We start from the raw sequence: 115,343 nt of genomic DNA, 5'->3' as shown, positions 1-115,343 counted from the left end.
TTCGCTCCACGCTTCCTCCCCACGATCAGTCGCCCTCTCGCAGTTGCGTTTCGCTTCGTTCACCGTGATCAGCTTACGGAGGGACTTCCACCCTCAAGAACGCGCCCATGCTGGGCGCACCATGAAAAAACCCAGGGCCGCCGGGGCGGCCCTGGGTCTTGGTCATTCCGACGCCCGTGTCCCGGGGTCTCAGAACACGTGGCGGAACAACCAGAACAGGCTGCCGGCCAGGACGATGGACACCGGCAGGGTCAGCACCCAGGCCATGGCCATGTTGCGCACGGTGGCCCATTGCAGGCCGGAGCCGTTGGCCGCCATGGTGCCGGCCACGCCCGATGACAGCACGTGGGTGGTGCTGACCGGCAGGCCGAAGGCGTCGGCCGCACCGATGGTGGCCATGGCCACCAGTTCGGCCGAGGCGCCCTGGCCGTAGGTCAGGTGGTCCTTGCCGATCTTCTCACCCACCGTCACCACGATGCGCTTCCAGCCCACCATGGTGCCCAGGCCCAGGGCGATGGCGACGCCGACCTTCACCCAGGTGGGGATGAAGCGGGTGGCGTTGTCGTAGCGGCCCAGCAGTTCCTTCAGCACCGGCTGGTCGGCGGCCTGGATCAGGTCGCCCTTCTTCTGGATTTGGCGCAGGGCCTCGGCCGACAGGTACATGTCGTTGCGGACGTTGCGCACGTTTTCCTGCGGCACCTGGTCCAGGGAGCCATAGGCGCGGATCTGGTCGGCGATGCTGGCCGTCAGGTCATGGACGCCGCCCATGGTGCTGTCGGTCATGGTGCGGGTGCGGACGAAATCCTCCACCGCCGCGCGGGGGTCGGCCGGCGTCTCCTTGACGTAGTGGCTCAGCACGTCGCCGGCATGGTCGAAGGTGGCGATGTAGGCGGGGGTGTCGTGGATGGTGACGGCACGGTTGAGGGCGTAGGCGGTGGGCACCGTGCCGATCAGGATCAGCATGATCAGGCCCATGCCCTTCTGCCCGTCGTTGGAGCCGTGGGCGAAGCTGACGCCGGAGCAGGTGAGCACCAGCAGGCCGCGGATCCAGGAAGGCGGCGCCTTGTTGCCCTCCGGCGCCTTGAACAGGGCCTTGTCCTTGATCACCGTGCGCATCAGGACCAGCAGGGCGGCGGAGCAGACGAAGCCGATGACGGGGGAGATCAGCAGGGTCTGGATGATCTTGGTCGCCTGGCCCCAGTCAACGCCGCTGGTGGCGGTGCCGCTGGTCGCCATCATCTGGTTCATCAGGCCGACGCCGATGATGGAACCGATCAGGGTGTGGGAACTGGAGGACGGCAGGCCCAGGTACCAGGTGCCCAGGTTCCACAGGATGGCGGCGATCAGCAGGGCGAACACCATGGCGAAGCCGGCGTCGCTGCCGACCTGCAGGATCAGTTCGACCGGCAGCAGCGAGACGATGCCGAAGGCCACCGCGCCGGTGGAGAACAGCACGCCGGCGAAGTTGCACAGGCCCGACCACATCACCGCCACGTTGGCCGGCAGGGAGTGGGTGTAGATCACCGTCGCCACGGCGTTGGCCGTGTCGTGGAAGCCGTTGACGAATTCAAAGCCCAGCGCGATCAGCAGCGCCACGCCCAGCAGGACGAACGGCAGGGCGGATCGGGTGTCGACCCCGCTGAGGTCACCGATCAGGTTGACCGCCATATAGCCCAGGCCGACGGCCATCAGGACCAGGAACGCCAACGTCCCATAACGCGCGGCCGGTCCGCCGGAGGTTGCGACGGGTGAATGCACGGCTTCCGCATGGGCCATGGTGCCAGTCCTTTTCCAAATGAGGTCCGGAACCGTACGGCAAGACTCATGACAACTTTATGTCGCAGAGGGCATTGTATGGTTAATAAATGGACGTGTGCCCTTAACCATTGAAAACCGCGACCAGCCGCCGCAGGTCGGCCAGACCCCGGACGTGGTGATCCGTTCGGCCGTCCCACACCACGCCGTCGCGCAGGGTCTGGACGGTGGGCGCGCCCAGGCAGCGGCCGGCGGCCAGTTCCGCCTCGGGATTGTCGCCCACCACCAGCACGGCGGCGGGGTCCAGCCCGTGGCGGGTCATCAGGTCACGGAAGATCGCCTCCTTGCCCCGATGGCCCGGCTGGTCGATGGCATCGACATGGATTTCGCGGAAATGGGGGGCGATGCCCATGGCGGCGATCTTGCTGTCCTGCAAGCGCCGGAAACCGGTGGTGACCAGGAACAGCGGCAGGTCGAAGGCGGGCAGCAGGCCGATATCGTCGTAGGCCGCCATGGGCCCCGTCACCACCACGTCGCCGGTGGCGGCCCAGGCGGCGTCGCGCATGGCCGGGGTGAAGCCATGCACCGCCGCCACCACGTTCAGCGGCAGGCGCCAGATGTCGGCAAAGGCGGCCAGCAAGGCCGCCCCGTCCAAGGTGCCGGCGTTGGTGGCGCGGATGGCCTGGAACACGGGGTCCATCAGGCCGGGCCCGATGGCGTCGGCGGCGCTGAGGCAGTTATCCAGGTCGAAGATGATGGCCTTGATCATGAGGTGTCGGCTCCTGCGTGAGGCCCTAGCATGGGACAGCGCTGTCCCCAGGGCAACGCGCCCCTGGGGATTGCAGCCATGAGGGGTGTCAGAACAGGTGGCGGAACAGCCAGAACAGGCTGCCGGCCAGGGCGATGGAGGCCGGCAGGGTCAGCACCCAGGCCATGGCCATGTTGCGCACCGTGGCCCATTGCAGGCCCGAGCCGTTGGCCGCCATGGTGCCGGCCACGCCGGACGACAGCACGTGGGTGGTGCTGACCGGCAGGCCGAAGGCGTCGGCCGCACCGATGGTGGCCATGGCGACCAGCTGGGCCGACGCGCCCTGGCCGTAGGTCAGGTGCTGCTTGCCGATCTTCTCGCCCACCGTCACCACGGTGCGGCGCCAGCCCACCATGGTGCCCAGGCCCAGGGCGATGGCGACACCGACCTTCACCCAGGTGGGGATGAAGCGGGTGGCATGGTCGTAGCGGCCCAGCAGATCCCTCAGCGCCCCGCGCTCATCCTCATTCAGGATGGGGCCGCCCTGTTTCTGCAGGCGACGCAACGCCTCCGCCGACAGATACATGTCGTTGCGCATCTGGCCCGGGGCCACGCCGGACAGGGCGCCGGAGAAGCGCAGCTGGTCGGCGATGCTGGCCGTCAGTTCGCGCAAGCCGCCCAGGGTCGTGCTGGTCAGGGTGCCGGTGCGGACATAATCCTCCACCGCCACGCGCGGGTCGGCGGGCGTGTGTTCCACATGGTGGCTCAGCACATCGCCGGCGCGGTCGAAGGTGGCGATGTAGGCCGGCGTGTCGGCGGCGGTGATGGCGCGGTTGAGGCCGTAGGCCGTGGGCATGGTGCCGATCAGGATCAGCATGATCAGGCCCATGCCCTTCTGCCCGTCGTTGGACCCATGGGCAAAACTGACGCCGGAACAGGTCAGCACCAGCAGGCCGCGGATCCAGGAGGGCGGCGGCGTCTTGCCCTTGGGCGCCTGGAACAGCGCCTTGTCCTTGATGGTCGCGCGCATCAGGACCAGCAGCAGGGCCGCGCAGACGAACCCGACGACGGGGGAGATCAGCAGCGTCTGGATGATCTTGCCGGCCTGGCCCCAGTCCACGCCGCTGGCGGCGGCCCCCGGGGCGGCCATCAGCTGGTTCATCAGGCCGACGCCGATGATGGACCCGATCAGGGTGTGGGAACTGGAGGACGGCAGGCCCAGGGCCCAGGTGCCCAAATTCCACAGCACGGCGGAGATCAGCAGGGCGAACACCATGGCGAAGCCGACATTGCTGCCCACCCGCAGGATCAGTTCCACCGGCAACAGCGAGACGATGCCGTAGGCGACGGCACCGGTGGACACCAGCACGCCGGCGAAGTTGCACAGGCCCGACAGCACCACCGCCGCATGCGCCGGCAGGGAATGGGTGTAGATGACGGTCGCCACGGCGTTGGCGGTGTCGTGGAAGCCGTTGACGAATTCAAACCCCAGCGCGATCAGCAGCGCCACGCCCAGCAGCAGGAAGGGCAGCGCCGAGCCGGTGCCCAGGCCGCGCAAATCCCCCGCCACGTTGACCGCGACATACCCCAGGCCCACCGCCAGCACGGCCAGCAGCGCCAGGGACCCCAGCCGGGCGGCGGGGCCGGCGGCATGGGCCGCGATCGGGCTTTGGACCAGCGGGGATTGGACCGCATCAAGATGCGCCATGGGAATGCGAGGCTCCGGTTGCGTTAGCCGTTGGCAGCGCGCAACGGCGCCGGAAGATCGCGCGAACCCGCGCGGATGGCGTTGATCATGATCATGCCGCCTTGGCCTTTCCCAGGGCGGTCCAGGCGACCAGGCCCGGCAGGAACACCACCAGGTCACGCAGGCGGCGGGCGGCGGCCAATGCCAGGGCCGTGGGCGCGTCCAGGCCCAAGGCCGCGCCCAGCAACAGGAAGGCGCCTTCCTGCACGCCCAAGGCACCCGGCACGATGAAGGCGGCACTGCTGACGGCCTGGATCAGGCCCTCGATCACCAGCGCCTCGACGATGCCCAGGGGGTGGCCCAGCGCCCACAGCGCCAGCCAGACCTCGCCGGCACCCAGGGACCAGCCCAGCAGCTGCCACAGGAAACAGCCGGTGATGGCGCCGGTGCGGCGGTACATGGCCTTGGAGGCGCGATCGATGCGGGCACTGTGCGCCATGATGCCGGCCAGGCGGCCGGACGCCGCCTTGTCCAGCACGCCGGTGACCTTGGCGAACAGGCCGGCGCGCTGCACCAGGATGAACAGGGCGACCAGCGGCACCATGGCCAGCAGGCCCAGGGTGACCTGGCCCGCGATGCCCACCGGGCCCTTCAGCGCCACCAGCAGGCCCACCGCCAGCAGGGAAAAACCCAGCTGGCTGAGGATGGAGATGGCCATGTCCACCACCAGGCTGGCGGCGGCGGGTGCCACCCGCACCCCATCCAGGCGCAAAATGCGGAAGGAGACGATCTCCCCCCCGATGCGGGCCACCGGCAGCAGGCCGTTGACCGATTCGCGGATCCAGACATTGCGCGCCATGGCGCCCAGGCTGGGCCGCTTGGCACCCGGCAGCAGGACCTGCCAGGCGCGCGCGTTGGCCACCATGGGCACGGCGTGGAACAGGCCGGCGATCACCAGGCCGACGCCGCCGGTCTTCAGCAGGGCCCACAGCGTGCCGGTATCCTCACGCGCCACCAGGACGACGGCCAGGATCAGGCCCAGAAGGGCGAACAGGCGCGCGGCCTTTTCCATCCGGGTCCGTCCTATTCCAGGGTCAGCGGCAGGTCGCGGAAGCCGCCGCGCGGGAACGGGGCCGCCAATTGCTGCACCTCCGGATCCAGCAGGGCCGCCAGTTCGTCGCGATAGCGGTAGCCGGGGGCGCCACCGGGCACGTCGTCGCTGACCGACGGATGCATGTAGATTTCGGTCACGCCCGGGGGCAGATGGGCCAGGGCGCCGCGCAGGCGGTCGGCCGTGACGGTCCCCGGTCCAGGCCAGGCCCAGCACCTGGTCGGGTGCGGCCAGGCCGGCGCGGCGCACCTTGGCGCGCAACAGCTTGGCCCAGGGGCCGGTGACATGGTGCAAGCCCAGGTCCGCGTCCGGATCGACGGCGCGGATGACCGACGCCGGTTCCACCGGCACCCGCATGGCGGTGGCGCCGTGGCGGCGCGCGGCCGCCAGCAGGATGCGGCCCACGGTGGGGTGCAGATGGTAATGCTTGTGGGCGTTGACGTGGTCCAGCTTCAGCCCGGTGGCGCGGAAGGCCTGGAACTGCGCCTCGACCTCGACCGCCACCTGGGCCGCGACCCGGGGCCGGAAGAAGATGGACGCCCCGACCTTGGCCAAGTCGTTGCGGAACCAGCCGTCGGGACCCACCAGGTCCGGAATCTGATCGGGCGGCAGGAAGGGTTTGCCATCCACCAGCACCACATGCAGGCCCACCGCCAGGCTGGGCAGGCCGTGCGCCAGGGCGGCGGCGGCATGCGCGGCCTCACCCGCCACCATCAGGCTGGCGGCGGTCAGGATACCTTGGGTGTGGGCTTCGACCACGGCGGCGTTGACGGCGGCCGACAGGCCGAAATCATCCGCGGTGACGATCAGGCGCCGCCCGTCCGCCCCGGGGGGGGCGGACGATGCGGCGCCTGTCTGTAGGACAGCCATTTTAGGGGGCCGGTTCGCCTTAGGCGGCGGTGCGGCGTTCGCGCAGGAACTGCCAGAACTCCACGCCCTCACGCAGACGGCGCTTCATCATGTCCCGGTCACGCACCATCTCACCGACGATGGAGGCGATCTTGCCGCTGCGGAAATAGAACTTCTTGTAGAAGGTCTCGACCGAGTTGAAGATTTCCGTGTGGCTCAGATGGTCGTAATGCAGCGGGGCGATCTGCACGCCGTGCTCGTCCACCAGCTCGGCGTTGGAATCGTCCAGCCAGCCGTTCTCGATCGCCTGCTGGTACAGGAAGGTGCCGGGGTAGGGGGCCGCCAGCGACACCTGGATGGTGTGCGGGTTGATCTTGGCCGCCCACTTGATGGTGTCCTGGATGGTTTCCTGCGTCTCACCCGGCAGGCCCAGGATGAAGGTGCCGTGGATCTGGATGCCCAGCTCATGGCAATCCTTGGTGAACTTCTCAGCCACCTCGACCCGCAGGCCCTTCTTGATGTTATGCAGGATCTGCTGGTTGCCGGACTCGTAACCGACCAGCAGCAGGCGCAGGCCGTTGTCGCGCAGCACCTTCAGGGTCTCACGCGGCACGTTGGCCTTGGCATTGCACGACCAGGTGATGCCCAGCTTGCCCAGTTCCTTGGCGATGGCCTCGGCGCGCGGCAGGTTGTCGGTGAAGGTGTCGTCGTCGAAGAAGAATTCCTTCACCTGCGGGAAGTTCTTCTGCGCCCAGGCGATCTCCTCCACCACATGGCCGACGCTGCGGGTGCGGTAGCGATGGCCGCCCACAGTCTGGGGCCACAGGCAGAAGGTGCAGCGCGACTTGCAGCCACGGCCGGTGTAGATGCTGAGGTACGGTGCCTTCAGGTAACCGATGAAGTACTTCTCGATTTCCAGGTCGCGCTTATAGACCGGGCTGACCCACGGCAGGCTGTCCATGTTCTCCAGGATCTCGCGATCCTCGTTATGGATGACCACGCCCTCGGAATTGCGGAAGGACAGGCCCTTGATGTCCGACCACTTCTTGCCGTCGGCCACGTCCTTGATGGTGAAGTCGAATTCATTGCGGGCGACGAAATCGACGACGGGGGCCTGGATCATGCTCTTGTCGGCCTCGACCGCCACCTTGGCGCCGATCAGGCCGGCCTTCAGGTTGGGGTTGACGGCCTTCAGCGCCTCGATCGTCGCCACGTCGGACTTGAACGACGGGGTGGAGGTGTGCAGCACCACCATGTCGAAGTCTTTGATCTGGGCGGTGATGTCGGACAGCTTGGTCTTGTGCGGCGGGGCGTCGATCAGCTTGCTGTTCTCGATCAGGGCCGCCGGCTGGGCGAGCCAAGTCGGGTACCAGAAAGACTTGATTTCGCGGCGCGCCTGGTAGCGCGAGCCGGCGCCGCCGTCAAAACCGTCGAAGGAAGGCGCCTGGAGAAAAAGCGTCCGCATCATGACCCACCATTTTCGCCGACCGGCACCATCGTGCCGTCGGATTTGACCGAAAAGCGCTGTCCGCGCCAACTCACGTTTCGAATGCCAAAGCTGGCAACGAACACCACAAATGACAAGACGTCTCTGATCAATCCAGGCCATTGCGGCCGGGACCGTGTGATCCGTGCATCAATCGTCACCTGAAGCACGACCCGGGCCGCCACCGCAAGCCCAAGCAGCAGGATGGACCACGCATGCCAGCCCGCGAAAATTGCCCCAAGCAGGGCCAAGGGCACGGGATGGGTGACGACGGACCCGGCATAGCCGCCCGGATCCAGGCCACGGATGGTGCGCGCCCAGCGCAACTCATGCCGCAGCACCGCGCCCAGACGTGACTCGGAAGCCAGGTGCCCCACCACGAAGGGCGGCACCGCCACGCTCAACCCCAGGCCGCGCACCGCCATGCCGATGGCATGGTCGTCGGCCAATATGTCGCGGAATGCCGGGAAGCCGCCGATGCGGTCCAGCGTGTCGGCCGTCAGCGCGATGGTGGACCCGAAGCAGGGCTTGGCCATGCCAAGGCGCAGGCCCACCAGCACGTTGGGCAGGAAATGATGATCCACGGCCCGGGCCGCCTGATCCTGCCAGAACGACCGGGGATCCGACGGCTCCCCCCGGTAGAGGCAGGTGACCAGGCCCACGCCCGGCCCGGCCAACGCCGCCGTCACCCGCGCCAGATAGTCCGGCGCCACGGCGATGTCGCTGTCGGCCAGCACCAGCACCTCATGCCGGGCGGTCGTCATCATGTTGATGACGTTGGAAATCTTGGCGTTGGCGCCATGCCGCGTAGGGTCGATCACCAGATCGAGCCGGACCGGCGCACCCGCCGCTTCCAGGTCCGCCATCACGGCGCGCACCACGGCGATGGCGGCATCATCGGCCGACTGCACCCCGCACACGATCTGGACGGGGCCGGCGTAGTCCTGGGCGGCCAGCGCCCGCAGGCGATCGGCCAGGCCGGGCTCGGCGCCGTGCAGGGGCTTCAGCACCGTCACAGGCTGCACCTCCGTCACCGTCACCCGGTCAGAGGGCGCGAAAAAGCGCCGCGCGCTGTCGGCGGCGGCCACGCTGTACAGCGTGCCCACGCCGGCCATCGCGCCCAGGCCATAGGCCAGCACGTCCGTAACAAGGGTGGTGGGAAACGACATCCGTCAGCGACGCTCTGGGGCAGAATTCAGGCTGGCGACACTATTTCGACCGCCATGACCGCCGTCTTATCGCAAGCACGCGACCGGCGCCATGGCCGGTGTTCGCCAGCGCAACAATCCGATACACCAAATGCCAAGGCGGCACCTGTGACGAATGGCATAGCGGCCCCATTCCCGTGCGCTATTGCCTTTGTGTCGTATCATCCGGCCGGCATTATTGCGCCGCGTGCTCCGGTATTGCGCGGATGGCGTCGTAGGCGGAAGGTGGCGGTCGGAACATTCTGTTGTTATGCACCTTGTTACACTTGGCGCGACGCCAGCGGCGCCCATTTCATTCCAGTCCCTTCCCTATTTTCCCCATCCCCTTTGGCCTTCCCTCCCAGAAAGCATTATCCCCATGATCAGACAGTCCCGCGCGGCATTGGCCGCCTGCCTCCTGATGGGCCTGATGGTGGCCGGCTGCGCCGCGCCGCCGAACGGCGGTCGCGATGAATTGGGGGTGATCGAACCCTGGGATCCGTTGGAAAACGTCAACCGCGTCACCTTTGACGCCAATATGTGGCTGAACGACAACGCGGTGGGGCCGGCGGCGCGGGCCTATCGCTGGGTGACGCCGGAATACGTCCAGGTGCGCCTGCGCAACGGCATCGGCAACCTGAATGAGCCGATGATCTTCGGCAACGACCTGGCCCAGGCGCGGGTCAAGGCCGCCTTCACCACCTTCTGGCGCTTCATCTTCAACAGCACCATCGGCCTGGGCGGCCTGTACGACGTGGCGACCGACATGGGCCTGCCGCGCCAGACCGGCGACGTCGGCCAGACCCTGTACGCCTGGGGCGTGCGGGAAAGCCCCTATCTGGTGCTGCCGCTGCTGGGACCGTCCACCCTCCGCGACGGTGCGGGCGTCGGCGTGGAAATGTGGGCGGACCCGATGGGCCGCATCTTCGACGCCAACGACGGCGGCGACGCCAACATCCCCATCGCCATCGTCTATGGCCTGGATCGGGCGCGCGAGCTGGAAACGCTGGATGAGCTGAAGAAGGGCACCATCGACTTTTACGCCCAGCTGCGCAGCGTCTGGCTGCAGAACCGCCAGGCGGCGCTGGACGAAGCCATCGGCGCCACCCCCACCACCAGCATGCCCGACATCCCGGACGCGCCCGCGCACTGAGACGCGTGGCCGTTGATCGTGACCGATCAACGGCCCCCTCAATCGGCGGGCGCCGGCATCCGCCGGCTTGCCTTCCTCGATTTCCAGTCCGCTACGCTCCCCGGAAATCTCCGGCGGCCGCGGTCGCGGCCTACAGCGGCATGAGGCAAGGCCTCATGCCGCTGATATGAAGGTGCCTTAGGTTGCGCCCACGGGGGCGAGCGCCAGATCCTCGCGCAGGCATTCCAGCAGGGCGCGGTCCAGCTGGTGGCCGTCCACCGCCTCGTAGCGGACGTCGGGCCGACGGCTGTCCATCACGCCGAAATCGCCCCGCATGTTCCATAGGCACCAGCCCCAGCCGGCCGCGCGCCAGGCGGCCAGGCAGTCCCGTGTCCAGGCCAGGACCACCGGGTGCGGGGTGTAACGATAGGCGCCCCATTCCCCGACGATGACACCCACACCGGTGGCCGCCAGGTCCGCCCAGGGCTGGATGCATTCGCGCTGAAGGCTGGCGACATCCGTCACCGGCAGGCCGTCCACATGGGCGCCCGGCACCAGCGGCGGCATGGGCCATGTCGGCACGGGCCAGGCATCCGACCCCTTCACCCAGCCGGCCTTGTAATGGCTGATGTGGAAGGGCTCATAGCCCCGGGTGCCCTGGGCCAGGCCCAGGGGGCGCAGTTCGGGAACGGGCCGGCGACCGCCCTGGGTTCCGTCGGCGATGATGACGCGGTCCGGGCTGGTGGCGCGGATGGCGGCCACCGCACCGGTGACCGCCCGGACATAGGCCGCCCCCGTCACGTCCGGCGGCTCATTGATCAGGTTGAAGGACAGGTGGCGGGCATCGACCGTGCGGTAGCGCTGCGCGAACAGGCCCCATTGCTGGGCGAAGCGCTGGCGCACGGCGTCGTTCTCCGGGCTTTCCGGCCCCCACAGATCGCCCGCCTCCTTCGGCGGGTTGACGCAATAGCCGGGCGCGCGGTGCAGGCACAGCGCCACGTGGATGCCCCGCTGGCGCGCCCAGGCCAGGGCCTCATCGATCTGGCGCAACGGCCGTTCGCGGATGCCGCCGTCGGGCCGCGTCCAGATGCGGTAGTCCAGGGGCAGGCGCACGAAGTTGAAGCCCCAATCGGCGATCAGGTCGAAATCGGCCTCGCGATAGGGCTGGTCATGGGCCAGCGTGAATTTTTCCAGCAGGTTGAAACCGCGCCAGCGCGGCAGGCGCGCGTTGGTGGCCAGCGGCCAGGACCCTTCCGCAGGCCCGTCGGCGGGCCCGTCGAACCGTTCCTGCGAACAGCCGGCGAAGGCGGTCATGCCGGCCAGCCCCGCCGCCGCCAACGCCACGTCGCCCATCCGCGCCAACAGGCGCCGACGATCCGGGTCATACACCTGGCCAATCAACATCATTCCTCCCTTTTTTATTTGTTCCCCAGACGCCGGCGCCGGTGTCCACCGGCTTGGCTTCCTCGCCTTTCAGTCCACTCCGTTCCCCGAAAGGCTCCGGCGGCCGCGGTCGCGGCCTACAGCGGCATGAGGTTTCATGCCGCTGGTACCAGGACGCGCCCCATCGCGGACCAGCGCGGCGCCGCTTCCGATGTCGAACAGAATGGTTGGTGATCTTGGTGGCGCCGGCCTTCAAGGCCGCGTTCGCCCGCTCCCGTTTATCATATTAATCGCCCGTTAATTGCACTATGGCGACGACTCGGAAGGGCGTCAATCCTATACGATTTTTGTTTTATTAATTCGGCCACCCAAAACGCCAAAGGGCCCGGCCCTCCCTTCGGAAGGCCAGGCCCCTCTTTTCCACAAACCTGAATCGCTGGCCTCAGCTGCCGGAAAGCAGCTGCTGCGCCTGCTTCTTCAGGCTTTGGGCCAAACCATCGGGGCCGCTCTGCGCCACGACGGAGGTGAACTCCGACCGGCGGGTGGCCAACTGGCTGATGGTGCCGTTCAGGTAGACGTCGACGACGCGGGCGTCGCCGCCGGCACCACGCATCAGGTAGTTCAGCGGCACCGCCGGCTGGTCCTTGGGCGTCAGCTTGGTCTCGACGATCTTGTCGGCCCCGCGCGCCTTGGGCGCGGGTGCCACGTCGAACGTCTCACCGTTATAGCCGTCGAACTGGTTGGCGTAGGTCGCCACCGTCACCTCGGTGAAGGCGTCGATGGCGGCCTGCTGCTGTTCCGGCGAAAACTTGGCCCAGCCCGGCCCCACGGCCAGGCGGGTCATGGTGCCCATGTCAAAGGTGTCCTTGACGGCCGGGGCCAGCTTTTCCGCACGGCCCTTCACGCCCAGCTGCTTGGCGTTCTTCATGCAGCTGAGCAGCACGTCGTAGAAACCCTTGATCCGGGCGACCGCCGGATCGCCCGCCTCGGGGGACGCCGCGTCCTGGGCGGCGGCCGGCATGGGCATGCCGACCATGGGCCCGGCCAGGGCCAGGGAAAGCAGGGCCGCCGCCACAGCGCGGCCCTTGGCAACGTCCACCCTTACGGTTCGTGTCATGCGGTCCTCACCTGCGCGTTGGCGCCCAAGGCCTTCAGCACGGTATCGACGATGCCGTTGGCGTTCAGGCCGGCCTCGTCATACTGCTTGGCGGGGCTGTCGTGCTCCTGATAGCGGTCGGGCAGGACCAGGGGGCGGAACTTCAGGCCGGCGTCGAACAGGCCCTCTTCCGCCAGGTACTGCATCACCTGGGCGCCGAAGCCACCCACGGACCCTTCCTCGATCGTCACCAGCACGTCATGCTCAACCGCCAACTGGCGAACCAGTTCCCGGTCGATCGGCTTGGCGAAGCGCGCGTCCGCCACCGTCGTCGACAGGCCGCGCGACCCCAGCTCTTCCGCCGCCTTCAAGGCCTCACCCAGGCGCGTGCCCAGGCTCAGCAGCGCCACGGTAGTACCCTGGCGGACGATGCGGCCCTTGCCGATGGGCAGGACCTCGCCCTTCTCCGGCATCTCGATGCCCACGCCCTCGCCACGCGGGTAGCGCAGCGCGATGGGGCCGCTGTCATGGGCGACGCTGGTCGCCACCATGTGCACCAGTTCCGCCTCATCCGCCGCCGCCATCACCACCATGTTGGGCAGGCAGCAGAGATAGGCCAGGTCGAAGGCGCCGGCGTGCGTGGCGCCGTCCGCCCCCACCAGGCCGGCACGGTCCATGGCGAAGCGGACCGGCAGGTTCTGCAAGGCCACGTCGTGCACCAGCTGGTCGTAGCCGCGTTGCAGGAAGGTCGAATAGATCGCCACGAACGGCTTGTAGCCTTCCGTCGCCATGCCCGCCGCGAACGTCACCGCGTGCTGCTCCGCGATGCCCGTGTCGAAGGTCCGCGTCGGGAACGCCTGGCCGAACAGGTCCAGACCCGTGCCCGACGGCATCGCCGCCGTGATCGCCACCACCTTGTCGTCGGCCTTGGCCTCCTTGATCAGGCTGTCGGCGAAGACGCGGGTGTATGTCGGCGCGTTCGCCTTGGCCTTGGCCTGGGCGCCCGTCACCACGTCGAACCGCCCCACCGCGTGCAGCTTGTCGGCCGACGCCTCCGCCGGGGCGTAGCCCTTGCCCTTCTGCGTCACCGCGTGGATCAGCACCGGACGGCCGTTCGGCTCATCCCGGATGTTCTCCAGGATGGGAACCAGCTGGTCCAGGTCATGCCCGTCCACCGGGCCCACGTAATAGAAGCCCAGTTCCTCGAACAGCGTCCCGCCCATCACCATGCCGCGGGCGTATTCCTCAACCCGGCGGGCGGCGTTCTGCAGGGGACGCGGCAGGCGTTCCGCCACCTGGCGGCCGATGTCGCGCAGGTTGCGGTACTGGCTGCTGCTGACCAGGCGGGCCAGGTAGCCGGACACGGCACCCACCGGCGGGGCGATCGACATGTCGTTGTCGTTCAGGATCACCACCAGGCGGGAGCCCAGGGCGCCAGCGTTGTTCATCGCCTCATACGCCATGCCGGCGGAGATGGAACCGTCGCCGATCACCGCGATGACATGGTTCTTGGCACCCGACAGGTCGCGCGCCAGCGCCATGCCCAAACCGGCGGAGATGGAGGTGGAGCTGTGGGCGGCCCCGAACGGGTCGTACTCGCTCTCCGACCGGCGGGTGAAGCCCGACAGGCCGCCGCCCGTGCGCAGGGTGCGGATGCGGTCGCGGCGCCCGGTCAGGATCTTGTGCGGGTAGGCCTGGTGGCCAACGTCCCAGATGATGCGGTCCGCCGGCGTGTCGAACACGTAGTGCAGCGCCACCGTCAGTTCCACCACGCCCAGGCCGGCGCCCAGGTGGCCACCCGTCACCGACACCGCGTCGATCGTCTCGGACCGCAGCTCATCCGCCAGCTGGACCAACTGCTCCGGACGCAGCTCGCGCAGGCGGTCAGGCGTCGGACACAGGTCCAACAGCGGGGTCTTCGTCGCCATTCATCGGCTCCCAAATAATTCTAACCGGCCTCTGACGGGCCGGTGCCAGAAAAACACTTTTGCACAGGTCGTGAAAAATCACGACTCCCGGTCGATCAGCATGAAAGGCAGGCCGCGCAACGAATCCGCCGCCGGACCGAAACCATCCAGGCGGGCCGCCGCCTGTTCCGCCAGCTCGACCACCTTGGCCCGCGCGGCGTCCAAACCCAGCAGGGAGATCAGGGTGGCCTTGCCCTGGGCATCGTCCTTGCCCACGGTCTTGCCCGCCTTGGCGCTGTCGCCGACGGCGTCGATCAAATCGTCGGAGATCTGGAAGACCAGGCCGAAGTCCGCTGCATAATCGCGCAGGATGGCCCGTTCCGTCTCGCTGGCGCCGCCCAGGATGGGCCCGGCCTCGCAGCAGAACTCAAACAGGGCGCCCGTCTTCAGCTTCTGCAGCGTCAGGATCTCATCGTAGCCGAAGTCGGAATTGGGCGCTTCCATGTCCATCATTTGGCCGCCGATCATGCCCAGCGTGCCGCCGGCCTGGGCCAGCTTGGCGATCAGGGCGCAGCGCACCGCGGGATCGGTGTGGGCCGCCGGCAGGGACAGCACCTCGAACGCCAGGGTCAGCAGGGCGTCGCCGGCCAGCAGCGCCGTCGCCTCATCGAACTGGACATGGGTGGTGGGCTTGCCCCGGCGCAGGGTGTCGTCGTCCATGCAGGGCAGGTCGTCATGCACCAGGCTATAGGTGTGCACCATCTCCACCGCCGCCGCCGCCTGCAGCCAGTTGTCCTCGGACACGCCGAACAAGGCGGAGGACGACTTCACCAGGAAGGGGCGCAGGCGCTTGCCACCCGCGAACACGGCGTAACGTGCCGCCTCCTGCACCCGGCCGATGTAGCGGGCGGGCTGGGGCAAAAGGGATTCCATGCGCTGTTCGGTCTGGCGGGAGGCGAGGCCCATGGCCTCCAGCAATTCACGACCCGAGGGGTAACGGCCCGAGGAAGTGGAGGAGGACGCCGGGGAAGAAACAAGGCCGGTCACTGGAAGAAACCTCGAAGATGGATGCATCAATCAATGCTGGGCACACTCCGCCAGCGCCGGGCCAGTGTCAATTACTGGCGTCCGCAAGGCGCCGTTGCGCCGGCCGTAACAAACGCTGGGGCAGGAACGAACGCGCAAGCGCAACGGCGCGTAATTAATCGATCATTCCGACATTGTCGGTGTCGGCCGACACAGCGTCGACCGACGGGGACTCGGACAAGGTGTCGCTGCTGGCGTTTCCCCGCCGCGGCGACACCGGCGTCATCCAGGGATCGGCCCGCGAACCGTCGGCCGAAACGCAGACACCCAGGGCGGCGATGCCGTCGGCCTCCAGCATGCCGCCGCGCCGAATCCACAGGTCGCGCTCCGCCCCCGACGGAACGGAGGACGCCACGCGGTAGCACTGTTCGGCGGCGCGCAGCAGCGCCTGTTGCCTTGCCTGCCCCATCGGCTCCGTCCCATGACCTTGGCTGATGTCACGCCCCAAGAACCGCCCATGCCCGGCCGGCCCCGCGTGAAGGCGGGATGCTAATACTACCATGCCGATAGATTCAACGGCGAACACGCCCCCGGACCCAATAAAAAACAGGGGGATAGCGGCTGGCGGCGGATCGCCCCCATGCGGGAACGGGACAGTGCCACGCCCCGGCCGACGGCCGCCTGGACGGGATGCCGAGACGGGGCAAACAGCCGCCGTTAGGATATTGCTATAAAATTAATACAAAATTAGACTATCCCCATACAATAGTACCGGCCACCGCGCCGGGCGGGGGGCTGACTGAATCAATTCAGTCATAGAACCAACGAACCACAAACAGTCTCGGCACCTTTCAGTAGAAAAGATCACCATGGCAGACCTGGATGCGATATCAGAGGCCGACGCCCCACGCGTGGTCCTGGTGGAAGATGATACCGACCTTCGGGAATTACTGGCCCAATGCTTGAGCAGCCAGGGGTTGTCCGTGGCGACGGCGGGGTCGGGTCTGGAGCTTTACCGCCACATCGCCAAGGAGCCGGCGGACATCGTCATCCTGGATATCGGCCTGCCCGACCAGGACGGCTACGCCATCGCCAGCTTCCTGCGCGCCAACACCAACATGGGCCTGATCATCCTGACCGCGCGCTCGCGCGTGGATGACCGGCTGAAGGGCTTCACCAGCGGCGCCGACCTGTATTTCGTCAAGCCGGTGGACTGCCGGGAACTGGCGATGGCGGCCGTCAACCTGGCCCGCCGCGTCGGGACCCAGCCGGAAAACGGCGAGATGCAGCCGGCACCCGCCCCGTCCGCCGAGGCCTGGGTGCTGGACAACGCCCGCTGGGCCATCCAGTCGCCCCGTGGCCTGCCCGTGCGGCTGACCGCCAAGGAATTCGACCTGGTGATGGCGCTGACGCAGGAACCGGGGCGGGCGGTGGACCGCACCGCTTTGCTGGACATGCTGGACTACGCCAACACGGTGCAGGGCAGCCGGGGCCTGGACGCCCTGGTCAGCCGCATCCGCCGCAAAATCGAGAGCGCGGTGGGTGAGCCCTTCCCTATTCAGACGGTCCATGCCAAGGGTTACCTGTTCTCCGCCCCCATCAAGCACCTTTGACGATCTTTTAGACCCATGACGGCGTCCGGCCCGCCCCCAAGACAGACGCGCCTTCCCCGCACGGCCTGGCCGGCGGGGGTATGGCTGCTGCTGCTGGCCTGGGCGCTGCTGGCCTGGATGCCCGTCGCCGCGAGGGCGGCCGACACCGGGCCCTGGGGGCAGGCGCCGCTGGTCCTGGACCAGGACGCCGATTCCCTGCCCATCGCCGGCCATATGGAATATCTGGTGGATGCCGGCGAGACGCTGACCCTGGCCGACGTGGCCATGGGGCCGGCCAGCCGCCACTTCCAGCCGGTGGAGGGCAACCTCAGCCGTGGCTTCACCCTGACCGACACCTGGGTGCGCCTGCGCGTGGTCCGGCCCGCCGGCGCCGACGACACCTGGTACCTGGAGTTGCTGCCCAGCTTCCTGGACACGGTGGAGATCTACGTCGCCCTGACGCCGGCCGACGCCCCGCCGCCCAGCAGTGCCGCCGCCTACGGCCGCACGGTGCAGGGCGACAGCGAGCCCACGGAAAACCGCCTGGTCCGCTACCGCGCCTTCACCCAGGCGCTGGCCTTCAACGGCGCCGGCCAGGCGTGGATCTACGTCCACATCCACACCACCAGCACCACCATCCTCAGCGGCCAGCTGTACCGCCACATCCCGCTGATGAACCATCTCGGCGGCTCATCCCTATGGCTGGGCTTCCTGCTGGGGGTCGGGTCGGCGGTGCTGATCGCCAACCTGATCTACAGCTTCTGGCTGAACGACCGGGTGTATTTTTATTACAGCGCCTACCTGATCAGCCTGCTGGGCCTGGCCATGGGCTCCTTCGGCGCGCTGGCGCAGATCTTCCCCGGCGTGGCGCCGCAACTGGCCAACATGGTCACCGGCTGCGCCGTCTGCGGCGGCATCCTGACCGGGGCGCTGCTGACGGAGCATTTCCTGCGCCTGCGCGAGATGCTGCCCCTCATCAGCCTGCTGAACCGCATTCCGGCCATCATGGGGGGCCTGGGCATCATCGCCACCTTCGCCGGCTACTACACCATGGCCGGCGCCTCGCTGGCCACCGTGTCCTCCGCCTACATGTTCATTTATCTGGGCTCGGCCATCTACCTGGCCCGGCGGGGCCAGCACGGCGCCCTGATGTACAGCCTGGCCTTCGGATGTGCCTGCATGGCGGCGCTGATGGGCTTTATGCGCACCCTGGGCCTGATCCCGGAGTTCCAGGGCATGGAGGTGGTATCCCAGGCGTCGTCGATGGTGCACATGATCCTGATGAACATCGCCATCGCCTACCGCGTGCGCCGGCTGGAGAAGGAACGCAAGGCCGCCCTGGCCACCGCCCTGTCCGCCTCCGTCCATGCCGAGCAGCGGGCCCTGGACATGGTGGCGCTGCGCACCCGCGAGCTGTCGGCCGCCAAGGAAAGCCTGGAACAGGCCCTGGCCGCCGAACGCCAGGCGGTGCGGGAGCAGATCCAGTTCATCGACATGGTGTCGCACGAATACCGCACGCCGGTGTCCATCATCCGCACCGGCATCGACATCATGCAGTTGCGCGGCCCCGCCAGCCTGGCGGACGAGAGCAAGGGCCGCGACCTGCTGAAACGCATGGGCCGCGCCGTGGACCGGCTGGTGGAGATCATCGAGGTCGGCCTGCGCCGTGAGACCGACCGGTCCCCCGGCCTGCACCTGGAAACGCGGCCCCTGCGGCTGGAGGCGGTGGTGGGCGAGGCCGTGCGCTCGCTGCGCGCCTCACACCCCGAGCAGGCGGTGCAGATCAGCGGCGACGTGCCGGCCGACGTGCAGGGCGACCCCGCCCTGCTGAAGACCTCCATCCTCAACCTGCTGGAAAACGCCGCCAAGTACGGCCCCAGCGGGGCGCCCATCCGGGTGGAACTGGCGCAGACGGACGGGCGCAGCGCCGTGCGCGTGATCGACCAGGGCGGCGGCGTGGCCCCGGCCGACCGCGAGCGCATCTTCGGCAAGTTCGTGCGCCTGTCCTCGGCCGAGCGCATCCCCGGCATCGGCGTGGGCCTGTACCTGGTGCGCCGCATCGCCGAACTGCACGACGGCCGCGCCTATTACGACCAGGGCCGGATCGACGGCTGCTGCCTGGTGCTGGAAATCGCCAACACCCCCTTGCCCAAGGCGTCTTGATACATAACGCCGCGCAGCGGCACGAGGGTTTGCCTCGTGCCGCTGTAGGCTGCGACCGCAGCCGCCGGAGCGTTTTGGGGAGCGTAGCGGACTGAAACGCGAGGACAGCCAAGCCGGCGGATGCCGGCGCCCGGCGTTTGAGGGAACCTTAACGCGGCGCGTCCACCACCACCTCGCTGACCTGCAGCACGGGGGCGAGGTCGGTGTAGTTGGCGATGTCGGCCACGATCTCTTCCGCATGCGCGCCGAAGGCCGCCCAGAAGGTCTCGGGCGATTCACTGAAGATGTGGCACATGCCGACATAGGGCGGCGGCACGTCCGGACCGTCGCCCGACAGGCCTTTGTCCACGGTGTAGTACAGGCAGGCGCCGCCCAGCAGCCGCTGCACCAGCGGCATGTGGGTGTCTCGGTAATAGGCGTGATCGAAGCGGGCACCGGGTTTGTTGGCGTAAACCACGCTGACTTTGATCATGACGGCATCCTGTGAGGGTGGCCCAATGCGGCCGGGTCCCCCCTTGTATGCCGGCCCGGCACCGGGACGAATTGTTCCATAGTCGTATGCCGGGGTGGGGGTGCGGGGTCAGCCCTTCAGGAAGTCGCGCTCCAGCAGGTCCACCGGCATGGGCCGCGCGAACAGGAAGCCCTGGACCTCGGCACAGCCCTGGGCCGCCAGCCAATGCCACTGTTCCTCCGTCTCCACGCCCTCAGCCACCGTCTTCAGGCCGAAGCTGCGCGACAGGTCCAGCACGGCGGTGGCGATGGCGGTTTCGGCCGGGATGTCGGTGACGAAGGACCGGTCCAGCTTCAGCGCCGTCACCGGCAGGCGGCGCAGATAGGCCAGCGAGGAATAACCCGTGCCGAAATCGTCCACGCTGATGCCCACGCCCAGGTCACGCAGGCGGGCCAGCAGCGCCTCGCTGTGGTCCAGGTCGCGCATCATGCTGGTCTCGGTGATCTCGATGTTCAGCAGTTCGGGCGGCAGGTAGGACTTGGCCAGGCAGTCGGCCACCAGGTCCACCAGCCCCGCCTCCTGCAACTGCCGGGCGGAGACGTTGACCGATACGGGAACGGAATGACCCGCCGCCAGCCAGCGCGCCGCCTGTTCGCACGCGGTGCGCAGCACCCAGGCGCCGATGGGCACGATCAGGCCGGTTTCCTCGGCCAGCGGGATGAAGTCGCCCGGCATGACCAGGCGCTCCGGCTTCTGCCAGCGCAGCAGCGCCTCGACCCCGGCCATCTTGCGGGTCAGCGTTTCGAGCTTGGGCTGGTAATAGAGGACGAACTGTTCCTCCTCGATGGCGCGGCGCAGCGCCGTCTCGTTATGCAGGCGGGCCACCGCGCGTTCCATCATCTCGCGCGCGACGAAACGATGAGCGCCCGCCGCCGGCGTCCTTGGCGGTGAACATGGCGACGTCGGCGCCGCGCAGCAGCGGTTCCGGGTCGCGGCCGTCGCCGGGGAACAGCGCCACGCCCACGCTGGCCGTCAGGGTCAGGGTATGGCCGTCGATGACGTAGGGGGCGGCGATGGTTTCCAGCAGGCGGTCGGCCAGGCGGGCCGCCACCTCGGGCTGGGGGATGTCCTCCGCCACCACGGCGAATTCGTCGGCGCCCAGGCGGGCCACGCTGTCGCCGGCGCGCAGCACGCCGGTCAGGCGGGCGCCCACCTCGCGCAGCAGGCGGTCGCCCACCTCCAGCCCGTAACTCTCGTTGACGGTCTTGAACCGGTCCAAATCCAGGTGGAAGACGGCGACGTGATAGCCGCCCCGCGCCGCCTTGGGCAGGGAGCGGCCCAGCTCCTCCGTCAGCAGCACGCGGTTGGGCAGGCCGGTCAGCAGGTCGCGCGTCGCCATGCGCCGCTGCGCCTCCTGGCTGGAGGCCAGGCGGGACAGCAGCTCGTTGGTGCGCGCCGCGATGTAGCCCAGCTCATCCCGCTCATGCCCCACGGGCAGCGGCAGGGCCGTTTCCAGCGGCCGGTCGGGATCGATGCGGGCGATGGAGCGGCCCAGGCCGAACAGGGGCCGGGTGACATAGCGGTGCAGCACCGCCACCAGGGCCAGGCCCAGCAGCAGGTTGCGCAGCACGCCGCTGAGCAGGCCGGTGCCGGCCAGGATCAGCAGGTCGCGGGCCAGCACCACCGGGTCCAGGTCCAGGCGCAGTTCGCCGATGACCTCGCCCTCGCCGGATGCGTTGGCGCCCGGCACATTGGGCCCGGACGCGTTGGGCTGGTGCAAGGGGCGGCGGATGGTGGACAGGTCGCCGAACACCAGGCGCGACAACGGCCCGGTCAGCCAGCCATCCGGCGCCGGCTTGCGCCGCATGCCGGCCAGCCGCTCGTTATCCTTCAGCAGGATTTCCACGTCGGACACGGCATGGAGCTTCAGATTGTCCAGGATCACCTGATTGGCCAACTGCGCGTCCAGGTTCCAGGCGGCGATGGCCGCACTGCCCTCCGCCTGGGCGGCGATGTCGTCGATCAGGGTCAGCACCTTCTCGCGCTCACGGCTGGCGGCCCAGCCGATCTCCACCGCGGAAAAGGCGAAACCGATCAGCAGCGCCGCGACGGCGCCGCGCACACCTTCCTTGAAGGACAGGGACGACCAGAAGGACCAATGGAAACGGGCGCCGTCCGCCCCCGTGCCCGATCCCTTTTTGTCGGGCGGGGTTTCCCCCGGGGCTGGATCCTGGCCATGAGCGGACGCGGCGTCCGGCGCCGATCCGGCCGGATCCCCCGCCGGGTGGTGAAAAGAGTACCTGACCAAGGAAAATAGCGCCCCAAAAGTCCCGTATCGCGATGGACGCCCCGAAACCGGCGGGGTCGCCCGGCTGACGGCCAGCCCCGTCATCCTGTCACCATGAACAGATTGTCGGGCGCCGCCTTGGCCGCAGTTTTATGGACCGCGATCAGTTCCACAAGTGTTTCCAGTCCGGGGCGGCTGGCACCGGCGCAAAGCGGCACCATGACGGCGCTGACCCGCAGCAGGGGATAGCGCCGCATGGCGCCCTCGCGGTCCTTGGCCTCGAACCAGCCGCGCTCGCGCGTTTCCACGTCGTACAGGCTTTCGGCGTCGGAGCGGAAGCGGCCCAGGAAGGCCGCCAGGCGTTCCCGCACCCGCTCGGCCGGCAGGCCGCTGACCGACAGGAAAAAGTCATCGCCGCCGATGTGGCCGACGAAGCCGCCCAGGGCGGACGCCTGAACCTTCAACTGCTCACTGAACATCAGGATGGCGCGGTCGCCCTGGCGGAAGCCGAAATAATCGTTGAACGGCTTGAAGTTATCGAAATCCAGATAGACCAGGACATGGTCGCGTTCCCCATCCGCCACCAGGGCTTCCACCTGGTTGGTGATGGCGTTGTTGCCGGGCAGGCGGGTCAGCGGGTTCTGGTCCACGGCACTGGCCAGGCGGTGTTCATGCAGCAGGCGGACCAGCGACTGGCTGCTGAGGAACCCGACATATTCCCCACCCTCGACAATGATGACGCCGTCGCTGTCGGTGGCCTCGGCGAACAGTTCGATCACCCGCTCCAGGGGCGTCCCGATGTCGCAGACGGGACAGGGGATGACGAAATCCTTCAGGGTGTTGCCGAAGGACCGGTTGCGCAGGATCTCCGTCCCATAGCGGGAATAGACGAAGGGCTTCAGGTGGCGTTCCCGAATCAGGCCGCGCGGCACCCCGGCGCGATCCACCACCGGCACCACCGGCGGGGCCGCCAGGTTGCCGAAATACTCCAGCAGCTTGGCCTTCGGCGCCTCCAGCGGCAAAGGCGTGATGCGCTCGATCAGTTCGAACAGGCGCTGGCGGGCGGGGGCCGGGCGGCGGCGGTCGCCGCGCATCAGGGATTCCGCGATCTCGCTGCCCTCGGCCATCAGGCCGGGGTTGGGGCGGCCCAGCAGGTAACCCTGGGCATGGTCGCAGCCCAGGTCGCGGCAAACGTAGAATTCGCGGGCCGTTTCCACGCCCACCGCGATGGTGGCCAAGCCCAGGGCATGGGCGCTGCCGATCAGCTGGCCCAGCAGGGCGCGCTTGGCCTGGTCGCCGTCCACCCCGGCGATGAAGGCCCGGTCGATCTTCACGTAAGAGGGGGTGTCGGCCAGCAGGCGCTGGAAATCGGCGCCGCCGATGCCGAAGCGATCGAAGGCCACGTCCACCCGGCCGCGCCGGTCGCCGCCATCACGGCCGGTCCGCGTCGCCACCGGCGCGCCCCCGCGCACCTCATAAACCAGGTGGAGTTGGTCGGCCGCGGCCGGCGGCGGCAGTTGGCCCTGGACTGCCGGGTGCACGTTCAGGAACAGCCGCCCCTCCGCCGTGCCGCCCGCCGCCAGATAGGTGTCCACCGCCAGGGCATGGACGTAGACCTCGACCAGGGCCAGCACGCCATCGGCGGCGGCGGCGTCGAACAGCGCGTCCACACCCGCGAAGCCCGCCGCCTCCGCCCCGCGCAACAGGGCCTCATGCCCGTGCACCCGGGCGGTGCGCAACTGGACGATGGGTTGGAAGACGGGATGCAGCTGCGCCACAACGTCGCGCCAGCGCGGCGGCATGCCCATGGGCGGCACGGGGCGGGTGGCGCCGCCACCGGCAAGCGGTGACACGGCGGCCCCCGCCGTCCCCGGGGACGGCCTTCCGGCGTCGCTCTCTTCAGGCATCAAGATCAAGGCCGATCGGACCTTCTGGCCGCAATAAAGAGTGTGTCCTTCAGTAATAGCGGGCCTTGGTGACAGTTGTGTGATGCCCTCGCGGACTTGGGACCGTATCGCCGGCGGGCTCCCCCGCGACGCTACACCGCACCCGCGCCGTCTTTTGTCTGTTTGGAACGCAATCAACCGGCAATCGGCCTATGACAACGGCTTAGGCCGTGGGCGGGGCTTTCGGCGGCGCACACATCGTCTTATATCAGGGGCGGTCGCAAGGCGCCGTCCCCCGGTCCCGGCGCGGCACGAGAAGTTATCGCCCAAAAAGTCCTCACCCGTGAAAACGTCCTCAATCGAGAAGGGGTAGTCATGCTGAAGGGTAAATCCGCCGTCGTCACCGGTTCCACCAGTGGCATCGGCCTGGGCATCGCCCGCGTGCTGGCGTCCAAGGGTGCCAACATCATGCTGAACGGCTTCGGCGACGCGGCGGAGATCGAGAAGATCCGCAGCGGCCTGGAGACGGAGTTCGGCGTGCGCGCCGGCTATGACGCCGCCGACATCTCCAAGCCCAGCGACATCAAGGCCATGATCGACAAGACCGTGGAATCCTTCGGGTCGATCGACATCCTGGTGAGCAACGCCGGCATCCAGTACACCGCGTCCATCGAGGATTTCCCCGAGGACAAGTGGAACGCCATCATCGCCATCAACCTGTCCGGCGTGTTCTGGGGCATGCACTACGCCCTGCCCTACATGAAGAAGCAGGGCTGGGGCCGGCTGATCAACATCGCCTCCACCCACGGCCTGGTGGCCAGCCCGCACAAGGCCGCCTACGTCGCCGCCAAGCACGGCGTCGTCGGCCTGACCAAGGTGGCAGCCTTGGAAACGGCGGAGATCAACATCACCGCCAACGCCATCTGCCCCGGCTGGGTGCTGACCCCGCTGGTGCAGAAGCAGATCAAGGACATGGCGGCCAAGGACGGCATCAGCGAGAAGGACGCCGAACTGAAGCTGCTGTCGGAAAAGCAGCCGTCCAAGAAGTTCACGACGCCGGAAGAGCTGGGTGAACTGGCCGCCTTCCTGTCCACCGACGCCGCCGCCCAGATGACGGGCGTGCCGCTGCCGATGGATGGCGGCTGGACGGCGCAGTGATGCGGGTGCCCTGCGGGCGCGGCCATCCGGCCGCTTGCCATCCTCGCTTTCCAGTCCGCTCCGCTCCCCGGAAAGCTCCGGCGCCTGCGGTCGCAGGCTAGGAAAAAAGGAAGCAGGAAAAAATAAGGGCGCGCCCGGGTGATCGGGCGCGCCCTTGTCTTTCCAGAACCGCCTCATGCAAGCGGCACGAGATTTTGCCTCGTGCCGCTGTAGGCTGCGACCGCAGCCGCCGGAACTTTCCGGGGAGCGGACTGGAAAGTGAGGAAGCCCAAGCCGGCGGATGCCGGCGCCCGGCGTTTGAGGGGGCCTTAATTAAACAGCGGCGCCGCCTTTTGCAGGGTGACCCACACGCCCCAGAGGATGGGGATGCCCACCGCAGCCCAAGCCAGCGCCGCCTTGGCGTCCAGGCCGCCCCGGCCGATGCCGAAGGTGCCGCCGGCGGCATCGGCGTTGGCCGCGGCCACCACCTTGGCCTGCAGGGCCGCCACCTGCCCATCGGTCATGAACCATTTGGCCGACAGCTGCCGGATGGCCAGGTTGCACAGCAACCCCACCACCAGGAAAACGGCCAGGACATAGAAGGTGACGTCGTAGACGTGGTCCTTCGGTATCCCCAGCGCCAGTTCCACCTCACGGATTTGGGCGACCACGATGGGGCCGACGATGCCCGCCACCGACCAGGCGGTCAGCAGCCGGCCGTGGATGGCGCCCACGAACTGGGTCCCGAAGATATCGGCCAGGTAGGCCGGCACCGTGGCGAAGCCGCCGCCGTACATCGACAGGATGATGCCGATGGCCAGCACGAACAGCGACACGCTGCCGGCGCGGGCCAGGCTGGGGGCGGCGGCGTACAGCGCCAGGCCCAGGGCGAAGAAGATGACATACGTCACCTTGCGCCCCAGCCGGTCGGAGATCGAGGCCCAGAAGAACCGGCCGCCGATGTTGAACAGCGACAACAGGCCGGTGAAGGCAGCACCAATGGTGGCGATGGAGGTTTTCTGCGCCGCGTCCAACTGGTCAAAACCCAGATCCGGACGGCCGATCAGGCGGCCGGCGAAAATCTCCTGCAACATGGGCGAGGCCATACCGATGACGCCGATGCCGGCGCTGACGTTCAGGCACAGCACGGCCCAGATCAGCCAGAACTGCGGCGTGCGGTGGGCGTCGTTCAGGTGGACATGGCCGTGGGTGATCATGGCCTTGCGCGCCGACACCGGCGGCGTCCAGCCATCGGGGCGCCATCCCGCCGGCGGGATGCGGTAGCCGAAGGCGCCGGCCAGCATGAAGACGAAATAGAGGACGGCCAGCACCAGGAAGGTCTGCCACACGCCGGCACCGTCCGGCCCCTTGAACTGGTTGATCAGGATGTTGGCCAGCGGCGAGCCGATCATGGCGCCACCACCAAAGCCCATGATGGCCATGCCGGTCGCCATGCCGCGCCGGTCGGGGAACCATTTGATGAGGGTGGAGACGGGCGAGATATAACCCAGGCCCAGGCCCACGCCGCCGATCATGCCCCCCACCCACAGCAGCCACAGCTGATGGACGATGATGCCGGCGGCCGACACCACCATGCCGCCGCACCAGCAGAAGGCGGCCACCACGCCGGCGCGGCGCGGCCCCACCCGTTCCAGCCAGCCGCCCCAGACGGCGGCGGAGGAGCCCAGGAAGACGAAGAACAGCGTGTACATGATCTGAATGTCGGCCACCCGCCAGTCGCAGCTGGTGGTGCTCAACGCCGCAAACAGCGAGATGTTCTTGCACGACGGATCCTGCACGCCACCCAGCGCCTTGGAGAGCGGCAGCCAGAAGACGCTGAAGCCGTAGGCCATGCCGATGCAGAGATGAATGGCCAATGCGGCCGGCGGCACCAGCCACCGGTTGAAGCCCGGCCGGGCGACGATGCGCTCACGATCCAATAGGGACCCGGTCGGGTTTCCGGATACGGAACCCGAGGTTGCCACGCTCATGGGACGCCTCCTGTTATGTTTTTATGCCCGCCCGCGCCGCCGACAAGATGGCCCTTCCGCCCCCGGAAGCCATCCACCCCAAACAACGGCCGCGTATTTACTCGGTTTTATTTTAGAGGGGATCACGAAAAAGCGGAATCGCTTTGAGATGCGAATCCTTCGTCGAACCCGAAATTCAGATCGAAAACGTTTTTGACCGGGTGCCACGGGCCTTGGATCCCGGGCAGTTGGGACAGAATCGCAGAAAGTGAGAAACGCGCGATGGAACAAGCGCTTAAGCTTTCCCGCGACTCAACGCGGGCACCGAAAAACCTTAGTTGACGCGGGGCAGGCTTTCCACCGCCTTCAGCACCTCGGGATCCAGGCCGGCGCCGCCCTCGGCCACATGGGCCTGGATGGCCCGGCGCATGCGCGGTTCCCAGAACTTGGCGATATGGTTGGCGATGCCGGCCGCCGCCTTGTCACCCGGCTGGCTGGTGAAGAACTTGCCGATTTGATTGGCCATGTAGACCAGCTTGTCAGGCGACATGACGCACGTTCCCTTGCTGAATACTATCCCCCTGTCCAGTGGGGGCGACGATGCGGCCGGGATGGGTGAAGACCTCGAACCCGTCGCGCCGCGCCACGGCCACCAGGGTGATGCCGGCCGCCTCGGCCGTGCGGATAGCGAGTGCCGAGGGGGCGGACACCGCCACCAGCACCGGCACGCCCATGGCCGCCGCCTTCTGGATCAGTTCCACCGACACCCGGCTGCTCATCACCACCACGCCGGCCGTGGCATCGACGCCGCCCCGGATCAGGGCGCCGGCCAGCTTGTCCAGCGCGTTGTGGCGGCCGACATCCTCACGCACCGCCACCATGCGGCCGCCATCGGCCTCCGGCGCCCAGAAGCCGGCGGCGTGCACGGCGCGCGTCTCTTCAAACAGGGGCTGGTGGTCGGACAGGGCGTCGCGCGCGGCGGCGATCTGGTCGGCATCGACGGTGAAGCCGGGCGCCACCACCGGCAGGGCCTTCACCGCCTCCGCCAGGCTTTCCAGGCCGCACAGGCCGCAGCCCATGGGGCCCGCCAGCCGGCGGCGGCGGCGTTCCAGCGCCTCCCCGGGGGTCTTGGCCAGCCACAGGCGGACGTTCACACCCTCGGGCACCACCACCAGGTCCAATTCGGCGATGTCGTCCAGGCCGCCGATGATGCCCTCGGTCACGCTGAAACCCAGGGCGAAGTCTTCCAAATCCTGCGGCGTGGCCATCAGCACGGCGTAGGCGGCAGCATCGTAGCTGACGGCCACCGCCGTCTCCTCCGCCACCACGCGCTCCCCCGCCTGGGGCACGCCGTCGCGCCACGCCACCCGGGGGGCGGGCGTGGCGGCGGGGGGCAGGGGCTTAGGCGCCGTCGTCATTCAGCGGCATCCACGGTGACGATACGGCGGCTGAGGTCGCTGTGGTTCTTGTACTTCGCCTGCCAGTCGGACGGGCCGTTGCTGGGACTGACCTGCACCGCCGTCACCTTGTATTCGGGGCAGTTGGTGGCCCAGTCGGAATAATCGGTGGTGATCACGTTGGCCTGCGTCATGGGGTGATGGAAGGTCGTATATACCACACCCGGCGCCACCCGGTCGGTGATCAACGCCCGCAGCGTGGTCTCCCCCGCCCGGCTTTGCAGTTTCACCCAATCGCCGTCGCGCACGCCCCGGTTCTCGGCGTCGTGCGGGTGCAGTTCCAGCCGGTCCTCCTGGTGCCATTCGCTGTTGGGCGTGCGCCGCGTCTGGGCGCCCACGTTGTACTGGCTGAGGATACGGCCGGTAGTGAGCAGCAGGGGGAAGCGGGCACCCGTGCGTTCGTCCGTGGGGATGTATTCAGTCACCACCAGCTTGCCCTTGCCCCGCGCGAAGCCGCCGATGTGCATGATGGGCGTGCCGTCGGGTGCGGCGTCGTTGCACGGCCACTGGACGGAGCCCTTCTCCTCCAGCAGCTCATAACTGACGTTGCGGAATCCCGGCGTGGTGGCCGCGATCTCCGCCATGATCTCGGACGGATGATTGTACTTCATGGCGTAGCCCAGCGCGTTGGACAGCAGCTGGGTGATTTCCCAATCGGCGTAGCCGTTGCGCGGCGGCATCACCTTGCGCACGCGGTTGATGCGGCGTTCAGCGTTGGTGAAGGTGCCGTCCTTTTCCAGGAAGCTGCTGCCCGGCAGGAAGACGTGGGCGTAGTTCGCCGTCTCATTGAGGAACAAATCCTGCACCACCACGCATTCCATGGCCTCCAGCCCGCGCGTCACATGGTGGGTGTCGGGGTCGGACTGCACGATGTCCTCACCTTGGACGTACAGGCCCCGGAAGGTGCCCTCCACCGCCGCGTCCAGCATGTTGGGGATGCGCAGGCCCGGCTCGTTATCCAGGGTGACGCCCCACATGTCCTCGAAAATGGCGCGGGTGGCGTCGTCATGGACATGGCGATAGCCCGGCAGTTCATGCGGGAACGACCCCATGTCGCAGGAACCCTGGACATTGTTCTGACCCCGTAACGGGTTCACGCCCACACCGCGCCGGCCCAGGTTGCCGGTCACCATGGCCAGGTTGGCGATGGCCATGACGGTGGTGGAGCCCTGGCTGTGTTCCGTCACGCCCAGGCCGTAATAGATGGCGGCGTTGCCGCCGGTGGCGTAGAGGCGGGCGGCGGCGCGCAACTCGGCCGCCGGCACGCCGGTGTAGACCTCCACCGCCTCCGGGCTGTGGCGATCTTCGGCGGCGAAGGCCGCCCAGTCCTGGAACTCATCCCAGTCGCAACGCTCGCGCACGAAGGCCTCATTCACCAGGCCCTCGGTGACGATGACGTGGGCGATGGCGGTCATCACCGCCACGTTGGTGCCGGGGCGCAGCGCCAAGTGGTGGGCCGCCTTCACATGCGGGGTCTTCACCAGGTCGATGCGGCGCGGGTCGATGACGATCAGCTTCGCCCCCTGGCGCAGCCGCTTCTTCAACCGCGAGCCGAACACCGGATGGCCGTCGGTGGGATTGGCGCCGATGACCAGGACGACGTCGGTGTCCTCCACACTGTCGAAGTCCTGGGTGCCGGCCGAGGTGCCGTAGGCGGTGCCCAGGCCATAGCCGGTGGGCGAATGGCAGACGCGGGCGCAGGTGTCGACGTTGTTGTTGCCGAAGCCGGCGCGGATCAGCTTCTGCACCAGATACGTCTCTTCATTGGTGCAGCGGGATGAGGTGATGCCGCCGACCGAGGCGCGGCCGTAGGTGGCTTGCAGGCGCTTGAACTCGCTTGCCGCGTAACCGATGGCCTCTTCCCACGACACCTCGCGCCACGGGTCGGTGATCTTGGTGCGGATCATGGGGTTCAGGATCCGCTCGCGGTGGGTGGCGTAGCCCCAGGCGAAACGGCCCTTCACGCAGGAATGGCCCCGGTTGGCCTTGCCATCCTTGTAGGGGACCATGCGCACCAGTTCGGTGCCGCGCATCTCCGCCTTGAAGCTGCACCCCACGCCGCAATAGGCGCAGGTGGTGACGACCGAGTGTTCCGGCTGCCCAATCTCGATCACCGACTTTTCCATCAGCGTCGCGGTGGGGCAGGCCTGGACGCAGGCGCCGCAGCTGACACACTCGCTTTCCATGAAGGGTTCATGGTTGCTGGCCGAGACCTTGCTGTCGAAGCCCCGCGCCTCGATGGTCAGGGCGAAGGTGCCCTGCACCTCCTGGCATGCACGCACGCAGCGGGAACAGACGATGCACTTGGACGGGTCGAAGGTGAAATAGGGGTTGGAGGTGTCCTTGGCCTGGCCCAGATGGCTGGCGCCTTCCATGCCGTAGCGCACCTCGCGCAGGCCCACCGCCCCCGCCATGTCCTGCAACTCGCAATCGCCATTGGCGGCACAGGTCAGGCAGTCCAAGGGATGGTCGGAGATGTAGAGTTCCATCACCCCCTTGCGCAGGCGCTTCAACCGCTCCGTCTGGGTGGATACCACCATGCCCGGCGCCACCGGCGTGGTGCAGGAGGCGGGGGTGCCGTTGCGGCCCTGGATTTCCACCAGGCACAGCCGGCACGACCCGAAGGCGTCCAGCATGTCGGTGGCGCACAGCTTGGGGATGGTGACGCCGCCGTCCATGGCGGCCCGCATGATGGAGGTGCCCTCCGCCACCGTCACGCTCTGGCCGTCGATGGTCAGCGTCACCATGGCCGCCCCGGCGTCGCCGTTCAGGCCCTTGGGGTGCGGGGTGCCGTAGTCGATCTCGGATACCATGCCCATGGCGGGGGCCTCCTTCACTCGGCCGCGACCGGCAGGCGCCGGCCGTGAAAATCCTCAGGGAAATGCTTGATGGCGCTCAGCACCGGATAGGGGGTGAAGCCCCCCAGGGCGCATAGCGAGCCGAACTTCATGGTGTTGCAGAGGTCTTCCAGCAGGGTGATGTTGGCCGCCACATCCTTGCCGGCCAGGATGCGGTCCACCACCTCCGCCCCGCGGGTGGAGCCGATGCGGCAGGGCGTGCACTTGCCGCAGGATTCCTCCGCGCAGAACTCCATGGCGAAGCGGGCCATGTGGGCCATGTCCACCGTGTCGTCGAACACCACCAGGCCGCCATGGCCGATGAGGGCGTCGCGGGCGGCGAAGGCCTCGTAATCGTAGAGGGTGTCGAACTGGCTGGGCGGCAGGTAGGCACCCAGGGGGCCGCCGGCCTGCACCGCGCGCACCGGGCGCCGGCTGGCCGTGCCGCCGCCGATCTCCATCACGATCTCACCCAGGGTCAGGCCGAACGCGGTCTCGAACAGGCCCCCATGCAGGATGTTGCCGGCCAGCTGGATGGGCATGGTGCCGCGCGACCGGCCCATGCCGAAATCGGCGTAGAACTGCGCGCCCTGGTCCATGATCACCGGGATGGTGGCCAGCGACAGCAGGTTGTTGACCACGGTGGGCCGGCCGAACAGGCCCTTCAGCGCCGGCAGCGGCGGCTTCGCCCGCACCATGCCGCGCTTGCCCTCCAGGCTTTCCAGCAGGGCGGTTTCCTCGCCACAGACATAGGCGCCGGCCCCCACCCGCAGTTCCAGGTGGAATTCCACGTCGCTGCCCAGGATGCCCCGGCCCAGCAGTCCCTCGGCCCGCGCGACCTGGAGTGCCGCCGCCATGGTGGCGTTGGCGTGCGGGTATTCGGAGCGGGAGTAGATGAAGCCCTTGGTGGCGCCCACCGCCAAGCCGGCGATGGTCATGCCCTCGATCAGGCAGAAGGGGTCGCCCTCCAGGATCATGCGGTCGGCGAAGGTGCCGCTGTCGCCCTCGTCGGCGTTGCAGATGATGTATTTCTGGTCGGCGGCGGCGTCGCGCACCGTCTTCCACTTGATGCCGGTGGGGAAACCGGCGCCGCCGCGGCCGCGCAGGCCCGACTTGGTCACCGCCTCCACCGTCGCGGCGCCGCCCAGCTCAATCGCCTTGACCAGGCCGCGATAGCCGCCGCCGGCCTTGTAGTCGGCCACCGACAGGGGATCGACGATGCCGCAGCGGGCGAAGGTCAGGCGCGTCTGCGCCGCCAGGAAGGGATGGTCCTCCGGCCGGCCGACGCGCAGGCGGTGGCTGGCGCCTTCCAGCCAGCCGGCGGCGAACAGGCCGGGCACGTCCGACGGTTCCACCGGGCCGTAGGCGATGCGGCCCTGGGCCGTCTCCACCTCCACCATCGGTTCCAGCCAGAACATCCCGCGGGAACCGGTGCGCACCAGCGCCACCTCGGCACCCAGGGTGGCGGCCTGCGCCGTCACGGCGCGCGCCACGTCGTCGGCGCCCACCGCCAGGGCGGCCACGTCGCGGGGGATGAAGATACGGGTCACAGCCATCACGCACCCACCCGGCCCGTATGGGACCAGTCGTTGCGGACCTCGTTGACCACGGCGTCGAGTTTTTCGCGGTTCAGGCGGCCCACCGGCCGGCCGTCCACCAAGGCGGCGGGGGCGGTGGCGCACAGGCCCAGGCAATAGACGGGTTCAATCGTCACCTGGCCGTCGCCGGTGGTGCCGCCCCATTGCAATCCAAGGCGGTGCAGCAGCCCTTCGGCCAATGCATGGCCCCCCATGGACTGGCAAGCCTCCGCCCGGCAGACCTTGACCACATGGCGGCCGGCGGGGGCGTGGCGGAAGTCATGGTAAAAGCTAATGATGCCATGGACATCGGCGCGCGAAAGGTTCAGCGCCTCAGCCAAGAGCGGGACGGCGTCATCGGGCACGTGGCCAAAGGTTTCCTGCAAGGCATGCAGTATCGGCAATGCAGGCCCATCGAGATTCCGGTGTTCCGCAATGACTTCAGCGGCCTTCTCGCGGGTCCAGCCGGTGGTTGTTGTGGCAAGCGTCACAGCCTTGGCCTCATGTCTCAGGCAATCTCCCTGTCATTAGAAGTTGGCTATCGCCCCGGCTTAATCAACGAAGCCGTTCCATGTTGCGATAGACAAATTCTATCAACGCTGCCCGGCCGGCGTACCGCCCGACCCTCCAGCCATCAATAACACCCTAGGACGCCCGGGGAGCCGGACGCCCGTCGCTAGGACATGGATCATGCGCGCCCGTAAGTTAGTTGTGATGTCAACCTTGTTGAGCCTGATGCTTTCCTCCCCCGTCGCGGTGATGGCCGCCTCGGTGGACAGCCCGGCGGCAAATGCCGCCACGGTCGCCGCCAGCCTGCCGGCCAACCCGGCCATGGCGCAGGATGTGGCGCAGCTGACCCGCGACTGGGCGGCCATCAAGTACCAGATGCACGACGACGCGGCGCAGTCGGCCAAGATGCGGGACCTGCTGCCGCGCGCCACCGGCCTGATCACCCAGTATCCCGGCCGGGCGGAGCCGCTGATCATGAACGCCCTGATCCTGGGCAGCATCGCCGGCTACGACCAGAACGCCGGCTCGCTGGAACTGGTGCGCAAGGCGCGTGAGCTGTTCGAGCAGGCCGACAGGATCGACCCGGCCGCCATGCAGGGTGCCGCGGCCGTCAACCTGGGCTCGCTCTACTACCTGATGCCGGGCTTCCCCATCGGCTTCGGCAGTGACAGCAAAGCCAAGAAGTACCTGGAACGCGGCATCGCGCTGAGCCCCGACGGCCTGGAATCCAACTACTTCTATGGCGAGTTCCTGTCGAAGCAGGGCGAGTATGAGAAGTCGGCACGGGTGCTGGCCCACGCGCTGGAGGCCCCGGTGTCGGTGGAACAGCCGGTGTGGGACGCTGGCCGCCGCGCCGAAGCCCGCGACCTGCTGGCCGAGGTTCGCCAGAAGCTGGTGGCGTCTAATAGTTAAGGGTTCCCTCAGGCGGCGGGCGCGGAGTCTTTTGGCCTCAAGCGCCGGCGCCACCTGACGGTGGCTTGGCTTCCTCACCGCGCCCTGCGGTGCTCGCTCCGGCGGCCCCGGTCGGGGCCTAGGAACGGGGGGTGACAGGCTCAATGCGAAAAGCCCCGGAGGTGCCGCCTCCGGGGCTTTTCCTTGTGACCTCAGGCCACGCGCATCACGCCACGCGCTCCAGGCGGCCGATCACCAGGCCGGCCAGGTGCAGCGCGTCCGCCCCCGCCAGGGGCGGATCGAAGCACAGATGCTCCCCCTCCTCCCCGGCCATCAGCACGCGCACCTCCAGCCAGGGGCCGGCATGGTCGATCTGCAGGCGGCCCCGGCTGCCGGCGGCGACGGCCTCGTCGAAGGCGACGCAGGCGCCGCCCTGCGACAGGTCGCGGACACGGCCGGCGACGCAATGCCCCTCCAGCGTCAACAGGCAGGGCAGGTCCACGGGCGTCCGGTCCTCGGCGCGGCGGTCCACCTCATCCATGCTGGTGCGGATGACGCGCACCAGCATGCCGCGCAGGTCGGCGACGGACTGGGCCACGTCGGCGACGGCCGTGCGCACGGTGATGGCGCGATCGCCGGTGGCCCCGGCCTCGCCCGAGACCTCGCTGATGCGCACGGACACTTCCTGGGCGGCGTCGGCGGTCTGGGTCACCGTGCGGCTGATCTCCTGCGTCGCGGCCCCCTGTTCCTCCACCGCCGCGGCCACGGCGCTGGAGATCACGTCCATCTCGCGCACCACGCCGCCCATCTCCGCCATGGCGGCCACGGCCCGGCCGGTGATGGCCTGGATCTCCGTGATCTGGCGGGTGATATCCTCCGTCGAGCGCGCCGTCTGCCCGGCCAGGCTTTTCACCTCGTTGGCCACCACGGCGAAACCCCGGCCGGCATCGCCCGCCCGCGCCGCCTCGATGGCGGCGTTCAGGGCCAGCAGGTTGGTCTGCGCCGCGATCTCCGCGATCAGCGAGGCGACGGCGCCGATGCGGCCCACCGCGTCGGACAGGGTGCCGATGGTGTCCTGCGCCGTCTGGCCCTTGGCCACCGCCGCCTGGCTGACGGCGCTGGCGTGCATCACCCGGGCCGAAATCTCGCGGATGCTGGCCGTCAGCTGTTCCGTCGCCGCCGCCACTGTCTGGGAATTGGCCAGGGCCTGGTGGGCCGCCGCCGCCACGCTGGTGCTGTTGTCGGCGACACAGTCGGCCGACTGGGCCATGGCGGCGGCGTGGCCGTCCATGGCGCGGGTGGTGGCGGCCACGCGGTCCACGGCCAGCCGCGCCTCCTTCTCCACCCGCTCGGCCATGGACACCAGGGCGGCGCGCTTGCGGCCCTCCGCCGCCTCGGCCTCGGTCCGGGCATGGGCTTCCAGCTGGCGCTTCTCCTGCGCCTGGGTGCGGAAGACCAGCAGGGCGCGGGCCAGGTCACCCAATTCATCCCGGCGCTCAACCCCCTTGACCGAGGCGTCCAGGTCGCCGGCGGCGATGGCCGTGGTGGCGTTGGTCAGGCGCCCCACCGGCCGCACCACGCCCAGGACGAAGGCCGCCACCGCCATCAGGATGGCCAGCGCCACGCCGCTGCCACCCGCCGCCATCAGCAGGATGTCGGTCTGCCGCCGGGTGGCGGCGGCCTGCGCCGCCAGCTCGCGGATGGTGCGGTCCTGCGCCTCGATGAAGGCGTCGGTGATGGCCGACGCCTGGCGTTCGGCCGGGCGCACGCCGTCGCGGAACAGGGCCATGGCCTCCTCCCGCCGGTCGTCCAGCCCCTTGGCCAGGGCCTGGTCCAGCGCCGCCAGCACGGTGGCCTGGGTGGCGGCGAAGTTGCCCAGCCCCGCGCGCAGGGCCGGCGCCAGGGGCGCCTGGGCCACGGCCGTGGCGAATTCCGCCACCCGTTCCCGCATCTCCGTGGCGCGGCTGCGCGCCCGCTCCGCGAAGGGCGCCCTGTCCGCCGGCGTTTCCAGGATGGTGTTCAGGGTATCGCGCTGCACCGCCCGGCTGAGCGCCCGGATTTCGGAAGCCGCCAGTTGCAGGCCTTGCGCGTCCTCCAGCGCGCGGGACACGCGCTCGGTACGGGCAAGGCCGGCATGGCCGGCGGCCACCAGGGTGCCGGCGACCAGCGCCAGGCCGATGACGGGCAGAAGAAGCTTGAGGGACAGTTTCATGGGGCTCGTGGTCTCTGAGTCGATGGTGGCGGAGCCTGAGCGCTTCCTGGCACGGGTGCGATGATATCGATGTCATGCACCGCCGCGATCCCGCGGAGGCCTGGGCTGGCGCTTGGGCCAAACGGATGGAACACTGAAAAGCGAAAGGCGCGCCGGCGGGCACGCTGGGCATTGGGCAAAGATGAAACGCCGTCCGTGCCCCACGGACCCAAAGCGGGTTCAGCCCCGATACCGGGGCGCCCCGCTTTTAAAGGATCAGAAGGCCGGAAAGCCGAAAGCCGCACCGCCGGACGGTGCCGGCCGCTGCGTTGCGGCGGACTGTGATGATCCGTGACTTTCCTGTCAAACCCAATATCCGGCCGGCCACCACCGGCAAATCTGCAATTTGTGACACGTTAACGGGATATAAATACTGTTGGCGCGCGCCGATACACAGAAGATGCGTGTTTCATTTTACGTAAAAGCCGTTTTTATAAGACGCCAATACATCACGAAACCCCTATGGCAAATAATTGTTTTGCCGGAAAATCAATGCGCCATGAACGGCACGCCGCTGCATGCAAGGCTGGGGTGCGGCCGCCATCTGGTAACGCAACCATTCAAGGCGCGACCGGCTCACCAAAAGTGCGCGCCACCTTGCGCGCCTCCGCCACCAGGGCGGCGGCCAGCGGCGTCATGGGGTCGCGGTAGGGGACAACCAGGCCGATGTCGTGCACGGCAGACGGCTCCACGATGGGGATGGCGCGAATCCCGTCGGGGAAACCCAGGGCGCCGGTCAGCACCTCCGGCATGATGCTGGCCCACTGGCCGGTGCGCACATGGGCGAACAGCACGATCATGCTGTCGGACTCCAGCATGGGGGCGGAGACGGCGCCGGCGATGGACAGCAGCCGGTCGATGATGCGCCGGTTCTGCATGTTGGGGGTCAGCAGGCACAGCGGTATCTCCCCCACCTCCGCCCAGGTGACCCGCTCGCGCCCGCCCAGCGGGCTGTCGCGGCTGATCAGCAGGCGGTATTGCTCCCGGTACAGGGGCACGGTGCGCACCCGGCCCAGCGGCTCGTTGTCCAGGTAGGTGATGCCGGCATCGATCTCCAGCCCTTCCAGCAGGTGCAGGATTTCGACCGACGTGCGCGACTGCACGGTGAAGCGCACGCTGGGGTGCTTCTCACGGTAAGGGGTGGTCAAGGCCGGCACCATGGCGAGTGCCGTGGGGATGACGGCGATGCGCAGATGGCCGCTGAGGCCATGGCGCAGGGCCCGCACCTCCTGCTTCATGGCGCGGGCGTCGCCGACGATGCGCCGCGCCCAGTCCAGCACCCGCTCCCCCTCCGGCGTCAGGCCCAGGTAGCGGGCGCCGCGGTTGACCAGCAGCACGCCCAGTTGCTCCTCCAGCTGTTTCAGGCCGGCGGACAGCGTCGGCTGGGTGACGCCGCAGGCCTCGGCCGCGCGGCCGAAATGCTGTTCGCGGGCCAGGGCGATGAAGAATTCCAGCTTGTCGATCATGCGGCCATCGCCATCCGGTTATTATGTGCGCGTTCCCCCACCCCATGATGATCGGTGAAGACGGGCGGGACATACAAGACGGCAAAGATGCGTCGGCCCAGGATGGGCGATCGAAACCGGGCCGGGACCGGCCCGCAGCGGGGGCTGTACCATGTTCGATCCCTTATCCTATGTGGGTTTCCATACCGACCTCAGCCTGGTGGCGCTGGCCATCGGCCTGTACCTGGTCGCCGCCTTGATCACCAACCGCGTGCCCCGCACGTTGACCGCCGTCTACCTGGCGGCGGCGGTGCTGACCGACCTGACGGGCTTCGGCTTCCCCTTCACCGGCTTCCTACCGTCCCACGGCGTGGGCGTGCTGTCGCTGCTGATCCTGGTGGTGGCCATCGTCGCGCTGTACCTGTTCCACCTGCGGGGCTGGTGGCGGGTCCTCTATGCCGCCAGCCTGACGGCCAGCGTGTTTTTCCTGGCCTTCGTCGCCGTCGCCCAGTCCTTCCAAAAGGTGGCGGCGCTGAACGCCCTGGCGCCCACCGGATCGGAACCGCCCTTCGCGGTGGCGGAGGGCGTGGTGCTGCTGCTGTTCATCGCGTTGGGCGTGCTGGCGGCACGGCGCTTCCGGCCGGCGGCCCTGGCGCACGCCTGACCTCCCTTCGCGCGCTGGACAGGGCCCCGTTTCAGCACCACGCTTGGGGTGAGACGGAACGGCGGAGGGCGCACGCTCAAGCGCGGATGGACGGTGCGGCAACGGCTGTGCGGAGTGATGATGCTGGCCTGGATCACCGCCGGCGCCCCGGCATGGGGGCTGTCGGCGGAACCGCCGCCTGCGACCACGGCCGTCCTGACCGGTGATTGGCAGGGCACGCTGGACACCGGCCTGACCCGCCTGCGCCTGGTGTTCCACATCGCCGCCACCGGCGGGCCCGCCGTGGGCGGCGACAGCACCCTGTCCGGCACGGTCGACAGCGTGGACCAGCAGGTGATGGGGGTGGCCATCGGCGCCGTCACCCGCGACGGCGACCGGGTGGCATTCAGCATCCCCGCCATCCTGGGCGGCTTCACCGGCACGCTGACCACCGACGGCCGTGCCCTGACCGGCACCTGGACGCAAGGGTCCCAGATCCGCCCGCTGGTGCTGACCCGCCTGACCACGGCGCAGATCCGGGCGGAGCAGGCACGGCCCCAGACGCCCCGGCCGCCCTTCCCCTACCGCGCGGTCAACGTCACCTATGCCAACCCGGCGGCACCGGCCGTGCGGCTGGCCGGCACCCTGACCCTGCCGCCGGGCAAGGGCCCCTTCCCCGCCGCCTTGCTGATCACCGGCTCCGGCCCGCAGGACCGGGATGAGACCATGGACGGGCACAAGCCCTTCCTGGTGCTGGCCGACGCGCTGACCCGGCGGGGCATCGCCGTGCTGCGGGTGGACGACCGGGGCGTGGGCCGCTCCACCGGCGATTTCGACGCCGCCACCACGCCCGACTTCGCCACCGATGCCGAGGCCGGTGTCGCCTATCTGCGCGGCCGGGCCGACATCGACCCCCGCCGCATCGGCCTGATCGGCCACAGCGAGGGCGGCCTGATCGCCCCCATGGTGGCGAACCGCGATCCCACCCTGGCCTGGCTGGTGCTGCTGGCCGGCCCGGCCTTGCCGGGGGAGGACATCCTGTTGAGCCAGAAGCGCCTGATCTCCTACGCCAAGGGCGTGGGTGCCGCCGGCACGGACCGCCTGGTCGATCTGGACCGCCGCGAATACGCCATCGTGAAGAATGAACCCGACCCCGAACGCGCCCGCGCCCGCCTGCGCCTGCTGCTGCAAGGCGGGGTGGTCGGCGGCGACAACCACATCGCCACGGCGGAAGCGGTGATCGACGCCGTGACCCGGCCCTGGTACCGCTGGTTCCTGACCTACGACCCGGCGCCCGCCCTGCGGTCTTTGCGCCTGCCCGTGCTGGCCCTGGTGGGCTCCAAGGATTTGCAGGTCTCGGCCGCCGAGAACCTGCCGGCCCTGCGCGCGGCCCTGGCCGATGATCCCTTGGCGGAGGTACGCGAGGTGGCGGGCGTGAACCACCTGTTCCAGACGGCCGACACCGGTTCCCCCGCCGAATACGCCCGCATCCCGGAGACCATGGCGCCCGAGGTGCTGGAGATGATCACCGGCTGGGTGGTGGCGCGGAGCGGGGTGGGCCAGCCACAAGCACTATTGCCAGATAAGAAGGATTAAATAATTATCAGATAGTTCTTTGGTTTCGGGCCTTTACCTATAGTAATATTTCTCAGGTTAGGATTTGTGAATGAAATGTTCGTATTGTGGATTGAGCGAGAAGAAGATGACACGTGAGCATCTTTGGCCAAGAGCTCTCCACAGAAGAATTTTATCTGTTAATGAACAGAATGAAAATTATTTTTGGATGAGACGCACTAATTCTGTAATAAAATCAGAACCAACAATTAAAGATGTTTGCGAAGTATGTAACAATGTAATTCTATCTGGTCTTGACGAATATATATGTCAACTATTTGACAAATATTTCCATAAAATCATGGAGAGGCACGAAAGTTTTGATTTTCATTACGATTATGATAAGCTAAAGAGGTGGCTTCTTAAGATGTGTTACAATTCATCAAGAACAACGTCTTCTATCGAGAAAAAATCTCCAGATATAGAAATATATCAGCAAATACTTCCGTACATTTTGGGCAAAAATAACAGCATAGGAAGATCTTCACAAATGTACCTCCAAATATCTTATCCATCTTTAATTCCATCGAAATTCATCAAAAACAAACCAGAAACAGAAAATAAAGATATTATATTTTATCCAAGCGGCAATCGCGTTGGCTTTACATTTTTCAAACTCGATAATGTTGGCAAGAAATTGCTAAGAACCGTCCATTTACGCAGCTTCACATTCTACATAGCTTTTTTCGAACCTTCAAAAGGAGCATCAGATATATATGATTTCTCTAATGAATTCACGAAAACCATGCCAGGAACACATCTGTTAAAGAAATCGAAAACCAGCATAAGAATTTCATGCAATGGCGCAGACTCATGGAAATCATTCTATGAAGCTCGCGCAAATGAATTTGTGTTCGATGAATAAAAAATTGCAATAACAATATTATATCACCGTCTATCATATAATATTAATGATAAAAATGAACAAATCCAGGCGCATTCACCTGGATTTGTTCCGCTCTAGACCTGTATTCCTGGCGGCAGAATGCGAACAACCTACTCGTATTGACCTATTCATCATCAATGAATGACGTGCACTTTACGAGTCACGCCCACAGCAGAAATGGCGCCGCCAGGCCCATGGCCAGGCCCGCCAAGCGCGGCGCCAGGCGCAGGCCGGCGCGGGTGGCGGCCAAGGACAGGCCGACGCCGGCCAGGTGCAGGGTGGCGGAGGCGGTGACGAAGCCCAGGCCGTAGGTCAGGCCATCGGCATCGGCCGGCATTTCCACCCCGTGGGCGGCGCCATGGCAGAAGGCGAAGGCGGCGATCAGGGTGGCGCCGGCGGCGAGCGGCAGGCGGGCGCCGAAGGCGGTCAGCCAGCCCAGGGCCACCACCGACAGGGCGATGCCCCATTCCACCCCGGGCACCGCCAGGCCGTTGGCGCCGGCGATGGCGCCCACCACCAGCAGCGCCAGGAAGGCCAGCGGCCACAGCCAGACGGCGCGGCCGCCCTGCTGCCCGGCCCACAGGCCGACCGCCGTCATGGCGGCCAGGTGGTCCCAGCCGGTCAAGGGGTGCAGCAGGCCATCGCCGAAGCCATGGGTGTGGCCGGGCATGCCGGGGTGGGCCATGGCCACGGCGGGGGCCAGAGCGGCGGCAATGGTCAGCGCGGGCAGCAGGCGGCGGTAGGTCATGGTCGGGTTCCCCTGTTCGATGGCGTTTCTTGAAACTCAGGCGGCCAGGCCGCCGGCGCGTTCGATGAATTGGACCACGGTGTCCAAGCCGTGCGCCGTCTTCAGGTTGGTGAAGACGTAGGGGCGGGTGCCCCGCATGCGTTTGGTGTCGCTGTCCATCACCTCAAGGCTGGCGCCCACCAGGGGGGCCAGGTCGATCTTGTTGATGACCAGCAGGTCGGACCGGGTGATGCCGGGGCCGCCCTTGCGCGGGATCTTCTCCCCCGCCGCCACGTCGATGACGTAGATGGTGATGTCGGCCAGTTCCGGGCTGAAGGTGGCGGCCAGATTGTCGCCGCCGGATTCGATCAGGATGATGTCCAGCCCCGGGAACTTGGCGTTCATGTCCGCCACCGCCGCCAGGTTGATGGACGCGTCCTCCCGGATGGCGGTGTGGGGGCAGCCGCCGGTTTCCACGCCCAGGATGCGGTCGGGATCAAGCGCGCCGACGCGCGTCAGGATCAGCGCGTCCTCCTTGGTGTAGATGTCGTTGGTGATGGCGACGATGTTGTAGATGTCGCGGAAACGCTTGCACAGCGCCTCCATCAACGCGGTCTTGCCGGAGCCGACGGGGCCGCCGATGCCCACGCGCAGGGGGCCATTCGGGGATCGGGCCGGGGATGCGCCGGTGGGGGAAGCAGGCGTGCTCATGAGCGGAACAACCTCGTGTATTGCGTCTCGTGGTTCATGGAGGCGATGTCGGCCACCCAGGCCGCCCCGCCCAGATCATCCAGGGTGCTGACGGCCGCCCGTTCAGCGGCGGCCAACACCAGCGGTTCCAGCCGCGCCAAGGCCCGCTGCCCGTCGGTCTGGCCCAGCGGCACCAGGCGCAGGGCGGCCGACACCAGATTGCCGACGAAGCCGTGCAGGTAACCCAGCAGGGTGGCCGGCAGGGTCAGGCCGTGACCGGCCGCGACCGCCCCCACAGCCACCGGATAGGCGGCGTTGGGACCATACGCGACCAGGCGGTCCACGGCGGCGCAGGGCCAGGCGGACGCGATGGCGGCGGCGAAGGACCGCCCCTGCGACAGGGTTTCCAGCCGCCGTTCCGCCGTGGGCACCAGGGCGCCGGCCAACTCGTTCACCCCGTCCAGCACCGCCCAATCCTCAATCGCGGCCGCGCGCCAGGATGCGGCCACCAGCACGGCGTCGTTCCAGGCGGAACCCACGGCCAGCAGATCGTCCAGCCAGGCGACCAGGGCATCGACATGGCGCACCGTGCCATCCTCCACCACCCACTCCAGGCCGTGGCTGTAGGAGAAGGCGCCCACCGGGAATGAGGCCGTCAGCCAGGTCATCAGGCGGTAGACATCGCCCGCCTGGGCGGTGAAGGGCGCCTCAGCCATGGCCGTGCCCATGATGATGGCCGTGATCGTGCCCCCCGTGCCCATGGTCATGATCGTGATCATGGCCGTGGTGGTGGTGCCCATGTCCATGACCGCCGCCGGCCGGGCTGTCGCCATAGGCCCCACCTTCCGGATCGAAGGCCGCCGACACCGGGCTGACGATGGCACCCAGGCCGACCAGCATGTCGGCCAGCACATGGTCGGCGCGGATGCGCAGGCGGTCGCCGCGCAATTCGGCCGGGATGTGGCGGTTGCCGATGTGCCAGGCCATGCGCAGCAGGTCGCCGATGGCCTCGCACCGCACCTCGATCAAATCCTCTGGTGCCGCCTTGACCCGGACGATGCCGCCGCCGGTCAGCACCAGCCCATCGCCGTCGCGGATGTGGCGGGGGGTGGGCAGGTCCAGCAGCAGGGGGCCGCCGCCGTCATCGCGTTCCAGGCGCAGGCGCCGGCGGCAGCGGTGGTCGAAATCCAGGGTGACGGTGCCGGCTTGGCGTGCGGCATCCCAGAAGCCGGCGGCCAGGACGGTGTGGGCGTGGGGCAGGTCGCTCAAAGCCAGGGTCCTTGCATCAGAACAGGAAATAGCGCTGCGCCATGGGCAGCACCTCGGCCGGCTCACAGGTCACGATACGGCCGTCCACCCGCACCTCATAGGTTTCGGGATCGACCTCCACCACCGGCGTCGCACTGTTATGGATCATCGCCGCCTTGCCGATGCCGCCGCGCGTATTGCTGACCGCCAGCAAGGTCTTCTCCAGCCCCAGGCGCTGGCCGATGCCGTCGTCCAGCGCGGCCTGGCTGGTGAAGGTGACGGCGCAGCGGCGCACCGCCCGGCCATAGGCGCCGAACATGGGGCGGTAGTGCACCGGCTGGGGCGTCGGGATGCTGGCGTTGGGGTCGCCCATGGGGGCGGCGACGATGGTGCCCATCTTCAGCACCAGATCCGGCTTCACCCCGAAGAAGGCCGGCGACCACAGCACCAGGTCGGCCAGCTTGCCGGCGGCGATGGAGCCGACATGCGTGCTCAAGCCCTGGGCGATGGCGGGGTTGATGGTGATCTTGGCGATGTAGCGCTTCACCCGGGCGTTGTCGTTCTCACCCACCTCCTCCGCCAGGCGCCCGCGCTGCACCTTCATCTTGTGCGCCGTCTGCCAGGTGCGGATCAGCACCTCCCCCACCCGCCCCATGGCCTGGCTGTCGGAGGAGATGATGGAAAGCGCGCCCAGATCGTGCAGCACATCCTCCGCCGCGATGGTCTCACGCCGGATGCGGCTTTCGGCGAAGGCCACGTCCTCCGGAATGTTGGGGTCCAGATGGTGGCAGACCATGAGCATGTCCAGATGCTCATCCACCGTGTTCACGGTGTAGGGCCGCGTGGGGTTGGTGGAGGACGGGATGACGTTGGGCAGGCCGCAGACCTTGATGATGTCCGGCGCGTGGCCGCCGCCCGCCCCCTCGGTGTGGTAGGCGTGGATGGTGCGGCCCTTGAAGGCGGCGATGGTGTCCTCCACGAAGCCGGACTCGTTCAGCGTGTCGGAATGCAGCATCACCTGCACGTCGAAGCGGTCGCCGACGTCCAGGCAGGTGTCGATGGTGGCCGGGGTGGTGCCCCAGTCCTCATGCAGCTTCAGCGCCGCCGCCCCGCCGCGCACCTGTTCCTCCAGCGCCGCCGGCAGGGCCGCGTTGCCCTTGCCCACGAAGGCCAGGTTCATGGGGAAGGCCTCCGCCGCCTCCAGCATGCGGGCCATGTGCCAGGGACCGGGCGTGCAGGTGGTGGCGGCCGTGCCGGTGGCCGGGCCGGTGCCGCCGCCCAGCATGGTGGTGACGCCGGACATCAGCGCCTCCTCGATCTGCTGGGGACAGATGAAATGGACATGGGCGTCGATGGCGCCGGCGGGTCAGGATCTTGCCCTCGCCGGCGATGACCTCCGTCCCCGGGCCGACGATGATGTCCACGCCGGGCTGGACGTCGGGGTTGCCGGCCTTGCCGATGTGGTGGATGCGGCCGTCGCGCAGGCCCACGTCGGCCTTGATGATGCCGCCATGGTCGATGATCAGGGCGTTGGTGATGACGGTGTCCACCGCCCCTTGCGCCCGGGTCGCCTGCGACTGGCCCATGCCGTCGCGGATGACCTTGCCGCCGCCGAACTTCACCTCCTCGCCATAGAGGGTCAGGTCCCGCTCCACCTCGACGATCAGGTCGGTGTCAGCCAGGCGCACGCGGTCGCCGACGGTGGGGCCGAACATGTCGGCGTAGGCGGCGCGGCCGATCTTGATGGCCATCAGTTGCCCCCCTTCAGCGGACCGGAAACCTTGGCGTTGAAGCCGTGGACCACGCGGGCGCCGCGATAGGGCACCAGGGTTACGGTGCGGGTCTGGCCCGGCTCAAACCGCACCGCCGTGCCGGCGGGGATGTCCAGGCGGTGGCCGTAGGCCTGTTCGCGGTCGAAGCTGAGACCGGCGTTGGTCTCGAAGAAATGATAGTGGCTGCCGACCTGGATGGGCCGGTCGCCGGTGTTGGCCACGTCCAGGGTCACCGTCGGCAGGCCGGCGTTCAGTTCGATCTCGCCCTCGGGCGTGAGGATCTCTCCGGGGATCAGGGTCATCGGCGGTCCCTTTAGCGGATCGGGTTGTGGACGGTGACCAGCTTCACCCCGTCGGGGAACGTGGCCTCCACCTGCACGTCGTGGATCATCTCGGCGATGCCCTCCATCACCTGGTGGCGGCCCACCACGTGGGCGCCATGGTCCATCAGGTCGGCCACCGCCCGGCCGTCACGCGCCCCCTCGACCACGAAGTCGGTGATCAGGGCGATGGCCTCGGGATGGTTCAGCTTCACGCCGCGTTCCAGCCGGCGGCGTGCCACCATGGCCGCCATGGCGATCAGCAGCTTGTCCTTCTCACGCGGGGTCAGGTTCACCAGTGCTCTCCCTCAACAACGCCAGACGCGTGGGACCGGCATCCCGCGCAAGAATTCGATCACCGGCGCCAGGGCGCGCAGCAGGGCCTGGCCGTCGGCCGCCACCAGGCGCAGGGCCAGCAGGCCGTTCCAGGCGCTGGCCCCGGCGGAAACGCCACCCAGCAGGCCGCGCACCGCGTCCACCTGGGCCTCCGCATCCGGCGCCACGTACAGGCAGGACGCCGCCGCCCGGGCCCTCGCCGCCACGGCGGGCCGCGACAGTTGGGCATCGATGTCGCCCGACAGGCGCACCCTGTCGGCATAGGCCAGGCGGCCGTCGCGGCGGATGCGCCAGTCATCGCGGAACAGGCCGCTGGTCACCCGCTCACCCCGCGCCGTGCGGCCGAACACCACCGATTCCACCGCCAGCAGGGTGGCGCCGGCGTCCATATCGACATCCAGCCGGCGGGCCAGGCGGGCGCCGTCGAACAGGATGGTCTCCTGCGGCAGCCAGTCCAGCCGGCCACCCACGGTCAATTGGTTCAGCACCACCGCCTCACCCCCGCTGGCGCGGTAGATCTTCTCCGCAGCCTGGGTGGTGACGGTGGCCCGCGCGCCGACGGGCACGATCACCTCCGTCTCCAGCACGTCGCCGCCGGTAAGACCACCGCCGGTGTTGATCAGCACGCCCTCCAGGCCCGGCCCCTTGGGCAGGCGCAGGCGGGCGGAGCCGGACTGGTACAGGCGGTCCAGGCGGGTGAGACCGTCGTCGCCCACCTTCACCCCCAGGACCACGCGACCGCGCAGGCGTTGCAAGCGGGCGGGCGGCTCATGCAAGCCGGCGGCGTCAGGCATGACACCCCGCCCTGTCCCCACCGCACCGCGCATGCCGCCCCATTCCAGGCCACCCCGTTCTGAATTCCGCCCCAGGCCCCACCCCAGGGTCGCAACCGCCGTGCCAAGGCCGCCGGCGTTAACCATGTGCCGCCCAGCATGGCACGGGCGGCATCTTCGCAAAAGGCAAACGCCCTGGTCGTCGCCCAGAAAATGGGCGCCCGGCGATGTGCGCTTAAATCTTGGGCAGGCCCCATACGTCATTTGACGTATCGGGGGGCACGGGGTCCCTACAGCAGGGCGTCGGGATGGGTGGCGGCCAGTTGGGCGCGGATGCGCGGCACCAGGAAGTCGGACAGCGACTGCACCTTGGCCGGCAGCAGGGCGCGGTGGGGGTAGACCACCGCCAGCTGCACCGGCTCCGGCGGATGGTCGGGCATGATGATTTCCAGCGCGCCGGCCTTGATGTCGTCCGCCACTTCCCACAGCGGCTTCAGCGCGATGCCCTGGCCGTCCAGCGCCCAGCGGGTCAGCACGTCGCCGTCGTCGGCGTCGATGGGCCCGGCCACCGACAGCTTGGTCGTCTTGGCACCTTCGTCTTTTCCAGGGGGCCCCTTGCCCACCAACGGCCAGCGGTACTGCTGCGTGCCGGGGAAGCGCAGCAGCAGGCAGTCGTGCTCCAGCAGATCGGACGGCGTCTTGGGCCGGCCGCGCGCCGCCAGGTAATCGGGGGCGGCCACCAGCACGCGGCGCACGTCGGCGATCTTGCGCACGACGAAGCTGCTGTCCTTCAGGTTGGCCATGCGGATGGCCATGTCCACGGACTCGCGCAGCAGGTCCAGCAGATGGTCCGACAGGCGCAGGCGCACGTCCACCATGGGATAGGTCTTGCGGAATTCGGGCACCAGCGGGCCCAGCACCCGCCGGCCGAAGCCCAAGGGTGCGGTCACCCGCACGCTGCCCGAGGGCACGCCGCCTTCGGTGGCGATGCTGCTGTGGGCGCGCTCCACCGCCTCCAGCACCTCCAGGCAGTGCTGGTAGAAGATCTGGCCGGTTTCGGTGGCCTGCAGCTGGCGGGTGGTGCGGTTCAGCAGCCGGGCGCCCAGATGCGCCTCCAGCTGCTGGATACGGTGGCTGACCAGGGCCGGCGACATGCGCAGGTTGCGCCCGGCCGCCGACAGGCTGCCCAGCTCCACCACCCGCACGAACACCTGCATGTTTTCCAGCAGGGCCATCAGCCCATCCCCCTACGCCACGCTTATTCCAACGGCATTTGATCGCGGCCGCTCAAATGCCCCTCAAACGCCGGGCGCGGCCATCCGGCCGCTTGGCTGATCCTTGACTGCCAGTCCGCCTTCGGCTCCCCGTAAGTCTCCGGCGGCCCCGTCGGGGCCTACAGCGGCACGAGGCCGAGCCTCGCGCCGCTGCCTTTGCCAAAGACGGCGCGGAATCCCCTGCAAAGTCCGGGCCCAATCTCAAGCCTCCGGCCAGGTTTCCGGCGGCCAGTCGCGCGCGCCATGCACGATGTGTAGGATCACCAGGACCTCGCCCCCCGTTGGCCCGGCGATGAATTTGTACGCGATGATATACGGCAGGTCGGGCACCACCTTTTCATAGGTGCCGGTGACCCGCCCCTTGCGGCCCAGGGCCTGCCGGCCCAGGGCGCCCGCCCAGGGCGTTCCCGGTGGCGCGAATGGTGGCCGCCACCTTGCGGGCGGCATCGGGGTTGTCCTTGGCGATGTGGCGCGCAATGCCGATCAGCTCATTCAACGCATCGCGGGACCAGGAGACAGCGCGCTTCACCCCCGGCTCCGCGCCACTTCCTCAATCGCGGCGTCCAGCTCGTCCATCGCCTGGTCATGGGGAACCAGCCGGCCCGCCTCGATATCGGCCAAGCCGCGCTGCACCCCTTCCACCAGGGAGATTTCGCGCGCCACGTAGTCCGCGATCGCCTCCGCCGCCAGGTAGGAGCGGGTACGGTTGGTCTGCGCGGACAAGGCGGCAAGCTGGTCCTTGACCTCAGGCTTCAGCCTGACGGTCAGCGTCGTGCTGTTGGACATGGGGAAACCTCCTCACAGCAGCCTGTATTCAGATGTACACATCCTCGCACAGGCGCACCTGAGGCGCCATGTTAATCCCGCCGGTCGCGGTCATGCACCCGCCGGCCCTGGACGTAGGTGGCGCGCACCGCGCGGTCGTCGCCCAGGGTCATCAGCAGGAACAGCTCCTCCTCCAAATCGCCGCCCATCACCTCGCGCCGGTGCGCCATGGCGGGGGTGGCGCCAGGATCCAGCACCACCAGGTCGGCATAGCGGCCGGGGGCGATCTGGCCGATCTCATCACTCAAGCCCAATGCGGCCGCGTTGCCGCGGGTCATCAGGTCGAAGGCGGCCAGCGCCGGCCAGCTTTGGCCGCGCAGTTGCAGGACCTTGTAGCCCTCGCCCGCCGTGGCCAGCAGGGAATAGCTGGTGCCGCCGCCTACGTCGGTCGCCAGGCCCAGGCGCACCGGCCGCGCGGGGTTCTCCAACGCCGCGCGGTTGAACAGGCCGCTGCCGATGAACAGGTTGCTGGTGGGGCAGAACACGGCGACGGAGCCGCTCTCACTCATCCGCGCCATCTCCCGCTCGCTGAGATGGATGCAGTGCCCGAACAGCGAGCGGTCGCCCAGCAGGCCGAAGCGGTCATAGACGTCCAGGTAATCCGCCGCGTCCGGATAGAGGCGGGCGACCTGGCGTATCTCCTCCACATTCTCCGACAGATGGGTCTGCATGTAGACGCCCGGATGCTCCCGCAGCAGCGCGCCCGCCGCCTCCAGCTGTTCGGGCGTGGAGGTGATGGCGAAGCGCGGGGTGACGGCGTAGCGCTGGCGGCCGGTGCCGTGCCAGGCGTTGATCAACGCCTTGCTGTGGTCGTAGCTGGTCTGGGCGGTGTCGGTCAGGGCGGTGGGGGCGTTGCGGTCCATCATGACCTTGCCCGCCACCAGGCCCACGCCGCGCGCCTCGGCCTCCAGGAACAGGGCCTTGACGCTGCCGGGGTGGACGCTGCCGTAGACCACCGCCGTGGTGGTGCCGTTGCGCGCCAGCTCATCCAGGAAGAAGCGGGCGTTGCGCGCGGCGTGGGCGTGGTCGGCGTAGCGCTGTTCCTCGATGAAGGTGTACTTCTCCAGCCATTCCAGCAGTTGCGCGCCGTAGGAGGCGATCACCTGGGTCTGCGGGAAATGGATGTGGGTGTCGATCAGGCCCGGCAGGATCAGGCCGTCGGGGTAATGCTCAACCGCCACCCCGGCCGCCAGGGTGGGCAGCAGGCTCGCCGCCGCCCCCACCGCCGTGATGCGCCCGCCCGCCACCACCACCAGCCCGTCGGCGATGTAGCGATAGCTGTCGCGGTCCCCGGGGCCCAACGGCGCCCGCAGGAAGGTCAGCAGCCGGCCGCGCAGGGCCGTGGAGGCGGGGGTGAAAGCCATGAAATCGGTCCTGCTTACGGAACAGTGGCCGCCCCGACGCGGGGCTCGGCAGCACCGGCGGACCAGGCGGCCAGGATGGCCCGTTCCGCCGGCGTGATCAGGGTGACGTTGCCGGGCGGCATGGCGCTGCTGAGCGCGGCCTGGCGCCGGATGTCCGCCGCATGGCGCAGGATGGCGCCGGGATTGTCAAGGATGACGCCGTGCGGCGGGGCGGTGATGCCGTCCCAGACGGGGGCCGCCGTGTGGCACATGCTGCACCGGTTCATCACCACCTCCTCCGCTTGCGCGAAGGTCGCAGCTTGAGCCGGCGCCGCGCTGACGGCGGGGCCGCCGTCGGCCGAGCCTTGGGCGCTGAGCCAGGCGGCCACCAGGATGCCGGCCGCCACCACCCCCCAGGTCCACCACGGCGCCGGCTTACCGGCATGCTTGGTGTTGAAGAAGTGGCGGATGCTGGCGCCCACCACCAGCACGACGGCGAAGATCAGCCAGTTGTAGCGCGTGGCGTAGGTCAGCGGATAATGGTTGCCCACCATCAGGAAGACGACCGGCAGGGTCAGGTAGTTGTTGTGCATGGACCGCTGCTTGGCGGCCTTACCCAGGCGCGGGTCCGGCGTGCCGCCGGCCAGCAAGGTGGCCACCACCTTGCGCTGGTTGGGGATGATCAGCAGGAAGACGTTGGCCACCATCATGGTGCCGATCAACGCCCCCATCTGCAGCATGGCGCCGCGCGGGCTGAACACATGCGTGGTGCCCCAGCAGGCCACCACCAGGAAGACGAACCCCACCCCCGCCAGCGCGCCGTTGTGCCGCCCCAGGGGCGAGCGGCACATCAGGTCATAGACCACCCACCCGGCGGCCAGCAGCGCCAGGCTGAGCCCGATGGCCTGCCATTGCGTCAGCGCCATCACCGACTGGTCGATCAGCAGCAGGTCCGCCCCGCGATAGTACAGCACCACCAGCAGGAAAAAGCCGCTGAGCCAGGTGGTGTAGGCCTCCCACTTGAACCAGGTGAGCTCGGCCGGCATCTGGCCCGGCGCCACCAGGTACTTCACCATGTTGTAGAAGCCGCCGCCATGGACCTGCCAGGCCTCCCCCTGCACGCCGTCGGGCAGGTGGGGCCGCCGGCGCAGGCTGGCGTCCAGCGCCATGAAATAGAAGGAGGAACCGATCCACGCCACCGCCGCGACCACATGCAGCCAGCGCGCCAGCGTGTTGACCCATTCCCAGAAGATGAATTCCATCGCCGCCCGTTGCCCCCGTTCTTTTCGCAACCGCAACAGGCTAGGGGGCTGTTCCCCCGGGCGCCAGGGGGGCGTTATCGGCAACAGCTTCAAAAATCATGGAAAGGCGGGGGGGATAATGACCCCAACGGGCTGTCAGGTCTCGTCGAACCGGCTGCCATGATACGTGATCTGCCATGTCGGTGCTCCGCCGCTGGTGAGAGTGTTTTGGAACCGAAGGGGCATCTCGGCCGAGCGCTGAGCGAGCGGTACTTCAGCTAAGGTGATGGCAGGCCTCATTCTCCGCTGAATGCCATGGGCGACTACATCCTCGACAAAACACAGTACTCTGTCGGTCTTGTCGGCGACCCATTCGGTTACCGGTATCCCGTCAATTGTCGGTTCGGTCGCGAAAATCTTGCCACCCACGTCGGTGATGGTGGTGCTGTGAAGAGCCCAGTTGCCGTGATCAAGAAGGTTTCGCGTGTTAACCAATATGTCGCCCCATCTGCGAGCTTCGCGCAGATATGCCGCTAATGCCGGGTCGGTCAGCTCGAGTGCCGCTAGACCGCGCTCAAAAGGGGACTGCTTCTGATACAGGAAACCGATGTCGAGCCCGAGCGAACGCGCAGTGGCTTGCATCCGTTCCTTGAAGGAGCGGGTTGCGCCGCTCAGGAATTCATTGGTCAATCGCCCGAGCTGCCGGTCCACATTTTCGGTAATCCGGATATGGATACCCACCCGCTCGACGATAGAACCCTCATCTACTTTGCGAGCATGGTCCTTCCAGGTCTTGGCGATGTCCTTCGCCATGTCCCGGATTTCGAGCAGAGTCTTCAGCAAGGTGTGATGAGCAGCCAGGAAAGGCTCCCTTTCGGCATCCAGGGTGTCCGCCATCTTCATCAGGCCATAGAAAACACGTGCCATGAAGGGCGTGCCAGTGCCTTCATCGGCAAGCTTTTGAACGACAAATTTTCCTTCGTTGGGCTTCACGTCGAGCCCACCACGCTGCTGGATGTTCCGCAGCATCGCTTGGTACTGCGACTCCCTGATCGGCAGCACGCTGGAAATCTGGAGCTTATCCCTGGTCACCTTTCGAATGGTTTTGAAGGCCTCGGCGTCGATGATGCCGCTAAGAAAGACCAGCATCCCTTCGAGCGGGAGCTTGCCCTGGAGCAGTACGACGCCACCATACTGCCAGGGGACGAAGCACATCGCGGCCAACGGCTCTTTTCCGCCTCGGGGGTAAAGGGCAACCGACTTCGGAGGCATGGCACGGTCGTTGTATTGATTGCGCGGCACCGGCCGCAGCTCACCCATGCGGTCGTACCAGTAACCGGTCGTAACCAGACCCTGTCGTTGCACGCTTTCCAGGATCGTTTCATTCCCTGGGAGGGCGTAGCCATGCGACCACCGGGCCATCTGCCCCAATAGCATGTGCATAGCCAAGTTGAACGTGCCCGCGCCTGACGCCGAAATCATCATGACGGCATAACAGGGAAACGCCGTCTTGAGATTGGCCCCTGGTGAAGGCGGCAGGAGCAAGCCCAAGGATTTATCGCCGACCCATTGAGCCATATAGGCGATCTGGCCCTTGGCGGCGATGACGACGGCGTCAACCCAATAGTCCGATGGTGTGCGAGCATTCAAGCGTTCGAGTTCGGCCGCAAGGTCCTCAAGAGGCACTGCCGCATCGATGGCAAAGACGACGCCCAATGTGGCCTCGATGGTATTGGCACCCGGCGCAGCCACAGTCTTCTTCATGGCCTTGACCGCAGCCACCCGGGAGTAGGCCGCAGCCAAGCCATCTAATACCAACGAGCGCTGATGGCGACTCTCGCTAAGGGGATTCCCTTCGGGCTGATTTTCTGATTCACCAGAGCAGGCAAAGAGGAGGCTTGCGATGGGTTCGGCAGTTGAGGTTCGTTCGGATTATTCAGCGGCGGCTTTGCGCCAATTCGCGCGCCGATGCGGCGATGCTGACCAGGTTCGGCGGTTGTTGGCCCTGGCGCAGATCCTCGACGGCCGGAGCCGGGGTGAAGCGGCCAGGACGGCTGGTGTGACGCTGCAGATCGTGCGGGATTGGGTTCTTCGTTTCAACGCGGATGGCCCGGACGGCCTGGCTACACGCAAGGCGCCCGGCAAAGCGCCGTTGCTGAACGATACACAGCGCGCGCGCCTGGCCGCGGCCGTCGAAGCCGGGCCGATCCCGGCCGTGCATGGCGTCGTGCGCTGGCGGCTTGTCGATCTGGCCCAGTTGCTGTGGGATGAGTTTGGTGTGTCGGTGACGCGCTTCACCCTTGGCCGCGAATTGCGCGCGCTGGGCTATCGCAAGCTCTCGGCCCGGCCGCGCCATCGCGGCCAGAAGCCCGAGGACATCACCGATTTTAAAAAACCTTCGCAACCCGCCTGGCGGGCATCCGGCACCACCTCCCGCCGGGAACGCCCATAGAGTTGTGGTGGCAGGACGAGGCGAGGATCGGCCAGCAGACCGAGCTCACCCGGCGTTGGGCCAGGATTGGTACCAGGCCGTCAGCACCGAAGGATCAGCGCCGGGCCTCGGCCTGGATCTTCGGCGCCATCTGCCCCGCCGAGGGCAAAGGGGCCGGCATCGTCATGCCCCGCTGCAACACCGCCGCGATGAACAGCCATCTCCAGGAAATCGCCGTCCACGTCGCGCCGGGCGCGCACGCCGTCCTCATCCTTGATCAGGCCGGTTGGCATAGCTCGGCCGAACTCATTGTGCCAGCCAACATCACGCTCATGCCCTTGCCGCCCCGCTGCCCGGAACTCAACCCCGTCGAAAACCTCTGGCAGTTCATGCGCGACAACTGGCTCTCAAATCGCATCTTCCAGAACTATGACGACATCGTCGAGCACTGCTGCCACGCCTGGAACAAACTCGTCGAACAGCCTTACCGCATCATGTCCATTGGACGCAGGCAGTGGGCACATGGGTCGTAATTAACGCTCTTTGGTATAAGTCCAGCGTATGGGAAACATCGACGGCGGCGGCCACACTTTCGACCGGCACCACGGCCCGCGCGCTACCGCTGGTCGGTTGGTCGCCGATGCAAACCAAGGTGGCAAACGGCTCAGACTCATTGCCCTGAGAATCTACTACGACGCCGGTTTCAATCCGATACGGCGCAGTAAGGAGTGACTGCATCTGCACTACAAGGGTCGAGCCCACTTGGTTGGCAGGGGCAGCAATCACCACCTGTCCGGCGCCCGCGATCTGGTTTCCTAGGGTCAAACTCGCCCTCGCTGCTCATCACAACTTTCGGAAGACGCAAGGTCATCTGACCTTATACTCTCTTTCTCTCCCAACTTTTCCCACAATCACCCCCGCCCCCACCACTTCAGCACCCGCAGCGCCCGCAGGGTGATCCAGCGGGACGGCCGGCCCGGCCCCTCGTCCATCTGGAACCACACCCGTCCCCGGATCTGCCAGTCCAGCGGCCAGGTGCCGTCCGCCCCCTGGCGGCAGCGCAGGTGGGCCACGGCCTCGGCCAGGCGGGGATCGGGGGCGGTGCCGGCGAACAGGCCGGCGGCGCGGAAATGGTCCAGGGCGCGCAGGACGTCGTAGCGCCAGCGGTTGGGGTGCAGCAGGTCGAGGAATTGGGGGTCGGCGGCCTCCCCGGTGGCCAGGCGGCGGAACAGGCCGCGGGTCAGCAGATAGTCCTCGCCCGAGGCGCGGGCCGCGCGGGAGGCGGGGGTGCCGCCGGTGGCCTTCTCATATTCCAGCAGGCCGTCCAGCACGTTGAGGGTGGTGGCGAAGGAGGAGCGGGTGGAGCCGTTGGCCCGTTCGCAGTTCCAGCCGCCGTCCGGCTGGCGTTCGCCCAGCAGGCGGTCGACGATGGCGGAGACGTCGATGCCGAAATAGGCGCCATCGGCCACGGTGCGGCCGTTGATGCATTCCTCCACCTCGCCCTGCCAGTAGGGCTGGCCGCCTTCGTCCCAGCGGGAATTGGCGCCCACCAGGGCCACGGTGCGTTGGGCGCGGGGGGTGGCCGGGTCCAGGCCGAATTCGCGCAGCTGGCTGAGCGCGAAGGCGGTGGCGGTCCAGGGCTGGCCCTCCGCCCGCCAATCCTCAGGGGTGAAATCGGCAGGAACGAAGGCGCCGCCCGCCCACTGGCCGTCGGCGTCCTGGCAGGCCAGCAGCCGGGCGCCCCAACCTTCGGTTTCCACCTTGGCCCGTTCCGGCGTCCATACCGCCTCGGGCAAATCCAGCAGGTCGCGCATCACCTGCCAGCGGATGGCGGGATCGCCCTGCATCAGCCAAAAGACAACGGCGTCATCATCGGACATCGGGTCATTGGACATCGGCCGCATGCTTCCCGTTCCCAGGCCCTGTTCTCAGCGGGCCGGCAGCGCCCCCGCGATCATTGCCGCCGCCTGGTCCACGGCGTCCGCCGTGGTGTCCCGGCCCAGGCCGAAGCGCAGGCTGCCATAGGTTGAGCTGGCGTCCAGGCCCAGCGCGGTCAAGACATGCGAGGGCCGGCCGGTGGCAGATCGGCAGGCGGAACCGGTGGACAGCGCCAGGTCGGGCAGGTCCAGCAGCAGGTCGGCGGCGTCCACGCCCGGCAGGGTGACGTTGAGGCAGCCGGGAAGGCCGTCGGCCGGACCGTTGCGGGTGATGCCGGGGATGGCGGCGGCCAGAGCGTTCCACAGGCGGGCGGTGAGTGCCGCCAGATGGGCGCGGTCGGCGTCGCGGCGGTCCAGCACCAGGCGGGCCGCCGCCGCGAACCCGACGACCGGGGCGGTGGGCGGCGTGCCCCAGGACCAGGGGGTGGCGGGGGCCAGGCCGGCACGCACCACCAGGGCGCCCACGCCTTGCGGCCCATAAAGCTTGTGCGCCGACAGGGTGACCAGGTCGGGGCCGCCGCCGTTTTCTCCCCCGAGCGGTAAGGAACCGGTCGCCACCCGCTGCACCCCGTCGCAATGCCACAGGGCGCCGTGGCGGCGGCAGAGGTCGGCGATGGCGTCCATGGGTTGCAGGCTGCCGACCTCATTATTCGCGGCCATCAGCGACAGGAAGGCGGGACGCGGGGCGGCCTCAAGGGCGGAGGCCAGCGCGTCCAGGCGGATCACGCCCTGGCCGTCCACCGGCACCCAGGTCACCGACCGGCCCTGGGCGCGCAGACGGTCCACGGCGCGCAGCACGCTGTCATGTTCGATGGATGAGATCAGCAGGGGTGCCGCCGCCGGCGCCAGGCCTTCCAGCGCCAGGCGGTTGGCCTCACTGGCGCTGGGAGTGAAAAGCACGGTGGCATCGGCCGGGGCGTCCACCAAGGCGGCCACGGTGCTGGCGGCATCCTTGAGGGCGCGGGCGGCTAGGCGACCGGGGGCATGGTGGACGGACTGGGCGTTGCCGGCATGGTCCGGCTGGAACCAGGGCAGCATGGCGGCCAAAACATCAGGGTCCAGGGGCGTACTGGCCAGATGGTCCAGGTAGATCATGGCGCGCCCCTCTAAATGCCCCCGGCGGCGTCCAGCATCACCGTCGCCTCCGGTGCGCGGCGCAGCAGGGCCACCAGCACCTCCGCCGCCGCCAGGGTGGCGATGACCTGCGGCCGCTTGTCGGAGAGCTGGTTGCCGCCGATGGGGCAGACCAGGCGCTTCAGAGGATCGGGGTCAAACCCCTGCGCCGTGTACCAGCGGGAGAAACGCTGGCGTTTGGTGTGTGACCCGATCATGCCGACATAGGCGGCATCGGTGCGCTGCACCGCCGCCGCCGTGATGGCGAAATCCAGATCGTGGTTGTGGGTCATGATCAGGAAGCCGGTGCCCGGCGGAGCCAGCGCCACCTGCCCCGGCATGTCGGTCGCGACGCGAATGTCGGCATCGGCCGGCGGGTCGGGCGGGAATTCGGCCGCCCGGCCATCCACCCAAACCAGGCGCAGCGGCAACGGCGCCACGGCATAGGCCATGGCCTTGCCGACATGGCCGGCGCCGAACAGCATCAGCCAGGGCTGGCCGGCCAGGGCCGTGGCCTCCGCCGCGCGCAGGCGGTACAACACGGCACCATCCACCCGTTCCACCGTCAGCACCACGTGGCCGCCACAGCACTGGCCCACCGCCGGCCCCAGGGGCACGTCCAGGCGCACCGGTTCCCCGCCCTCGACCAACAGGCGCCGGGCAGTTTCCAGGCCCAGATGTTCCAGCCGGCCGCCGCCCACCGTGCCCAATTGCCAGTCCAGGCCCACGGCGATGCAGGCGCCGACCTCACGCGGGGTGGAGCCGCGCGCCTCCACCACCGTCACCAGGGCCAGGGCCTCGCCCGCGTTCAGGTGGGCGGCCAGGGTGGCCGACAGCGGGCCGGGAGCGGACAGGGGAATCCTCGTCATGGTGCACTTCCGGCCGCGCGGGCGCGCAGGCGTTCGATGGTGGCCAGTACCCGTTCCGGCGTGGCCGGCGCGTCCAGCTGCGGGCAGAATCTATGGTCCGCCACGCTGGCCACCGCGTCGGACAGGGCGTGCAGCACGGAAATGCCCAGCATCAGCGGCGGTTCGCCCACCGCCTTGGACCGGTGGATGGTGTCCTCCACATTCGGGCTGTTCTGCACCAGGCGGACGTTGAAACGGCGGGGGCGGTCGCCGCAGGCGGGGATTTTATAGGTGCTGGGCGCGTGGGTGCGCAGGCGGCCCTTGGCATCCCACCACAGCTCCTCGGTCGTCAGCCAGCCCATGCCCTGGATGAACCCGCCCTCCACCTGGCCCTGGTCCAGGGCCGGGTTCAGGCTGTCGCCGCAATCATGCAGGATGTCCACCTGGTCCACGGTGTATTCGCCGGTCAGGGTGTCCACCGTCACCTCCGCCACCGCGGCACCATAGGCGTAGTAGAGGAAGGGCCGGCCCTGGCCCTTGGCCCGGTCCCAATGGATCTTGGGTGTCTTGTAATAGCCGGTGGCCGATAGGGACACCCGGCCCATGTAGGCCAATTTCACGAAATCCCTGAAGGCCACCATCTGCTCACCCACGGCCACGCCGTCGGCGGTGAAGGCCACAGCCGCCGGATCCACCGACCAATGGCCGGCGGCGAAGTCCACCAGCCGGGCCTTCAGTGTCCGGGCCGCGTTCTGCGCCGCCTTGCCGTTGATGTCGGACCCGGAGGAGGCGGCGGTGGCGGAGGTGTTGGGCACCTTGCCGGTGGTGGTGGCGGTGATGCGGATGCGGCCGATGTCCACCTGGAACTCATCCGCCACCACCTGCGCCACCTTGGTGTTCAAACCCTGGCCCATCTCCGTCCCGCCATGGTTCAGATGGATGGACCCGTCGGTGTAGATGTGGATCAAGGCCCCGCCCTGGTTATAGGGCGTGAAGGTGAAGGAGATGCCGAACTTCACCGGCGTCAGGGCCAAGCCCCGGCGCAGGTAAGGGCTGGTCGCATTGAATTCACGGATGGCCCGCCGGCGGGCGCGATAGTCCGACCATTCCTCGAGATCCGCCACCAGGGACGGAATGATGTTGTCCTCCACCGTCTGGTGATAGGGCGTCACGTTGCGGTCGGTGGTGCCGTAGAAGTTGCGTTGCCGTACGTCCAGCGGGTCCAGGCCGGTGGCGAACGCCACCTCCTCCACCACCCGTTCGGCCGCCACCATGCCCTGCGGCCCGCCGAAACCACGAAAGGCGGTGTTGGACACCGTGTTGGTCTTCAAGGGCAGGGAGGACATGCGGGCGTTGCCGTAGAAATAGCAATTGTCGGCATGGAACAGGGCGCGGTCGGTCACCGGCCCCGACAGGTCGGCGGCGAAACCGCAGCGCGCGGCGAACAGCATGTCCGCCGCCTGGATGCGGCCGTCGTCGTCGAAGCCAATCTTATAGTCGACCTCGAAATCATGGCGCTTGCCGGTGATGCGGAAGTCATCGTCGCGGTCGGGGCGCAGCTTGGCCGCCCGGCCGGTCTTCTTGGCCACCAGGGCGGCACAGGCGGCGAACAGATTGGCCTGGGTTTCCTTGCCGCCGAAGCCGCCGCCCATGCGCCGCACCTCCACCGTCACCGCGCCGTCGGGGATGTCCAGCACATGGGCCACGATGTGCTGCACCTCACTGGGGTGTTGGGTGGAGACGTGGACCAGCACGTCCTCATCCTCCCCCGGGATGGCCAGCGCGATCTGGCTTTCCAGGTAGAAATGCTCCTGCCCGCCGATGGCCATGCGGCCCGACAGGGTGCGGGGGGCGGCCTTCATCGCCGCATCCGCGTCACCCAGGCTGAGCGTCATGGGGGCGGTGACCAGCGTGCCGCCGGCATCCCGCGCCGCCTGGATGTCCAGCACCGGGTCCAGGTCGTCATACTGGACCTTGGCCAGCAGCACGGCGCGGCGCGCCGCCTCCCGCGTTTCGGCCGCCACGGCGAACAGGGGATGGCCGTCATATTCCGCCAGGCCCTCGGCGAACAGCGGCTCATCATGGCGCTGGCCGGCGCCGATGTCGTTGACGCCCGGCACATCGGCGGCGGTGAACACCGCCACCACGCCGGGGGCCGCGCGCACGGCGTCCAGGTCCAGCGACAGGATGCGGGCATGGGCGCGGGCGGCCAGGCCCAGTTGCACATGCAGCAGGCCCGCCGGTTCCGCGATATCGTCGATGTACAGCGCCTCACCACTCACATGCTTGTGGGCGCTTTCGTGGCGGCGGCTGACGTGGACGGCGCCGTCGATGCGGCGGGTTTCCACGGGCCCGGGAATATCAATCGGCGTCTTGTCAGGCATGGGACATGCCTCCGCTTGCGACATCGCAATGCCCAGTGGGGCAATGCCGGCCCGCCAGCACCCGCGTGGCCGGGGCGTCCGGTGACGACTCAACCTGGAACTTCAGCAGAAGGTTGCCGGCCACCGTCAGACGATAGGTGGCACTGGCGCGCCAGTCGCTCAAGGGCGCGAAGTCCTGGGCCAGGGCGGCCTTGGCCGCCAGCGCCGCCGCCGCGTCCCAGGGACGGCCGACCAGCGCCGCCTCGGCCACGGTGGCGCGCTTGGGCGTGCCCGCCATGCCGCCATAGGCCAGGCGGGCGCGGGTGACGATGCTGTCCCCATCCACCGTCACCAGGAAACAGGCGCACAGGGCGGAGATGTCCTGGTCGAAGCGCTTGGAAATCTTGTAGGCCGCGAACCGGTCGCCGGGGTCTGGCTTGGGCACCGTGACGCTCTCCACGAATTCACCCGGCAACCGGTCCTGTTTGCCGTAGGCCAGGAAGAAATCCTCCAGCGCCAGGGTGCGGCGGGCGGCCCCCCGGCGCAGGGTCAGGCTGGCGCCCAGCGCGATCAGGGCCGGCGGCGTGTCACCGATGGGGGAGCCGTTGGCGATGTTGCCGCCGATGGTGCCGGCGTTGCGCACCTGTTCCGCCCCCACCCGGCGCAGCAGTTCGCCCAAATCGGGGTGCAGGGCGCCCAAGGCCGCCTTGGCGGCGGTGAAGGTGACGCCGGCCCCCAGTTCCAGCGCGTCGCCCCCGTCGCGCACCTGGGCGAGATCGGTGACGCGGCCGGTGTAGATGATTGTGGGCAGCACCTTCTGGTGCTTGGTCACCCACAGGCCCACGTCGGTGGCGCCGGAAACGATGGTGGCGCCGGGTTCGGCCAGCACCAGGTCGGCCAGCTGGTCCACCGTGGCCGGCGCCAGGAAGCGGCGGCCATCCCGCCCGGTTTCCACCACGCGGGCATCGGCCAGGGCGGTCAGGGCGCGGGTGACGGTGGGCAGGGCGGCATCGATATGGTCGGGCGCGCGCTCGGTTTCCGCCAGGCGCCGCGCCGCCGCCACGATGGGGGCGTAGCCGGTGCAGCGGCAGAGGTTGCCGGCCAGGGCGTCGTCGATACGGCCCTCATCGGGGCACGCCTCCGCCCTATCCAGGGCGTACATCGACATGACGAAACCGGGGGTGCAGAAGCCGCATTGCGACCCGTGGCAGTCCACCATCGCCTGCTGCACCGGGTGCAGGCCGCCGTCCGGCCGCCGCAGATGTTCCACCGTCAGCAGCTGGCAGCCATCCAGGGTGGCGACGAAGCGGATGCAGGCGTTGATGGCCTCATACCGCACCGCGCCATCCACCAGGCGCCCCACCACCACGGTGCAGGCGCCGCAATCGCCCTCGGCACAGCCTTCCTTGGTGCCGATGCGCCGTTCGGCGCCGCGCAGCCAGTCCAGCACCGTCAGGGTGGGATCGACGTCGGTCAGTTCCCGCAATTCCTCGCCCAGCAGGAAACGGATGGTGCGGCGATGCGCCATCTCAACTGCCCCGGTAGGTGGAATAGGCGTAGGGGGAGATCAGCAGCGGCACGTGGTAGTGCTGGCCGGCGTCCGATATCGCGAAGCGGATCGGCACCTCATCCAGGAAGGGCGGCTCCGTCAGGGGCACGCCGACGGCGCGGAAATAGGCGCCGACGGCGAAGGTCAGCTCATACCGCCCCACCGCCAGGGCGTCGCCCGCCAGCAGCGGCGCGTCGCAGCGGCCATCGGCGTTGGTGCGGGCTGTGGCCACGCGGGTGCGGGCGCCGGCCGCGTCCAGGCGGTCCAGGGTCACGGCGATGCCGGCACCCGGCCGCCCGGCCATGGTGTCCAGCACGTGGGTGGTCAGCCGCCCGCCCGTTTTCCCTGATGAATCCGTGGAGCCCGTACTCATGCCATCCGCCCGTTCGTCGCCCTATTTTCGCTTGTGCACAAAAGGTACATGGGGTGCGGTGCCCCGTCAGCCCAGCCACCCTGGAAAGACTTTCAAAACAATCAGGAAAGCGCCCGGCGCCCGGGGCGCGATATGCTGGCCCCCCATGCTGGACCCTTCGGTGTCCCGGCGGTAAGAAAACAGGGGATCCAAGGGCATGATGAATGCGGACTATCCCCGCGACCTGATCGGTTACGGCGCGCGGCCGCCCCAGGCGGACTGGCCGAACGCCGCCCGCATCGCGGTGCAGCTGGTGCTGAACTATGAGGAGGGCGGCGAGAACTGCGTGCTGCACGGTGATGCCGCGTCGGAGGCCTTCCTGTCGGAAATGGTGGCAGCCCAGCCTCTGGCCGGCGTGCGCCACATGTCCATGGAATCGCTGTACGAATACGGATCGCGCGTCGGCGTCTGGCGCCTGCTGCGGCTGTTCGAGCGCAAGGGCATTCCCCTGACCGTCTTCGCCGTCGCCATGGCGGCGGAACGCCATCCGGAAATCATCCGCGCCATGGTGGACCAGGGCCATGAGATCGCCAGCCACGGCTATCGCTGGATCAACTACCAGTATATGGACCCCGCCGAAGAGGCGGCGCACATGGCGCGCGCCATGACCATCCTGGAACAGATCAGCGGCACGCGGCCGGTGGGCTGGTACACCGGCCGCACCAGCCCCAACACCCGCCGCCTAGTGGCGGAGCATGGCGGGTTCCTGTACGACGCCGACGCCTATGACGACGACCTGCCCTATTGGCAGCGGGTGGGCGACCGGCCGCAGCTGATCGTGCCCTACACCCTGGACTGCAATGACATGCGCTTCGCCCAGGTGCAGGGTTTCAACTGCGGCGACCAGTTCTTCACCTATCTCAAGGACAGCTTCGACGCCCTGTATGCCGAGGGGGCGGAGACGCCGCGCATGATGTCCGTCGGCCTGCACTGCCGCCTGGTGGGCCGGCCGGGGCGCATCCAGGCGCTGGAACGCTTCCTGGACTATGCCCGGGGGCATGAGGGCGTGTGGTTCGCCAGGCGGGCCGACATCGCCCGGCATTGGCATGCGCGCCATCCGTACAAGGGCGGTGGCGAATGAGCGGGCGCGACGCCTTCGTTGCCCGCTTCGGCGGGGTGTTCGAACATTCGCCCTGGATCGCGGAAGCCGCCTGGGACGCCGGCCTGCCCGACGATGCCGACACGGCCGAAGGGCTGCACGCAGCCTTGGTGGCCCAGTTCCGCGCCGCATCGCGTGAGCGGCGCCTGGGCGTGCTGCTGGCCCACCCGGACCTGGCCGGGCGCCTGGCCATCCGGGGGGAACTGACGGCGGACTCGTCGGCGGAGCAGGCGTCGGCCGGCCTGGACAAGTGCACACCGGAGGAATACGCGCGGTTCCAGGAATTGAACGACACCTACAAGGCGCGCTTCGGCTTCCCCTTCATCCTGGCGGTGCGCGGCCTGACCCGCGCCGCCATCCTGGAGAACTTCGCCGCCCGCGTGGACAACGACGCGGAGGTGGAATTCGCCACCGCCACGGCGCAGGTGGAGCGCATCGCGTGGTTGCGCCTGAAGGAGATGCTGGCGTGAGCGGGGAATTCGGCGGGCCGCTGATGGCGCGGCTGGACGCCTTCGCCCGGCACACGGCCGAAGCGCCGGCCCTGACCCGCCTGTACCTGACGCCGGAGCATCGCGCCGCCGCCGATGAGCTGCTGGCCTGGATGGGTGAGGCCGGCATGGCGGCACACCTGGACGCCACCGGCACGGTGGTGGGGCGCTATGAGGGGACGGTGCCGGGCCTGCCCGCCCTGCTGCTGGGCTCGCACATCGACACGGTGCGCAACGCCGGCAAGTATGACGGGAACCTGGGCGTGCTGGCGGCGGTGGCGGCGGTGGCGGAACTGAACCGCAGTGGTGAGCGCCTGCCCTACGCCATCGAGGTACTGGGCTTCGGCGATGAGGAAGGGGTGCGTTTTCCCACCACCCTGACCGGTAGCCGGGGGGTGGCCGGCACCCTGGCGCCCGGCGCCCTGGACATGCGCGACCGCGATGGCGTCACGCTGGGCGACGCCTTGCGGGCCTTCGGCTGCGACCCCGCCGGCCTGGGCGGGGTGGCGCGCGACCCATCCCGCGTGCTGGGCTTCGTCGAGGTGCATATCGAGCAGGGGCCGGTGCTGGAGGCGCAGGGCCTGGCGCTGGGCATCGTCACCGCCATCAATGGCGCGTCGCGCTATACCGTCACCGTCACCGGCCTGGCGGGGCACGCCGGCACCGTGCCCATGGCCCTGCGCCGCGACCCGCTGGCGGCGGCGGCGGAGATGGTGCTGGCGGTGGAGGCCTGCACCCAGGCCGAGCCCGACCTGGTGGCGACCGTGGGCCGGATCGAGGCCAGGCCGGGTGCGGTCAACGTCATCCCCGGCCAGGCGATCTTCACCATCGACCTGCGATCCCCCCGCGACGCCAGCCGCAAGGCCGCCGCAGCCGGGCTGCTGGACACCCTGGCCGCCATCGCCGCGCGGCGGGGGGTGGGGCTGGCGGTCCAACCGGCGCACGACGCCCCCGCCGCCCACTGCCACCCCGACCTGATGCGCCAGCTGGGCCACGCCGTGGCGCGGGCCGGCATCATCCCCCACCACCTGCCCAGCGGGGCGGGGCACGACGCCATGGCGCTGGCGCCGCTGTGCCCCATCGCCATGCTGTTCGTGCGCTGCAAGGGCGGTATCAGCCATCATCCGGATGAGGCCATCACCGCGGAAGACGCCGATTTGGCCGTTTCCGTTTTATTGGAATTCCTGCGCCGTTTCGAACCCGCCAAAGGACCGCTTTAATGACCGAAAATAGCGCCATCGTGCACGAATTCCTGACGGAAAAGCGCGACGACCAGGTGCGCTTCCTGGCGGAACTGGTCAAGGTGCCGTCCGACAATCCGCCCGGCGACTGCGCTCCCCACGCCGCCCGCGCGGCTGAACTTTTGGAGGGCCTGGGCTATGCCGTGGAGCGGCACGTCGTGCCCGACGCCCTGGTCCGGGCCAACGGCATGGTCAGCGCCGCCAACCTGATCGTGCGGCGCAGCTTCGGCACCGGCGGCCCCACCATCGCGCTGAACGCCCACGGCGACGTGGTGGCGCCGGGCGAAGGCTGGACGGTCGATCCCTATGCCGCCGCCATCAAGGACGGCTGGATGTACGGGCGCGGCGTCGCCGTCTCGAAATCCGATTTCGCCTCATACACTTACGCCCTGATGGCGCTGGACGAGTTGGCGCGCCGGGGCGTGGCCCTCGACGGCACGGTGGAACTGCACCTGACCTATGACGAGGAGGTGGGCGGGGAGATCGGGCCGCGCTGGCTGCTGGAACAGGGCTTGAGCAAGCCGGACTTCGCCGTGTCCGCCGGCTTCAGCTACGGCATCGTCACCGCCCACAACGGCTGTTTGCATCTGGAGGTGGAGGTGCGGGGCAAATCCGCCCACGCCGCCTTGCCCGCCACCGGCATCGACGCGCTGGAGGCCGCGACCCTTATCCTCAGCTGGCTGTACCGGCACCGCGCGGGATACGCCGCCACGGTGTCGGCCGTGCCCGGCATCGGCAGCCCCCAGCTGACGGTCGGCCTGATTTCCGGCGGCATCAACACCAACGTGGTGCCCGACCGCATCACCTTCCGCCTGGACCGCCGCATGATCCCGGAGGAACAGGGTGCGGCGGTGGAGGCGACCTTGCGGGAGGTGATCGCGGCCGCCGCCGCCGAACGGCCGGAGGCCACGGTGACCGTCCGCCGCATCCTGCTGGCCGAGCCCTTGAAGCCCATCCCCGGCACCGACCGCCTGACCGACACCCTCAGCCGCCACGCCAGCCGCATCCTGGGCGAGGCGGTGGCGGCCAAGGGCGTGCCGATCTACACCGACGCCCGCCATTATGCCGCCGCCGGCATCCCCACCGTGCTGTACGGCGCCGGCCCCCGCACCATCGAAGAGGCCAACGCCCATCGCGCGGATGAGCGCCTGCCCCTCGATGACCTTTACGCGGCGACGGAGGTCATGGCGCTGACCCTGGCGGATTTCCTGACGGGGTCGTGAGTTTTTCCGCCAGATAGGTGAACACCAGGGCGTCGCGCCGGGCGAGTTCCTTCAGGTTGGCGCTGCCCAGGTGCCCGCCCTCGCTGTTCTCATAATAGAGGTAGGGCAGGCCCATCTCCTTCATTTCCGCCGCCATCTTGCGGGCATGGCCGGGGTTCACCCGGTCATCCTTGGCGGAGGTGACGAAGAAGGGCTCCGGATAGGCCACCCCGGCCTTCAGGTTGTGATAGGGGGAGATGCCGGCCAGGAAGGCGCGTTCCGCCGGCACCGCCGGGTCGCCGTACTCCCCCATCCACGACGCGCCCGCCCCGATGACGGGGAAGCGCAGCATGTCCAGCAGGGGCACGCCGATCACCACCGCCCGCCACAGCTCGGGATGCTGGGTGAATTCCACCCCCATCAGCAGGCCGCCGTTGGACCGGCCCTCGATGCCCAGGTGCGGGGTGCTGGTCAGCTTCGTCGCCACCAGGTCGCGGGCGACGGCGGCGAAGTCGTCATAGATGATCTGGCGCCGGGTCTTCAGCCCCGCCTCATGCCAGGCGGGACCGAATTCGCCGCCACCCCGGATGTTGGCGGAGACATAGGCGCCGCCCCGCTCCAGCCACAGCTTGCCGGCGGCCCCCAGATAGTCGGGCAGTCGCGGCACCTCAAAGCCGCCGTAGGCCGTCAGCAGGGTGGGCGTGGTGCCGTCGAGCGGCACATCGCGCGGCCGCACCACGAAGTACGGGATCCGGGTGCCGTCGCTGGACACCGCCTCGCGCTGTTCCACCACCGCCTTGGAGGCGTCGAACTGCGGCGCGCTGGACTTCAGCTTTTGTACCGATCCGCTGTTGGTGTCGGCCAGATACAGGCTCTTGGGATCCAGGAAGCCCGTCACCGACAGGACCAGCTTGTCATGGTCGCGGTCGGCGCCGGTGACGTCGATGGCGGCGTTGTCGGGCAGTTGCAGCAAGGCGCGGCGCCAGCTGCCGTCGGCATTGCGGTCGGCGACGTAGACCCGGCCCTTCACGTTGTCGATCAGGGACAGCACCAGATGGTGCCGGGTGAAGCGCACGCCGGTCAGCGCCTGCCGCGAGGTCGGGGCGTAGACCACGGTCGGGTGGGGATGGTCGGGGTCGGCGGTCAGGGCCGCCAGGTCCAGGGCCACGACGCTGCCTTGGGCCACCGCCACGCCACCCGCGTCCCAATCCTGCTTCACCTCCACGATCAACTGGCCGTCGTGCAGGCCGTGGACGGCGGACTTCAGCGGCAGGGACAGCCGCCGGGGCTGGCCGTCCACCAGCAGGTACTTCTCCGACTCAAAGAAGCTGACGTTCCGGACGATCAGCAGGGCGCCATGGCCCTGGGCGTCGCGCAGCGCGTGCGGCGTGACACTCATGTCCGTCTTGCCGCCGCGGAAAACCTCCCGCGCCTGGTCCAGGGGCTGGCCGCGCTTCAGCACCTTGACCACCAGGGCATAGCCCGCCTGGCTCATGGTGCCGGGGCCCCAGTCGCGGGCCACCAGCAGGGTGTCGGCATCGGCCCAGGCCAGGTTCTGCTTAGCCCGCGGCAGGGTGAAGCCGCCGGGCACGAAGGCCCGCGTCTCCAGGTCGAATTCCCGCTGGGTGACGGCGTCCTCACCCCCGTTCGACAGGGACAGCATGCAGCGCCGCTGGGCGACCGGCTCACAAATGGGGTTGTGGAACACCCACTTCACGCCTTCCGCCTTTGACAGGGCGTCCAAATCCAGCACCGTCTGCCAGTCGGGCTTATCCTTGGCGAAACCGGCCAGGGTGACACGGCGCCACAAGCCCTGCACATGGGCGCTGTCCTGCCACAAATTGTACAGCGTCTCATGGTGGAAGTTGACCGCCGGCACCCGGTCCTCGCTCTCGGCGATGGCCGTCGCCTCAGCCAGCAGACTGGCATAGCGGGGGTCGGCCTGCAACCGGGTGACGGACCGATCCGTCTCGGCCTTGCCCCAGGCCTGCGCCTGGGGGTTGGCCATGTCCTCCATCCACGACCGGGGATCGTCGGGAATGCCGGTCGCGGGGTTGGGGTCGGCCAGGGCCCCGGCCGTCGTCATCAGGGCGATGGACAGGGCCAGCATGCGTGCCAAACGCTTCATCGTATGATCAGGCCTCAATTGGACAGTTCCTGGGGATCCTTGCCGCCGCCGGCGATGAAGCGGTCGATCTCCGCGTCCAGCACCGGCAGGGGGACGGAGCCGATGGCCAGCACGGCGTCGTGGAAGGCGCGGATGTCGAACTTGTCGCCCAGCGCCTGTTCCGCCTTGGCGCGCAGGCGTTCGATGTCCATCTCGCCCAGCTTGTAGGCCAGGGCCTGGCCCGGCCAGGTGATGTAGCGGTCGACCTCGATCTCGATGTCGTGGGAGGCCAGGGCGGTGTTGCTGGTCAGGAAGTCGATGGCCTGCTGGCGCGACCAGCCGTAATGGTGGATGCCGGTGTCCACCACCAGGCGCGCCGCCCGCCACATCTCGAACGTCTCGCGCCCGAATTCCTCGTACGGGGTCTCATACAGCCCCATCTCCCGCCCCAGCTTTTCCACGTAGAGCGCCCAGCCCTCGCCATAGGCCGAGATGTAGCTGTTGCGGCGGAACTCCGGCACGTCCTTGCGCTCGGCCGCCAGCTGCAATTGCAGGGCATGGCCCGGGGAGCATTCGTGCAGCACCAGGGAGGTCAGGTTGTACAGCGGGCGGGACGGCAGGTCATAGGTGTTCATCATGCAGTTCTCGCGCCCGCCGCGGCCCGAGGTGTAATAGGGCGCGATGGCGTCGGGCACGGGGTTGATGCCGAAACGTTCGCGCGACAGGTGGCCGATCCAGCGGCCGATCTTCCCGTCCTGCTTCTTGGAGATCCAGGACGCGCGCATCAGCAGCTCATCCGGCGTCTTGGCGTAGAACTGCGGATCGGTGCGCAGGAATTGCAGGAATTCCGCGAAGGTGCCCTGGAAGCCGGTGGCCTTGATGGTGGCCAGCATCTCCTCATGGATGCGGGCGACCTCCGCCTCGCCCATGCGGTGGATCGCCTCCGGGTCCAGATCCAGGGTGGTGTATTCCTTGATCTGGGCGCGGTAGTAGGCCTTGCCGTCGGGCAGCTTTTCCGCCGCCAGGGTGACGCGGGCGCCGGCCACGTATTCCTCGCGGAAGAAGGTCAGCAGGCGCTGGTGCGCCGGGATGACGGCCGTGCGGATGGCCTCCAGCCCCGCCTGGCGCAGGGCGTCGCGCTCCGCCGCCGGGACGCCGGCGGGGAAGGTCTTGAACGGCTGGAAGAAGGGGTTGTTCTCAGGTGCGGCCGGGTCGGCGGCGGCGGCGATGGCCCCGTCGCGGCCGTTCAGGGTGGCGCGCGGCAGGCTGAAGCCCCGCTTCAGGCCGGCCCGCATGTTGGCCGTCTGCTCCGCGTAATAGCGGGGGATGTCGTTCAGGCGGGCGATGTAGTCGCGGTACTGCGCCACTGTGTTCATCGGCCGGCCGGCGCTGCTGGCCAGGCCCGCCCAGAAGGAGCTGTCGCTGTTGAACGGCATCTCATACAGCTTGAACGTCTGATGGTCGATCTGCACCAGCAGCTGCTGGCGCAGCACGGCGCGGTTGATCCGCCCCTCCGGCGACAGCTGGTCGTCCGCCACGGCATCGACCGCCGCCAGCGTTTCCCGGGCGTGTTTCAGGCGGGCCGCCTGGCTGTCGGGGTCGACATGCGCCAGGTGATTCTCCCCCGGGCCGTCCTTGTGCCGCCACTCCCAGTCCGCCGTATAGATCGCCTTCAGCCGCGCGTCGGCACTGTCCGGGGTCGTGTCACCCGCGACCGCCCATCCGGAAACGGCGGCCAGAACCAGGGCCACCGCCCCGCCCACCATCAACGAAGCCTTCATCACCACACCCGTTATTGTTTGAACGGCGGTCCCCTTCCGGTACCCCGCAATCCCGACCGGGACCCACCTGCCCGGCAACGGTCGCAGGCGCCGGCCCGTCCGTCAAAATTTTCAGTGCTCTGTCGATGAAATTTGGCCGGCGGAGGCCGGCACACCGCGCTCAGCGGCGCGGCCGGCGCAGGGTCCAGCCCTTGCCGGTGACGATCTGCGCCAGCACCAGCAGGCCGTTGACCAGGCCCAGCACACCGATGATCACGGCGCCGAACCGCACCCCGTGCAAGGGGCCGTTGACCACCAGATTGTCGGCCACCAGCACCCCCACGGCCACGAGGGAAAGGCCGCCCAGCAGCAGATAGCCGTTGCGCCGCCCCGTCGCCGCCACCCGCCGCCAATCATGGACGCAGACAGCAAGGATGGAGAGCAGGCCCAGGGCGGCGAGGATGTCGAGGATCATGACTGTCTCAAAGGTGACCGGATAGAAGGACGGCAAAGTCGCGCGCGCCATGCAGGACGCGCAAGACCTCAACCTCAGTCTTTTTGACGCGGTAAAAAATCAGGTAATCGCCGACAACGCGGCGACGGATGCCCTGGGCCGCGAAACGGGGAACCACGGGGTATGCCCGGGGGTACTCACCCAACGCCAGGCATTTGCCTTGCAGGTCCACGACGAAGGGAATGGCCCGATCCGGTTCGCGTTCCGCGATCCAGTCCACGATGGAGGCCAGATCGGCCGCCGCCGCACGGGCGATGACGACCTTCAAGCCTTGCTGCCGCCCGCCTTGGTCCTGGCGAGCTTGGCCAGCAATTCATCGAAGACGGTTTCCGCCGGCAGCACATCACCGGCATCGGCGTCATCCAGCCCCCGTTGCAGGGCGGCATCCAGCGCGGCCAGCTTCAATTCCCGCTCATGCAGCAGACGCACCCCGTCCCGCAGCACCTCGCTGCGGGAGTTGTAGCGCCCGGAAGACACAAGCTGATCGACGATCCCCTCAAGCTGGGGGCCGAGACTGACACTGCTGGGCATGGGCACATCCTCCGCCGCCAAGCCATTCGCTTCGGATAACTATTATCACAACCCCGCCGGCACCGGCAGCGCCTGGAAGGCCGGGCGGCCGAAGAGGTAGCCCTGGAACAGGGTGACGCCCAGGTCGCGCAAGCTCGCCAGTTCGGCATCCGTCTCCACCCCTTCGGCGACGATGGCGATGCCCAGGGTGCGGCAGACCTGGACGATGGCGCCGACGATGGTGCGGGCCACCGGCTTTTCATCGATGGACCGGGTCAGTTCCATGTCGATCTTGATGATGTCCGGCTGGAACTTGGCCAGCAGGGTCAGGCCGGCGTAACCGGCGCCGAAATCGTCGATGGCCGACAGGAAACCCTGGCGGTGGTATTCGCGGAAGATGTCCAGCAGGTGGGTGGGATCCTGCACCGGCTCGTTCTCCGTCACCTCGAACATCAGGCGATCCAGGGGCAGGCCCATGGCGTGGCTGGTCCGCAAGGTCGCCCGCAGGCAGTTCTCCGGGCGGTAGACCGCCGCCGGCAGGAAGTTGATGGACAGCCGCGCGCCGGTCGCCACCAGGCCCAGGCGGGCCGCTGTCTCGATCGCCGTCACCCGGCAGGTCTGGTCGAAGGCATAGCGGTTGTGCGCATCCACCCGGGCCAGCACCTCCGCCGCCGGCTGGCCCTCCGGCCCGCGCACCAGCGCCTCGTAAGCGAAGACATTGCGCCGGTCCAAGTCGACGATGGGCTGGAACGCCATGGCGATAGGGAAAGGTGCCGCCACGCCGTCCTGGCAGGCGCCGCAATCAGACATCTTGGAATCCATTCAACTGCCGTCAGGCCCTAGATAAGGCCACGGCGCGCGGATTGGACAAGGGTAAGGACGATGGCGAAGGCCTACGCCTCCACCACCGCACGGGCATGGCGGCCGATGTGGGCGGTGACGTACTGCGCCAGGGTGGCCGCCTGCATGCGGATGTCCGGCACGGCGATCATTTCCCAGAAGGTGCCGCGCGTCACCGGGCCGATGGCGTACAAGCCGCTGACTGGGCGGCCGCCGGCGTCCAGCACCCGCGCCTCCTCATCCACGTCCAGGCCCAGATGCAGGGGATCGGGGCGGATCATGCCCTGGGCCAGCAGGTCGCGCACCAGCGGGTCGGTCACCCGCAGGATGTCGCAGCAGGGCCCGGAGCAGTTGATCACCTGGTCCACCGGGAAGGTGATGTCCGACGTCTCATTGCGGGGACGATAGGTCACGCGCACCTTGCCCTGGACGGCGTCCGGCACCTCTTCGATCGATTGCAGCCGGCCGGCGGTGACGATCAGGGCGCCGGTGGCCTGCAGGGCCGTCAGTTCCGTCGCCACGGCGGGCGCCAGGCGATGGCGGTGCACGTCCCACCAGGGGCGCAGGTGGCGCAGGAAACGCTTGCGCTCCGCCTGCGGCAGGGATTGCCAATAGGCCACGGTGCGGGGCCGCAGGCTGTCGATCACCGGCTGCCAGGCGCGGCCGGCCGCCTGTTCCTGGCGCACCTGCCGGCGCACCTGGGCCAGCGCGCGCGACAGCGAGGTCGGCATGTCTGGCGGCGGCGGCATGACGTGGGGCACGGCGTCGGTATGGCGGCGGGGCATCAGGCCGCGCCGCGACAGGGCGATGATCTGCCCCTGGTGGCCACGGGCGCGCAGCGACAGCACGGTGTCCACCATGGTCAGGCCGGTGCCGACCACCAGCACGCTGTCGCGCACGCCGATCTGCCGCGCCACGCTGGGCGCCCAGGGATCGGGGTGGAAGCGGTCGGACCGGAAGAAGGCGCCGTCGAACAGGTGCGGCGGCTGCGGCGGGAAATTGCCGATGGCCAGCACGGCCGCGTCCAGGGTGTATTCCCGGCCCACGTCCAGGCGCACCACCATGCGGTCGCCCTCACGCCGCAGGGCGACGGCGGTGTCGGGCACCAGGATGAGGCGGCCGGCGGAGCGCGACTGCCTGGCCGCGTCCGACACCATCCTTTGCAGGTACTGGCCGTAGGTCTGGCGGGCCACGAAACTGGCGGGGCCGGCGCCGGCGGCACCCGACACGCTGTCGCCCTGTTCCCGCAGCCAGGCCAGGAAATGGTCCGGCTGGTCGGGAAACGCGCTCATGTTGCCGGCGCGCACGTTCAGCAGATGGGCGGGATTGCCGGTGGCGTACGCCAGGCCCCGCCCGAAATCAGAGGCGCGTTCGATCAGCAGCACGCGCGGACAATCCGCCCCCCGGGACAAAAGGTGCAGCGCCAGCAATGATCCGCTGAAGCCCGCCCCGATGATGGCGATGGTCGGACGAGATGTCATGGGTGTTCCTGCCCAGCGCCCAATAGCGGGCCCCCAAGTTGAGCCCCATGCTCAGGTGGCACGGGGGCCACTGTCAAGCGACGTTTGGCTTACATCACACATTCGTTGCATGTGAAATAAGCGACACCCCAGACCGCCCGAAAAGCAAGGCCGGCCATGCCATCAGGCGCATCAGAGCGCCAGCCCCGGCCGGATACACCGCCGAAACCGGACCTGCGGCCAAGCGCCGCTAACCGCTGGGGGGTGTTGAAAAAACGCATATACGCAAATGATCATGTGATTATAGGCGAACTGCCGGACACGCCGTCCCGGGTTTGGCCGGGGCGTCGAGGGCGCAGGCGAACAATGACGATGGCGGCACCGCCGGCACAGGGGTGATTCCGGTTATAACCCCAAGGGTGATGGGGGATCCGAACCACAGGACCGGCCGCCACCCGGCCCATCCTTTATACGGCCCATCCCGCCGGATGCGGTTCCCTTTGCACGGACGGCCCCCGGGGGCGCCCTTCCCCCGGCACCGCGACAGCCCGGCCCCAAGGGCGTCTTCGGTATCCCCCAGGGGACCGGGCCCGATCCCCCATGCGGTAAGTACAGTCGCCGGGCGCCTTTTGATCGGCTTGAAAGTCTTCCCGCATTTGCCGGGGTGGCAAGCCTGGCCGTGACCCCTCATAATGTTCTGCACTGGCAAGGGCATAACGTCCCGGTGCCCACCCCTGGATCGTCGGCGGCCTGCACCCTGTCTGTCCCAGCGGCGATGGGCGTGGGGCGGTGACGGGGCCAGCCAAGAATGGCAAGGGGCATGGGTATGGACATGAGGGCGCGCGGCATTCACCAGGGGCGCGGATCGGGCACACGGCGGCCCCTGGCCTTCGTGGCGCTGCTGGGCAGCTTGTGGCTGGGCGCCTGCGCCGCGGACGGGGCCAAACCCACGGCCGTCCCGGCGCCCCCGCCCACCGCCCCGCAAGCGGCACCGGCCGACGCCACCGCCACCCTGTTCCAGACCCTGCGCGCCGATCCGGTGCGGCTGTCCATGTTCCTGCGCCGGTTCCCCAAAGGGGCTGACCTGCACAACCACATGACCGGCGGCATCTATGCCGAGAACATGGTGGATTGGGCCGCCCACACCGGCCGCTGCGTCGATCCCAAGGCCCTGGCCCTGAAGGCCGGCCCCTGCACCGGCGGCCTGCTGCCGGCGGCGGCGGTGAAACGCGACGTCGCCCTGTACAACCGGCTGGTCAACAGCCTGTCGATGCGCGGCTTCGTGGCGGGGCCGGAGTCCGGCCACGACCATTTCTTCGACACCTTCGCCAAGTTCGAAGCGGGCATCAACGACCAGATCCCCGAAATGCTGGCGGAGGCGGCGAACCGTGCCGCCGCCGACCACATCCTGTACCTGGAACTGATGTGGTCCAACGGCATGGCCAAGGCGGCCGGCCTGGCCTCATCCCTGGGCACACCCGCCCCGGGCGCCATCGCCGGGGATGACGCCATATTCGACCGCTGGCGGACGGCGGTGGAACCGGGCCTGCCGGCCGTCATCAGCGCCGCCAAGGCCGACACCGACGCGGCCGAGGCCGGCATGCGCCGCATCCTGGCTTGCGGCACGGCCCAGGCGCAGCCTGGTTGCGCCGTGCAGATCCGCTATCTGGCGCAGGTCATCCGCGTGCTGCCCAGCCCGCAGGTCTTCGCCCAGAGCCTGTTCGGGTATGAGCTGACCGCCGCCGACCCGCGTTTCGTCGGCGTCAACCTGGTGGCGCCGGAGGACAACCCGGTGGCGCTGGGCGATTACGGCCTGCACATGCGGGCGCTGGGCTATCTGGGCCATCGCCAGCCGGCGGCCAGACTGTCGCTGCACGCCGGGGAACTGGCCCTGGGCCTGGTGCCGCCGGAGGATTTGCGCGACCACATCCGCCTGGCGGTGGAGGTGGCGGGCGCCCGGCGCATCGGCCACGGCGTCGACATCGGCCAGGAAGACGACGCCCAGCAATTGCTGCGCACCATGGCGGAGCGGCGGGTGCTGGTGGAGATCAACCTGACCAGCAACGATGTCATCCTGGGCGTGAAGGGCCGCGACCACCCGCTGACCACCTACCGCGCCTTCGGCGTGCCGCTGGCCCTGTCCACCGACGACCAGGGCGTGTCGCGCATCGACCTGACCAACGAGTACGTGCGTGCGGCGGAGACCTATCACTTGGGCTACGCCGCGCTGAAGGAGATGTCGCGCAACGGCCTGACCTACGCCTTCCTGCCCGGCGACAGCCTGTGGGCCACCCCCGGACAGCCGGTCATGGCCTGCGCCGGGACGGACGCGGCGCCGTCGCCCGCCTGCCAGGCCTTCCTGGACCAGAGCCCCAAGGCCACCCTGCAATGGCGGCTGGAGGCGGACTTCCGCCAATTCGAGGCGGCCGTGACGATGGAGGCCGAAAGCGGCTTGTGGGGCCACTTGCCCACGCCTAAAACCCAGCCCAAATCCTGATTTCCCGAGCCCCGAGAGACCGCGGCCATGCGCCTACTGATCGATACCGACACCGCCGGCGACGACGCCTTTTCCCTGCTGCTGGCTCTGCGTAACCCGAAGGTCCAGCTGGACGCCATCACCATCTGCCACGGCAACGTCACCTTCGACCAGTGCGTGGAGAACGCGCTGTACACGGTGCAGGCCGCCGGCAGGGCGAACGAGGTGCCGGTCTATCCCGGCGCCCGCCTGCCCATGATGCGCAAGCCGCTGGACGCCGCCTACGTCTTCGGCCGGGACGGGATGAGCGACGCCAATTTCCCGCCCGCCCGGCAGCGGCCGGAGCCCAAACACGCCGTGGACGCCATCATCGACACGGTGATGGCCCACCCGGGTGAGGTCACCATCATCGCCCAGGCGCCCCTGACCAACCTGGCCCTGGCGGTGATGAAGGAACCGGCCGTCGCCCAGGCCACCAAGCACCTCTGGATCATGGGCGGCACCGACAACGCGGTCGGCAACGTCACCAGTGCGGCCGAGTTCAATTTCTATGTCGATCCGGAGGCGGCCAAGATCGTGGTCAACGCCGGCTTCAAGGCCACGCTGCTGACCTGGACACGCTCCATGGTGGAAGGCGTGATCACCAGCGCGGAACTGGACGCCATCGCGGCCTTGGGCACGCCGGTGTCCGACTTCTTCACCCGGGTGAACCGTGACAGCCTGGCCTTTTCCCGTGACCGGCAGCGCATCGACGGCAGCATCCACCCGGACGCCCTGACCTGCGCCTGCGCCCTGGATGAAAGCCTGGTGCTGGAGGCGGAGGAGTGCGTGGTGGATGTGGAGGTGGCGGGCACCCTGACGCGGGGTTATTCCAGCGTCTCAAGCGCCATCCTGCCCGACGCGGCGGATGCCGACCCCGACCTGGCACCCCAGCTGCCCAACATGCGGGTGATCAAGCGGGCGGATCGCGACGGTTTTGTCCGTATGATGACGGACGCTGTGCGCTGACCTTTCGACGTACCTAGTTCGGCTTTTTAGCCCTTCCCCAGCGGCGGGTCCTCGCCTATGTGACGGGTGGGTGTCCCGTACGTCAGAGACCCCTTTCTCAGCATCGTCGGGGTCGTGAAGCGGATGGGCGGGGTATTGGAGACGCGGACGGATCGCCGGCGCCTGCTGGCGGGTGCCGGCGGGCTGTTGCTGGCCGGCGCGCTGCCCCGCATCGCCCGGGCGCAGCCGGACCAGGCGGCCGTGCGTTTCATCCACCCGGCCGGGTTCGAGCCCATCAGTTATGCCGACGCGGACGGCAACGCCGCCGGCCTGCTGCGGGAGGCGCTGGACCTGGTGTTCCCCGCCGCCGGCCTGCGGCGCGACGATATCGTGGTCCCCTGGTCGCGCGGCCAAATGATGGTGCGCGAGGGCACGGCCGACGCCTTCTGCACCGCGCGCTCCGTCGAGCGTGAGCAATACGCCCAATTCTGCGACCAGACGCTGGTGACCATGGTTTCCGGCATCTGGCATCGGCGCGACGACACGCGCGCCGCCAATGTCCGGGACATGGCCGGGCTGATGGCGTTGCGCCAGGGCAACTACCTGGGCAACAGCTGGCTGCGCGACCATGTGCCCGCCGACGCCGCCGTGACCTGGGTGTCCGATCCCAACAGCGTGCTGAAGATGCTGGTGGCGGGCTACATCGACGCCTTCGTCCAGGGCGACCTGCTGGTCGCCTGGCTGGTGCGGCGCGCCGGCCTGACCGATCGCCTGGCCTTCACGCCCAAGGCTTTCCTGGAAGACATTCCCTGCGGCCTGGCGGTGCGGCGCGGCCATCCCGACTGCGCGGCGTTGGTGGCGGCGCTGGACACGGGCATGATGTCGGTGCGGGCGGAGGTCGACCAGTTGATCAACCGTTACCGCCCGGTCGATAGCTGACGCGCCCCCTTACGGCTGCTCCTCCGCCATTACCTGCGCCACCGGGGCCTCGGCTGCCGCCATTCCGCCGCGCAGGCGCTCCAGCTCCGCCCGGGCCGCGCTCAACTCACCCGACACCAGGTCGCGCTCCTGCTGGAGGAACGCCATCTCCGTCTCCAGGCGCCCTTGCGCCGCATGGGCTGCGTTAAGCTCAACCATGGCCTGATCGCGTTCCCGGCGCCGGGTCAGGGCGATGCCCTGCGCCACGTCCAGCCTTTCCTTCAGGCCGTCGCGACCGAAGACGTATCGGGTGAGGAAACCGGCGTAGTGCCGGTACCGCTCAAGGGCTTCCAGGAAATCATCGCGGCATTTCCTCACCATCGCCTGCCCGGCGGGGGAGGGCCCATCCGGGGACTGGTCCAGGGCCATGAACATGTCGGGGATGTTGTTCAGCAACTCCCGCATTTCGTTCATGTCCAGGTCATTCACGGTGGAAAAGCAGATGCTGGGGCGATAGCCGCCGAGATCGACTTCCGTGCCGCAGAAGGCCGACAGCTTTTCTTCCGCATCGACGCGGTATTCGTCATTGGTGAGCATGTCTATGTCGATCATCAGATCGGCAACGTCCATGTTCCTGTAATACAGATAAATGTGCAGGAACAGGAAGACGATGAGGGTCTTCCTGTTCGGTTCCTTATTGGCGCCGGGGTACAGCAACGCCAGATCCCGAAGGAATTTGTCCTGGCCGCAATGGGGTAGGATCCGGTCGATGGTTTCGACAAAATACTTCGAACCGGCGAGATAAAGCTGGTTGTATGAGCACCACTGATAGAAGGGGTTGCGATACAGCAGGACATGGGCGCCGCCGAACGCCTTCTTCAGGGCGGCGGACCGGCCCAGGGTCCGGGTATCGGTCAATACCGGACATTTGCCCACTGTCCGCGCATGGTCGATGAGCAGCCGGACATAAGCCACCTCACCCGGCGTCAGCGCGCCGTCAAACCCGTCGGGGGGCAGGAAACGCTCAAACGCCATTTCCGGGGTGAGGTGGGGGACGCCGCCATCCGCCTTCAGCAGCGGCGTATATTCCATGTAGGACGGCGCGCCGGTGGGGTGCCGGCCGCCCATCCAATTCTCCGTGGAAAAATTGGGCACGGCCTCGGTCCGCAGCCCGGCCAGATTTTCGTGGAAAATCTCACCATACGCCAGGATGGCGGGGTTTCTCCGGAAGCAGCTCCGCAGCCACGTGCTTCCGGTTCGGTAACCGGAATGGATGAACATCGTCACAGCAACAATTCCACGCATAAGGGCCCGCTGCCGTAAGCCGGCATGGGACGTTCAGGGGTGGTCGGTGGAATAACCATGCCCGCTAAACCGAAACGCGTCCATAGGTCGCAGGCCCCTGAACGTTTATTATCTGGACAAAACCCAATATGCGCAAAAGGACTGCCAACATATCCGGCATATAATGGGCGGTCCACAGAGGGATTTATATCGCATTACTGCGATATTCGCCATTTTGCTATCTCCGTGTGGGCGAATTCATCTCAGTGCTGAATCAGCAGACTGTTCATCAGCAGGCTCAGGATGCCGTCCTTGTCTTCCTTCAGGCAGACCTGCGCGTTGGCGGGGCCGGTCACCGGCGTGGTCTCGCCCTTGTCCCCCACCGCCAGCCGCAGGGGCGTGGTGGGGCAAAGTTTGGGATCCAGGACGTAGGCCACCGGCAACAGGTCGAACAGCGTGGGCGTGACCTGGCCCCAGGCGTTCAGGCGGCGCCACTGGTGGTACATCAAGGTTAGCGCGTCGGTCATGGGCGTGCCGGCGGCGAACAGGATGTCGCGCTTCACCTCGTCCAGCTTCAGCCGGGTGCTGTCCAGCGGCATCACCACCAGGGGCACGCCGCTGGCGAACAGCTTCCGGGCGGCGGCGACATCGGAATAGATGTTGTATTCCGGTGTGGGGCCCAGCACGGGGCCGTAGCCCGTGTCGTTGTAGCCGGCGTAGACCGACCCGCCCATCATCACCACCCGCTTCAGCTTGGCGAAGCCGGCGGGGTCGCGGTCGATCACGGCGCCCAGGGTGCTGGGCGGCGCCAGGGCGATCAGGGTGACCTGGCCGGGGTAGCGGCGCACCTGGTCCAGGATGAAGTCCACCGCCGGGGGTGCGGCCTGGGCCGGCACCGGCTGCCCCTCCGCCCAGCGCTTCTGGGTGTAGGGCGTGGTGTTGGCGGTGGATGGCCCTTGCGCCACGGGGATGTCGGGACGACCGGCGACGGCCAACAGGCGCTGCAGTTGGCGCACGCGCGTCCCCGTGTCGCCCCACCCCGCCGTCACACCCAGGATGTCCAGCCGGGGATCGGCCAGCGCCTGGGCCAGGGCGAAGGCGTCGTCGATGTCGTCGCCCACGTCGGTGTCGATGATGACCTTCTCACGCGCCGGTGCTTCCGCCGCCGGTGCCCGGGCGGCCAGCAGGCCGAGGGCCAGGGCGCCCAGGCACAGGGTTCGGACGAAGGACGGAAAACGGATCATGAAAGCCCCCAGGAACGGCTTGGCCGATATGAAGAGGGGCCCGCCGCTGCCACGGCCGGGCCCCTTCCCCTGTCCTAGCATGGTCCCCCTCTGCGGGGGACCACCAGCACTTAGAAATCGACCTTGGCCTGGACGCCCAGGATGCGGGGCTCGTTCAGCATGCCGGTCAGGTTGTTGAAGTCGATGGCGCCGATGACGCGGATCTGGTCCAGCACGTTGCGGGCATAAGCCGCGATCTCGTACCCGCCGGCGTAGTTCTTGTAACCGACGCGGATGCCGCCATCCAGGAAGGGCTTCCCGGTGAATTCCTTGGCGGTGTACAGGAAGAAGTTGTCTTCGCCGCGGTAGGCCCAGTCGGTGTAGAAGAACACCTCGTCGTTATGCGCCAAGGGGATGGCGTAGCGCAGGGTGGCGTTCAGGATCCACTGCGGCGCCTCGGGCAGCGGGTTGCCGTCCAGCAGGGCGTTGCCCTGGGCGTTCAGCTTGTTGGTCACGGTGCAGCCGCCGCCGCAGGTGGCCGCCGACACGTTCGGGTCCTGGATTTCGGTGTGGTTGTAGCTGCCGCCCGCCGTCACCAGCAGGTGCTCGATCGGCTTGGCCTCCAGTTCCAGTTCCACGCCGTAGCCGATGGCGTGGTCGGCGTTCAGCAGGTGGGCGGAATTGCTGGTGCCGCCCACGGCCGTCAGCTGCATGTCGCTGGTGTCGAAATAGTAGCCGGTCAGGTTCAGGCTGGCGCGGTGGTCGAACAGCGCCGACTTCACGCCCGCCTCATACGAAATCGTGGTCTCCGCCTTGGCGGTGGACACGCCGGAACCCAGGCGGTCCTGGATGGACGGCGCCAGATAGCCGGTGGCGACCCGGACATAGGCGTTGATGTCGCTGTTGATGGCGTAGTCGGCGCTGGCGTCCCACGAGACGTTGCCGCCGTTGACGCTGGTGCGCAGCAGCGGATCCTGGGTGTAGCCGAAGTTGTTGATGGTCTCGACCGACTTGTTGTCGTGGGAATACCGCACGCCGCCGCTCAAGGTCAGGGCGTCGGTGATCTTGTACTTCGCCGACCCGAAGACGCCGCTGGTCTCGCTGCGGTCCTTGTGGTGGCCCTGCTGGGTGACATCGCCGGTGGACGTGTCGAAGCCAAGATCTTCCGCCGCCATGTAGGAGTTGAAGTAGTAGACGCCGCCCTGCAACAGCCAGGGGCCCAGATCGTTGGTGGCGACACGCACCTCCTGGCTCAGCTCACGCGGGGAGGTGTAGCCGCCGGTCTCCACCGAGAACGGCGTGTCGGACGGCACGCCGCCGTCGATGTCGCCGCGGCTGAACACGTTGGCGCGCTCATAGCCGCTGACCGAGGTGACGGTGAGGGGGCCGGCATCGTAGACGACGTGCAGGTTGGACCCGAAGCTGTTCAGCTTCTGCGGGTTGGCGCCGTCCTGGTCGGTCTGTTCGATGTTGTAGCCGGACACGATGTCGTTCGTGCCCTTCTGGATCACGTTGGCGCGGAACACGCGGGCGGAACCGTCCAGCTGGCGGCCGTGGACGTTCAGCAGGATGTCCAGCTTCTCGTTGGGCGTGAACTCCAGCTGGAAACGGCCGGCGAGGTCGCGGTAGCCCTCGAAATCCGTGTCGTTCTTGGTGGTGATGTCCTCGTTCTGCACCCAGTCGTTCCGGCGCTGCATGTTGACCGAGGCGCGGTACTTCAGGATGTCCTTGACGATGGGGCCGCCCACGGCGCCGGTGAAGTTCACCGTGTCGTAGGTGCCGTAGCTGAGGTCGGCGAAGCCGCCGAATTCATTGGTGGGCTTGGCGCTGTCCAGCTTGACCACGCCGGCCGGGGTGTTCTTGCCGAACAGCGTACCCTGGGGCCCGCGCAGCACTTCCACCGAGGCTAGGTCGAAGGCGGGGAAGGCCTTCAGCATGGGGCTTTCCATGGCCACGTCGTCATAGACCACCGACACCGGCTGGGACGCGTTGGGGTCGAAGTCCGAATTGCCCAGGCCGCGGATGTAGAAGCGGGGATATGTCCGGCCGAAGGAGGATTCGGCCTGCAGGCTGGGCGTGCGCGCCGCCAGGAAGCGGATGTCCATGCCGCTGGAATTCAGTACGTCCAGCTTCTCACCACTGATGGAGGTGACGGCCAGGGGCACGTCACGCTCGCGCGCCGGCGTGCGTTCGGCCGACACGATGATCTCATCCAGCTTGTCCGACGGCGCGTCCTCGGCGCGCGCCACGCCCGTCAAGCCGGCACCCATGGCACCCAGCGCCGACACGGCCAGGAGCGTTGAGCGAAGCCCGCCCTTGTTCTGTACCTTCTTCATGATCGACCCCTTCATTTTTGCCACCTTTTTCGGCGGCTTGATCACGCGCGGGACCAGCGGCGGGACGCGAAACGCGGGCGTCCCAGGCTGCTGCGCGGCATTAAGGGGTGATATCAGCAAGAAGGGGGCCAACCAATGGCCCGGCCGTACTACATCCCTGTAAATGACAGGATTGTTGCGGTTCGGCATCAGTGGGCGATCGGCGCGCGCCGACCCGCAACCATAGGGTCGGGCCGGCAACCCGGAATGATTGCCCATATTCTGGGCACATCGCTGAACCGTTGTGCCCAGAATCTGATCGGATGGTCAGGAATTACACTCGGGGAATCAGACGTAGGGATCAGGCGTCGCCAGATAGTCCTGGACGTAGCGGCGGATGCCTTCCTCCAGCTCCGTGAACGGGGCGGTATACCCCGCCGCCCGCAGCCGGCCCATGGCGGCCTGGGTGTGGTACTGGTACTTGCCCTTCAGATGGTCCGGCATGGGGATGTAGTCGATGCGCTCGTCCACCCCCGCCGCCCGGAACAGGGCGCGGGCCAGGTCGTTCCAACTGCGTGCCTGGCCGGTGCCAAGGTTGAACAGGCCGTTGACGCCCGGGTTGTCGTACAGCCACAGCATGACGTCCACCGTGTCGCCCACCCAGATGAAGTCGCGCACCTGGCCACCATCGGCATAGTCGGGACGATCGGACGCGAACAGGCGCGCCGGCTGGCCGCCCGTGATCTGGGGGTACAGCTTGGCGGGGACGGAGCGCATGTCCCCCTTGTGGTATTCGTTGGGGCCATAGACGTTGAAGAACTTCAGGCCGGCGTGCTGGGGCGGTGCCGCCACCCCGTCGTCCAGGGCCGTGCGCACCCGCCGGTCCAGCAGGTGCTTGGACCAGCCATAGGGGTTCAACGGCCGCAAGGTGGCCAGCGCCGCCGCGGAGGAATCATCGTCGAATCCCAGCGCGCCATCGCCGTACGTCGCGGCGGAGGAGGCGTAGATCAGGCGGACGCCCTGTTGCGCGCACCAGGTCCACAGATCCAGCGTCAGGCGAAAATTGTTTTCCAGGATGCGGTCGGCATCCGTCTCCGTGGTCGCCGAGATGGCGCCCATGTGGAAGATGGCGGTCACGGCGCCGCCATGCCGGTCCAGGAATTCCGGCAACTGTTCCGGCGTGATCAGATCGTGCAGGCCGCGCTTGGCCAGGTTGCGCCACTTGTCCCCCTGGCGCAGGCGGTCCACCACCACGATGGGGCCGAGGCCGCGCGCCTCCAGCCCCGCCACAAGGTTGGAGCCAATGAATCCAGCGCCCCCGGTAACAATGATCATCGGCTAAGGCATCCCAACGTTTGGGGGCGACGGCGCCCCGGAATCTTTTTGATAAGCGCCCGGGGCTCCTCCAGCCAACCCCCGCGTGGGGGATAGGTCAGCGGGTAACCCGTATGCGCTGGGCGATGCCGGTGGTGCTCTGGTTCGGCACCAGATCCACCAGGGCGACGCGGCCCCCATTCTGCTGCACGAAGTCGGCGCCCACCACCTGATCGACGGTATAGTCCGCCCCCTTGATCAGGACGCTGGGCTTCACGGTGGTGATCAGCGACAGGGGCGTGTCCTCCTCGAACACCGCGACCGCGTCCACCGAGGCCAGCGCCGCCAGCACGATGGCGCGTGAGCGTTCGTCCTGGATGGGCCGTTCCGGCCCCTTCAGCCGGCGGACGGACTCGTCGGAATTCAGGCCCACGATCAGCCGGTCGCACTGCGCCCGCGACGCCGCCAGCAACTGCACATGGCCGGGGTGGATCAGGTCGAAGCAGCCGTTGGTGAACCCGACGCTGAGGCCCAGGCGGCGCCACAGGGCCACCTTCTCCTGCAACTCGCCCCAGCCCAGCACCTTGGATGTGTTGTGGCGGTCGTCCTGTTCGGCCAGCGCATGCAGCAGTTCCGGCGGGTTGACCACGGCCGTGCCCACCTTGGCCACCACCAGCCCGGCGGCGACGTTGGCCACATGCACCGCGTCATTGATGTCGGCCCCCACCGCCAGGGCGGCGGCCAGCACGGCCACCACCGTGTCGCCGGCACCGGAGACGTCGAACACCTCCTTCGCCTCGGCCTGGACGTTCAGGCAGGTGCCGTCCGCCTGGACCAGGGTCATGCCTTCCTCGCTACGCGTCACCAGCAGGCCACCGATGCCGTGTTCCCGGATCAGGGCCTGGGCCGCCGCCACGATGCCGTCCGTGGTGGTCGGGTTATGGCCCACGGCCATGGCCAGTTCGGCGCGGTTGGGCGTCACCAGCGTGGCGCCGCGATAGATGGAATAGTCGGGGCTCTTGGGATCGACGATCACCGCCTTGCCGGCATCACGCGCCAGGGTGATCAGTTCGCGCAACACCGGCGGGGTCAGCACGCCCTTGCCGTAGTCGGACAGGATGACCACCGACACCTGGTCCAGATAGGCCGCCACCGCCGCCACCAGCGTGCGGTGCGCGGCGTCCGCCACCGCCTCCTCGCTGTCCCAGTCGGAACGCAGCAGGTGATGGCCGTCGGCCACGAAGCGCGTCTTTTCCGAGGTCAGGCGGCCGCCGTCCACCTGCAGGATGGGGGTGATCTGGGCGTCCTCGGCCACCAGGCGGGTCACCCGCTGGCCCGCGGCGTCGTTGCCGATGACGCCGCCGAACACGACATGGCCGCCCAGCGCCGTGATGTTGCGCACCACGTTGCCGGCACCGCCCAGCATCATGTCCTCCTGCGCGTTGCGCAGCACGGGCACCGGCGCCTCGGGCGAGATGCGTCCGACCTTGCCGCGGACGAAGCGGTCCAGCATGACATCGCCGATGACCATGACCCGCGCGTCCGCCAGCGTTTCGATAAGCGAGCCCAATCCCACGGTTCCGTCCCCTGCTTTAAAGCGCCTGCGTCCAGGCCAGACATTGCAAACGGCCCCGGCAACGTCAAGGGCATCATCGGGATGGGGCTGCGGCCTAATGTAGGCCGGCCTTGGCCGGCGGCGTCAGGAAGCGGCCTATCAGGGTGCGCGTCATGGCCAGTCCCGCCTGGGGGTCGAAGTCGGGATCGCGGGTCATCATGGTCTTGGGCGCGTCCACCAGGCCCATCACCAGGCGGGCGGCCATGTCCGTGTCCAGGCCGGGATCGACCTGGCCCCGCCCCTGCCCCGCGCGCAGCAACCCGGCCACCAGGTCGTGCAGGCTGCGGCTGTGGGTTTGCAGGGTGGCGGCGATGGCGGGATTGCGCCCGGCCTCCGCCATCACGTCCAGCAGGACGCTGCGGTGCTCGGGCTTGTAACGTTGCCAGGCGGCCTCCACCACCGACATCAGGGCCGCAATGGTGTCCGGCCCCTCCATCAACGCCGTGAAACGGGACACCGCCTGCCCCATGGCGATGTTGGTCATGGCGGCCACGATCGCCTCTTTATTCTCGAAATAATAATAGAGGTGGCCGGGGCTGATCCCCGCCTCGACACAGATGCCGGCGATGGAGGCGCCACGGAAGCCGTCGCGCGAGAAACAGCGCCCCGCCGCCGCCAGGATCTCCTGCCGTTTCTCTTCCTGTTTGACCGGATCGACCTTGCGCAACGCACTGCTCCGTGAATTCTCATCAGCGGCCCCAAGCCGCTGTAGGACGCGAAGGCGTCCGCCGCAGGTTTCTGGGAAGCGTAAGCGGACCGGAAACCGAGGATAAGCCAAGGGCGCGGATGCGCCCGCCCGGCGCCTGAGGGGAAAAAAGATCCATATTAGAGCGGTCACTCTATCAAAGCTTGACGGCCATGGGAACCTGGGTGCTTAAATAGATTGAGCGATCGCTCTAATTTAAGGTTCGCGCCCATGCCCATGTCCCCGCAGGAACGCCGCGCCCTCATGCTGGAGGGCCCCGTCGGACGGGCACTGACCCGTCTGGCCTTGCCCATCATCCTAGCCAACATCCTGCAGGCGGGGTACCAGCTGACCGACGCCTTCTGGGTGGGCCGCCTGGGGGCCGCCGCCGTGGCGGCGGTGACGATCAGCTTCCCCGTCACCTTCCTGGTGATCGCGGCGGGGGCCGGCCTGGCCATGGCGGGGTCGGTGATGGTGGCCCAGCACGCCGGCGCCGGGCGGCAGGACCAGGTGAACCACGTCGCGGCGCAAACCATGCTGATGGTGGCGCTAACCTCCCTGGCGGCGGGAACCGTGGGCTACCTGCTGTCGCCCCTGCTGGTCCGCTTGCTGGGCGTGGCGCCGGAAGTGCACGACGGGGCGCTGCGTTTCATGCGCGTGTCCTTCATCGGCATCGGCTTCGTCTTCCTCTACGGCCTGTTCCAGGGCCTGATGCGCAGTGTCGGCCACACCCGGGCGCCGCTGATCATCCTGGGCGGCACGGTGGCGCTGAACTTCCTGCTGGACCCGCTGTTCATCTTCGGCTTCGGTCCCGTGCCGGCCCAAGGCGTCATGGGGGCCGCCCTGGCGACGGTGGTGACGCAGGGGCTGGCCACCGCCGCCGGCCTGGCCACCTGTCTGCGCGGCCGCCACGGCATCCATCTGTCCTGGCGCCATTTCCGTCCCGACCTGGACCATTTGCGCCGGGCGTTCCGGCTGGGGCTGCCGGGGTCGGTGGAGATGTCGGCGCGCAGCATCGGCCCGCTGGTCCTGTCCTTCCTGGTGGCCAAGCTGGGCACCGTGGCCATCGCCGCCTACGGCGTCGGGTCCAACGTCCTGCAGATGGTGGTCATCCCCGCCATGGGCCTGTCCATGGCGGTCTCTACCGTCGCCGGGCAGAACCGGGGTGCGGGCAACCTGGCCCGGGCGCATGAGGCGGTGATGCGGGCGTCCGTCTATTCGCTGGCCGGCCTGACGGCGGCGGGCCTGGTCGCCTACGCCGCGGCACCGGCCATCGCCACCCTGTTCGTACCCGGCGATCCGGTGGTGATTGCCGAAGGCGCGCGCTTCATCCGCATCATGTGCCTGAGCTGGGGCGGCATCGGCCTGCAATTGTGCGCCCTGTCCGCCTTCCGCGCCGCCGGCCGCATGGCCTACGCCATGGGCATCGCCCTGGTGGGCCTGCTGGTCATCCAACTGCCGCTGGCCTACGGCCTGTCCGCGACCGTGCACCCGGCGACCACCGGTTTCTGGCTGTCCTTCCCCATCGCCAACGTGCTGGTGGGCCTGGGCGCCTTTCTCTGGTACCGGCACAGCGAAAGCCGGACGCCGGCGGCGCCCCTGACGGCTTAATGCGTGGCAAGAGCGACTAGCAGCGCGTCCAATTGGTCGAAGGATTCGGGCAGCGCGCCTTCCATGCCTTCGGCCGTGTCGAGCGCCTCCTTGGAGGGATAAAGCTCATGCAGGACCAACAGGGTCTTGCCGTCCTTCTCCTCGAAGGTCACCGTGGTGACTGGGCCCCCGTCGCTTTCCTCATTGGTCCAGACGATGCGCGCGGGCGGCGTCACTTCCAGGTATTTGCCGAAGAAGGCCATGGTCTTGGAATCGCCGAGATCGAATTCCAGGCGATAGCCGCCCCCGGTGCGGACGTCCATTTCGCAGGAAAGCAGTGACAGGCCCAGCGATTTCGGCACCCACCACCGCCTGAAAAGCTCAGGCTTGCTCCAAGCTTCGAAGACAATGCGCGGCGGAGCGTTGAAGGTCCGCGTCGTGACCATTTCCCGTTCGGATTTGCGTTCCACCGTCGTACGATTAGCCATCCGCGTTCTCCTTCCCGTTCAATGCTTGCAGGTGCGCACACGCCCGATCTTTATCGGTCGTGACGAGCCCCGCCTGCCCTAGAACGCCGCGGGCTCCCGGAAGTCTCCGGCGGTCCCGGTCGGAATGGGCACGAGTCGAAATCCCGGGCCGCTACGTCCCCGAAACCTTCACCCGAACCGCTTGGCCACGGCGGCCCAGCCCTGGCGGCCGGCGTCCACCGCCGTGTCGGCCAGGCTGAGCGCCCGGGTACGGTCCTGGGCGACGCAGGCGGCGTGCAGCGTCTCACCCAGGGCCTGAAGCTGTTTCAGGCCGGCGTTGCCGGCGGTGGAGATCAGGTCGTGCGCCTCGGCCCGCAGGCCGTCCAGGTCGCCCCGGGCGCGCAGCGCCGCGACGCGGTCCAGCCGCTCCCCCCCGTGGGCCACCAGGCTGCCGATCAGGCTGAGGAACTGTTCCCGCCCGGCGATGGCCTCCAGCCGGTGCAGCACGGCGTCGTCCAGCACCACGCCGGCGGGCAGCGGCTCGGCCGCCGGGGCTTCCGGCGCCGGCTCATGCGGAGATTCAGCAGTCCATTGGGCGACGGCGCCCACGAACTTGCGCTGGTCGAAGGGTTTGGCCACGACGTCGTCCATACCGGCTTCCAGATATTCCTCGGCCATGCCGGCCATCGCGTTGGCGGTCAGGGCGATGATGGGCACGCGCGCCTCCCCCTGCCGGGCGCGGATCAGGCGTGTCGCCTCCAACCCATCCATGCGCGGCATCTGCACGTCCATCAGGATCAGGTCGAAGACGGCCCCCGGGGCGGTGGCGGCTTTCACGCCCTCTTCCCCATCCTCGGCCAGGGTCACGTCATACCCTTCCTTGCGCAGCATGAGCAAGGCCACCTGCTGGTTTATCTGGTTGTCCTCGACCAGCAGGATGCGCCGGCCAGCGCCGGCGCCCACCTTGGTGGGGTCGGGCTTGGCGGGGGCCGCCGCCACCTGGCTGAGGAACAGGCGGCTCAGCACGTCCAGCAGGGTCTGGCGGCGCACCGGCTTGGCCAGCACGGCGGCGAACACGTCCACGTCGGCGCTGCCCCGGTCCATCACCCCGAAGGAGGAGATCAGCAGCAGCTTGGTCTCGGCGAAACGGCCGTCGTCGCGGATGCGCTGACCCAACTGGTCACCGCGCACCTCGGCCATGGAGAAGTCGACCAGGATCAGGTCCGGCGGTTCCCCCCGGGTCCAGCTGTCGTCCAGCGCCGCCAGGGCGCTGGACGCCCCGTCGGCCAGGCTGACCACCATGCCCAGGTCGGTGAGCGCGCGGCTCAGGATCTTCTGGTGCAGGGGGATGTCGTCGACCACCAGCACCCGCAGGCCCTTGATGCCGTCCACCAGGGTGTTCTGGTCCACCAGGGTCGCGGCCACCGACCGCAAGGGCACGGTGAACCAGAACGTGCTGCCCTGGCCGGCGGTGCTATCGACACCGATGTCGCCGCCCATCAGATCCACCAGCTGGCGGCAGATGGACAGGCCCAGGCCGGTGCCGCCGAAACGGCGGGTGATGGTGCTGTCGGCCTGGCTGAATTTCTGGAACAGGCGGGTGCGCTGTTCCTCCGGAATGCCGATGCCGGTGTCGCTGACCGCCAGGCGCAGGACGCGGCGGCCATCGGCCAGGGGTGCGGACCCGGGATCCAGCCCCACCTCGATGGCGACCGTGCCCTCGCCGGTGAACTTGATGGCGTTGGACACCAGGTTGGCCAGGATCTGGCGCAGGCGGGTGGGATCGCCGCGATAGGCGCCGCGCGCCGCGTCATCGACGTAGCAGACCAGATCCAGGCTTTTCTCCGCCGCCTTGGGCGACAGCAGCATGGCGACGCCGTCCGCCAGCTCATCCATGGAAAAGTCAATCTCTTCCAGGTCGACCTTGCCGGCCTCAAGCTTGGAGACGTCCAGGATGTCGTTGATGATGGACAGCAGCATCTCGCCGCTGTCGTGGATGGCGGCGGCCAGGACACGCTGGTCGCCGTCCAGGTCGGTATCCAGGATCAATTGCGCCATGCCCAGCACGCCGTTCATCGGCGTGCGGATCTCGTGGCTCATGTTCGCCAGGAATTCGGACTTGGCGCGGCTGGCGGCCTCCGCCGACAGGCGGGCATGGTCGCGCTGTTCCGCCAGCGCGGCCATCTGCAGCGCCTGGGCCTGCAAGGCCGCCTCCGCCCGGCGACGGTCCGCCACCTCCGCCTCCAGCTGGTGGAAGGCGACCTGCTTGCCGAGCGCGCCACCCAGGGCGCCGGCCATCATCTGCAACAGGGCCACGTCCTCACCGGTGAAGAAGGACGGTTCCGTCCCCATCACCTTCAGCACGCCGACCACGCGGCCCGCCTCGAACAGCGGTGCGCAGATCATGGCGTGCACGCCCACGCGGCGGCAGGCGTCCTTATCGACCCGGTCATCGGTGTCGCTGTCGTCGCAGATCAGGACCTGCTGCGTTTCCACGCAATAGCCCGACAGGCTGCCCTTGCGTTTCAGCCGGACGCCGACGAACTGCGACACGGCCCCGCTGGCGGCGCGGTAGACCATGTCCTCGCCCTCCGCCAGTTCCACGACGGCGCCGCGGGCGTTGGTCAGCCGTTGCAGCCGATCCACCACCATCTGCATGAAGGCGTCCAGATCCAGTTCGGAGTCCGCCAACAGCGACTGCGTCAGCACCACCTCGCTCAGGCGTTCCACCTGATGCTCCAGGGCACGGATGCGGTCTATCTCGGTCTCCGACCGGGTCACGCCTACCTCTTCCAACGCTTGCACGCCAAAACCATCTGTTCTCATTCGCCCCAAGCCGGCCACTATACGTGGGCAGTGAGCCCCCGGCATCGGACAAGATGACGCCCGGCCAATATCTTTCGCAGTAATCGCCGCCGCCGTCGACCCCTGGATACCATCGATCCGCATTTCAACCTTCGCGGCAGCCTTCACGGATCGTTAACGAGCTGCCGTTATTGTCTTTTGGATTCAGGCGGCTCCCTTTCCTTCCGCTCCATTTCCCCGCCGCTGGTCCCCATGACCGGGCAGGGTGAGCGTAGCGGCGGGTGGGGCCAGACCATCGGCCCATCCAGCAAGGGAACACCCCCTCCCGTGAACATCAGCAAGACTGTCCTGTCCGGTATCGGCGGCCTGGCCGCCCTGGCCATCGCCCTGTCCGGTGTGATCGCCGTGGTCGCCGGGGGCGACCTGGCGGACCAGACGCGGGCCGGCCGCACGTTGGCGGCCTATGGCGACACGCTGAAGGTGGGCGCCCTGCTGGCGTCGGAACGCAGCGCCTGGAACGCCGCCTTCAGCGCCGACGGCCCGGCCGACCCGGGTGCGGCCTCAAAGGCCACGGCGGCCACGGACGCGGCACTGGCCGCCGCCCACGCCTCCACCGCCGCCGCCGGCCTGGACGCCGCCCCCCTGGCCCAGGCGCAAAAGACCCTGGCCGACCTGCGCGCCGCCGCCACCGCCGCCGTGGCCAAGCCCAAGGCCGACCGCCCGGCCGATGGCGCCGGCCGCATGCAGGACGGCATCGCCGCCGCCACGGCGCAGACCGACCACGCCGCCAATTCGGCCTTCCGCCGCACCGCCACGGCCGACGTCAGCCTGACCGTGCCCCTGCAAATCGCCGCGATGGCCCAGGATCTGCGCGCCACCGCCGGCACGCGCTCCGCCATCCTCAGCCTGTTCCAGTCGGGCCAGACCCTGGATCCTAAGCGCCTGGTGGCCGCCACACAGGCCACCGGCCAGGTCGCCATCCTGTGGCGCCTGCAGGCCCAGGCCGTCGCCAACCTGGACAACCCGCCCAAGCTGGCCGAAGCCCTGGCCAAGGAAGAAGCCACGCTGATGAAGGAGGGGGAGCCGAAGTACCAGGCCATCCTTGAGGCCGCGCGGACGGGCGCGCCCAGCCCCATGGACAATGCCGCCTGGCGCGCCTGGACCACGCCCATGCTGGACAACGCCCTGATCCTGCGCGACCGCGCGCTGGAAACGGCGCGCGACATGAACGACGACGCGCAAAGCCAGGCAGGCTGGCGTCTGGCGGCCAGCGCCCTGACCCTGGCCTTCGTCGCCGGCATCACCGCCCTGGTTGCCTGGGTGCTGCGCCGCCGGGTGACGGCCCCCATCGCCACCCTGACCGATACCATCACCCGCCTGGCCGATGGCGATCTGGACGTGTCGATCGACACCCCGCGCATCCAGGATGAGGTGGGGGCCATGGCCACCGCCCTGATCGTGTTGCGTGACAAGGCGCGGGTCGCCCGCGCGACGGAACGTGAGGCTGCGGTCGCCCGCCAGGCGGCGCTGGACCGCGCCACCGTGGTGGACGGCCTGTGCCGCGACTTCGATGGCCGCGCCACCACCGGCCTGGACGCCATGGAACAGGCGGCCGCCCACCTGGCCACCACCTCGGCCACCATGACGGAGTCCGCCCACCATTCCAGCCGCCAGGCCACCACCGTGGCCAGCGCCGCCCAAAACGCCTCGCTGGGCATCAACACCGTGGCGGCGGCGGCCGAGGAACTGTCCAGTTCCATCGCCGAGATCAGCCGGCAGATGGCGCAATCCACCATTGTCGCCAACGACGCCGTCGCCAAGGCGCAGGAGACCGACGCCGCCATCGCCGTGCTGGCCACCGCCAGCGCCAAGATCGGCGAGATCGTGGGCCTGATCACCGCCATCGCCAGCCAGACCAATCTGCTGGCCCTGAACGCCACCATCGAGGCGGCCCGCGCCGGTGAGGCCGGCAAGGGCTTCGCCGTCGTGGCCAGCGAGGTGAAGAACCTGGCCAACCAGACCTCGCAGGCGACGGAGGAGATCACCCGCCAGATCGGGGAGATCCAGGCGGTGACCCGCGATGCCGTGGCCGGCGTCCGTGGCATTTCCGACGTGATCAACACCATGGGCGGCATCACCGCCGGCATCGCGGCCGCCGTGGAGGAACAGGGCGCCGCCACCAGCGAGATCGCCCGCAACGTGCAGGAGGTGGCCATGGCCACCCACCAGATCACCGCCAGCATCGACGACGTGCGCACGGCGGTGGACCAGTCCACCACCGTGGCCGGTGACCTGCGCCAGGCCGCCACCTCCATGACCGACCGCACCGACCGGCTGAAGGGCGACGTGGCGGGCTTCCTCGGCGGCGTCAGGACGGCTTAATACCCGTTGCCTTTGATCCGTCGGATCAAAGGCCCCCTCAGACGCCGGGCGCCAGCATCCGCTGGCTTAGGCTTATCCTCGCTTTCCAGTCCGCTCCGCTCCCCAGAAAGCTCCGGCGGCTGCGGTCGCAGCCTACAGCGGCACGAGGTGAAATCTCGTACCGCTGGTATGAGAACCGGTGCTGGGCTCAGCCCCGCGCCAGGCCCAGCCCTTCGTCGATCCAGCCGGTCAGGCCGCCGATCATCTCCTTCACCGGGCGGCCCAGGCGGGCAAGTTTCAGCGCCGCCTTGGTCGATCCGTTGCAGTGCGGGCCGGCGCAGTAGACGACGAACAGCGTGTCCGGCGGATATGCGGCCAATCCCGCCTCGCTGATCTGGCGGGTGGGGATGTTGACGGCGCCGGGTACATGGCCGGCGGCGTAGAGCGCCGGTGTGCGCACGTCCACCAGCACGAAGTCCTTGGCCTCTTGAGTGGTGGCGTACCAGACATCGGCACAGTCGGTCTCGAAACCCAGCTTGGCCTCGAAGTGGGCCGCGGCGGCATCGGCCGGTGCGGCGGGCGTTTTGGCGACAACGGACGGCGTAGCGGCGGTCATGGGGGGCCTCCATCGGGCAAGGGCGACGACAGCCCCGTTGTCGCTCAACCGGCCCCGGCCCGCCAGGGACGCACCCGCCAATATGCGGGCAATTCCGGCCAATCCTTCCCTGCTGACAGATTCTGTCACTGGATGCGGGCTATCAAGCCCCCACTCAACCAACATTTGAACGGAGGCACCCCGCACCATGGCCCGGCCCAACTACATCGAGCTGCCCACCCGCGACCTGGCCAAGGCCCAGGCCTTCTACGAGGGCGCCTTCGGCTGGTCCCTGACCGGCTTCGGCCCCACCTACGCCTGCACCATGACGGGCGACGTGGACGTCGGCCTGCAGGCCGACGCGGATGAGGCGCCCAAGGCCCCCCTGCCCGTGATCCAGGTGGACGATCTGGAGGCCGCCCTGGCCGCCGTCACGAAAGCCGGCGGCACCATCGTCCGCCCCATCTTCAGCTTCCCCGGCGGCCGCCGCTTCCAGTTCACCGACCCCTCAGGCAACGAACTGGCGGTGATGCAGCCCAGCGGGGAGCATGGCTGACGAAAAGTCAGCTGACCTGCCTTTACTTCGACTTTGTCGCGGCCCGCCGTTGTGCAAATCGGGCCTCGACCTCTTCCTCATCCAGGACAGGTCGGGTGTCCTCCAACGCCTGGCGCACCTTGGCGCGGAACCAGGCGTCGTGGGCAGGACTGTCGGCCAGCAGGAAGGGCAATGCGCCCTCATTGGCGGTGCGGGTCAGCAAAATGCGCACAGCATCCGATACGGTCAGCCCCATGCTTTCCAGCACGGCGGCAGCCCTTTCCTTCACATCGGCATCAATGCGCGTCTGCACCAGAGCGTTGCTCACCATCAGGCCCTCCACCATCATTCGCATGACAATGTAATGCAAACGATTGACGATCGCCAATGTTTCATTCTTCGCCGGCCTGGCGCGTCCGCCAATATACAGGCATTTCACGCCAGCAGCCCAAACCCCGCTTGGCACCCGAACCGGGGCCGTGTTTCATCGACGCATGACGCCGCCCCACCCCTCCCCGCCGCCCTTGCGCAACCGCACCGTGGCCGTGCTGGCCTATGACGGGCTGTGCACGTTCGAGTTCGGGGTGGCGGTGGAGGTGTTCGGGCTGCCCCGGCCGGAGATGACGGACTGGTACCAGTTCCGCGTCTGCGCCGCGGAGCCCGGGCCCTTGCGCGCCGTGGGCGGCATCCGCGTGCTGGCGGACGGGGACCTGGATGAACTGGCGGGTGCCGGCACCATCATCATCCCGGGCTGGCGCGGCATGGACGCACCCGTCCCGGCTGACTTGGCAGACGCCCTGCGCGCGGCCCACGGCCGAGGGTCGCGGCTGGTGTCCATCTGTTCCGGCGTCTTCGTGCTGGCGGCGGCAGGATTGCTGGCCGGCAAGCGGGCCACCACCCATTGGCGTTATGCCGCCGCCTTGGCCCAGCGCCATCCCGACATCCGGGTGGCGGCGGACGTGCTGTATGTGGACGAGGGATCGGTGCTGACCTCCGCCGGCAGTGCCGCCGGTCTGGATTTATGCCTGCACATCGTGCGCCGCGATCATGGCGCCCGCATCGCCAACCAGGTGGCCCGCCGCCTGGTCATCCCGCCCCACCGCGACGGCGGCCAGGCCCAGTTCGTGGAAGCGCCACTGGCCGACGAGACCGCGCCGCTGTCGGCCCTGTTCGACTGGATCCGCCGCAACCTGGACCAGGATTTGCCGCTGGCCCGCCTGGCGGCCCAGGCGCGCATGAGCGAACGCACCCTGGTGCGCCGCTTCCGCGAGGCCGCCGGCACATCACCGAAGGACTGGATCCTGGGCGAACGGCTGGGCCGCGCCCGCACCCTGCTGGAGGCCACCTCATTGCCGCTGGAGCAGGTGGCGGCGGAGTGCGGCTTCGGCAGCGCCGACACCCTGCGCCACCATTTCCGCGCCCGCCTGCGCACCAGCCCGGCGGCCTATCGCGGGCGGTTCGCCAATCCGGCCTGACCCTTATTTCAGCGACACAAGATTCCGGCTTGTGTCGCTATAGGCTGCGACCGCAGCCGCCGGAGCTTGTCCGGGGAGCCGTAGGCGGACTGGAAAGCGAGGAAGCCCAAGCGACCGGATGGTCGCGCCCGGCGTCTGAGGGGCGTGTCAAACGTTGGCGCCGTGAGCGTTCAGCGAGGTCCGGACGGCGTCCACATCCTCGGCCACCGCCTGGTGGTCCCCCGCCACGAACAGCACCGCGCCCACACGGCCGCCCGGCGGCACGTCGCCCGGCAGCGGCTTGCGCACCAGCGACACGGCCCCACCCTTGATCCAGACGGGGCTGCCGTCCGGCCGGGTCAACCGAGCCAGCGGTGTCTTCAGGCGTAGGCGCGCCACCAGGACCGCCGCGTCCTCACGCGTGGAGATGTCGGCGGGGCCGGGCCCGCGCACCGAGGTGCTGCCCAGCCCGCCGGTCACCAGCACGACGCTGTCATCATCGATATGCATCACCGCGCCGTCCAAGGCCGTTATGTCCGACATGCCTTCCCGCCTGATCCACCTGTCGTTCCCAAAGGGAACATAGGGTGGGGAAAGCGCGCGTCCAAGATGCCCGGCGGCACCATGCCGCGCGGGAACGCCGACAAAGATGCCACAAACGGGGTTGCGCCGCCGGGGGCCAAACCCTAGAGTGGCCGCCATATGACAACCTTGTCATATGCCCCGCCGGGCCCACCCGGCGGCAATAAAACCAGGGAGTATCGCCGCCCCATGACCCGACAGATGACCCGCCTCATGTCCCGCCGCGGCATCGCCGCCAGTGCCGCCGCCTGCGCCCTGATGATCGGCGCGCTGACCGCCCCCGCCGGCGCCCAGATCGCGCTGGAGGCCGAGATGTCGGCCCGCGCCACCGCCGCCGACTTGGCCCCCACGCCTACGGTCGATGGCCCCTGGATGAACACCAAGCTGTCGCCGGATGAGCGCGCGCGCCTGCTGGAAAGCCAGCTGACCCTGGATGAGCGCATCGGCATGCTGCACGGCATCATGGCCATCCCCTACAAGATCGATGGGCTGCCGCCGGGCGTGGTGTGGTCGGCCGGCTACATCCCCGGCGTGCCGCGCCTGGGCATCCCGGCCCTGCGCGAGACCGACGCCAGCCTGGGCGTGGCCACCCCCCACCGCCTGCGCCCGGACGGCGCCACCGGCCTGCCCTCGGGCCTGGCCATCGCGTCCACCTTCAGCCCCGAGGCCGCCTACAAGGGTGGCGCCATGGTGGGGGACGAGGCGCGTGCCAAGGGCTTCAACGTCCTGCTGGGCGGCGGCAGCAACCTGACGCGGGAGCCGCGCAACGGCCGCAACTTCGAATATCTGGGCGAGGATCCCTTGCTGGCCGGCACGCTGGCGGGCCAGGCCATCCGCGGCACCCAGGACCAGCACATCGTGGCCACGGTGAAGCACTTCGCCCTCAACAGCCAGGAATCCAGCCGCCGCGCCGTCAACGCCGTGATCGGCGAGGCGCCTTTGCGCGAAAGCGACCTGCTGGCCTTCCAGCTGGCGATCGAGGCCGGGCAGCCGGCCTCGGTCATGTGTTCCTACAACCGGGTCAACGGCCCCTGGGCCTGCGACAACGACTTCCTGCTGAACAAGGTGCTGAAGGGTGACTGGGCCTATCCCGGCTGGGTCATGTCCGACTGGGGCGCCACCCCGGCGCTGAGTGCGGCCATGAACGGCCTGGACCAGCAGTCGGGCGAGCAGATCGACGAGGATGTGTTCTTCGACAAGCCGCTGAAGGCCGCCGTGGCGGCGGGCCGGATCCCCGAGGCGCGGGTGTCCGACATGGTGCGGCGCATCCTGCGGTCCCTGTTCGCCGTCGGCGTGTTCGACCACAAGGAGGCCGCCGGCCCCATCGACTTCGACGCCCATGCCGCCCTGACCCGTTTGGTGGCGGAAGAGGGCATCGTGCTGCTGAAGAACAAGGGCGACGTGCTGCCCCTGGTGACCAAGGGCAAGCGCATCGCCATCATCGGCGGCCTGGCGGATGCCGGCGTGCTGTCGGGCGGCGGCTCATCCCAGGTGCTGGCGGCCGACGGGCCCAACCACGACTACAAGAACGGCGCCTTCATCCACATCGGCGGCACCGGCGAACTGGCCCACATCTCCGACGCCGTCTACCAGCCCGACGCGCCCCTGGCCGCCATCGAGGCCAAGGTGGGGAAGGACAACGTCATCTTCGCCGACGGCCGCTACGCCAGCGAATCCGCCGCCGCCGCGAAGGAGGCGGACGTGGCCATCGTCTTCGCCACGCAATGGAATATCGAGGGCCAGGACGTGCCGGACCTCAGCCTGCCCCAGGGTCAGGACGCCGTCATCGCCGCCGTGGCCGCCGCCAACCCCAACACCATCGTGGTGCTGGAGACCGGCGGGCCGGTGGCCATGCCCTGGCTGGACCAGGTGGCCGGCGTGGTGGAGGCCTGGTACCCCGGCACCCGCGGCGGCCAGGCCATCGCCAACATCCTGTTCGGCGATGCCAACCCCTCGGGCCATTTGCCCATCACCTTCCCGCGCGATCTGGCGCAGACGCCCAGCCCGGTGCTGGCCGGTTTCTACAACCGCGACCGCAAGCAGCAGTTCGACGCCCATTTCCCCGAAGGCTCGGATGTCGGTTACCGCTGGTACGCGGCCAAGGGCCTGTCGCCGCTGTTCCCCTTCGGCTACGGCCTCAGCTACACCACCTTCAGCCAGGGCGGGCTGAAAGCGACCCCAGGCGGTAAGGATGGTGAGGCGATGAAGATCAGCTTCACCATCGCCAACACCGGCAAGCGGGCCGGCGCCGACGTGGGCCAAGTCTATCTGGTGGCGGGCCCGCAGGGGAACCGCACCCGCCTGCTGGGCTTCGGCCGGGTGGATCTGAAGCCGGGCGAGAAGAAGACGGTGACGGTCGGCGTCGATCCCCGCCTGTTGGCCGACTTCGACACCCAGGCCCACGCCTGGAAGGTGGCGGCCGGCAGCTACACCGTGGCGCTGGGCAGCGACGCCCTGACCCTGGGCGAGAAGCAGACCGTGACCCTGAAGGCGCAAAAGCTGAAGCCTTAAGTATTCCCTCAGGCGGCGGGCGCGGGCATCCGCCCGCTTGCCTTGTCCTCACGTTTCAGTCCGCCTGCGGCTCCCCAAAACGCTCCGGCGGACGCGGTCGCGTCCTACAGCGGCATAAGATGCCGCCGGTGTATGGGAGTGGGCGGAATCGGATAGCCGGTTCCGCCTGCTTGCGCTGGGGCGTCCTTCAAGCGGACACTGGTGTCCAGTGACCCGCCTGGGAGGGATGCCTGATGACCACGCCACATATCGCCGCCGAGGGCGACACCTTCGATTACGTGGTGGTGGGGGCGGGATCGGCGGGGTGCGTGCTGGCCAACCGGCTGTCGGCCGACCCCAATACCCGCGTGGCACTGGTGGAGGCCGGCGGCAAGGACGACTGGATCTGGTTCCACATCCCCGTCGGTTACCTGTTCGCCATCGGCAATCCCCGCGCCGACTGGATGTTCCGGACGGAAGCGGTGCCGGGCCTGAACGGGCGCAGCCTGGCCTATCCCAGAGGCCGGGTCCTGGGCGGTAGTTCCGCCATCAACGCCATGATCTACATGCGCGGCCAGGCCGCCGACTATGACGGCTGGCGCCAGATGGGGCTGGAGGGCTGGGGCTGGGCCGACGTGCTGCCCACCTTCCTGGGCATGGAAGACCATGTGGGCGGCACCAGCCTGTTCCATGGGGCGGGCGGCGAATGGCACGTGGACAACCCGCGCATCCGCTGGGCCCTGCTGGACGCCTTCATCGCGGCCGCCGAACAGAGCGGTATCCCGCGGACGGAAGACTTCAACCGCGGCGACAATGAGGGCTGCGGCTATTTCCAGGTGAACCAGAAGGGTGGCCGGCGTTGGAGTGCGGCCCGCGCCTTCCTGGACCCCGTCCGCCACCGCCCCAACCTGAGCATCATCACCGGCGCCCTGGCCAACCGCCTACTATTCGATGGGAAGCGTGCCACGGGCGTGCACCTCAGCGTCCCCGGCGGCAACCGCGTCCTGGCGGCGCGGCGGGAGGTGGTGGTGGCCACCGGTGCCGTCGCCACCCCGGCCCTGCTGGAACGGTCCGGCATCGGCGCCGGCCAGCGCCTGCGCGATTTGGGCGTGGAGGTCGTGGCCGACCGGCCGGGCGTGGGGGAGAACTTGCAGGACCATCTGCAACTGCGCCCCATCTTCAAGGTCACGGGCGTGCCCACCCTGAACGGGCTCTACCGGTCGCTGCCCCACCGGGCATGGATGGGGCTGGACTACGCCCTGCGTCGGCGGGGACCGCTGACCATGGCGCCGTCGCAGCTGGGCGCCTTCACCCGCAGCGGGCCGGAATACGCCACCCCCAACCTGCAATTCCATATCCAGCCGCTGTCGCTGGACAAGTTCGGCGACGCCCTGCACCCCTTCGGCGCCTTCACCGCCAGCGTCTGCAATTTGCGCCCCACCAGCCGGGGCGGCATCCACGCCCGCAGCCCGCACGCCGCCGACGCCCCCGTCATCCAGCCCAACTACTTGGGCACGGAGGAGGACCGGCGGGTGGCGGTGGACAGCCTGCGCCTGGCGCGCCGCATCGCCCAGGCCCCGGCATTGGCCGCCTTCCGGCCGGAGGAATACAAGCCCGGCAGCCATATCCAGAGCGACGGCGACATCGCGACCGCCGCCGGCGACGTGGGCACCACCATCTTCCACCCCGTCGGCACCGCCCGCATGGGATCGCCCGCCGACACCCTGGCCGTCACCGACGCCCGCCTGCGGGTGATCGGGGTGGAGGGCCTGCGCGTGGCCGACGCCTCGGTCATGCCGCGCATCACGTCCGGCAACACGGCGTCCCCCACCATGATGATCGCGGAGAAGGCGGCGGCCATGATCCTGGCGGACGGTTAGGACGTGGTGGTCCCGTCCGGTGCTCCCTCATTGAGCACCGCATCGCCCGCCGGTGCCACCGGCTTTTCCTTGGTCTTCTTCGGCATCGGCGCCGGCGGCGTGCTGCTGCCCTCGCCCAGGGGGCGGATCACCAGCACGGAATCCGTCCATTTGCCGAACTTGTACCCGACGGCGGGCAAGTAGCCGGCGCGGGTGAAGCCGAAGCTTTCATGCAGGCGCAAGGAACGCTCGTTGGCGGCGTCGATATAGCCGATCATCTGCCGGTATCCCGCCGCGGCGCAGGCATCGATCAGGAACTGCATCAGGCGGCGACCGATGCCGGCCGACAGATGCTGGTGATGCACATAGATCGAATGCTTCACGGCATAACGATAGGCCGGGCGCTTGCGGAAGGGCACGGCGTAGGCGTAGCCGACCACCACGCCGTCCAATTCGGCCGCCACGTGGGGCAGCCGCTTGCTCAGCATGTTCTTGCGCCGGTGCTTCATGTCGTTTTCATCCGGGGCCGCCGGCTCATAGTCGCCGATGCCCCGGTTGATGTGATGGGCGTAGATTTCCAGCATCGCCTCCACATCCGCCTCGGTCGAGGGGCGGATGACGAGGCCGGAGGAGGGGGACGGCGCGGGATCGGTATCAGGCGTCAGGGTCATGGGCGGCGATGGTCCTATTCGCGGACGACGTAGGTATAAAAGCGGGTACGGCCGTCCGGGTCCAGCTTGCGATAGACGCCCTGGATCTCATTGTCGAAACCGGGGAACAGGTTGGTGGCCTGTTCGAACACCTTCAGGTACTGGATCATGGGGGCCGCCCGCTCCGTCAGCCGCTCGCCCGGCAGGATGGTGGCGATGCCGGGCGGATAGACCAGCATCAGCGTGGCGGCGATACGGCCGGGCAGTTGGTCCAGGGTGACGAAATCCACCTTGTTGCGCACCAGCTGCTTGGCCGCCTTGTGGGGCAACATGGCCATTTCCGGCAGATGCTCGGGCCGGAACTGTTGGCGCTGCAAGGCGCTGATGTTGTGGCCGCGATAGAAGGCGTGGATGTCGCGGCACAGATCGCCCAGGCGCACGCCGTTGTAGCGTGGCGCCCGGCGGCGGACGAAGTCGGGCATGATGTCGTCCAGCACGGCGTTGTCGTCATGCAGGCGCTTGAAGAAGATCAGCGCGCTCATCAGCCCGCCGGCCTTGCTGCTTTCCACCCCGGGCGTCAGCAGGAACAGCAGGGAGTTCAGGTCGTTCTTCTCCGGCACGATCTGGTTTTCGCGCAGGTATTCCGCCACCACCGGGGCCGGTATGCCCTGGTCCAGATAGGCGCCGGTACGGCGGTCGAAACCGGGGGTCAGGATGGTCAGCTTGTTGGGGTCGGTCATGGCGTAGCCCGGCCCCAGGTGCTTGTAGCCATGCCAGGTGCGGCCCGGTTCCAGCATCCAGTGGGTGGGGTCGCGGGCCAAATCGTCGGTCGGCACGTCCTCCCACCGCACGTCGCGGCCCTCCAGCCGGGTGACGTCGGGCACGAAGGGGTCGAAGAACCACTGGCGGGCGGGATCGCTTTCCTTCTCCACGAACTCGCGGGCGATGGCGCGCAGCTTCTTGCGGGTTTCGATGCCCAGGCGGATGGTGTCGTCCCACAGCACCTCGCCCGACTTGCCCTTCATCATCTGCGCGCCCACGTCCAGCGAGGCGAAGATGGGGTAGAACGGGCTGGTTGAGGCGTGCTGCAGGAAGGATTCGTTGAAGCGGCGATGTTCCACCCGCCGCTCATGATCGCCGATGTGCTTGTCCTTCACATGGATCTGCGACGCCTGGCTGAAGCTGGCCAACTGCTTGTGCGTTGACTGGGTGGTGATGATGCCGGGGCTGTCGGGTCCTAAGTTCTTCACCCCCATGCCATAGCGCCCCTGGAACAGGGGGTGGAACTTCATGAAGCCGGCCCAGGCCTCATCGAACAGGATGTAGTCGCACAGCGGCCCCAGCTTCTGCACCAGCAGGTCGGCGTTGTTGATGGTGCCGTCATATGAGCATTGCTGGATGACCGCCACGCGGAAGGGGCGCGGCTTCTTCCAGGCCTCGGGATCCGTGACCATGGGATGGGTGCGGATCTTCTCGCGGATCGCCGCCTCGTCCAGCGCCTCGTAATCGATGGGGCCGATCAGGCCGTGGGCGTTGCGGTCGGTCTCCAGGAAGATGGGCGTGCCCTGGCCCAGCAGCAGGGCGCCATGATGGGCGGCCTTGTGGTTGTTGCGGTCGAACAGCACCAAATCGTCCTCCGCCACCAGGGCGCCCAGCACCACCTTGTTGGAGGCCGAGGTGCCGTTCAGCACGAAATAGGTGCGCTCCGCCCCGAAGATCTTGGCGGCTTCCTTCTGCGCCTTGAGCGCCGGGCCCTCGTGCACCAGCAGGTCGCCCAGATCCACGACCGAGTTGTCCAGGTCGTCGCGGAAGATGGCCTCGCCCAGATGTTCCACGAAGATGCGGCCGATGGGGCTGCGGTTATAGAAGATGCCGCCGTTGTGGCCGGGGCAGGTCCACATCTGGTTGCCTTCCTCGGCATAGTCCACCAGGGCGCCGAAGAAGGGGGTCTTCAGGGTTTCGGCGTACTGGCGCAGGCGGCTGATCAGGTTCTTGGCGATGAACTGCGGCGTTTCCTCCGCCAGGAAGACATAGCCATCGATCTCCCGCATCACCTCCACCGGGATGTCCTCCAGCCGCTTGCGCCGGACCAGCAGCACGATGGGCATTTCCAGGCCGCGGGCGCGCACCAGCGAGATCAGGGCCGCCGCCTTGCCCTCCGGCCCGCGCTTGCCCCAGTCCAGCACCATGCAGCCGATGGCCGCGTCGGTGCGGATGGCCAGCTCCGCGTCCTCGATGCGCCGGGCCTTGGCGACCTCGAAGCCCAGCCGCTCCACCTCGACGATGATGTCCTGCAACCGCGCGCCTTCCAGTTCATCGGCCTCGAAGGCGGGGGCGCAGACCAGGAAATTGAAGCGGCGGAAAAAATCCATCTGGAGGCTCCCGTGAGGATAGGCCGGAAAAGGCGGCAGCGGAGAAGGCGGCAAGCGAGGCTGAGGAAGCAAGCATGTCCCGCCGCCAGCCACAAAAGAAGTTTCAAAGAAATTTCACACCGGCATGCAGGTGGTGTCGCCACCGGGCCTATCCAAGGCGATGGGGGACGTTCCCGGCTTATCGAGCCCTACGAACAATTCCCGGAAGGGGGATGTGCCACAGCCTGGTCGGGGACCCTTGGTTCCGCATCGAAAACCACCTCCTCCGCCATCCAACCGGGCAGGGCTCCGCCCTCGCCCAGCCGCCTGACGACGTCTCGACGACAGAGTGTGCACGGCTCGTTTTCATAAAGCCAAAGTAACACCGGAACACTTTCCTGGATCACAGCTGGGCTTTGCTCGAGCAGGTGAAGCACAGAGAACCCGATCCTATGGCAGGTTTCATCATTCAAAACCGATCGTTCGATCGCCCTGCCAATAACCTCGAAGTCACCGGAATGATAGTTGGCCTGAAGCAGGTCCAGCGCATCTCTGACCCGGCCCGCCGCCAGGAAATCCAACGCCGCCGTTCGAACCTCCGGGGAACGGATGCGGCCAAGGATCCGCATGGCCCCATAAGCAATCATGGGGTTTTCATGCCGCGTCAGCGGGAAGAGTGTGGCGGCGGGCAGTGGAAAGGCCCGTTCGCGGAATACCCGCAGGTACGACCGAACTCTACGCTCATCTCGCTCGGCCAGCATATCCTGGGCGGCAAGGATAATATCCGTCTGATCCGCATCACGGACCCACGCGGTGCGCGGGCTTCTTCCGGCCTCAACGTTGGCCTTGAATTCAGCGTAGTTCTTTGGACCTGCCGGCGCCGGGCGAGGCGCTTTTTCCGCGACCAGAACCATCAGCCTGTCCAGTTCGGGACAAACCGTACGGGCATATTCCACCGCTTTGGATGACTGCTCTTCCCCGTCGCGTTCTTTCAGCGTTTGGATCAGTTGCTGCACCAGCCAGCCTTCGCCGTCCAAATCAGCCACCACACTTTCATAAATGCGGTGAATACCCAGCAGGACGCCGTCAATACCGTCCAGCTTCACCAGGGCCCACATGCAGGGCTCGACCAAATGGTCGGAGGCGCATTGGAGGAAAGTGCGCAATTCCTGACGGTCAAACCGCTGATCTTCCGCCGCGATCAGACATAAGATGGCAAATATCTGCGCCACATCGTGGTCATCATGGAAACCTGCCCCGAGGCGCCCCCGTAAAGCGTCCCAGAAAAAGGGCGACTGTCCCGACACACTGATCAAGCGATGAAGATAGCCATCGCGGGTGCTCTCACATTGACGGTCGTAAACATCGTTCATAATGCACGCGTCGAGCAGCGCATCCCTCAACGCCGGATTATCCGGATCGGATCGCAACATGAGCATGCTGCGCCCCAAACCCTTCTTGAGCGCCAGCCTGAAGGCAACCGCGTCAATGCTCATAAAAGGCCGCTCCATCCCGGGAGGATAGCCCCCAGCAAGCGCGCTGTGGGCTGACCCATAAAGTGAGAAGGGCGGGCGAGGCGGGCCACCAAAGCTCAGGCGAGCTTGCTGCATTTCCTGATCAAAGCCTCACCCAATTGATGCGAAAACCGAATGCTCTGACGCTGTAGCTTGAGAAAACCGCTTCTGTCCGCTTTGCGCCCCGTATAGGTCGTTCACACCGGCGACCAGCTATCCCGAAAGCCGCCGATTGTTCATCGGGCTCTTGGCGCGGCTCGGAATGGCCGGCTTTGGGACTTTGCTAGCTTTCAGCTTCTGGTTAGAATTGAGCATTGCAGACGGGTGAGAGGCAGAGCGCGAGATACCCAGCCCCCTTAGGCGACACGAGTGAACGCAATCGACTGGGCAACAATAAGCGAATATCGTCATGAGCAGGCCTGCGGCACCCACTTGGGGGGGATGAATGTTCTACTTGTTCAATGTGGACGCTTGGCTTGAGGAGGTTCTCGACCGCTGTAGCGAAAATGGCCTAGATCCACAGGCGTCAATCTTCGCTATCTTCCTCTTTTCATCGCTCGACATTGAGTATGTGGACTTCTCGACACAAAGCCCAGATTTCCGCTGCATCCGGGACAAGCGTTCATCTGTTTACACCGGTTGTTCACAACAACCAAACCATCCCTGATGATGAGTGGCGACACCTGCGCAGCCACTTTCGGAATGGTGGCATTCCGCTTCCACGCACTCCATCTGTGGTGCTGTTCAATCTTATAAAGCGAAGAAGCGCGACGGGGTTTGAACCGAATTACCTTGCTGCTTACGGACTCTCGCAAAAGCGCGATTTACCTGAACTGATGCGCGATTTCGTCGATGCCTGCATCGAGAATCGCGGGAGTATTCTCGGACTTCGCCGCGAAATCGGTGAAATTCTGCGTTCCAAAAATCTGATCACGACCCAACCATCCCACAAGAACCTGTTCGTCGAACCTCACTGGAACGATATCCTTCACTCGCCTCAGGTCTTCATAAGCTATTCCCATTGAACCGCGCCGGGATTGTCGGAGGCCGTTTGGTTTGAGTCAGGCGGCCATCGCCGGGGTGTCCGTCATGGCGTGGAAGCGAGCCTCAGCTTCGGCGGGTGGGATGTTGCCGATGGGGCCCAGGATCCGCCGGTGGTTGAACCAATCGACCCATTCCAGGGTGGCGTATTCGACGGCCTCGAAGGATCGCCATGGCCCACGCCGGTGGATCACCTCGGCCTTGTAGAGGCCGTTGATGGTTTCCGCCAGGGCGTTGTCGTAGCTGTCGCCGACACTGCCGACCGAGGGCTCGATCCCGGCGTCCGCCAGGCGCTCGGTGTACTTGATGCTGACGTATTGAACGCCCCTGTCCGAATGATGAACCAGGCCGCCGTGCTTGGCCGGTTGCCGTTCATGCAGGGCTTGCTCCAGTGCGTCGAGCACGAAGGCGGCATGGGCCGTCCGCGATACCCGCCAGCCGACGATGCGCCGGGCGTAGGCGTCGATGACGAAGGCCACGTAGACGAAGCCCTGCCAGGTGGCAACGTAGGTGAAGTCCGACAGCCACAGCATGTTCGGCCGGGGCGCATGGAATTGCCGATTGACATGGTCCAGCGGACAGGGTGCCGCCTTGTCGCTCACCGTCGTCCTCACCGGCTTGCCCCGGATCACACCTCGCAGGCCCAGGTCCCGCATCAGCCGGGCGACCGTGCAACGCGCGATGGCTTGGCCCTCCCGCTTGAGCTGGTGCCAGACCTTGCGCACGCCATAGACGGCGAAGTTCTCGTCGAACACCCGCCGTATTGCGACCTTCAACCGTGTGTCCCGCTTGGCCCGCGCCGGCAGGCGATCCGGGTTGGAACGCCGCGACGCATGCCGGTGATAGGTCGACGGGGCGATCGGCAACACCTGGCAGATCGGCTCGACCCCGTGCGCACCCCGATGCTCATCGATGAAGGCGATCATGGCTTGAACCGGCGGTCGAGCTCCGCCGCCGCAAAATACGCGCTCGCCTTGCGCAGGATGTCATTCGCTTGGCGCAGTTCCCGGTTCTCCCGTTCCAGCGCCTTCAGCCGTTCCGCGACATCGCTGGGAACACCGGCCCGCGTGCCTGCTTCAACCTCGGCCTTCTTCACCCATTCGTTCAGCGTCTGTCCGGAACAGCCGATCTTCGCCGCGATCGACATCACCGCCGCCCAACGGGACGGATGATCCTTCTCGTGATCCAACACCAGCCGCACCGCGCGGGCACGAACTTCGGGGGAAAACTTGTTCGTCGTCTTGCTCATCGTGGCTTCAGTCTCTCAGGAGTGAAAGCCTCCGACAATCCCGGCGCGGTTCAATCCCCGGCAAACCGTCTTTTCAAACGGCGGCCCGCCCCTTATAACGGCAATGCGAGTGATTTGCATTTGCCGCATAAGGCCACCGCCGTACCTGGGGATTTGAGACTTGACCAGCGTGACCAGAGATCACGCCGGCGACAGCAATGCCGTCGGCCAGCCCGCCATCGCCCCGTCGCCGGCCCGCCGGGGCCGATCGTGGACGACGCGACTGCCCACGCCGCGCTGGGTGCTGTTCCAAATCCACTGGTTCCTGGGCATCACCCTGGGCTTCGTGCTGGCGCTGATGGGCATCACCGGCGCCACCATGAGTTTCGAGGACCAGATCATGCGGGCGATCAGCCCCGGCGTGGTCACGGTGGCGGTGCAGACCACGCAGATCCTGTCGCCCGACACGCTGATGGCGCGCCTGCATGAGCAGCGCCCCGACGACAAGGTCACCATGCTGGTGCTGTCCCCCGCCCCCGACGAGGCGGCGCGGGTGATGTTCGACCGGCGCCCGGGCGAGGAAGGGCGCGGCACCCGTGCCTATGTCGACCCCTACAGCGGCGTCATCCTGGGCGGCGCCAACGGCGAGGCCTTTTTCGGCTTTGTGCGCAACCTGCACCGCTGGCTGGCCCTGCCCGGCGGGCCCAACGGCATCGGCCGGCAGATCACCGGCCCGGCCGTCTTCGCCCTGCTGTTCTTCTGCCTGTCGGGCCTGTACCTGCGCTGGCCGCGTCGCGTGATGGACTGGCGCGCCTGGCTGGCGCTGGACACCAAGGCCAAGGGCCGCGCCTTCCTGTGGTCGCTGCACGCCGTAGCCGGCACCTGGGTACTGGTCATCTACCTGGCCATCGGCCTGACCGGCCTGTGGTGGTCCTACGATTGGTACCGTCAGGGCGTGACCCAACTGCTGACCGGCCAGGCGCCGCAGCAGGAACGGGGGGGTGAGCAGCGGGGCGGCGGTCGTGAAGGGGGTGGCAAGGAAGGCGGCGGACGTGCCGGCGGCGCCCAGACGGCGGTGCCGATGGACACCGCCTGGACCGGCTTCCTGCAGCAGACCGGCGGCCATTACGAGATCGCGACCCTGACCCCGCCGGCCCGGCCCGGCGCGCCGGTGCGCATCCGCTATCGGGCCGAGGGCGCGCCGCATGAATACGCCACCGACGACATGACGGTGGATTCCGCCAGCGGTGCCGTGAAAAGCGAAAGCCACTACGCCGACAAGCCCACGGGCGCCAAGCTGGTCAGCAGCATCCTGGCCATCCATCGCGGCACCTTCTTCGGCACCGGCGGCGCCATCGTCTTCATGATCGCCGCCGGCACCATGCCGCTGTTCACCGTCACCGGCCTGATGCTGTACCTGGACCGCCGCCGCAAGAAGAAGGCGGCGCGGGCGGCCATGGCCGCCGCGGGCATCACCAGCGCGACGCCGGCGCCAGTATCCACCGCCCTGACCGTGGCCTATGCCAGCCAGACCGGCACGGCGGAACAGCTGGCCTGGCGCACCGCCGGCCTGTTGCGCGATGGCGGCCTGGCGCCCGAGGTCGTGCCGCTGCAAAAGCTGGAACTCGCCGGCCTGACCGGCCGCCTGCTGGTGGTGGCCAGCACCTATGGCGAGGGCGAACCGCCGGACGATCTGCGCATCTTCGCCAAGAAGGTGATGGCCAAGCCCGCCGCCCTGGCCGGCCTGGAATACGCCGTGCTGGCGCTGGGTGATCGGGGGTATGAGCATTTCTGCGGTTTCGGCCGCGCGCTGGACAAATGGCTGGGCGACAGCGGTGCCGTCCGCCTGTTCGACACGGTGACGGTGGACGCCAGCGCCGACGGCGGCGACACCGCCGCCCTGCACGACTGGCAGGCCCGCCTGCGCCAGCTGGGTGCCGCCCAGGCGCCCGACTGGGCCCCGCCGGTCTACGACCGCTGGCGCCTGGCGGAACGCCGCCTGCTGAACCCCGGCAGCCCCGGCAACCCGGCCTTCCACCTGGCGCTGGAGCCGGTGGACCAGCCGCTGCCGGCCTGGCAGGCGGGCGACATCGTCCAGATCCTGCCAGCCAACGGCGACGCCGCCGTCCAGGCCTTCCTGACGGCCACCGGGCTGGACGGTGCGGCCTGGGTGCAGACGCCCGGGGGCCAAGAGCGCCTGGATGCCCTGCTGGCCACCAGCCATCTGCCCGATGCGAACGACGTGCTGGCCCGGGGCCAGGCGGCGCAGGATGTGGCGGACGGCCTGGCCGCATTGCCCCACCGCGAATATTCCATCGCCTCCCTGCCCGAGGATGGGCGGCTGGACCTGCTTGTCCGCCTGCAACGCCGGCCCGACGGCACGCCGGGCCTGGGCTCCGGCTGGCTGACCACCTTCGCGCCCCTGGGGCACGAGGTACGCCTGCGCATCCGCAACAACCCCGGCTTCCACCCGCCGGCCGCCCCCTTGCCCATGATCCTGATCGGCGCCGGCACCGGCCTGGCGGGCCTGCGCGCCCACCTGAAGCACCGCCGGTCCCGCCGCCTGGGCCAGGCCTGGCTGGTGTTTGGTGAGCGCACCGCCACCCACGACCGCCTGCACGGGCCCGAGATCGACACCTGGCAGGCCGACGGCACCCTGGCGCGCGTGGAATGGGCCTTCTCCCGCGATGGCGGCGGGTATGTGCAGCAGCGCGTGGCGGCGGCGGCCGAGGAAATCCGCCAGTGGGTGGGCCAGGGGGCGACCATCTACGTCTGCGGCAGCCTGCAAGGCATGGCCCCGGCGGTGGACGACGCCTTGGCCAAGGCGCTGGGCCGCGACCAGCTGGACGCCCTGACGGCGGACGGCCGTTATCGGCGCGACGTGTACTGACGGCTTTTCCGGAGCCAGGGGCGGCATGGGTTCATGCTCATGCCGCCGTAGGCCGCGACCGCGGCCGCCGGAAGTTTTTGGGGAGCCGAAGGCGGACTGAAAACTGAGGACAAGCCAAGGGGCGGATGCCCCGCCGGCGCCTGAGGAAACTTAAAACCTCAGCTTTCCCGCACCACCAGGCGGGTGGGCAGGATGACGCTGTCGGGCCGGTCGCCGTTGATCAGGGCCAGCACGCTCTGCGCCAGGCGCACGCCGCCGTCCGTCCAGTTCTGGTGGACCGAGGTCAAGGCCGGGGTGTGGAAGGCGGCCATGGGCGTGTCGTCGTAGCCGATGACGGACACGTCGCCCGGCACCGACAGCCTGGCCTCCGTCAGCGCGCGGACCGCCCCCAGCGCCATGGCGTCGCTGCACGCGAACACGCCGTCGAAGCCGCCGGGTGTATCGGCCAGCAGGCCCTGCACCGCCGCCACGCCGGCGTTGAAGGTGAAGTCGCAGGGCACCAGGGCCACCAGCGCCGCCCCGGACGCGGCCAGCGTCTCGGTAAAGCCGTGCAGGCGTTCGGCGTTTTCGCGATGGCGGGTGTCACCCAGGAAAACCAGGCGGCGCCGGCCGGTCGCGATGAACCGCGCCGCCGCCAGCGCCCCGCCCTGGTGGTTGTCGCTGCCCACGAACACCGGATCGGCACCGGGGCCGGGCCCTGAACGCGGGGCGCCCCACACCACCAGCGGCACGCCCGACGGCGCCAACTGGTGCACCGCCGTGTCGTCCGCCCCCTGGCCCAGCAGGATGGCGCCGTCGGCCGCCTGCACGGCGTCGGCGGGATGGCCCTGCCCCGTGGTCAGCAGCACGTTGTAGCCGGCGGTGGTCAGTTCCTGGCAGATGCCGCCCAGCAGGTCCAAGGGGAAGGGGCCGGACATGGGGCGTTCCGGGCTGGGCTTCATGTCCACCACCACGGCGATGGTGTGGCTGCGCTGCAGGCGCAGGTTCCGCGCCGTGGCGTTGAAGCGGTAGCCCATCTCCCGCGCCAGGTCCTGGATGCGGCGGCGGGTATCCTCGCGCACCGATGGGCTGTCGCGCAGCGCGCGGGACACGGTGATGACCGACACCTGCGCCCGTTCCGCCAGATCGGCCATGGTCAGCCGCCCGGGTTCCACCACCGGAAAACTGTCCGCCGGGGCCGCCGGGCGGGGGGATTTGACCGAACGCGTGCTCATGCGGGGTTCCAAACCTGGAAAAAGGGCCGGCGGCGCCGGACGAATCCGGGCACGACTGTTCCACAAGCGGACGCCGCTTGCCAAGCGACGCGGGGCCCATAAGGCCGGTGGCGGTCCCTGAGTCGCAGCCGGATTTCGGCCGCATGCGCCGTCCCGTCCCCCATGCCCATCCCCACCCCTGGCGTCACGCCGATTGTCCTGCGGCGCGATGATAGGGCCATCATAGGGTGATATCGATAACAATCTGGCTGCGGGGAAGTCCGCAAATCGGAGACGGCTAGGCCTTTCCATCCAAAGACTTGGCAGCCATCTTCCTGGAAACGCTGGCATTATACCGCACCTGCGAAGTGCTGTTGCAGCAATGCCTTTACCCCTGTGGCCCGGTTTCAACGCCCCACGGGCAAATGAGACAGAAATGATATCGATGTCTTGTTATCGATGTCATTCGATGCTATCCGTCCTTTCATTCAAGCAGGGGTGGTATCGGCCCAACGTGGGCGTGCCATCCCGATAAGAAGCCTTGGGGCCAAGTCGACGGGCGAACCCGCACCGTCACAGCCCCCTGGCCGAGACAAAAACGGGAGGGAAAAATGTTGAATCCGAACAGGATAGCTATGTTATTGGCCGGCGTCGCCCTGGCGGCGCTGACGGTCCCCATGGCGGCCCGCGCCCAGACGGCCGCCGAGCCGGCGCCCCAGGCCGGCGCCTTGAGCAGCGCCACCGATGAGTTGCAGGAAGTCATCGTCACCGGCACGGCGCGCAGCGACGGCATGAAGAAGCTGGACGCCAGCTTCGCCATCAGCACCATCAAGGCCGAGGACATCGTGGCGCAGCAGCCCAACGGCACCGCCGACCTGCTGAAGCTGACGCCGGGCCTGTGGGTGGAATCGACCAGCGGCACCGCCGGCCCCAACATCGACGTGCGCGGTTTCCCCGGCGGCGGCGACGCGCCCTTCGTCACCATGCAGATCGACGGGTCCCCCATCTATCCGGCCCCCACCCTGTCCTTCATGGACAATTCCAGCCTGATCCGCCTGGACGACACGGTGGAACGGGTGGAGGTGCTGCGCGGCGGCCCGGCCACCGTCTTCTCCAACGCCCAGCCGGGCGCCACCGTGAACTTCATCCAGCGCAAGGGCACCGACACGCCGGAAGGCAGCATCCGCCTGACCGTGGGGGATGAGGGGCTGTACCGGGTCGACACCTATTACTCCGGGCCCATTTCCAAGGACCTGACCTTCATGGTCGGCGGCTTCTACCGCTATAACGAAGGCATCCGCAGCACCCAGTTCCCGGCCGACGACGGCGGGCAGGTGGTGGCCAACGTCACCAAGAAGTTCGACAACGGCAGCTTCACATTCTACGGCCGCCGCACCGACGACCGGAACGCCTTCTACACCGCCATCCCGCTGGTCAGCGGCAACAACGGCAAGGATATCTCCGCCTTCCCCGGCACCGATCCGGGCACGTTCAGCCTGTACAGCAACGACGTGCGCAACGTCACGATCGAGACCGGGCCGGGCCAGACCAAGAACCTGGACATCGGCGACGGCCGCGGCGTCCACCTGACCACCCTGGGCGACACGCTGGACCTGGACCTGAACGGCTGGCAGCTCAGCAACAAGATGAACTTCGTCACCGGCCGGGCCTACACCCAGTCGGAATTCACCGGGTCGAACCCGGAAACGCTGGGCCAGTTCATTTCCGACAGCGTGACATCCGCCAACGCCAGCGCCGCCGTGGTGGCGGCGGCCGGCGGCCTGGCCACCGGCGGGTCGGCCAGGATCGTGGGCACCGGTGCCGCCCTGACCAACATGAACCAGCAGGTCATTTCGGTCGGCATGTGGTCGGTGGACAAGCAGATCCAGTCCTTCACCGACGATGTCCGCCTGAGCCATGACCTGTTCCAGGGCAACACCCTGACGGTCGGCGCCTATTTCGCCCATTACACGTCCAAGGACCAATGGTACCTGGGCAACAACTACCTGCTGACCATGGCCAACCATCCGCAAGTGGTGGACGTGGCGCTGAACAACGGCGCCCAGGTGTCGCGCGGCGGCCTGGTGTCCGGGTCGTTCTACGCGCTGGACGCCAGCTATGACGGTACGGCGGTCGCGGGCTTCATCTCCGACGAATGGCACATCACACCGGACCTGCGCCTGGACGCCGGCCTGCGGGTGGAACACCAGACCATCAACGGCACCATCAACAACGACAGCACCGGTGATTTGGACAGCAATCCGCTGACCCTGTACGACAACGCCGCCAGCTACAACAACGGCACCTATTACGGCGTCAGTTCACACCAGACGGCGCCATCGTGGACGGTGGGCGCCAACTATTACCTGACGGACGACCTCAGCGTTTACGCCCGTGCCAACGGCGGCCATGAATTCCCGCAGTTCGATGCGCTGCGCGGCGGCGATTACCAGATGGTCGATATCCAGCAGCAGGAAATCGGCCTCAAGACCTCCTCCCACTACTACAGCGCCTATGTCACCGGCTTCCACAACACCTTCTCAGGATTGCTGTACCAGGCGGAGGTGGTGAACCCCGACGGCAGCGGCAGCCTGATCAACGAAATCTATGGATCGGAAGCCTGGGGTGCGGAGTTTGAACTGGCGGTGCGGCCGGTCACCAACCTGACCGTCACCTTCCGCGGCACCTACCTGGATGCCAAGTACCAGGACAACCCGACCTATAACGGCAATGAGGTGCTGCGCCAGCCCAAGTTCCAGTTCTCCATCGCGCCGTCCTACGAGATCCCGCTGGATTGGGCCAGCCTGCGCCTGTTCGGCACCTATACCCATGTCGGCGACCGTTACGGCGACCCGGACAACCAGCAGCCGCTGCCGGCCTACGACACCCTGGACCTGGGCGTGGCCGCCGACTTCGACCGCTATTCCGTCCAGCTGACCGCCACCAACCTGACGGATGAGCTGGGCATCACCGAAGGCAACGCCCGCGTCGTGGGGGCGGGCACCAGCACCGGCGGCGTCTTCCTGGGCCGGCCGCTGTTCGGCCGCTCCGTCCACCTCAGTGCGTCCGCCAAGTTCTAAGCGCCGCGTTTCACCGTTGAAGCCGTCACCCCCGAGGACGGCTTCCAGGATGGGTGGGCTGGACCTCGACCATTGGCCCACCCATCCTCTTTTCATCAATCCACCTTTGTAAGGTGCCCCGCCTTGTCCAGTGCCGCCTCGATCGCCCAACCCGCCCCTGCCGTCACGGAGACCGACATCCCCGCCCGGCTGGACCGCCTGCCCTGGGGGCGGTTCCATAGCCTGGTGGTGGGGGCGCTGGGCATCACCTGGGTGCTGGACGGGCTGGAGGTCACCCTGGCCGGCGCCGTCGCCGGCGCCATGAAGGAAAGCCCGGCCCTGGCCCTCAACAACGCCCAGGTGTCGGCGGCCAGCAGCGCCTATCTGATCGGCTGCGTGCTGGGTGGCCTGTTCTTCGGCTGGCTGACCGACCGGCTGGGCCGCAAGAAGCTGTTCAGCATCACCCTGCTGGTCT

General features: G+C 67.9%; 92 protein-coding genes, 1 pseudogene and 1 other annotated feature (1 of these 94 only partly in view). Of the genes and pseudogenes, 26 read left to right on the top strand and 67 right to left on the bottom strand.

All coding sequences use genetic code 11. From position 1 onward, the window contains the following. Positions 1–189 precede the first annotated feature (189 nt). The 6 genes from PW843_10230 to hpnI form a co-directional block, all read right to left on the bottom strand. Positions 190–1,776 (bottom strand): inorganic phosphate transporter, encoded by a 1,587-nt coding sequence (locus tag PW843_10230; GenBank protein ID MDE1146985.1) that lies wholly within the window; start codon positions 1,774–1,776, stop codon positions 190–192. Positions 1,777–1,879: 103 nt separating this feature from the next. Further along, positions 1,880–2,524 (bottom strand): HAD hydrolase-like protein, encoded by a 645-nt coding sequence (locus PW843_10225; GenBank protein MDE1146984.1) that lies wholly within the window; start codon positions 2,522–2,524, stop codon positions 1,880–1,882. 88 nt (positions 2,525–2,612) lie between these two features. Next, positions 2,613–4,211 carry an inorganic phosphate transporter gene (locus tag PW843_10220; GenBank protein MDE1146983.1) on the bottom strand — a complete coding sequence of 533 codons (1,599 nt, stop codon included), beginning with the start codon at positions 4,209–4,211 and terminating at the stop codon, positions 2,613–2,615. Positions 4,212–4,302: 91 nt separating this feature from the next. Next, positions 4,303–6,171, bottom strand: a complete 1,869-nt coding sequence (hpnK, locus tag PW843_10215) for a hopanoid biosynthesis-associated protein HpnK (protein MDE1146982.1) — start codon at positions 6,169–6,171, stop codon at positions 4,303–4,305. 19 nt (positions 6,172–6,190) lie between these two features. After that, positions 6,191–7,618, bottom strand: coding sequence for a hopanoid biosynthesis associated radical SAM protein HpnJ (gene hpnJ / locus PW843_10210; GenBank protein ID MDE1146981.1), 1,428 nt, complete (start codon positions 7,616–7,618; stop codon positions 6,191–6,193). Next, positions 7,615–8,805: a bacteriohopanetetrol glucosamine biosynthesis glycosyltransferase HpnI gene (gene hpnI, locus PW843_10205; protein ID MDE1146980.1), complete on the bottom strand. Its 1,191-nt coding sequence runs from the start codon at positions 8,803–8,805 to the stop codon at positions 7,615–7,617. The genes hpnJ and hpnI overlap by 4 nt, the downstream gene beginning before the upstream one ends. A 397-nt stretch (positions 8,806–9,202) precedes the next feature. On the opposite strand from hpnI, the gene PW843_10200 reads away from it, so the two are divergent. Beyond that, the gene (locus PW843_10200; protein ID MDE1146979.1) at positions 9,203–9,976 is read left to right on the top strand and encodes a VacJ family lipoprotein; all 774 of its coding nucleotides are present in this window, start codon (positions 9,203–9,205) and stop codon (positions 9,974–9,976) included. A gap of 177 nt (positions 9,977–10,153) precedes the next feature. Here the strand turns inward: PW843_10200 and PW843_10195 are convergent, their stop codons facing one another. The 5 genes from PW843_10195 to PW843_10175 form a co-directional block, all read right to left on the bottom strand. Then, on the bottom strand, positions 10,154–11,362 hold the full coding sequence (locus tag PW843_10195) for a cellulase family glycosylhydrolase (GenBank protein ID MDE1146978.1): 1,209 nt from the start codon (positions 11,360–11,362) through the stop codon (positions 10,154–10,156). Positions 11,363–11,780: 418 nt separating this feature from the next. Then, entirely contained in the window at positions 11,781–12,455 is a 675-nt protein-coding gene (locus PW843_10190; GenBank protein MDE1146977.1) for an ABC transporter substrate-binding protein, read from the bottom strand. Next, on the bottom strand, positions 12,452–14,362 hold the full coding sequence (gene dxs, locus PW843_10185; GenBank protein MDE1146976.1) for a 1-deoxy-D-xylulose-5-phosphate synthase: 1,911 nt from the start codon (positions 14,360–14,362) through the stop codon (positions 12,452–12,454). Before dxs ends, PW843_10190 begins: the two co-directional genes overlap by 4 nt. 78 nt (positions 14,363–14,440) lie before the next feature. Further along, positions 14,441–15,307, bottom strand: coding sequence for a polyprenyl synthetase family protein (locus PW843_10180; GenBank protein MDE1146975.1), 867 nt, complete (start codon positions 15,305–15,307; stop codon positions 14,441–14,443). 235 nt (positions 15,308–15,542) lie between these two features. Beyond that, complete coding sequence (locus tag PW843_10175) at positions 15,543–15,836, bottom strand: hypothetical protein (GenBank protein ID MDE1146974.1); 294 nt, start codon at positions 15,834–15,836, stop codon at positions 15,543–15,545. A 400-nt stretch (positions 15,837–16,236) separates the two neighbouring features. On the opposite strand from PW843_10175, the gene PW843_10170 reads away from it, so the two are divergent. Both PW843_10170 and PW843_10165 read left to right on the top strand, forming a co-directional pair. Further along, positions 16,237–16,980 (top strand): response regulator transcription factor, encoded by a 744-nt coding sequence (locus PW843_10170; GenBank protein ID MDE1146973.1) that lies wholly within the window; start codon positions 16,237–16,239, stop codon positions 16,978–16,980. Positions 16,981–16,995: 15 nt separating this feature from the next. Continuing rightward, positions 16,996–19,122 carry a sensor histidine kinase gene (locus PW843_10165; GenBank protein MDE1146972.1) on the top strand — a complete coding sequence of 709 codons (2,127 nt, stop codon included), beginning with the start codon at positions 16,996–16,998 and terminating at the stop codon, positions 19,120–19,122. Positions 19,123–19,270: 148 nt separating this feature from the next. Here the strand turns inward: PW843_10165 and PW843_10160 are convergent, their stop codons facing one another. The 4 genes from PW843_10160 to PW843_10145 all read right to left on the bottom strand — a co-directional run bounded on the left by PW843_10160 (position 19,271) and on the right by PW843_10145 (position 23,713). Continuing rightward, entirely contained in the window at positions 19,271–19,594 is a 324-nt protein-coding gene (locus tag PW843_10160; protein MDE1146971.1) for an EthD family reductase, read from the bottom strand. A 108-nt stretch (positions 19,595–19,702) separates the two neighbouring features. Next, positions 19,703–20,458: an EAL domain-containing protein gene (locus tag PW843_10155; protein MDE1146970.1), complete on the bottom strand. Its 756-nt coding sequence runs from the start codon at positions 20,456–20,458 to the stop codon at positions 19,703–19,705. After that, entirely contained in the window at positions 20,442–21,695 is a 1,254-nt protein-coding gene (locus PW843_10150; GenBank protein ID MDE1146969.1) for a diguanylate cyclase, read from the bottom strand. The genes PW843_10155 and PW843_10150 overlap by 17 nt, the downstream gene beginning before the upstream one ends. 266 nt (positions 21,696–21,961) lie before the next feature. Beyond that, a complete protein-coding gene (locus PW843_10145; protein ID MDE1146968.1) occupies positions 21,962–23,713 on the bottom strand; it encodes a GGDEF domain-containing protein in 1,752 nt (583 codons plus the stop codon). 408 nt (positions 23,714–24,121) lie between these two features. Here PW843_10145 and PW843_10140 point away from each other — a divergent pair, with 408 nt between their 5' ends. Further along, the gene (locus PW843_10140) at positions 24,122–24,904 is read left to right on the top strand and encodes a 3-hydroxybutyrate dehydrogenase (protein ID MDE1146967.1); all 783 of its coding nucleotides are present in this window, start codon (positions 24,122–24,124) and stop codon (positions 24,902–24,904) included. Between the two features lie 308 nt (positions 24,905–25,212). On the opposite strand, the gene PW843_10135 is transcribed toward PW843_10140, so the two are convergent. The 6 genes from PW843_10135 to PW843_10110 all read right to left on the bottom strand — a co-directional run bounded on the left by PW843_10135 (position 25,213) and on the right by PW843_10110 (position 33,215). After that, positions 25,213–26,874, bottom strand: a complete 1,662-nt coding sequence (locus PW843_10135) for an OFA family MFS transporter (GenBank protein MDE1146966.1) — start codon at positions 26,872–26,874, stop codon at positions 25,213–25,215. 313 nt (positions 26,875–27,187) lie between these two features. After that, positions 27,188–27,403, bottom strand: a complete 216-nt coding sequence (locus PW843_10130; GenBank protein ID MDE1146965.1) for a formate dehydrogenase subunit delta — start codon at positions 27,401–27,403, stop codon at positions 27,188–27,190. Next, complete coding sequence (fdhD, locus tag PW843_10125) at positions 27,393–28,271, bottom strand: formate dehydrogenase accessory sulfurtransferase FdhD (GenBank protein MDE1146964.1); 879 nt, start codon at positions 28,269–28,271, stop codon at positions 27,393–27,395. Before fdhD ends, PW843_10130 begins: the two co-directional genes overlap by 11 nt. Beyond that, a complete protein-coding gene (gene fdhF / locus PW843_10120) occupies positions 28,268–31,129 on the bottom strand; it encodes a formate dehydrogenase subunit alpha (protein MDE1146963.1) in 2,862 nt (953 codons plus the stop codon). Before fdhF ends, fdhD begins: the two co-directional genes overlap by 4 nt. A gap of 14 nt (positions 31,130–31,143) precedes the next feature. Further along, positions 31,144–32,703: an NADH-quinone oxidoreductase subunit NuoF gene (locus PW843_10115; protein MDE1146962.1), complete on the bottom strand. Its 1,560-nt coding sequence runs from the start codon at positions 32,701–32,703 to the stop codon at positions 31,144–31,146. Further along, the gene (locus tag PW843_10110; protein ID MDE1146961.1) at positions 32,703–33,215 is read right to left on the bottom strand and encodes a formate dehydrogenase subunit gamma; all 513 of its coding nucleotides are present in this window, start codon (positions 33,213–33,215) and stop codon (positions 32,703–32,705) included. Before PW843_10110 ends, PW843_10115 begins: the two co-directional genes overlap by 1 nt. Before the next feature lie 223 nt (positions 33,216–33,438). Here PW843_10110 and PW843_10105 point away from each other — a divergent pair, with 223 nt between their 5' ends. Further along, positions 33,439–34,146: a hypothetical protein gene (locus PW843_10105; protein ID MDE1146960.1), complete on the top strand. Its 708-nt coding sequence runs from the start codon at positions 33,439–33,441 to the stop codon at positions 34,144–34,146. 205 nt (positions 34,147–34,351) lie between these two features. Here the strand turns inward: PW843_10105 and PW843_10100 are convergent, their stop codons facing one another. Both PW843_10100 and PW843_10095 read right to left on the bottom strand, forming a co-directional pair. Beyond that, entirely contained in the window at positions 34,352–36,337 is a 1,986-nt protein-coding gene (locus tag PW843_10100) for a methyl-accepting chemotaxis protein (GenBank protein ID MDE1146959.1), read from the bottom strand. A gap of 599 nt (positions 36,338–36,936) precedes the next feature. Beyond that, positions 36,937–37,842, bottom strand: coding sequence for a LysR family transcriptional regulator (locus tag PW843_10095; protein ID MDE1146958.1), 906 nt, complete (start codon positions 37,840–37,842; stop codon positions 36,937–36,939). Positions 37,843–37,993: 151 nt separating this feature from the next. On the opposite strand from PW843_10095, the gene PW843_10090 reads away from it, so the two are divergent. The 3 genes from PW843_10090 to PW843_10080 all read left to right on the top strand — a co-directional run bounded on the left by PW843_10090 (position 37,994) and on the right by PW843_10080 (position 40,943). Continuing rightward, positions 37,994–38,485 carry a hypothetical protein gene (locus PW843_10090; GenBank protein ID MDE1146957.1) on the top strand — a complete coding sequence of 164 codons (492 nt, stop codon included), beginning with the start codon at positions 37,994–37,996 and terminating at the stop codon, positions 38,483–38,485. Between the two features lie 117 nt (positions 38,486–38,602). Beyond that, complete coding sequence (locus PW843_10085; GenBank protein ID MDE1146956.1) at positions 38,603–40,060, top strand: alpha/beta fold hydrolase; 1,458 nt, start codon at positions 38,603–38,605, stop codon at positions 40,058–40,060. Positions 40,061–40,166: 106 nt separating this feature from the next. Continuing rightward, positions 40,167–40,943: a hypothetical protein gene (locus PW843_10080; GenBank protein ID MDE1146955.1), complete on the top strand. Its 777-nt coding sequence runs from the start codon at positions 40,167–40,169 to the stop codon at positions 40,941–40,943. A 181-nt stretch (positions 40,944–41,124) separates the two neighbouring features. On the opposite strand, the gene PW843_10075 is transcribed toward PW843_10080, so the two are convergent. From PW843_10075 to PW843_10005, 15 genes and pseudogenes are all read right to left on the bottom strand, one after another. Continuing rightward, on the bottom strand, positions 41,125–41,712 hold the full coding sequence (locus PW843_10075; GenBank protein MDE1146954.1) for a HupE/UreJ family protein: 588 nt from the start codon (positions 41,710–41,712) through the stop codon (positions 41,125–41,127). Positions 41,713–41,748: 36 nt separating this feature from the next. Then, on the bottom strand, positions 41,749–42,402 hold the full coding sequence (gene ureG / locus PW843_10070) for an urease accessory protein UreG (GenBank protein MDE1146953.1): 654 nt from the start codon (positions 42,400–42,402) through the stop codon (positions 41,749–41,751). Then, positions 42,399–43,049, bottom strand: coding sequence for an urease accessory protein UreF (locus PW843_10065; protein MDE1146952.1), 651 nt, complete (start codon positions 43,047–43,049; stop codon positions 42,399–42,401). The genes ureG and PW843_10065 overlap by 4 nt, the downstream gene beginning before the upstream one ends. A gap of 40 nt (positions 43,050–43,089) precedes the next feature. Beyond that, positions 43,090–43,641: an urease accessory protein UreE gene (locus tag PW843_10060; GenBank protein MDE1146951.1), complete on the bottom strand. Its 552-nt coding sequence runs from the start codon at positions 43,639–43,641 to the stop codon at positions 43,090–43,092. 25 nt (positions 43,642–43,666) lie between these two features. Continuing rightward, positions 43,667–45,380 (bottom strand): annotated as a pseudogene (gene ureC, locus PW843_10055) (urease subunit alpha). Beyond that, entirely contained in the window at positions 45,380–45,697 is a 318-nt protein-coding gene (locus PW843_10050) for an urease subunit beta (GenBank protein ID MDE1146950.1), read from the bottom strand. Before PW843_10050 ends, ureC begins: the two are co-directional and overlap by 1 nt. A 17-nt stretch (positions 45,698–45,714) precedes the next feature. Further along, a complete protein-coding gene (locus tag PW843_10045; protein ID MDE1146949.1) occupies positions 45,715–46,017 on the bottom strand; it encodes an urease subunit gamma in 303 nt (100 codons plus the stop codon). A gap of 12 nt (positions 46,018–46,029) precedes the next feature. Then, on the bottom strand, positions 46,030–46,851 hold the full coding sequence (locus tag PW843_10040; GenBank protein MDE1146948.1) for an urease accessory protein UreD: 822 nt from the start codon (positions 46,849–46,851) through the stop codon (positions 46,030–46,032). A gap of 269 nt (positions 46,852–47,120) precedes the next feature. Then, positions 47,121–48,065, bottom strand: a complete 945-nt coding sequence (locus PW843_10035; GenBank protein ID MDE1146947.1) for a LysR family transcriptional regulator — start codon at positions 48,063–48,065, stop codon at positions 47,121–47,123. A gap of 240 nt (positions 48,066–48,305) precedes the next feature. Then, positions 48,306–48,434, bottom strand: coding sequence for a hypothetical protein (locus tag PW843_10030; GenBank protein MDE1146946.1), 129 nt, complete (start codon positions 48,432–48,434; stop codon positions 48,306–48,308). A 7-nt stretch (positions 48,435–48,441) separates the two neighbouring features. Next, a complete protein-coding gene (locus PW843_10025) occupies positions 48,442–48,633 on the bottom strand; it encodes a type II toxin-antitoxin system RelE/ParE family toxin (protein MDE1146945.1) in 192 nt (63 codons plus the stop codon). Next, complete coding sequence (locus PW843_10020; protein MDE1146944.1) at positions 48,630–48,890, bottom strand: CopG family ribbon-helix-helix protein; 261 nt, start codon at positions 48,888–48,890, stop codon at positions 48,630–48,632. The genes PW843_10025 and PW843_10020 overlap by 4 nt, the downstream gene beginning before the upstream one ends. A 71-nt stretch (positions 48,891–48,961) precedes the next feature. Further along, positions 48,962–50,293 (bottom strand): guanine deaminase, encoded by a 1,332-nt coding sequence (guaD, locus tag PW843_10015; GenBank protein ID MDE1146943.1) that lies wholly within the window; start codon positions 50,291–50,293, stop codon positions 48,962–48,964. A gap of 14 nt (positions 50,294–50,307) precedes the next feature. After that, positions 50,308–51,534, bottom strand: a complete 1,227-nt coding sequence (locus PW843_10010) for a urate hydroxylase PuuD (GenBank protein ID MDE1146942.1) — start codon at positions 51,532–51,534, stop codon at positions 50,308–50,310. A gap of 135 nt (positions 51,535–51,669) precedes the next feature. Further along, on the bottom strand, positions 51,670–53,316 hold the full coding sequence (locus tag PW843_10005; protein MDE1146941.1) for a hypothetical protein: 1,647 nt from the start codon (positions 53,314–53,316) through the stop codon (positions 51,670–51,672). Positions 53,317–53,416: 100 nt separating this feature from the next. Here PW843_10005 and PW843_10000 point away from each other — a divergent pair. Continuing rightward, positions 53,417–54,477 (top strand): IS630 family transposase gene (locus PW843_10000; protein MDE1146940.1). Its coding sequence is split into 2 segments (ribosomal slippage): positions 53,417–53,909 and positions 53,909–54,477, totalling 1,062 coding nucleotides; the frame shifts between segments, so codons are not numbered across the junction. Between the two features lie 378 nt (positions 54,478–54,855). Here PW843_10000 and PW843_09995 read toward each other — a convergent pair. From PW843_09995 to uraH, 6 genes are read right to left on the bottom strand one after another with little or no spacing between them, the layout of a single operon-like run. Beyond that, positions 54,856–55,839 (bottom strand): hypothetical protein, encoded by a 984-nt coding sequence (locus PW843_09995; protein MDE1146939.1) that lies wholly within the window; start codon positions 55,837–55,839, stop codon positions 54,856–54,858. A 33-nt stretch (positions 55,840–55,872) separates the two neighbouring features. Next, positions 55,873–56,976, bottom strand: coding sequence for an aminotransferase class V-fold PLP-dependent enzyme (locus PW843_09990; protein MDE1146938.1), 1,104 nt, complete (start codon positions 56,974–56,976; stop codon positions 55,873–55,875). Positions 56,977–56,987: 11 nt separating this feature from the next. Continuing rightward, complete coding sequence (gene xdhC, locus PW843_09985) at positions 56,988–57,863, bottom strand: xanthine dehydrogenase accessory protein XdhC (protein ID MDE1146937.1); 876 nt, start codon at positions 57,861–57,863, stop codon at positions 56,988–56,990. After that, the gene (xdhB, locus tag PW843_09980; GenBank protein ID MDE1146936.1) at positions 57,860–60,226 is read right to left on the bottom strand and encodes a xanthine dehydrogenase molybdopterin binding subunit; all 2,367 of its coding nucleotides are present in this window, start codon (positions 60,224–60,226) and stop codon (positions 57,860–57,862) included. The genes xdhC and xdhB overlap by 4 nt, the downstream gene beginning before the upstream one ends. Further along, entirely contained in the window at positions 60,219–61,733 is a 1,515-nt protein-coding gene (xdhA, locus tag PW843_09975; GenBank protein MDE1146935.1) for a xanthine dehydrogenase small subunit, read from the bottom strand. The genes xdhB and xdhA overlap by 8 nt, the downstream gene beginning before the upstream one ends. A 1-nt stretch (position 61,734) precedes the next feature. Continuing rightward, positions 61,735–62,127, bottom strand: a complete 393-nt coding sequence (gene uraH, locus PW843_09970) for a hydroxyisourate hydrolase (protein MDE1146934.1) — start codon at positions 62,125–62,127, stop codon at positions 61,735–61,737. Positions 62,128–62,326: 199 nt separating this feature from the next. On the opposite strand from uraH, the gene puuE reads away from it, so the two are divergent. From puuE to PW843_09950, 4 genes are read left to right on the top strand one after another with little or no spacing between them, the layout of a single operon-like run. Continuing rightward, the gene (gene puuE, locus PW843_09965; GenBank protein MDE1146933.1) at positions 62,327–63,247 is read left to right on the top strand and encodes an allantoinase PuuE; all 921 of its coding nucleotides are present in this window, start codon (positions 62,327–62,329) and stop codon (positions 63,245–63,247) included. Then, a complete protein-coding gene (uraD, locus tag PW843_09960) occupies positions 63,244–63,735 on the top strand; it encodes a 2-oxo-4-hydroxy-4-carboxy-5-ureidoimidazoline decarboxylase (protein MDE1146932.1) in 492 nt (163 codons plus the stop codon). The genes puuE and uraD overlap by 4 nt, the downstream gene beginning before the upstream one ends. Then, a complete protein-coding gene (locus PW843_09955) occupies positions 63,732–64,973 on the top strand; it encodes an allantoate amidohydrolase (protein ID MDE1146931.1) in 1,242 nt (413 codons plus the stop codon). The genes uraD and PW843_09955 overlap by 4 nt, the downstream gene beginning before the upstream one ends. Next, positions 64,973–66,217, top strand: a complete 1,245-nt coding sequence (locus tag PW843_09950; GenBank protein ID MDE1146930.1) for a M20/M25/M40 family metallo-hydrolase — start codon at positions 64,973–64,975, stop codon at positions 66,215–66,217. The genes PW843_09955 and PW843_09950 overlap by 1 nt, the downstream gene beginning before the upstream one ends. Here PW843_09950 and PW843_09945 read toward each other — a convergent pair. The 7 genes from PW843_09945 to PW843_09915 all read right to left on the bottom strand — a co-directional run bounded on the left by PW843_09945 (position 66,177) and on the right by PW843_09915 (position 73,408). Next, entirely contained in the window at positions 66,177–68,324 is a 2,148-nt protein-coding gene (locus tag PW843_09945) for a prolyl oligopeptidase family serine peptidase (protein MDE1146929.1), read from the bottom strand. The two genes, PW843_09950 and PW843_09945, sit on opposite strands and share 41 nt — an antisense overlap. Positions 68,325–68,338: 14 nt before the next feature. Then, on the bottom strand, positions 68,339–70,084 hold the full coding sequence (locus PW843_09940; GenBank protein MDE1146928.1) for a DUF885 family protein: 1,746 nt from the start codon (positions 70,082–70,084) through the stop codon (positions 68,339–68,341). Positions 70,085–70,244: 160 nt separating this feature from the next. Continuing rightward, a complete protein-coding gene (locus PW843_09935; GenBank protein MDE1146927.1) occupies positions 70,245–70,538 on the bottom strand; it encodes a hypothetical protein in 294 nt (97 codons plus the stop codon). A gap of 7 nt (positions 70,539–70,545) precedes the next feature. Next, positions 70,546–70,845, bottom strand: a complete 300-nt coding sequence (locus tag PW843_09930; protein MDE1146926.1) for a type II toxin-antitoxin system RelE/ParE family toxin — start codon at positions 70,843–70,845, stop codon at positions 70,546–70,548. Further along, positions 70,842–71,108, bottom strand: coding sequence for a type II toxin-antitoxin system ParD family antitoxin (locus PW843_09925; protein MDE1146925.1), 267 nt, complete (start codon positions 71,106–71,108; stop codon positions 70,842–70,844). Before PW843_09925 ends, PW843_09930 begins: the two co-directional genes overlap by 4 nt. Positions 71,109–71,153: 45 nt before the next feature. Further along, positions 71,154–71,897, bottom strand: a complete 744-nt coding sequence (locus PW843_09920) for an EAL domain-containing protein (protein ID MDE1146924.1) — start codon at positions 71,895–71,897, stop codon at positions 71,154–71,156. Positions 71,898–71,980: 83 nt separating this feature from the next. Next, on the bottom strand, positions 71,981–73,408 hold the full coding sequence (locus PW843_09915) for an FAD-dependent oxidoreductase (GenBank protein MDE1146923.1): 1,428 nt from the start codon (positions 73,406–73,408) through the stop codon (positions 71,981–71,983). 805 nt (positions 73,409–74,213) lie between these two features. On the opposite strand from PW843_09915, the gene PW843_09910 reads away from it, so the two are divergent. The 3 genes from PW843_09910 to PW843_09900 all read left to right on the top strand — a co-directional run bounded on the left by PW843_09910 (position 74,214) and on the right by PW843_09900 (position 77,789). Further along, positions 74,214–75,884: an adenosine deaminase gene (locus PW843_09910; protein ID MDE1146922.1), complete on the top strand. Its 1,671-nt coding sequence runs from the start codon at positions 74,214–74,216 to the stop codon at positions 75,882–75,884. Positions 75,885–75,911: 27 nt separating this feature from the next. After that, entirely contained in the window at positions 75,912–76,871 is a 960-nt protein-coding gene (locus PW843_09905) for a nucleoside hydrolase (GenBank protein MDE1146921.1), read from the top strand. 123 nt (positions 76,872–76,994) lie between these two features. Further along, a complete protein-coding gene (locus PW843_09900) occupies positions 76,995–77,789 on the top strand; it encodes a transporter substrate-binding domain-containing protein (GenBank protein ID MDE1146920.1) in 795 nt (264 codons plus the stop codon). Between the two features lie 9 nt (positions 77,790–77,798). Here the strand turns inward: PW843_09900 and PW843_09895 are convergent, their stop codons facing one another. The 6 genes from PW843_09895 to PW843_09870 form a co-directional block, all read right to left on the bottom strand. Beyond that, the gene (locus PW843_09895) at positions 77,799–78,923 is read right to left on the bottom strand and encodes a hypothetical protein (GenBank protein MDE1146919.1); all 1,125 of its coding nucleotides are present in this window, start codon (positions 78,921–78,923) and stop codon (positions 77,799–77,801) included. A 392-nt stretch (positions 78,924–79,315) separates the two neighbouring features. Beyond that, the gene (locus PW843_09890) at positions 79,316–80,296 is read right to left on the bottom strand and encodes a nucleoside hydrolase (GenBank protein MDE1146918.1); all 981 of its coding nucleotides are present in this window, start codon (positions 80,294–80,296) and stop codon (positions 79,316–79,318) included. A gap of 110 nt (positions 80,297–80,406) precedes the next feature. Next, the gene (locus PW843_09885; GenBank protein ID MDE1146917.1) at positions 80,407–82,611 is read right to left on the bottom strand and encodes a TonB-dependent receptor; all 2,205 of its coding nucleotides are present in this window, start codon (positions 82,609–82,611) and stop codon (positions 80,407–80,409) included. A 327-nt stretch (positions 82,612–82,938) separates the two neighbouring features. Further along, positions 82,939–83,925, bottom strand: coding sequence for an ADP-glyceromanno-heptose 6-epimerase (gene rfaD, locus PW843_09880; GenBank protein ID MDE1146916.1), 987 nt, complete (start codon positions 83,923–83,925; stop codon positions 82,939–82,941). A gap of 97 nt (positions 83,926–84,022) precedes the next feature. Continuing rightward, on the bottom strand, positions 84,023–85,474 hold the full coding sequence (gene rfaE1 / locus PW843_09875; GenBank protein ID MDE1146915.1) for a D-glycero-beta-D-manno-heptose-7-phosphate kinase: 1,452 nt from the start codon (positions 85,472–85,474) through the stop codon (positions 84,023–84,025). Positions 85,475–85,574: 100 nt separating this feature from the next. After that, positions 85,575–86,186, bottom strand: a complete 612-nt coding sequence (locus tag PW843_09870) for a TetR/AcrR family transcriptional regulator (GenBank protein MDE1146914.1) — start codon at positions 86,184–86,186, stop codon at positions 85,575–85,577. A gap of 249 nt (positions 86,187–86,435) precedes the next feature. Here PW843_09870 and PW843_09865 point away from each other — a divergent pair, with 249 nt between their 5' ends. Next, a complete protein-coding gene (locus PW843_09865; GenBank protein MDE1146913.1) occupies positions 86,436–87,815 on the top strand; it encodes an MATE family efflux transporter in 1,380 nt (459 codons plus the stop codon). On the opposite strand, the gene PW843_09860 is transcribed toward PW843_09865, so the two are convergent. Then, entirely contained in the window at positions 87,812–88,282 is a 471-nt protein-coding gene (locus PW843_09860) for an SRPBCC family protein (protein ID MDE1146912.1), read from the bottom strand. The two genes, PW843_09865 and PW843_09860, sit on opposite strands and share 4 nt — an antisense overlap. 168 nt (positions 88,283–88,450) lie before the next feature. Further along, positions 88,451–91,042, bottom strand: coding sequence for a response regulator (locus PW843_09855; GenBank protein MDE1146911.1), 2,592 nt, complete (start codon positions 91,040–91,042; stop codon positions 88,451–88,453). Positions 91,043–91,393: 351 nt separating this feature from the next. Here PW843_09855 and PW843_09850 point away from each other — a divergent pair, with 351 nt between their 5' ends. Beyond that, complete coding sequence (locus tag PW843_09850) at positions 91,394–93,448, top strand: HAMP domain-containing methyl-accepting chemotaxis protein (protein ID MDE1146910.1); 2,055 nt, start codon at positions 91,394–91,396, stop codon at positions 93,446–93,448. A gap of 187 nt (positions 93,449–93,635) precedes the next feature. On the opposite strand, the gene PW843_09845 is transcribed toward PW843_09850, so the two are convergent. Continuing rightward, complete coding sequence (locus tag PW843_09845; GenBank protein ID MDE1146909.1) at positions 93,636–94,043, bottom strand: rhodanese-like domain-containing protein; 408 nt, start codon at positions 94,041–94,043, stop codon at positions 93,636–93,638. 187 nt (positions 94,044–94,230) lie between these two features. On the opposite strand from PW843_09845, the gene PW843_09840 reads away from it, so the two are divergent. Then, complete coding sequence (locus PW843_09840; protein ID MDE1146908.1) at positions 94,231–94,578, top strand: VOC family protein; 348 nt, start codon at positions 94,231–94,233, stop codon at positions 94,576–94,578. Positions 94,579–94,600: 22 nt separating this feature from the next. Here the strand turns inward: PW843_09840 and PW843_09835 are convergent, their stop codons facing one another. Further along, positions 94,601–94,888: a type II toxin-antitoxin system RelB/DinJ family antitoxin gene (locus PW843_09835; protein ID MDE1146907.1), complete on the bottom strand. Its 288-nt coding sequence runs from the start codon at positions 94,886–94,888 to the stop codon at positions 94,601–94,603. Between the two features lie 163 nt (positions 94,889–95,051). Here PW843_09835 and ftrA point away from each other — a divergent pair, with 163 nt between their 5' ends. After that, a complete protein-coding gene (gene ftrA, locus PW843_09830) occupies positions 95,052–96,032 on the top strand; it encodes a transcriptional regulator FtrA (GenBank protein MDE1146906.1) in 981 nt (326 codons plus the stop codon). 147 nt (positions 96,033–96,179) lie between these two features. Here the strand turns inward: ftrA and PW843_09825 are convergent, their stop codons facing one another. After that, entirely contained in the window at positions 96,180–96,554 is a 375-nt protein-coding gene (locus PW843_09825) for a hypothetical protein (GenBank protein ID MDE1146905.1), read from the bottom strand. A 228-nt stretch (positions 96,555–96,782) separates the two neighbouring features. Between PW843_09825 and PW843_09820 the strand changes: the two genes are divergently transcribed. Further along, positions 96,783–99,104, top strand: coding sequence for a glycoside hydrolase family 3 C-terminal domain-containing protein (locus tag PW843_09820; GenBank protein ID MDE1146904.1), 2,322 nt, complete (start codon positions 96,783–96,785; stop codon positions 99,102–99,104). 233 nt (positions 99,105–99,337) lie between these two features. Continuing rightward, positions 99,338–100,963, top strand: coding sequence for a GMC family oxidoreductase N-terminal domain-containing protein (locus PW843_09815; protein ID MDE1146903.1), 1,626 nt, complete (start codon positions 99,338–99,340; stop codon positions 100,961–100,963). On the opposite strand, the gene PW843_09810 is transcribed toward PW843_09815, so the two are convergent. The 3 genes from PW843_09810 to PW843_09800 form a co-directional block, all read right to left on the bottom strand. After that, positions 100,960–101,613 (bottom strand): GNAT family N-acetyltransferase, encoded by a 654-nt coding sequence (locus tag PW843_09810; protein ID MDE1146902.1) that lies wholly within the window; start codon positions 101,611–101,613, stop codon positions 100,960–100,962. The two genes, PW843_09815 and PW843_09810, sit on opposite strands and share 4 nt — an antisense overlap. 14 nt (positions 101,614–101,627) lie before the next feature. Next, positions 101,628–103,964 (bottom strand): Orn/Lys/Arg decarboxylase N-terminal domain-containing protein, encoded by a 2,337-nt coding sequence (locus tag PW843_09805; GenBank protein MDE1146901.1) that lies wholly within the window; start codon positions 103,962–103,964, stop codon positions 101,628–101,630. Between the two features lie 188 nt (positions 103,965–104,152). After that, a complete protein-coding gene (locus PW843_09800; protein MDE1146900.1) occupies positions 104,153–105,439 on the bottom strand; it encodes a hypothetical protein in 1,287 nt (428 codons plus the stop codon). Between the two features lie 587 nt (positions 105,440–106,026). On the opposite strand from PW843_09800, the gene PW843_09795 reads away from it, so the two are divergent. Then, positions 106,027–106,482, top strand: a complete 456-nt coding sequence (locus PW843_09795; protein MDE1146899.1) for a hypothetical protein — start codon at positions 106,027–106,029, stop codon at positions 106,480–106,482. A gap of 36 nt (positions 106,483–106,518) precedes the next feature. Here the strand turns inward: PW843_09795 and PW843_09790 are convergent. Beyond that, positions 106,519–107,747 (bottom strand): IS3 family transposase gene (locus PW843_09790; protein MDE1146898.1). Its coding sequence is split into 2 segments (ribosomal slippage): positions 106,519–107,459 and positions 107,459–107,747, totalling 1,230 coding nucleotides; the frame shifts between segments, so codons are not numbered across the junction. Beyond that, positions 107,350–107,466 (bottom strand) — a sequence feature (AL1L pseudoknot). It overlaps the preceding gene by 117 nt. Positions 107,748–107,916: 169 nt before the next feature. Here PW843_09790 and PW843_09785 point away from each other — a divergent pair. Continuing rightward, positions 107,917–110,616, top strand: a complete 2,700-nt coding sequence (locus PW843_09785; GenBank protein ID MDE1146897.1) for a sulfite reductase flavoprotein subunit alpha — start codon at positions 107,917–107,919, stop codon at positions 110,614–110,616. Positions 110,617–110,774: 158 nt separating this feature from the next. Here PW843_09785 and PW843_09780 read toward each other — a convergent pair whose 3' ends face one another. Next, complete coding sequence (locus PW843_09780; protein ID MDE1146896.1) at positions 110,775–111,830, bottom strand: LacI family DNA-binding transcriptional regulator; 1,056 nt, start codon at positions 111,828–111,830, stop codon at positions 110,775–110,777. Positions 111,831–112,450: 620 nt separating this feature from the next. On the opposite strand from PW843_09780, the gene PW843_09775 reads away from it, so the two are divergent. Continuing rightward, the gene (locus PW843_09775) at positions 112,451–114,889 is read left to right on the top strand and encodes a TonB-dependent receptor (protein MDE1146895.1); all 2,439 of its coding nucleotides are present in this window, start codon (positions 112,451–112,453) and stop codon (positions 114,887–114,889) included. 123 nt (positions 114,890–115,012) lie between these two features. Beyond that, positions 115,013–115,343: the start of an MFS transporter gene (locus PW843_09770; protein MDE1146894.1), read on the top strand. The gene runs 1,130 nt beyond the window's last position; only the first 331 of its 1,461 coding nucleotides appear in the window; its start codon is at positions 115,013–115,015; its stop codon lies off the right edge, out of view.

Source organism: Azospirillaceae bacterium (assembly GCA_028283825.1).
Classification (GTDB): Bacteria; Pseudomonadota; Alphaproteobacteria; order Azospirillales; family Azospirillaceae; genus Nitrospirillum.
This window is presented reverse-complemented; position numbering and strand designations above follow the sequence as displayed.

Excerpts from the sequence above, each read along its gene's own strand:
- PW843_10230 (MDE1146985.1), bottom strand. The coding sequence starts at position 1,776 with ATGGCCCATGCGGAAGCCGTGCATTCACCCGTCGCAACCTCCGGCGGA.
- PW843_10225 (MDE1146984.1), bottom strand. The coding sequence starts at position 2,524 with ATGATCAAGGCCATCATCTTCGACCTGGATAACTGCCTCAGCGCCGCC.
- PW843_10220 (MDE1146983.1), bottom strand. The coding sequence starts at position 4,211 with ATGGCGCATCTTGATGCGGTCCAATCCCCGCTGGTCCAAAGCCCGATC.
- hpnK (MDE1146982.1), bottom strand. The coding sequence starts at position 6,171 with ATGGCTGTCCTACAGACAGGCGCCGCATCGTCCGCCCCCCCCGGGGCG.
- hpnJ (MDE1146981.1), bottom strand. The coding sequence starts at position 7,618 with ATGATGCGGACGCTTTTTCTCCAGGCGCCTTCCTTCGACGGTTTTGAC.
- hpnI (MDE1146980.1), bottom strand. The coding sequence starts at position 8,805 with ATGTCGTTTCCCACCACCCTTGTTACGGACGTGCTGGCCTATGGCCTG.
- PW843_10200 (MDE1146979.1), top strand. The coding sequence starts at position 9,203 with ATGATCAGACAGTCCCGCGCGGCATTGGCCGCCTGCCTCCTGATGGGC.
- PW843_10195 (MDE1146978.1), bottom strand. The coding sequence starts at position 11,362 with ATGATGTTGATTGGCCAGGTGTATGACCCGGATCGTCGGCGCCTGTTG.
- PW843_10190 (MDE1146977.1), bottom strand. The coding sequence starts at position 12,455 with ATGACACGAACCGTAAGGGTGGACGTTGCCAAGGGCCGCGCTGTGGCG.
- dxs (MDE1146976.1), bottom strand. The coding sequence starts at position 14,362 with ATGGCGACGAAGACCCCGCTGTTGGACCTGTGTCCGACGCCTGACCGC.
- PW843_10180 (MDE1146975.1), bottom strand. The coding sequence starts at position 15,307 with ATGGGCCTCGCCTCCCGCCAGACCGAACAGCGCATGGAATCCCTTTTG.
- PW843_10175 (MDE1146974.1), bottom strand. The coding sequence starts at position 15,836 with ATGGGGCAGGCAAGGCAACAGGCGCTGCTGCGCGCCGCCGAACAGTGC.
- PW843_10170 (MDE1146973.1), top strand. The coding sequence starts at position 16,237 with ATGGCAGACCTGGATGCGATATCAGAGGCCGACGCCCCACGCGTGGTC.
- PW843_10165 (MDE1146972.1), top strand. The coding sequence starts at position 16,996 with ATGACGGCGTCCGGCCCGCCCCCAAGACAGACGCGCCTTCCCCGCACG.
- PW843_10160 (MDE1146971.1), bottom strand. The coding sequence starts at position 19,594 with ATGATCAAAGTCAGCGTGGTTTACGCCAACAAACCCGGTGCCCGCTTC.
- PW843_10140 (MDE1146967.1), top strand. The coding sequence starts at position 24,122 with ATGCTGAAGGGTAAATCCGCCGTCGTCACCGGTTCCACCAGTGGCATC.
- PW843_10135 (MDE1146966.1), bottom strand. The coding sequence starts at position 26,874 with ATGAGCGTGGCAACCTCGGGTTCCGTATCCGGAAACCCGACCGGGTCC.
- PW843_10130 (MDE1146965.1), bottom strand. The coding sequence starts at position 27,403 with ATGTCGCCTGACAAGCTGGTCTACATGGCCAATCAAATCGGCAAGTTC.
- fdhD (MDE1146964.1), bottom strand. The coding sequence starts at position 28,271 with ATGACGACGGCGCCTAAGCCCCTGCCCCCCGCCGCCACGCCCGCCCCC.
- fdhF (MDE1146963.1), bottom strand. The coding sequence starts at position 31,129 with ATGGGCATGGTATCCGAGATCGACTACGGCACCCCGCACCCCAAGGGC.
- PW843_10115 (MDE1146962.1), bottom strand. The coding sequence starts at position 32,703 with ATGGCTGTGACCCGTATCTTCATCCCCCGCGACGTGGCCGCCCTGGCG.
- PW843_10105 (MDE1146960.1), top strand. The coding sequence starts at position 33,439 with ATGTCAACCTTGTTGAGCCTGATGCTTTCCTCCCCCGTCGCGGTGATG.
- PW843_10100 (MDE1146959.1), bottom strand. The coding sequence starts at position 36,337 with ATGAAACTGTCCCTCAAGCTTCTTCTGCCCGTCATCGGCCTGGCGCTG.
- PW843_10095 (MDE1146958.1), bottom strand. The coding sequence starts at position 37,842 with ATGATCGACAAGCTGGAATTCTTCATCGCCCTGGCCCGCGAACAGCAT.
- PW843_10090 (MDE1146957.1), top strand. The coding sequence starts at position 37,994 with ATGTTCGATCCCTTATCCTATGTGGGTTTCCATACCGACCTCAGCCTG.
- PW843_10085 (MDE1146956.1), top strand. The coding sequence starts at position 38,603 with ATGATGCTGGCCTGGATCACCGCCGGCGCCCCGGCATGGGGGCTGTCG.
- PW843_10080 (MDE1146955.1), top strand. The coding sequence starts at position 40,167 with ATGACACGTGAGCATCTTTGGCCAAGAGCTCTCCACAGAAGAATTTTA.
- PW843_10075 (MDE1146954.1), bottom strand. The coding sequence starts at position 41,712 with ATGACCTACCGCCGCCTGCTGCCCGCGCTGACCATTGCCGCCGCTCTG.
- ureG (MDE1146953.1), bottom strand. The coding sequence starts at position 42,402 with ATGAGCACGCCTGCTTCCCCCACCGGCGCATCCCCGGCCCGATCCCCG.
- PW843_10065 (MDE1146952.1), bottom strand. The coding sequence starts at position 43,049 with ATGACCTGGCTGACGGCCTCATTCCCGGTGGGCGCCTTCTCCTACAGC.
- PW843_10040 (MDE1146948.1), bottom strand. The coding sequence starts at position 46,851 with ATGCCTGACGCCGCCGGCTTGCATGAGCCGCCCGCCCGCTTGCAACGC.
- PW843_10035 (MDE1146947.1), bottom strand. The coding sequence starts at position 48,065 with ATGGCCCTGCTGGAAAACATGCAGGTGTTCGTGCGGGTGGTGGAGCTG.
- PW843_10020 (MDE1146944.1), bottom strand. The coding sequence starts at position 48,890 with ATGTCCAACAGCACGACGCTGACCGTCAGGCTGAAGCCTGAGGTCAAG.
- guaD (MDE1146943.1), bottom strand. The coding sequence starts at position 50,293 with ATGGCTTTCACCCCCGCCTCCACGGCCCTGCGCGGCCGGCTGCTGACC.
- PW843_10010 (MDE1146942.1), bottom strand. The coding sequence starts at position 51,534 with ATGGAATTCATCTTCTGGGAATGGGTCAACACGCTGGCGCGCTGGCTG.
- PW843_09995 (MDE1146939.1), bottom strand. The coding sequence starts at position 55,839 with ATGTCCAATGACCCGATGTCCGATGATGACGCCGTTGTCTTTTGGCTG.
- PW843_09990 (MDE1146938.1), bottom strand. The coding sequence starts at position 56,976 with ATGATCTACCTGGACCATCTGGCCAGTACGCCCCTGGACCCTGATGTT.
- xdhC (MDE1146937.1), bottom strand. The coding sequence starts at position 57,863 with ATGACGAGGATTCCCCTGTCCGCTCCCGGCCCGCTGTCGGCCACCCTG.
- xdhB (MDE1146936.1), bottom strand. The coding sequence starts at position 60,226 with ATGCCTGACAAGACGCCGATTGATATTCCCGGGCCCGTGGAAACCCGC.
- xdhA (MDE1146935.1), bottom strand. The coding sequence starts at position 61,733 with ATGGCGCATCGCCGCACCATCCGTTTCCTGCTGGGCGAGGAATTGCGG.
- uraH (MDE1146934.1), bottom strand. The coding sequence starts at position 62,127 with ATGAGTACGGGCTCCACGGATTCATCAGGGAAAACGGGCGGGCGGCTG.
- puuE (MDE1146933.1), top strand. The coding sequence starts at position 62,327 with ATGAATGCGGACTATCCCCGCGACCTGATCGGTTACGGCGCGCGGCCG.
- uraD (MDE1146932.1), top strand. The coding sequence starts at position 63,244 with ATGAGCGGGCGCGACGCCTTCGTTGCCCGCTTCGGCGGGGTGTTCGAA.
- PW843_09950 (MDE1146930.1), top strand. The coding sequence starts at position 64,973 with ATGACCGAAAATAGCGCCATCGTGCACGAATTCCTGACGGAAAAGCGC.
- PW843_09945 (MDE1146929.1), bottom strand. The coding sequence starts at position 68,324 with ATGAAGCGTTTGGCACGCATGCTGGCCCTGTCCATCGCCCTGATGACG.
- PW843_09940 (MDE1146928.1), bottom strand. The coding sequence starts at position 70,084 with ATGAAGGCTTCGTTGATGGTGGGCGGGGCGGTGGCCCTGGTTCTGGCC.
- PW843_09935 (MDE1146927.1), bottom strand. The coding sequence starts at position 70,538 with ATGATCCTCGACATCCTCGCCGCCCTGGGCCTGCTCTCCATCCTTGCT.
- PW843_09925 (MDE1146925.1), bottom strand. The coding sequence starts at position 71,108 with ATGCCCAGCAGTGTCAGTCTCGGCCCCCAGCTTGAGGGGATCGTCGAT.
- PW843_09920 (MDE1146924.1), bottom strand. The coding sequence starts at position 71,897 with ATGTCTGATTGCGGCGCCTGCCAGGACGGCGTGGCGGCACCTTTCCCT.
- PW843_09915 (MDE1146923.1), bottom strand. The coding sequence starts at position 73,408 with ATGACATCTCGTCCGACCATCGCCATCATCGGGGCGGGCTTCAGCGGA.
- PW843_09910 (MDE1146922.1), top strand. The coding sequence starts at position 74,214 with ATGGACATGAGGGCGCGCGGCATTCACCAGGGGCGCGGATCGGGCACA.
- PW843_09905 (MDE1146921.1), top strand. The coding sequence starts at position 75,912 with ATGCGCCTACTGATCGATACCGACACCGCCGGCGACGACGCCTTTTCC.
- PW843_09900 (MDE1146920.1), top strand. The coding sequence starts at position 76,995 with ATGGGCGGGGTATTGGAGACGCGGACGGATCGCCGGCGCCTGCTGGCG.
- PW843_09890 (MDE1146918.1), bottom strand. The coding sequence starts at position 80,296 with ATGATCCGTTTTCCGTCCTTCGTCCGAACCCTGTGCCTGGGCGCCCTG.
- PW843_09885 (MDE1146917.1), bottom strand. The coding sequence starts at position 82,611 with ATGAAGAAGGTACAGAACAAGGGCGGGCTTCGCTCAACGCTCCTGGCC.
- rfaD (MDE1146916.1), bottom strand. The coding sequence starts at position 83,925 with ATGATCATTGTTACCGGGGGCGCTGGATTCATTGGCTCCAACCTTGTG.
- PW843_09865 (MDE1146913.1), top strand. The coding sequence starts at position 86,436 with ATGCCCATGTCCCCGCAGGAACGCCGCGCCCTCATGCTGGAGGGCCCC.
- PW843_09860 (MDE1146912.1), bottom strand. The coding sequence starts at position 88,282 with ATGGCTAATCGTACGACGGTGGAACGCAAATCCGAACGGGAAATGGTC.
- PW843_09845 (MDE1146909.1), bottom strand. The coding sequence starts at position 94,043 with ATGACCGCCGCTACGCCGTCCGTTGTCGCCAAAACGCCCGCCGCACCG.
- PW843_09840 (MDE1146908.1), top strand. The coding sequence starts at position 94,231 with ATGGCCCGGCCCAACTACATCGAGCTGCCCACCCGCGACCTGGCCAAG.
- PW843_09835 (MDE1146907.1), bottom strand. The coding sequence starts at position 94,888 with ATGGTGAGCAACGCTCTGGTGCAGACGCGCATTGATGCCGATGTGAAG.
- ftrA (MDE1146906.1), top strand. The coding sequence starts at position 95,052 with ATGACGCCGCCCCACCCCTCCCCGCCGCCCTTGCGCAACCGCACCGTG.
- PW843_09825 (MDE1146905.1), bottom strand. The coding sequence starts at position 96,554 with ATGTCGGACATAACGGCCTTGGACGGCGCGGTGATGCATATCGATGAT.
- PW843_09820 (MDE1146904.1), top strand. The coding sequence starts at position 96,783 with ATGACCCGACAGATGACCCGCCTCATGTCCCGCCGCGGCATCGCCGCC.
- PW843_09815 (MDE1146903.1), top strand. The coding sequence starts at position 99,338 with ATGACCACGCCACATATCGCCGCCGAGGGCGACACCTTCGATTACGTG.
- PW843_09810 (MDE1146902.1), bottom strand. The coding sequence starts at position 101,613 with ATGACCCTGACGCCTGATACCGATCCCGCGCCGTCCCCCTCCTCCGGC.
- PW843_09805 (MDE1146901.1), bottom strand. The coding sequence starts at position 103,964 with ATGGATTTTTTCCGCCGCTTCAATTTCCTGGTCTGCGCCCCCGCCTTC.
- PW843_09800 (MDE1146900.1), bottom strand. The coding sequence starts at position 105,439 with ATGAGCATTGACGCGGTTGCCTTCAGGCTGGCGCTCAAGAAGGGTTTG.
- PW843_09795 (MDE1146899.1), top strand. The coding sequence starts at position 106,027 with ATGTGGACTTCTCGACACAAAGCCCAGATTTCCGCTGCATCCGGGACA.
- PW843_09780 (MDE1146896.1), bottom strand. The coding sequence starts at position 111,830 with ATGAGCACGCGTTCGGTCAAATCCCCCCGCCCGGCGGCCCCGGCGGAC.